Below are 88403 nucleotides of genomic sequence, written 5' to 3'. Positions count from 1 at the left end.
GCGGCACGCATGGCGATTTCAATTTCGATCTCCATGCCGCACGCCGCATCAACTATATCGGCGTGACGTTCCGCACGAGGTCACTGCAGGAGATTCGCGACATCTTCAGCGCGGTGCGTGCGGACATCTGGCCCGCCGTCGAAGCGGGCCAACTGAAACTGCCGATCGACAAGGTCTACACATTCGACAACATCGGAACGGCGTTCGACCACATGGAAGCAAACAAGCATCTCGGCAAGATCGTGGTCACGTTGTAACGCGCGTTCTGCGAGTCATTGATTTCAACGCCGCGCGTGATTCTCATGCGCGGCGTTCCTGTTTCGGACTCATGCAAGTACCGAACAGTGATGAAATTCTCCGGTGGATACGATTTATTTCACGTTAACGTTTCGTTGACTCTCGACAGCCCTGGCAAAGTGGATTCTTATTGGTCTTGCGATTCGAAGTGGCGGGGCGGTTGTTTCGAGCGACGCAGGCGAGATTCTTCGAGGGGGCTTAGGTATGGCGCGTGCGCATGCGGACAACGCATGCGTCCAATCCGATTCGATCAAAGGATTGGCGCAGTCTATCGCGAAACCGGCCTATCACAGGCTGCTGATCGCAGAGCCGGCACTTCGCCGGGCCGTCCCTACACTTATCATCGCTTTTCTCATTACGATCTTCTTCGGCGCCTTCGTGCAGGTGGTCGATCAGAGCCGGCAGAAGCAGGCATCGATGAAGCGCGATCTCGCAGCGCTCGCCGATCTGCTCGCCGAGCGTCTCGAACGCAACGGCACCATCCGTCAGGATCGTTCTGCTGCCGTCGAGCGCCTGCAGAGCCTGCTGCCCAGTTTGATTCCATCCTGGGGGATCGCGGGGGGACGCCACGTCATCGTGCTGGGTGCCGATCAGAGCATTCTCGCGCGTGTGCCGATCGACCTGCCACCGGGCGACGCCAATCGCATCCTCGACGTCCTCAGCGCAACGCAGACCATGGCTGCGCAGGGTCAACGCACCGACGTTGTCGATGTGAAGCTGCCCGACAACAGCCATGCATTGGCCACCCGTCGCATCGTCAAGGCGCTGCCGGGTCAGGTGGTCGTCATTCAGGAGAATAACGAGCCGATCTGGCGCTCGGACTCCGCGCTGTCGATCACGCTCTCGGCCACCACCGGCTTCGTGGTGCTGATCCTCGGCTTCGCCTTCCACTGGCAATCGACCCGTGCCCGCGAGGGCGACGCGATCAACGACGCCGTACGCGGCCGCATCGACACCGCCCTCAATCGCGGCCGCTGCGGATTGTGGGACTGGGATCTGTCGCGCGGCCGCATCTTCTGGTCGCAGTCGATGTTCACCATGCTGGGCCTCGACAGCCGCAGCGACCTGCTGACCTTCGGCGAAGTCAACGCGCTGGTACAATCCGACGACATCAACCTGTTCGAGATCGCCGATCAATTGATTTCGTTCAAGATTGATCACATCGACCAGACCTTCCGCATGCAGCACAGCAACGGCCACTGGATCTGGCTGCAATTGCGCTGCGAACTCGCGCAGGGCCAGAACGATGGCAGCCAGCACCTGATCGGCATCGCCATCGACGTCACCGAACAGAAGAGCCTCGCCGAGAAGACCGTCGAGGCCGACGTCCGGCTGCGCGACGCCATCGAGACCATTCCCGAAGCCTTCGTGCTATGGGACGCGGAAGATCGCCTAGTGCTCTGCAACTCGCATTTCCAGCGCCTGCATAAGCTGCCGGACTCGGCGGTGTCGCCGGGAACGTCCTACGAGACCGTGCTCGAAGTCGGCAGCATGCCCGAGGTCCGCTCGCGTCTCGCGGAATCCGGCGCTGCAGCCCCTGGCGCCCGGACCTTCGAAGCGCAGATCGAGGACGGCAGCTGGCTGCATATCAGCGAGCGCCGCACCAAGGACGGCGGCTATGTTTCCGTCGGAACCGACATCACCCGCATCAAGGAGCACGAGCACAAGCTGGTCGACAACGATCTGCGCCTTCGCGCCAGCGTCATCGATCTCAAGCACTCCCAGGCTGCGCTGGAGAAACAGGCGCTCGAACTTGCGGACCTCGCGCAGAAATACTCCGACGAGAAGAACCGCGCCGAGGAAGCCAACCAGACCAAGTCGAAATTCCTGGCCAATATGAGCCACGAACTGCGCACGCCGCTGAATGCCATTATCGGCTTCTCGGAAATCATGGGCAGCGGCATGTTCGGCAATCTCGGCTCCGACAAATATGCCGAATACTGCCACGACATTCTCACCAGCGGTCACTACCTGCTCGAAGTCATCAATGACATTCTCGATATGTCGAAGATTGAGGCAGGTCGCATGCAGCTGGACCTTGAGCCGCTCGATCTCGGACAGACGCTATCCGAAGCGCTGCGTGTCGTCTCCGGCCGCGCCGACGACAAGAATCTGACACTCAGCGCCGACATCGCGGCTGATGCACCGGTGGTGGCCGACCGCCGCGCCATCAAGCAGATCCTGGTCAATCTGCTCTCGAATGCCGTGAAGTTCACACCCGATGGCGGCCGTGTCACCGTGCGCAGCCGCGTGCTGCGCGACTCCGTCGCACTGATGATCGCCGATAGTGGTATCGGCATCGCCCCGCAGTCGCTGAAGCGTCTGGGACGCCCGTTCGAACAGGTCGAGAGCCAGCTCGCCAAGACCTATCACGGCTCGGGCCTCGGCCTGGCTATCGCCAAATCGCTGACCAACCTGCATGGCGGATCGATGAAGCTGCGCTCCAAGCTCGGCACCGGCACCGTGGTCTGCGTCACCATCCCGCTCCGCGGCAGACACAGGCCAGCGGAAATCTCCGAGGCCGCCTAGGCGTCGATTGCTTACCGCTGACCCGGCCGAGCCAACTCCCATGGCATGACACTCAAGCGTCAAATGGCCGCTTGGGAGGCCCCCGCCCGCACCTATACTAAAGGTTGCAGGTCGCTATATTGGCGCGTCGATACGGGCGGTCTGGACTGGGACCGCTGTTCTTTCTCGTGTGACCTATCAATTTTCAAAGCCACCATCTGCGAAGTATTTGCCAACAAGACTGTAGCGGCTGCTGATTGAAGGGAATTCCTGAACTCACGAACCACACTGCTCTTCAGCGCATGGAGGAGCCGTCCAGACAAGAGCGACACGGAGATTGTCGCCTGTTCAATAAACAAAAGCATTCCAGTGGAGGAAACGACGATGAAACTGAGCCATCTCGCCGCGGCGGCATTCTGTCTGACAGTGCCGGGCATGGCAGTCGCGCAAGACTATCCCTCAAAATCCGTCACGGTGATCGTGCCTTTCACCGCCGGCGGAGCAAGCGATACGACAGCGCGCATGACCACGCAAAAGATGCAGGAAAGCTTCGGGCAGTCCTTCATCATCGAGAACAAACCCGGCGCCAACGGCTCCATCGGCGCAACGCAACTCGCTCGCTCAAAGCCGGATGGCTACACACTGATGGTGGGCTCGATCGGAGTCATCGCGATCAATCCGGTGCTTTACAAGGACCCAGGCTATCACCCGCTCCAGAATTTCGATCTGCTGAGTGTCGCTGTGCGCAATCCCAACGTGCTGATCACGCGCCCCGATTTCCCGGCCAATACCGTCCAGGAACTCATCGACTATCTTAAGAAGAATCCCGACAAGGTCACGTTCGCCTCATCGGGCGTGGGCTCGTCCGACCATCTGACGGCCGTGTTGTTCTGGCAGAAGACGGGGACCACCGGTATCCATACGCCCTACAAGGGCGGCTCGCAGGCTCATACGGACCTGATGGGCGGACATGTCGACGTCTCCTTCCAGAATCTCGGCGCAGTCGCAAACTACATCCGAGGCGGCAAGATGAAAATTCTGGCCGTTACCAGTGACACGCGCTCCGATTCATTCCCGCAGACGCCGACCATGAAGGAAGTCGGCGTCGACGATCTCAATATCTATTCGTGGCAGGCCTTCGTCGCGCCCAAGGGCCTTCCGGCCGATGTGAAGACCAAGCTCGAAACATCGATCACCACCGCCCTCACCTCGCCCGATCTCAAGAAGCGGCTGACCGATAGCGGCTTCGAGGTCGTCGCCAATACGAGCGCGGAATTTCAGAGCTTCCTGGAAAAAGAACTCGCCCGCTGGAAGACGGTCGTCGAGATCGGCAAGGTCAAGCCGGAGCAGTAGGAACTGCGATACACGTCTCTCAAGCAGCGCAGAGTCTGGTTCAAGCGGATCAGTGTTCGAAGACAGTCCCGGGCGCGGCGCGTGTCATCACGATACACCGCGTCCGGGACGCACTTCGCCAAGCCTAGAAGTTGAAGGTCGTCGAGACGAGATAGGTGCGCGGCGCGCCAAGGATTACGTATCCATCATTGGTCGCTGCCTGCCAGTAGTTGCTGTCGAGCAGATTCTCGACCGAGAATCTGATCACCACAGGCTTGCTGTTCCAGGGTGAGGCAAACGTATAGCGAGCCCCCGCGTCATAACGTGTCCAGCTCGCACCGGAGACCTTGTTCGCCTGATCCGTAAAATATCCGCCCGTATGGATCGCGCGGCCGGTCACCGTCAGCCCGCGCAGGAACGGCACATCCCATTCGCCGCCAAGATTGAACTGCGTGTCAGGAACGTTGAAGGTACGCAAACCATCATATGCCCCTCTCTCCGTCTTCTCCTGTCGTGCGTCGAGGAACATCACACCGCCGAGCAGGCGCAGCCCCTCGGTCACCTCACCGAAAGCGTTGATTTCAACGCCGCGGTTCCGGCTTTCGCCTCCCTGCGATACGGTATTGGTCGGACGATCAACAATCTGGAATGGGCGCATGATGTCGAAGGCGCTCACCGTGGTCGTGATCCTTCCCCAGTCGATCTTGACGCCCATCTCATGCTGCGTCGACCGGTATGGCGACAGCACCTGTCCGGCATTGGCAAAGCTCTCGCCGACAATCGAGCCTGTTTCCAGCGCCTCGATATAGTTGGCATAGACCGAGACATTCTCCAGCGGCTTGATGACGAGCGCATAGGCTGGTGTCGTCGCCGATGCATCGTAACCGCCGGTCCTCGTTCCCGTGCCCATGGCGAACGATTCCGAATCCACATATTGGTGCCTGACACCGACGGTGAGCTGGATCCGGTTGTTCCAGATCGACATGGTATCGGCAACACCGAAACTGGACTGGTCCGTGCCGGAAGTTTTGCGAGGCGCGCCGACGTCCACGTTCGGGAAGGGACTTTGACGCGGATTGTACAGGTTCGACCTGAACAGCGCTCCCGAGACGTTGAGAATACCCGTCTCGGCTTCCGCTGTCGCTACGTTGAAATTGATGGAGTGGTTGATCGGCCCGGTGTCGACATTCGCGCGGAAGCCCGCCTGGGCCGCCGTCCGCTCGTGCTTCTGGTTGTTACGCCTCGGCGTCCCGTTGAAGTTGCCGTTCAGACTGTCCATCCGGATATCGGAATAAAGATATCGCGTGTTGCTGGTGCCGATACCTGCCTGGGCATAGGCCGTGAGATTCTCGGTGATATCCACTTCACCCTGGACGAGCGCGTAACGCGATTCCGAATTCCAGAAGCCCCAGTTCGGCATGTAGTTCGCGCGAGCGTCCGGCGCTGCTGGTAGTGCCGTGAGATTGCCGAGATCGACGAAGCGCGTCATCGCGGTGGCATTGTTGTTCTCGTAGCCGATATCGGCTGAGAGGCGCACCCGCTCGCCGCGATAGTCTAGCCCGACAAACGCATTGCCGACTTCCTGGTTCTGATTGGCAAGTTCCGTGGCACCGTCCTTGTAGCTGCCATTGAAGCGAACGCCGAATTCCTTGAACTCGCCGAATCTCTGGCCGACATCCAGTTGCGTGCCAAATTGCGACCGCGACGAATAGGTGTTCGTGATCTGCGCAAGCGGCACGTCGCCCGCCCGCTTGGTCACCAGATTGACGCTGCCGCCGACGCCGCCACCGCCGGGCGGCATGCCATTCAGCAGGGCTGACGGCCCCTTCAGAACTTCCACGCGTTCGATGGCTGACAGCGACGAGAGCGAGAACGCCGACGCGATACCGTAAAGTCCGTTCAGCCCGTAAGCCGTGCTGGACACGCTGAAGCCGCGAATATTCAATTGATCAAAACCGCTGAGACGCGGCACGGTGACACGCACCGACGGATCGTTCGCGAACACGTCGTCGAGCTTACGCGCCTGCTGATCCTGAATCGTCTGCGCCGTGTAGCTCGTCTGGTTGAACGGCGTATCCATTACGCCGCGATTACCGAGCAAACCAACCTGGCTGCCGGATGCGACCTGCCCGCCGGCATAAGCCGCCGGCAGCGAGCCGATCATGCCAGTCGGGGGCGTCGTCGGTGTGCGACGCTCCACCGGCCGCGGCGTCGCACGCGGCGTGACTGCGGCATTTCGGCGCGGCGCGACACGACGGACCGCACGCGGCGTCGGCGCATGCACTTCAACGGCGGGCAGCGCTTGCGAGGTCTGCGCAACAACCGTTGCGTCGGCATCAAGCAATAACGCGAATGCGCTCACGGCAGCCAAAAGGGTTTTCTTGCGAAGTGTAGTTCTGCGCGTCATTGAATCAGTCGCCCCAAAAAACTTCGTCGACTTCTGTCGACTAACTCAATGGGGCCTACAGGATGACATGGTGCGGTCACAATGCGGCGCATCTAGATTCTATCTAATGCTTCACGCCGCTTCATACGCGGAATGCCGCATGCAACTCGCTACCGCGCGCATGCGATTTGACACAGACGATGAATTCTGCAGGACTTCATTTTACTCTGGAACCCTGCAGACTGTCAGCTTGGATAGCAGCGCGCTCGCGCGCCCTTGCGGCGCGCTATCACGATCATCACTGACGCTTCGCCGTGATGTCAACGTGTCCGACCTGATTGGCCTGAGACGTGAACCAGACCACGCCGTTCGGCCCTTTCGTCATGCCGAAGGGCTGTGCGTTCTCCGTCTTGAGATCGAAGAACGAAACTTCACCTGTCGGCGTGATGCGGCCGATCTTGTGAGATTTGAAAGCGCTGAACCAGACATTGCCATCGGCTCCCGCGGCTATACCAATGGGGCGCGTCTCTGCCGGCAATGGAAATTCCTTGATCTCCCCAGCCATAGAAATTCTGCCGATGTGATCGGAGCCATTCATGGAAAACCAGAGATGACCATCGGGCCCGACCGTAATGTCGCGCGGGCGTGACTTCGGATTGCCGAGCGGAAATTCCGTGATCTTTCCTGTCTTGACGTCGAGTCGTCCTATCTTTCCGGCACCGCTTTCCGTGAACCACAAATTCTGATCGGGGCCTGTCACCACACCATAGGCTTCGGCATTTTCCGTCGGGATTGCGAACTCTGAAAACTCACCGGTCAGCGTCACGCGGCCGATCTTGTTCGCCGCCATTTCCGCGAACCAGATCTGGCCGTCCGGACCGACCGTAATGCCGCGCGGCCATGATCCCGTGTTGAATTTCGTGGGTGTCGTGGCCTGTGAGGGAATCGCAAATGTCCCGTTGAATTCCCCTTTGGTCGAGATCCGGCGAATGGCGTTCTCTTCGCGTGACGTGAACCAAAGATTGCCGTCAGGGCCAGAGGTGATCCCCTGAATAACTCCGACCTGATCGCCCGGAACGCGAAAGGAACTCATCTCACCGTTTGGCGTGACCCGAAAAATCTGGTGCTTGATGACTTCCGTCACCCACAAATTCCCATCAGGGCCGACAACGATCGCTTGCGGGCGCTGCCCCTCTCCGGGAAGTGACTTTTCGATCAGAGAGATTTCATCCGCCTTGGTCCCGTTCGGAGCAAATGCAGCGACCAAGGCAAAAGCAACGATAGCAGCGCGGAAGCCTAGAACCTGCATGCGGACTCCATATCGGCGGTTTCATTTCAGTGCTGATGCATGACGACATCGCCGACGCTGCGACATTCGGGCGCAGGCAGCTGCAACATCTCAAGCCGCATGTCATCGGCAAACGAGATGCGGACCTACAGGAGGTCAGGGTGCGGTCACAATGCGGCGCGTTTAGAATCTATCCAGCCGTTCACGCGAGATCATGCGCAGCCGGTCACACACAACTCGCATGCCCGCCACACAGCGCGGCAGATACGTCTATGTCCGACCTTCGACAACAGCGCGGAACACCTGCCGCACGTCGGCCTGCATATCGCGCACCCGCGCTTGCAGCGAGGAGAAGTCGGGCTCGTTGCTCACGCGTGCGAGTATGCGCAACAGATCGGTGCCTGCGGTCTCCGGCTTGAACTTGTCGCTCACGCATAGCCGCAGCACCTGCGTGAGGTCGTGATAGAGCCGCACCGCCGGCCGCAGCACATCGGCGGCGGCTGGCGGCAGAACGCCCAGCCGCGCCGCGTTCTCCAGCACCTGTTGCGTGCTGATGCTGAGGATCTCGGGCTTCTCTGCGGCATGCACCAGCTGCAGATATTGCGCGATGAATTCGATATCGACCATGCCGCCCGCGGCATGTTTCAGGTCCCAGATATCGTCTTCGCCCTTCTCCTCGGCGATGGCCTGACGCATCTCGGCAACGTCGTTGGCGATGATCGTGGTTTCACGTGGACGCGTCAGCACGTCGCGGATGACCAATTCGATCTTCTCGCGGAACGCGGGCGTCGCCGAAATCACCCGCGCGCGCGTCAGCGCCATGTGCTCCCAGGTCCAGGCCTCGGTCTCCTGATATTCAGCGAAGGAATCGATGCGCGACGCCAGCGGTCCTGCCCGGCCCGACGGGCGAAGCCGCATATCGACCTCGTAGAGCACGCCATAATTAGTGCGCGTGGTGAAGGCGCTGATCAGGCGCTGCGTCAGCCGCGCGAAATATTGCGCACCGTGCAGCGGGCGCGGTCCATCTGAGTCCGGCGCGTCGTGATCGAAGTCGTAAATCAAAATCAGATCGAGATCCGACGCCGCCGTCATCTCGCGGCTGCCGAGCTTGCCCATGGCCACGATGGCGGTCTGCTGATCCTTGATGCGGCCGTGCTGGGCGACGAACTGATCGAGCACCAGTCCATGCAGCGTATGCGCGATGCCTTCGGCGACGTCGGCGAAAGCGATGCCCGCCTGCTGCGCCGACACGGTGCCCGACAGAATGCGCGTGCCGATCAGGAACAGGCTCTCCTGCCCGAACAGCCTCAGACGATCGAGAAACTCTTCATAGGAATTGGCGTCTTCGAGGGTCGCCGCCAGCCGCGTCGACAATTCGCGCTGGTCCGGCATGGCGCCGAAGAAGCGCGGATCGATGAGCCCATCCATGATCTGCGGTTGCCGCGCCAGCATGTCACCCAGACGCGGCGCCGCGCCGAGCACGAGCGCCACCAGCGCGACGAGATCGCGGTTCTGGCTGAGCAGCGAGATCAGCCGGCCGCCGCGCTGCAACGCCTGCAGGAAGCGATCGAACGCGACGACCGCAAGATCTGGCTCCTCGGCATCGGCCAGCCCGACGATCAGCGAAGGCACGAATTCCATGAATGCCTGCCGCGTGCCCTCATATTTGAGCGCGCGATAGTCATCCGTCATCCAGTGCTGCACCGTCTCCGCCACCATGGCCGGCTTGCGGAAACCGAGCTTGGTGAAATGTTCGAGCAGTCGCTGATCCGTCGCGCCCGCTTTATAGTCGACCGCCGGAAGATGGACGTTATCGGTGGGGTCGCCCTCGAACAGGCGGCCATAATGCCCCTGCACGCAATTGAGATGCCCGAGCAAATCACTGGCGAAGGCTTCACGACTGTCATAGCCGAAGAAGCGCGCAAAGCGTTCCATGGCGCCGACGTCGTCGGGCAGCGAGTGAGTCTGTTCGTCGGCCACCATCTGCAGCCGATGCTCGACACTGCGCAGGAATTCATAGGCGAGCGTCAGTTCATTGCGCGCCTCGAAGGTGATCCAGTTGCTGGCAGCGAGAATATTCAGCGCCTCCAGCGTCGGCCGCACGCGCAATTCGGGATGGCGTCCGCCGGCAATCAACTGCTGGGTCTGGGCGAAGAACTCGATCTCGCGGATGCCACCACGCCCGACCTTGACATTGTGGCCCTCGACGGAGATTTCATTCTGCCCGCGAAACGTCTGCATCTGCCGTTTCATGTCATGGACATCGGCCAGCGCGGCGAAATCCAGATGCTTGCGCCAGACGAAAGGCGCGATCTCGGCCAGCAGCGCCTCGCCGGCCTTGAAATCGCCGGCGCAAGGAAACGCCTTGATCATTGCCGCGCGCTCCCATGTGCGCCCCTCGCGCTCATAGTAATGCAGCGCCGACGCGGTCGAGACCGCTACCGGCGTCGAGGCGGGATCGGGTCGCAGCCGCAGATCGACGCGGAACACATAGCCGTCGCCGGTGCGCTGCTGCAGCAGCCGCGACACGCCCTGCGCGATGCGCACGAAGAATGAATTCGGCTCGATATCCTCGGCCAGCGTATGCGCTTCGAGATCGAAGAAAACGATGAGGTCTATGTCGCTGGAATAGTTCAGTTCGCCGGCGCCCATCTTGCCCATCGCCAGCACAATCAGGCCGCTGCCCTGCTCCGGATTCTCGGGATCCGGCGGCAGGATGCGCTTGCGTGCCATGTCCTGGCGCAGCAGATAACGCACCGTCGTCTGGACGGAGGACACAGCGAGATCGGTCAGCGCCCGCGTGACGCGCATCACCGGCCAGACGCCACCGATATCGCACAGCGCAATCAACAAGGCCGCTTCGGATTTCATGCGTCGCAGCAGATGCATGACATCGGGATCGCCGCCGGCGGCAGCGACATTCGCCGAAGTCTCAGCGATCAGAGTGGTAAGATGGCGATCGGGATCGCAATGCAGCAGCCGCAATGCACGTGCGGCATCGGCACGGATCAGATCGAACAGATAGGGCGACGCCTCGGCAATGCCGAGCAGGATCGCCCTGGCGTGCGGAAATTGTTCGGTGATCGCACGAAACGCGGCGGCATCGTCCGGCGCGATATCGGCGAGCCATTCGCCGAAGCGCTGCTCGGCATCGGCGGGAGCGAACAGCTGCGGTCCGCTGACGAATTGCGCGGCCAGCGGGAGCTGGCCCTCGCCTGTTGCGGCTGAGGTCATGCCGACTTCTGTGGCACATTCCCCGTTTGACCCGCAAGGCCTTCGGCTGCCACTGCGGGCAGCGCCAGCGTGACCCGCAACCCTGGATGATTGTCGCCCAGCTGCAATTCACCGCCGTGCAGCGTGGCCACGGCAGATGCAAGACTGAGACCGAGGCCGGAACCGGGCAATGTGCGGCTCGCTTCCAGCCGCACGAAGCGCTCCACTGCATGTTTCCGATCGGCTTCGGGAATGCCTGGACCATGATCGGACACGCTAAGCAGCACCTGATCGCCCTCGCGCCGCGCCTCGATCACGATGTCCTTGGCAGCCGCGGCGCCCGCGCTATCGGCATTCTCGTCCGTGATCGCAGGTTTGCCATATTTGATGGCGTTTTCGACGAGATTGGCGAGCGCCTGGCTGATCAGTTCGCGATTGCCGCGCAGCGGCGCAGCCGCGGTCTTGACGGTCAGCGTAAGATCGCTGTCTTCGGCAAGCGGTTCATAGAGCTCGTGGATGCCCTCGGCCACTTCAGCAGCGTCGAAATTGTCCATATTGCCGCGCGCCTGTCCTGATTCCGCACGTGCGATCATCAGCAGCGCATTGAAGGTCCGGATCAAGCCATCGGATTCCTCGATGGTGCGTTCCAGCGCCGCGCGATATTCGGCCTCGTTGCTGGATCGCGCCAGCGCCTCCTCCGCCCGATTGCGCAGCCGCGTGAGCGGCGTCTTGAGGTCATGGGCTATATTGTCCGAGACTTCCTTCAGCCCTGTCATCAGCGCTTCAATGCGCTCCAGCATGGCATTGAGATTTTCCGCGAGCCGGTCGAGTTCGTCGCCGCTGCGTCCGACCGGCAGACGGCCGGAGAGATCACCCGCCATGATGCGCTGGGTGGTGCCGGTCATGGCGTCGATCCGCCGCAGCACGCGGCTGGCGACGAAGATGCCGCCGCCGAGTCCAAGGACAACGACGATCAACACCGACCACTTTGCGGCATCGCCGACGATGTCGAACAGGCGCCGGCGTTCTTCGAGATCATGGCCGATCAGCAGCCGGAAGCCGCTGCTCAATTGCGTCACCTTCACCAGTGCGCGATGGTTGGACGAGTCGGGATCGTCGAGCCGGCGATAGGCGGTCTCGGACCAGCCCGTGGTCGCCATCACGCCAGGCGCCAGTGAGGACACGTTGCCGGCGATGGATTGACCCGCCGGTGTCGTGATCAGATAGAGGTTGGCGCCAGGACGCAGCGCCCGGTTCTCGATGGCGCCCACGATTCCCCGCAAGCCGCGCCGCCCGAACAGATCGCTCAGCTCGGTCATTTCGTCATCGACCGTGGTCGTGATCTGATCGTTGATCAGCCGGTGTGTATTCCAGGCGAAATAGCCGAGCAGCGATGCTGCAAATAGCGCGAACAGCAGCAGATAGGCCAACGTCAACCGGAAGGCCGTCGTGCGAAACAGTTTACCGATAGCCGTCACGGGTCACGCTCGGGACGTGCGGAAATGGAAGGTTCTGGACTTCATCCCCTGTTCTAGCAGGCGCAAGCTGCAACAAACAGGGCGGGAGTATGAGATGTTGGTAATGTCGCCGGGAATTTTATCTTTCAGGCAGGCTCATTCCGGAAGGCCGGCTTTGCGCAGGCCTTCCGATGCAAGTGCGAAGTCCTGCGGTCGCCGCACCAGCAGCCAGTCGTCAATATTGCTGAGCCGCAATGTGGGATCGAGCCGGCGCACATGGCCCATCGCCTCACGCGCCTCTTCCATTCGCCCACCCAGAGCATGCGCGGCCGCCTGAAATGCAGCAACACGGAGAATGTTCGGCACCTCGCGCGACGCCTCCCGCAAGCAATCGAGCGCGGTATCAAAGCGTCGCGAATAGAGATGCGACATCGCGATTCCCGTATGCATCTGGAATGTCTCGGGATCGAGCGGACTGAGCCGCATGGCGCGTGAAAAATAGGTGATGGCCTCGTCGTGCTCGCCGAGCGAGACGCGCTGATAGCCCCCGAGATACCAGATCGTCGAGAGATTGGGATTGAGCACCAGCGCACGATCGACATAGGCGACGCAGGCATGCAGGTCCCCGCCGAAATGCGGCCAGGCATGGCCGCCGCGTGTCAGCGCCACCGCATCGTTCTTTCCGAGGGTGACGGCGCGTTCGGCAAGCAGCGCCGCTTCACGCCCGTCAGCCACACGATCGGAAAGCCAGCGATTCATCTTGCGCCAGTAGAAGCATCCCGCAGCCATCCCATAGGCCGCAGCGAAGTCGGGATCGAGCTCGATGGCTTTGTAGAAATTCGCCAATGCCGCATCGATCCCATCGCGCGTCGACACATGAAAATTCGCCAGTCCGCGCAGGTAGTAATCATAGGCGTCGAGGCTTTCGGTCGGCTTCCGCTTGGCGCGTTCGATCTCCGCAAATTCAAGCTGCGGCGCGATAGCGCCCACGACGCTTTCCGTGACCTGGTCCTGCAGATCGAAGATGTCATCGACGACGCTCTCGAAGCGCTCGCCCCACAGATGCATGCCCGTGGTGGTATCGACGAGCTGTCCGGTGATGCGCACGCGGTTCGCCACACGGCGCACGCTGCCTTCCAGTACATAGCGCACGCCAAGTTCGCGCCCGACCTCGCGGACGTCCACAGCACGGCCTTTAAACGTGAAACTGGAATTGCGGGCGATGACGAACAGCCAGCGAAGCCGCGACAGTGCGAGGATGATGTCCTCGACCATGCCATCGACGAAATAGTCCTGCTGCGGATCGCCGCTCAGATTGAGGAACGGCAATACTGCGATCGACGGCCGATCGGGCAACGTCAGCGCGGCGTTCGGATTCGCCGTCGATGTGGCGTGATCGGCAACCGCCGCGTCAGACTGCGCCGGCATTGCCGTCTCGGTCACATCGCCGACGAAGCGAAATCCCTTGCGCGCCACCGTCTTCAGCAGCCGCTGTTCATCGCCGCTATCGCCCAGCGCCTTGCGTACCGCATTGATGTGACTGGCCAGCGTCGATTCGGACACGATCCGTCCCGCCCACACGGCATCGAGAAGGGCATCCTTGCTGACGACGTGGTCGCGGTTCTTCACCAGATGCAGCAGCAGGTCGAAAGCCTGCGGCGTGATCGCCACCTTGTCGCTGCCATGCGACAACTCTCTGCGGTCGGGGTCGAGGACATAGCCTGCGAACAGATACGGCACTCGGCGCTCCATGACTGCCTGCGTTTTCGGCCGGCGGCAATGAACCGTCAAGACCTTCAGGAGGCAACAGAACCGCCCCCACAAGCTGGCCGGTCGCGCGCCATCGGCGGTGACGTGTCAGCCGGCCCTTTCTGAACGAACATCCAAGCGAAACTCAAGAGAAAACGAAGGTTGCGGCAAAGCCTTCCAGTGCGCCGCGGCGCATGGTCCGCCCACACGATCGTCACCGTGTGAAAGGGAGAAAATATCATGAAAGTCGTCGTCATTGGAGGTAGCGGCCTCATCGGTACGCAGGTCGTGAGCGGCTTGAACAAACCGGGCCATAAGGTCTTCGCCGCCTCGCCGTCGACGGGCGTCAACACGCTGACGCGGGAAGGACTGGCCGAGGCCATGTCCGGGACAAACGTCGTCATCGACGTGGCGAATTCGCCATCATTCGAGGACGGGCCGGTGATGGACTTCTTTCAGACATCCAGTCGCAACCTGCTCGCGGCGGAAAAAGCCGCAGGCGTCCAGCATCATCTGGCCCTGTCTGTGGTCGGGACCGAGCGCCTTCAGGCCAGCGGCTATTTCCGCGCCAAGCTGGCCCAGGAGGATCTCATCAAGGCGTCTGGAATGCCCTACACGATCCTGCGGGCGACGCAGTTCTTCGAATTCATCCCCGCCATCGTGCAAGGCGGCGTGGACGGCGACGTGATTCGCCTGGCGCCGGCCCTGATCCAGCCCATCGCATCTGCGGACGTGGCAGCCGCCATGGTGGACCTGGCCTTGGGCACCCCAATGAACGGCGTCGTCGAGGTGGCCGGGCCCGAACCGCTCCCGCTCGACGCACTAGGGCGCAAATATCTGACGGCAAAGCAGGACCCACGCCAGGTCATCGCCGACATCCACGTGGGTTATTTCGGCACGCCGATCAATGATCGCTCCCTGACGCCCGATGCCGGCGCGCGCATCGGAGCGATCCATCTCGACGACTGGCTCAAGGCTTGATCGACGCAAGCTGCCTCTCCGCCAACCAAGGACCGACCATGACCGACGACGTTCCGCGCTCGACACCCTCCCGTCGCGATCTGCTCGCAGCTGCCGCCATCACCGCGATCACTGCCGGCTTGCCCTCGATCGCCGAGGGCAAGGCCGGGGATAAGCCAACGAAACCTCACGCTCACAAAGGACATCGCACCATGAGCACCATCACCACAAAGGACGGCACCGAAATCTATTACAAGGACTGGGGCAAGGGCCCGGTCGTTACCTTCTCCCATGGCTGGCCGCTCAACGCCGACGCGTGGGACGGCCAGATGCTGTTTCTCGCCCAGCATGGCTACCGTGTCGTCGCCCATGACCGCCGCGGTCATGGCCGCTCCAGCCAGGCCTCGAACAACAATGACATGAACGGTTATGCCGACGATCTCGCCGCAGTCATCGAGACGCTCGATCTGAAGGACGCGACGCTGGTCGGCCATTCCACCGGCGGCGGCGAAGTCGCACGCTACATCGGCCGCCACGGCACCAAGCGCGTGAAGAAGGCGGTGCTGATCGCGGCGGTGCCACCGATCATGCTGAAGACACCAGCCAATCCCGAAGGATTGCCGATCGAGGTGTTCGACGGCATCCGCGCCGGTGTGGCCGGAGATCGGTCGCAATATTACAAGGATCTGGCGATCGCCTTCTACGGCGCCAACCGGCCCGGCGCGAAAGTCTCGCAGGGCACGCTGGATCAGTTCTGGCTGTGGAGCATGCAGGCCGGCGCGAAGAACGCCTATGAGAGCGTGAAGGCGTTCTCGGAAACGGACTTCACGGAAGACCTGAAGAAGTTCGACATCCCCACCCTCGTCCTGCATGGCGAGGACGATCAGATCGTGCCCGTGAAGGACTCCGCGGTGAAATCAGCCAAGCTGATCAAGGGTGCCAAGGATGTCTATTATCCCGGCGCACCGCACGGCATCACGGCGACCCATGCGGATCAGGTCAATGCCGAGCTGCTGAAATTCCTGAAGAGCTAGCACAAGCAACCTTCACGGTCCGGTAGAGCGAGGCGATGAACATGCAACAGATCAATGACAGGCAACTGGCGGGAGTAACCGTCCCCGATACGGCCATCATCGCCAGCGCGATCGACCACGCCCGGAACAGTTGCGAACCGTACCTGTTCAACCATGTCGTTAGGTCATGGTTGTTTGCGGTGCGGCTCGCTCAACTGCAGAACATCGAGCACGACGGCGAGGTTCTCGCCGTCGCAGCACTGCTGCATGACATCACACTCAATGAACGCTTCGCCGGACCGCGTCGCTTCGAAGTAGAAGGCGCCGACCTCGCGCGTCTCTTTGTACGGGAGCATGGCTTCGACCGAAGCCGTGCACAGTTGATCTGGGATAGCGTTGCGCTCAATTCCACGCCGTCGATTGGGCTGTTCAAGGAAGCCGAAGTCGCACTCTGCACCGCCGGCATCTGCTTCGATGTCGTCGGCTTGCAGTATGAGCTTATTCCGCCGAGCGCAGTTGCGGCAATTGTCGCGGAATTTCCACGTTTGGGAATGAAGCAGAAAATGACTCGCTGCTTCTGCCATATCGCCCGGACCCAACCCGGCACCACTTACGACAACTTCATTCGCGATTTCGGCGAACGTTTCGTGGCGGGCTACAAGGCAAGCTCCGTCGTCGAACTGGTGATCAACGCGCCGTTCGACGAAGAACAGCCATAGATGCGCGAGGGGCCGCCGCTCACTTCATGCCGTCGCGGACCATATAGCCGGCGCCGCGAATCGTGTGCAGCAGCGGACGCTCAAAGCCCTTGTCGATCTTCGAGCGCAGGCGCGAGATATGGACATCGATCACGTTGGTCTGCGGATCGAAATGATAATCCCAGACGTTTTCCAGCAGCATGGTGCGGGTGACCACCTGCCCGGCATGTTTCATGAGATATTCGAGCAGCCGGAATTCGCGGGGCTGCAGGATCAGTTCCTGGCCACCGCGCGTCACGCCATGCGACAGCCGGTCGAGCTCGAGATCACCGACGCGATAGGTCGTTTCTTCAGCGGGACCGCCCTGGCGGCGCGACAGCACTTCGACGCGCGCGAGCAGCTCAGCGAATGAATAAGGCTTCGGCAGATAGTCGTCGCCGCCGGCGCGCAGGCCCTTGATGCGGTCGTCGACCTGGCCCAGCGCCGAGAGGATCAGCGCCGGCGTCCGGTTACCCTTGTCGCGCAGGCCGCCGATGACGGAGAGACCATCGCGCTTCGGCAACATGCGATCGACCACCAGCACGTCGTAATCGCCGGAATCGGCGAGCGCGAAACCTTCCTCGCCATCGCTGGCGTGATCGGCGACATGGCCGACCTCACGGAAGGCCTTGACCAGATAGTCGGCGGATTCGCGGTCGTCTTCGATGATGAGCAGACGCATCTGGGGATCGGATTCGCTGTGGATCTTGTGAGTCTCGGTCACCATGGCGCGCACCGGGCTTTCATGCAAGGCGGCGGAATGCCCGCCGGTTATCCTTCGGGGCAGAAAGAAGAATAGGCGGTGAAGCTGGGGGAAACTTCACCGCCCATTGGCCTTTCAACGGAGGGGGGCGTTTTCCATCGAAAGGAAGCAGCGGGAGCGAGTTTGTGGCTCGCCCCCTGGAAAGAGCCGTCAGCGGGGGCGACTATGCCGGCGACACTCTCCGTTCATGTGCGGTGATCAGCTCTTCGCGAGGGGAACGGCCACGAACTTCGAGGAGCCGTTCGAGCGAACCCTGATCAGCACGCTGTTCTTGTTGTCGTTGTGCGCGGCGACAATCGCCTCGCGCACATCGCCGGGATTGGTCACGCTCTTGCCGGCGACTTCGAGAATGACGTCGCCTTCCTTAAAGCCACGCTCGGCAGCGGCACTCTTCGGATCGACGCCGGTCACGACCACGCCGTCCTTGCCGGCACCGGCGACACTGCTCGCGGGCGAGACCGTGAGGCCAAGCCGCGGCACGTCGCTGCCGCGCGATGACGATCCCTTGTCACCGCTATCGACATCGGCCTTCGCCTCTACCGTGTTCGGCAACTGGCCGAGGGTCATGGACAGAACCTTGTCCTCCCCCTTGTGCAGCACGTTGATCTTCACCGTGTTGCCCGGCGCGAAGCCGCCAATGGTGCGGGCGAGTTCGCGTGCATCCTTGACCGGCGTGCCATTCACCGCGGTGATGACGTCACCCGACTTGATGCCGGCCTTGGCTGCCGGACCATCGGCCTGCGGCTCGGCGACCAGCGCACCTTCCGCCTTCTTCAGGCCGAGACTGTCAGCGATATCCTGGGTCACCGGCTGAATCTGCACGCCGATCCAGCCACGCGAGACCGAACCCTTGTCCTTGAGCTGCGCCACCACCGTCTTCACGGTCGAGGCCGGGATCGAGAACGCGATGCCGACGCTGCCGCCCGAAGGCGAATAGATCGCGGTGTTGACGCCCATCACTTCGCCCGACGTATCGAAAGCCGGACCACCCGAATTGCCCTTGTTCACGGGCGCATCGATCTGGATGAAATCGTCATACGGACCGCTGCCGATGTCGCGACCCGAGGCCGAGACGATGCCTGCGGTCACGGTGCCGCCGAGTCCGAACGGGTTGCCGACTGCCAGCACCCAGTCGCCGATCCGCGGCTTGCCGTCAGCAAGCTTGGCGAACGGGAAATCGGTGCGGCCCTCGACCTTGATCAGCGCCAGATCGGTGCGCGGATCGGTGCCGATCACCTTGGCCGAATAGGTCTTGCCGTCGTCGGTCGAGACCTCGACCTTGTCGGCGCCATCGACCACGTGATTGTTGGTTACGGCGAAACCGTCAGCCGAGATGAAGAAGCCCGAGCCCTGACCGCTCACGACGCCACGGCCGCCGCCGCGCGGACCACCGCGCATGCCCGGGGGCACGCCGTCCTGGCCGAAGCGCTTGAAGAAGCGCTCCATCGGGGAGCCCGGCTGGAACGGCGAGTCGCCGTTGTTGTCGTCATCCTTCGATGCGACCTTTTCCTTCATGTTGACCTTGACCGAGATCACCGACGGCTTCACGCGCTCGACGATATCGGCGAAGCCGACCGGCTGCGCGGCCTGCGACTTGACCTGCTTGTCGACCTGCGCGTGCGCAGTGGTGGTGAAGATGTCGACCGGACCGTTGGAGGGCGACAGGCCATAAGCGGCAACACCAAGGCCCGCAACGACCGACGCCATCAGCGCGAATTTACGCGCAGAGAACAGCGAACGGCGGGACGCCTTGTAGGACGGCAATTCGGAAAAATCGGTGGGGCGGTCGGACATCGAGAAAATCTCCAGAGCAACGGCGCGGGGGCAAGGCGCCTTGTGTGATCTGAAGATGGAGGTTTCCACCTTACCGCGGGCTGGCAGGGGAATTAAGGTTTGGTAATCTGGCGGATACAGGTGTGGCGGGATGACGCGGGGACAACGCGCCTGAATCACCCCGATATCGGCAGATGCAGCGGCGGTATCAGCCGCCGGTTTTTTGAACCGTCTCCGGGAACAGACCGGCCAGGATTTCGCCGGCCATGTTGAAGGCTGCAACGCCGCGGAATAGCGCCGCGATTCCGGCGCTTGCGTGCAGTTCCTCAAGCGTGGCGCCGGCCTTGATCGCAGCCTTTGCGTGATTGGCAGCAGCTTCGGACGTCTGGACCAGCAGGATCGCGAACGACATCAATTGCACGGTCTTCTGGTCCAGTGCCGTCGGCGTCAGCGCCGCAATCCGCCAGTCCTCCAGCGCCGTGACCAGAGCGGGATCGACGCGCATGCCCAGTTCCAGTCGCTTGGCGATCTTCGGCGGCGTGAAGCCGATCATCCCCTCATAGCGGGATTTCAATTCGTCGAGCTGCGCAATTTTCTTCGTCATATGATTCCCGTTTTCAAATCGATCTTGGCACGAAGTCCCTACTCGACCTTGGCACCCGCTGTCTTCACCACCTGGCCCCATTTTTCTGACTCGGTGCGCAGAAACGCTGCGAACGCGTCACCGGACAGCGTGCCGGGCTCGGCGCCGACATCGGCGAGACGTTTCACCATGTCGGGGTCCTTCAGCACCTTGGTCACTCCGTCGATCAGCATCTTCGTCACATCCGGCGGCATCTTGGCCGGCGCGACGAGGCCAAACCATGACGACGCCTCGAAATTCGCGACCCCCGCCTCCGCCATGGTCGGCAGCTCCGGGAACAGAGGCGAGCGCGCTGCGCCGGCCACGGCAATCGCGCGGATCGTGCCGCCCTGAACCTGCGGACGAATGGCCGGCATGTTGTCGAACATTATCGGGATCTGACCGGCGATCAGGTCATTCATCGCCGGCGCCGCGCCGCGATACGGCACATGCACGATATCGATGCCGGCGCGTGCCTTCAGCAGCTCGCCCGCCAGATGATTGGTTGATCCCAAGCCGGACGAGCCGAAATTGAGTTTGCCCGGCGACGCCTTGGCGAGCGCGATCAGCTCAGCCACCGTCGTCGCCTTCACGCCGGGATTGACCGCCAACACGATCGGAACCGATGCGATCAACGCCACCGGCGTGAAATCCTGCGCAGGATTGAAGGGGAGTTGCGCGTAGAGCGACTGATTGACCGCGAGCGGTCCGGGCGCCGTCAGCAGCAACGTATAGCCGTCAGCGGGCGAGCGCGCGACGGCATCCGCGCCAATGTTGCCGCCGCCGCCGGCACGGTTATCGATCACCACCGGCTGTCCCCAGAGCTCCTGCAGCTTGGTGCCGAGCAAGCGGGCAACGACGTCGTTCGATCCGCCGGCCGGAAACGGCACCACGATCTTGATGCCGCGTTCGGGAAATCCTGCATGGGCCACCTGGCCGACCAGCGAAACCATGACCAGAGCCACCAGTGCAGAAACCACGTGCCGCATGCGAACCTCCAAATAATCGATTTTTCTTGCTTCGTCGATTTTATGTTGGCACTACTTAAGGCTGTCGTCAAATCGGCTGATTGCCACCGTTTATTTTCAGCGAACAAAGATCGCTTATTTGAAGGGAGTTGCCACGATGAGTGCGCATACGCCTGGCGCCGCACCGAAGCCCTGCCCCGGCCCCGATCGCCATCCGAAGCGTCCGGCATTTGTGATGCCGCGTGGTGCCTGCGATACCCATGTCCACGTCTTCGGCCCGCAGGCCGAATTTCCGTTCAGCGAACAGCGCAGCTACACGCCGGAAGACTGCACCTATGACGACCTGATGCATCTCCACGAAACGCTCGGGATCGACCGCGCCGTGATCGTGCATGGCGGTGCTCATGGCACAGACAATAGCGCGACCCTCGCAGCCCTCGACATCAATCCGCGACGGTTGCGCGGGGTGGCCGTGATCCCGTCGGGCCTGCCTCAACAGGAGCTCGAAGACATGCACCTTCGCGGCATGCGGGGCTGCCGGATGTCCACCGTCGTCAGCGGCGGGGCGTCCTTTGCGCATCTGGCGGGGCTCGCGGACGAGACCTTCGATCTCGGCTGGCATCTCGCGCTGCATTTCAACAAAGCGAGCGAACTGGTCGATGTCGCGCCTCAACTGATGCAGGTCCGCAGTCCGTTCGTGCTGGATCACCTCGCCCGGATCAGCGCTGCGGAAGGCGTCGACTCCGAACCGTTCCGAACCTTGCTGCGATTGCTCGATACCGACCGCTGCTGGATCAAGCTCGCCAGCCTGTATCGCCTCTCTGCGGAGCCCTATCCGCATCGCGACATGCTGCCGATGATCGCGCGCGTGGTCGAAGCGCGTCCCGACCGCATCCTCTGGGGCAGTAACTGGCCACATCCGATCTGCCCGGTCGCGATGCCGAACGATGGCGACCTCGTCGATCTCATCCCGCTCTGGCTGCCGGATCCCAAAGCGCAGCAATTGGCACTGGTGGATAATCCGGCTTCGCTTTACGGTTTCGAGAGCATCGGACGGGCATCATGAGCACCGCACACACCACTACGGCCGGCGCGATCCCGACCACATTGTCCACCACGCTCGTCGCCCGCTTGCGGGATTCGATCATGCGCGGCGACCTACTGCCGGGCAGCAAACTCAATCTTGATCGCCTACGCACCGCCTTCGGCGTCAGCCTCAGCCCGCTGCGCGAAGCGCTGTGTCGTCTGGAGAACGACGGACTCGTCGCGCTGATCGACCAGCGCGGCTATCGCGTCACGCCGGTCTCGGCGAGCAATCTCGCCGAGATCATCCGGCTACGCGTCGAACTCGAAGGCCTCGCCGTCAAGGAAGCCATCGAACACGGCGATGTCGCCTGGGAAGGACGCGTGCTCGGCTCGCTGCACCAGCTCAGCCGCTGCAAGCGCGGCTCACGCTCGGCCGCTGAACAGGAAGCCTGGGAGATTGCGCATCGCGCCTTCCACGCCGAACTGATCTCGGCGTGCCAGATGCCGCTGCTGCGACAGTTCTGCGCGACGCTGCACGACCAGAGCGATCGCTATCGCCGCATTTTTCTGAAGAAGCATCAGCCCGATCGCGACGTGCCTGCAGAACACACGGCAATGGCCCACGCGATGATCGAACGCCGCACACGCGATGCAACGCGGATCCTGCGGGAGCATATCGAACGCACGGGTCGGAACATCCAGGCAGTGCTGGCGGCCAAGTAGAAGCCGACCGCGGCAACGATTGGGCTAGGACGATTTTGTCTCGCTCTGCGCCGCGAGCAGCTTTTCGATCCGCGCTTCTTCCTCGGCGGTGAGCGTCATCACGCCATCATCATCGCCTGCAGCCCTGCCCCGCCGCCGGTTGTGCCACCACAAGGCAACGCCCCCACCGATCAGCACCAGTGGCGTCAGCAGCCACAGCAGCAGCGTGTGCAGGTTGAGCCGCGGCTTCAGCAGCACGAATTCGCCATAGCGCGCCACAAGGAAATCCAGCACCTGCTTGTCGCTTTCGCCAGTGGCGATACGCTCGCGCACTAGGAGACGCAGATCACGCGCCAGCGGTGCATCGGAATCGTCGATGGACTGATTCTGACAGACCATGCAGCGCAGCTCCTTCGACAGGTTGCGCGCGCGGCCTTCCTGGGCCGGGTCCTTCATGATCTCGTCGGGCTGCACCGCATGCGCGAGCGGCGCAGCGAGCAGGAACATAAAGGCGAGGCTTGCGACAATGCGTGTCACGCCGTCACTCCGCCGGCTGCAGTGCGCGCGACGCCTTTGCCGGCTTCGGCGCGCCGACGCGCAGCCGCCGATCGGATAGCGACAGCAGCCCACCAAAGGCCATCAGCACCGGTCCCCACCAGATCATCAGCACCAGCGGCTTGTGATACATTCGCACGGCAACCGCGCCGCCGGCGGCCTCCTCGCCGAGCGAGATATAGAGCTGGCTGGCGCCGCGCGACAGCAGCGCGGCTTCCGTGGTCGAGGACTGCCGCGCGGTGAAGTTGCGCTTCGATGGCGTCATCTCGCCGATCTCGTCGCCGCCGCGCGTCACCCTGAAACGCGCGAGGCTCTCGCGGAAATTCGGCCCCTGCCGCTGCATCACATCCTTGAGCGTGAGCTCATAGCCGGCAAGCTTCGCCACATCGTTCGGCTGCATGGTGCCGATATATTCGGTATTCCACGTGCTCTCGCAAACGATGCCGATCAGCGCGACGCCGATGCCGGCATGGGCGAAGGCCGTGCCCCAGGCCGCGCGCGGCAATCCGCGCGCACGCCGGAACGCGGCGTCGAACGGCAAACGAAACAGCATGGTTCGCTCGGCGACATCGACGATCGATCCGGCGATCACGAACACGCCGAGCCCGATCGCCAGCGGCGCCAGCGCCGCACCGCCGGTCGTCCATGCCCAGACCAATGCCACCGCCAGAAGCGCTGCAATGCCGGCCGCCATCAGCCGCTGCGTGACGCCTCTGAGATCGCCGCGCTTCCACGCCAGCAGCGGCCCGAACGGCATCGCCAGCAGCAGCGGCACGAACAGTGGCCCGAAAGTGAGATTGAAGAACGGCGCGCCCACCGAGATTTTCTCGCCGGTCAGCATTTCCAGCGCCAGCGGATACAGCGTGCCGATGAACACCGTGGCGCAGGCCGTGGTGAGGAACAGGTTGTTCAGCACCAGCGCGCCCTCGCGCGAGATCGGCGCGAACAGTCCGCCCTGCTTCAGCGACGACGCGCGCCACATATACAGCGTCAGGCTGCCGCCAATGAACACGCACAGGATCAGCAGGATGAACACGCCGCGCGTCGGGTCGGTCGCGAAGGCATGAACCGAGGTGAGGACGCCGGAGCGCACCAGGAAGGTGCCGAGCAGCGACAGCGAGAAAGTCAGGATCGCGAGAAGTATGGTCCAGACCTTCAGCGCATTGCGTTTCTCCATCACGACAGCGGAGTGCAACAGCGCGGTGCCGGACAGCCATGGCATCAGCGAGGCATTCTCGACGGGATCCCAGAACCACCAACCACCCCAACCGAGTTCGTAATAGGCCCAATAGGAGCCCATCGCGATTCCGAGCGTCAGGAAGATCCATGCCACCAGCGTCCATGGCCGCACCCAGCGCGCCCATGCAGCATCGATGCGGCCTTCGATCAGCGCGGCGACGGCGAAGGAGAATGCGATGGAGAAGCCGACATAGCCGAGATAGAGCATCGGCGGATGCACCGCGAGGCCGATATCCTGCAGCACCGGATTGAGATCGCGGCCCTCGAGCGGCGGCTGCGCCAGCCGCAGGAACGGATTCGAGGTCATCAGGATGAACAGATAGAACGCCGCAGCGATCCAGCCTTGCACCGCCAGCACATGCGCGCGCAGCGACAGCGGCAGATTATTGCCGAAGGCGGCAACCAGCCCGCCGAACAGCGCGAGGATCGACACCCACAGCAGCATCGAGCCTTCGTGGTTTCCCCACACGCCGGTGATCTTGTAGAGTAGCGGTTTGGCGGAATGCGAATTCTCGAACACGTTGGCGACCGAGAAATCCGACGTGACATAGAGCGTCGTCAGCGCGAGAAATGACAGCCCCGCAAACAGCAACTGCGCCAGTGCCGTGGAGCGCGCGACATTCATCAATGCCGGATCGCGCAGGCGCGCACCGATGATCGGCACCGTCGACTGGATCAACGCCAGCGCCAGCGCCAGCACCAATGCATAGTGTCCCGCTTCGGCAATCACTGCGTCACCACAGGCTTGGCAGCGCCCTGCGACATCACGGGCTTGCCGCCCTCGCCTTCCTGCCAGCGCCCCTGTTTCTTGAGCGCGTCAGCGACTTCCTTCGGCATGTAGTTCTCGTCATGCTTCGCCAGGACCGTATCGGCCTTGAACACGCCCGACGCATCCATCGCGCCTTCGGCGACAACGCCCTGCCCCTCGCGGAACAGATCCGGCAGGATGCCCTTGTAGTTCACCGGCAAGGTTGCGCCACCATCGGAGACCTTGAAGCTCACGGCGAGATTATCGCCGCGCACCAGCGAGCCCTGCTCGACCATGCCGCCGAGACGAAAGCGCTTGCCAACGGGGATCTGCTTTTCGGCAACCATCTGCGGCGTCGAGAAGAACACGATGGAATCGCGCAGCGCGTTCAGCACCAGCCCGGCCGCGATGGCGAGCACCACCAGCGCTCCACCGATCATCGTCAATCGTCGCTGCTTGCGTGTCATTGCGCGTTACCCATCCAGCCCGGTGTCTTTCAGGCCATCGTTCAGCTTGCGCAGCCGCTCGGCATCGGTGCCGACCGCCTCCCGTGCATCCGCAAGCGCGCTCTTTGCCTTGTCGCGCTCACCGAGCACCATATAGGCACGCACCAGCCGCAACCATCCCTCGACATCGCTGCCATCCTGCTTGAGCCGCGTGGCAAGCCGGTCGACCATGCCATGGATCATCGCATTGCGGTCGCCTGCATTCATGCCCTGTACCGACGCGATCGTGTCTTCCGACAGCGCCGGCAGGTTCGGGCCTGATTTCGGAGCGCTGCCGCCGACACGCGCCAGGGCCGCCGTGACCACCGGACGCCACGGCGCATCCGCAGGTCCCTTTGCCAGCATGTCGCGCCAGATCACCGCCGCGTCGCTGCCACGCCCGTCCTGCTCGGCCGCGAGGCCCAGGAAGTAGCGGGCCTTGACCTCTCCAGCATCGAGCGCGACAGCGCGTTCGAATTCGGTCTTGGCATCCGCGGTGATGACACCATTGCCGGCCATCGCCATGGCCTCGCCGAGATCGGCGCGCCGCGCGGCCGTATCGCCGGCATAGGTGATCGCATTGCGGAACGCGCGCACCGCATCGTCGGTACGGCCGATCTTCGCCAGCACGGGCGCCAACAGGGTCCAGCCGCGGCCGTCGGTCGGGTTTTTCTCGAGATGCTGCTCGACCTGTGCGACGAGATTGTCCAGCGGCTGGGTGGGACTGGGCGACTGGTTGCGCGCCGCGAGCGGAAAGTCCGGCATGGCAGGCGAGCCGAGCGGCAGATAGAAGCCGATGGCCAGCAGCGGCAGGCCGATCAGCGCCACCAGCGCCACCGCGCGGCGAAAGCCGGGACTGCTGCCCACGGACGCCGCGCCCTCGGCATCGACGGCTGCCAGCAGACGGCGGCTGATCTCGACACGCGCTGCTTCCGCCTCGGTCGGCCCGATCAGGCCGGCGGCGGTATCGCGGGTGATTTCAGCGAGCTGATCCCGGTAGACAGTGGCTTCGGTGCCCCCGGCATCGGAGCGGGTCCGGCCAAGCGGCCACAACACGGCGAAAGTCGCTGCGGCGGTCATCAAGGCGAACACAAACCATAAGGCCATCAATGGGTTCCGGCGTAGTCTTGAGTCGATCTAAACGACGTCTTTGCCGGGTTACACCATGGCCGCCGACGCCGCGCAATTGACTTTTATGCCATCGCGACGTCAGGACGCTTGTTCTGGATCAAGGATTGCGGCGGCTGCGAGCCCGCTTTCCGAGTAATGCCCCCCTCCGCGACGTGGATGCCCTCCGGGAAGACCCATCGACGCGATTGATGAAACCGCTATCGGGCCTGTCGCGCGCCGACAAAGGCCGCGGTTATTTCATCCGGCGCAATGATGAAGTGCACAGAGCGTGCATTCTCGCGCGCCGGATTATGAAGCAACTTGCATTCGCTGAACGGGAATGAACCCGACCACGAATTCAGGATCAAGATCATGAAGCTCTATCACCATCCACTGTCCGGCCACTCTCATCGCGCGCATCTGTTCGCTTCGCTCCTTGGCCTGCCCCACGAACTCATCGAGGTTGACCTGAAGTCGGGCGCGCACAAAACGCCGGATTTCCTTGCGCTCAATCCGTTCGGTCAGGTGCCGGTCCTCGATGACAGTGGCACCATTGTCTCCGACTCGAACGCCATACTCGTTTATCTCGCCAAGACATCCGGCCAAGCCGAGTGGCTGCCCGATGATGCGAAGGGAAGCGCGGCCATCCAGCGCTGGCTGTCTGTCGCTGCCGGCCAACTGGCCTATGGTCCTGCCGCTGCACGGCTGATCACCGTTTTCGGCAGGAACTTCAATCCAGAGGAAGTCATCGAGCGCGCGCACGCCTTGTTGGCACTGGTCGAAGCGCATCTCGCCGATCGCGACTGGCTTGTCGGCAATGGTCCGACCATCGCGGATGTGGCGCTCTACAGCTACATCGCAAGCGCGCCGGAAGGAAATGTCGATCTGTCCGGCTATCCCAAGGTGACCGCCTTCTTGCGCCGCATCGAAGCGCTGCCCGGCTTCGTGCCTTTCGCCAAGACCCCCGTCGGCCTCGCCGCTGCGGCTTAACTGCGTGTGTCGGGCGTATCCAGGCATACGCCCGACACCGCCAACGAGAGCGGACCGATGACCGATACTATGTCGCTATCAAAACTGGACATCTGGCACGCCGGCGAGAAGACGATTCAGGAAAAGGTCGGCGTTTCGACTCACATGGATGAGCTCGGCAGGCGCATCGTGCGCGACTACATGCCGACGCAACACCGGGATTTCTACGCCCAGATCCCCTTCATCGCCCTCGGCAGCGTCGACGGCGCAGGTGACGCATGGGCCACATTTGTCACCGGCAAGCCCGGCTTCATCTCATCGCCAACAGCGCAATCGCTCGATATCGATGTCGTCAGGGAGCCAAGCGATCCCGCCAGCGAAGGGATGCACGAGGGCGATGCGATCGGCCTGCTCGGCATCGAACTTCACACGCGCCGGCGAAATCGGGTCAACGGCATCGTCGGACCATCGGACAATAACGCGATCCACTTCGACGTCGATCAAAGCTTCGGCAACTGTCCGCGCTATATCCAGCTCCGCGACTATGAATTTGCCCGCGACCCACGCGATCAGTTTACGGGCGACATCGAAGAGAAAGCCGAAATCGACGCAACGGCACGCCGCATGATCGAAGCCGCCGACATGTTCTTTGTCGCGTCCTATGTCGAGCGAGAATCCCGTCGACAGGTCGACGTCTCGAGCCGCGGCGGCAATCCCGGTTTCGTTCGCGTTGCCGACGATGGCACGCTCACAATCCCGGATTTCGCGGGCAATCTGTTCTTCGCCACGCTGGGCAACATCCTCATCAACGGCAAAGCTGGACTCTTGTTTGTCGATTTCGAGACCGGCGACGTCTTGCAGATGACCGGTGACGCGCGGGTCATACTGGGCTCCCCGGAGATCGCCGCCTTCCAGGGCGCCGAGCGCCTCTGGCAATTCAACGCGCGGCGTGTCGTTCTTCGGCGCGGTGCCCTGCCCCTGCGCTGGGCGTTCCGGCCGGACGGATGGGCTCCGAGCACGCTCATGACAGGCAGTTGGGAGCAGGCAGCCGGTCGTTTGCGGGCTGCAGAACTTGCGACCAAATGGCGGCCGTTCAAGGTCATCAACATCGTCGATGAGAGCGCAACGGTCAGGTCGTTCCATCTGGAGCCGACCGACGGCGTTGGCCTCCTCCCTCATCGTGCCGGGCAGTATCTCCCGATCAGACTATCCATTGACGGAGCGGAGAAGACCACCAGCCGAACCTATACGCTGTCGGTCGCGCCTTCGGATCACGTCTATCGCATCAGCGTCAAACGCGACGGACTGGTGTCGCAGCGGCTGCACGACGGCATCAATATTGGCGACGTGATCGAAGCAAGGGCGCCCGCCGGTGAATTCACCATCGATGCCGCTGAGGCGCGACCAGCGGTGCTGCTGGCGGGCGGCATCGGCATCACGCCGATGCTCGCGATGCTGCGGCATGTGATTTACGAAGGGCTGCGGACGCTCAAGACTCGACCGACCGTGCTTTTTCAGGCAGCCCGTTCGAAGAACGAGCGTCCCTTCGGCAACGAATTGGATGAGCTTGCGGCCTCCGCTGGAGACGCAGTCCGGGTCATCCGAGTTCTCGGCGACATCACGGATGCCGAAGAAGGCCCCGACTACGACGCTGCGGGGCGTATCGACATGGCCCTGCTGTCACGGTTCATGCCGGTCGGCGACTACGATTACTATCTCTGCGGACCGTCCGGATTCATGCAGTCGATCTATGACGGTTTTCGTGCACTGAACATCGCTGACAACCGTATCCACGCCGAAGCATTCGGCCCCGCGTCACTGGTACGAACTGTCGACAGCCCGGCGGCAGCGCCGGCGCGCCAGCCATCGTCGTCGACATCGGTGCATGTCGTGTTCACCGAGTCATTGAAGGAAGCGCGCTGGACGCCTGAATCCGGCACGCTGCTCGACCTCGCCGAATCCCGAGGCCTGAGCCCCGATTTCAGTTGTCGGGAAGGACATTGCGGCACCTGCCGAACGAAGCTTCTGGCGGGAGCGGTGACCTACGTCAAAGAACCAGCCGCTGCGGTGACCGACGATGACGTACTGATCTGCTGCGCCGTCCCGGCTGCACATGACGGCAGCGAAACCAATCGCATTCAATTAGCGCTCTGATCTCGGGATGAGGCGATGCGAATGTCACATCGCCGGCGAGCCATTTCGCATCGCCTGGCCTAGCCGGCCCGCTTCGGCTTGCGCTCGACCACGACCATGGCCTGTTCGGCGGCGCGGCTCATCAGCGAGGCATATTCCTGGCCGAACAACACCTGGCAGAAGCGGATCGCGGCCTTGGCCTGCATCTGCCGGTAGCTACGGACGCGGGTATCGCCGGCGCGCAGCGACTGCACCAGCGACTCCGTGGACTTCTCGACATATTGCTGCAGGTCGGAATAGGTCCGCAGCGTCACCTCGTTGATGGCGAGTTCGCTGGCATAGGTCCGGCACACCGCGACGAAATTGATCAGCGCCACCGTCTCCTCGACCTCGGCGAAATCGATCGTCGCCGTGGCAGCAATATCCTTGTCAGGGCGCTGGCGCAGCAGACGCCGCACCCTGCCCGGCACGCTCTCGATCTCCGACTGCAGCGTCGAGGAAATCTCCACTCGGATCGACGCCATCTGGCGGCCCCAAGTGGAATCGTTGCGCATGTCGAGTTCAGTGCGCAGGCCGCGCACGCCGTCATGGGCGACCTTGAGATGTTCGGGGGCGCTGTCGAACTTGCCGCGCCTGATATCGGAGCGCAGTTCGGCCGCGACGCGATTGAGATCGGACAGCGCCATGGTCACGGCGACGCCATAGGGCGTGGCGGCCACGCGGATTTCATCGTCCGAGGCCGCGATCTTTACCGCCAGACGAATGATCTGCCATGGCGCCGCCAGCCGCTGCATCACCAGCGAGAGTGCGAAAGGCAGCACCTGCGGCGTGGTCAGTGTCGGCACGTTCAGCGCGCTGTTCACCGAGGCGATCTGGCTATCGCCGAAGCTGCGCAGCACGCTCGGCAGCTTGCCCGCAAAGCCGTCGAGTTGCTCGCGCGCCTTCAGCACCGCGCCGATGGACGGCAGGTCCTCGACCGCATGGGTCGGCCCGATGCGGGCCGCGCCGCGATTGCCCGACGTGGCAGCGGTAATGGCGGCTGCTGCCGCCTGCTGGAATTTCTTGACGGCGCGCTCGATGTCCGAAGCGCCCGGCTCGGGCGATACGGTGACGGCCGCCTCGAACTCGCGCACGGCGTCTGCGGCGTCGCGCTCCAGCCACTGCCAGATCGGCAGCAGCGAGGCGCGCCGGATCTGTCCGGGCCGGACATTGCCCACCCCCTCAATGAGGAACGGCTCGAGCGATTTGAAAACCAGCCGGGTCGGATCCTCGACTCGCGGGCGCACTGCATTCTCGTGACCACGGACCACGCCGCGCAGCAGGTCGAGCACGAAATTGGCGACCACGACGTCTTCGCCGCGCTCGATCGCGCGCTCATATTCGCGCATCAGCAGCATCTGCGACTGCTCGGGCAGTTGCGCCAAATACTCCCGCAAGCGATCGATCGAGGTTTTGTTCATGCAGCCTAGGAATCCGTGCTTTCCGGTCGATCTACAACCGAAAATCGCCACCGATTTTTGTAGCAGGCGCCCCGTTAAGAAGGCGTTGAGGAACCGGGATCAGGCCGCCGCCCAGGTGCCTTCAGGACTGCGGCAGGCGGTACCGCGGGCGGTCTTGAGGTCACCATTCACAGTGACCGTGTGGGAAAAGCCGCGGCATTCCCGGCCCTTCTGGTTATAGGCGGGTCCGGCGACAATATTGCCATAGCGTCCCGACGTGGCGTTGCGCCAGGGCACCGGAGCGCCGGGTGCACCGCGGTCGAGGGCGGCGATCTGGGCCTCGTAGGCCAGCCGGCGGTCCTCGTCGTTCAGCTGGGCGCCGAGTTTGGCGCCGATCAGCCCGCCAAAGGCGGCATTGGTCACCGCGACTGCTGCGTTTTCCTCGGACAGGCCAACGGCCGACTTGGTGCTGCTATAGGCCCGGGCGATCGTATCGGTGCCGAGGCCCAGCCCGCCGTCCGACGTCGTCACGTCGCAACCACCCAGCGTCAGCGCGACGGCGGCAACACAGAAGGCGTTGAACTTGACCATGGACCGCAGACCCCGAACGCAAACCGGAACACAGGAAACGTCAAAGACGTTACGAACGGGATAATTCGGGCGACAACGGGGCGCAACAAGGCCGGAACTCAGACACCCGGCAGCACCAGTTCGGCCCGCAGCCCGCCGATCGGCGCCTTGCCGAGCGTCAGGCTACCGCCATAGAGCGCGGCCAGATCGACCACGATGGACAGACCCAGTCCTGACCCCGGCTTGGTCTCGTCGAGCCGCTGGCCGCGGCGCGCGACCTGGGCGCGCTCGGTATCGGACAGCCCGCGCCCGTCGTCATCGACGATGATCCGCAGCTTCGACGCCGGATCGGCGCCGCCGGTGCGCTCGACCTGCACGCCGATGGTGACATGGGAGTCCGCCCATTTGCAGGCGTTGTCGACGAGATTGCCGACCATCTCCTCGATGTCCTGTTTTTCGCCACGGAATTTCGCTGCGGCATCTGCCTCAAGGTCGATGGTGATGCCGCGATCCCGGTGAATCTTCTGCATCGTCCGGCATAGAGCCTCCAGCGCCGGCGCGACATCGGTGACGGTGCCGACGATGGTGACGCGCGCCGCGATCCGCGCGCGCTCGAGATGATGCGTCACCTGATCGCGCATCACATCGGCCTGCTCCAAGACCTTGCTTGCAAAGGGGTCGACACCCCGGCTGTTCGCCTCGTTGACGATCACCGACAGCGGCGTCTTGATCGCGTGGGCGAGATTGCCGACATGGGTGCGCGCGCGCTCAACGATGGCGCGGTTGGCATCGAGCAGCGCGTTCATCTCTCCCGCCAAAGGTGAGATCTCGACAGGGAATGTGCCCTCCAGCCGCTCGGCACGGCCGGACCGGATATCGGCAATGGCATCCGACATGCGCTTCAGCGGCGCGAGGCCGAAGCGGACCTGGAAGATTGTGGTGAGCACGAGCACGATCGAAAGTGCAGCGAAAGTGCCGCCAAGATAATAGTCGAAGGCGCGGGTTTCCTCGAAAATCTCGGTGGCGTCGCCGGCAACGCTGATGCGGAATTTGCCGTCGGCGCCGAGATCGACGGGACGCTCCACCATGCGCAGGCGCTGGTCTTCCGGCCCGTCCACATAGCCCTGGCGGATCCCGGACGCCGTCAGCTCGACGCCCTGGTCTTCGAGCTTGGGCAGCTTCTTGTCCCACAGCGAGCGCGAGGCCCGCATCTCGGTCTTCGCGCCTTCGGTGGGCGCGATTTCCCAGTACCAGCCCGACAGCGGCAGTTCGAACAGCGGCTCGCCGAGCGATGGCGTGTCGTGATCGGGCGCGTCCGGCGGATTGGCGACTTCGGCCACCAGGGTACGGAGATAGAGATTGAGGCGGCGATCGAAGGCGCGCTCGGTGGCGCTGCGATAGACCGAGGACAGGACGATGCCGGTGATCAGGAGGATCACCACCACCCAAGCCGTCGCCGACAGGAACAGCCGCGTTGCGAGCGAGCTGTTGCGCATCAGCGCATGATCCCGGAGATGATCACGGCTGCGGCGGCGTGAGCAGATAGCCGAGGCCGCGCACGGTCTGGATGATATCGACGTCGAGCTTCTTGCGGATACGGCCGACGAACACCTCGATGGTGTTGCTGTCGCGATCGAAATCCTGATCGTAGAGATGTTCGACCAGTTCGGTGCGCGAGATCACGCGGCCGGTATGGTGCATCAGATAGGACAGCAGCCGGTATTCGTGTGATGTCATCTTGATCGGGTTGCCGGAGACGCTGACGCGGCCGGTGCGGGTATCCAGCGACACAGGTCCGCAAGTGAGTTCGGACTGGGCGTGGCCGGTGGAGCGGCGTAGCAGCGCGCGAATGCGGGCCAGCACCTCTTCGAGGTGGAAAGGTTTGGCGACATAATCGTCGGCGCCGGCATCGAAGCCCTGGACCTTGTCACTCCAGCGGTCGCGCGCGGTGAGGATCAGCACCGGCATGATGCGGTTGTTGCGGCGCCAGGCTTCCAGCACCGAAATGCCGTCCATCTTCGGCAGGCCGATATCGAGCACCACGGCGTCGTAGGGCTCGCTGTCGCCGAGGAAGTGCCCCTCCTCGCCATCGAAGGCGCGATCGACGACATAGCCGGCATCGGTCAGCGCCGTGGTGAGCTGACGGTTGAGATCGGGATCATCTTCGACAACGAGCAGGCGCAAGTGACTTCTCCGCGTTCACAATCCGAATTGATGCCCGGACGCGTGAACACTCCATGAATGGCGACGGCCGCCAACCTTACTTTTTCTTCACACCGTCTTTAACCGTTAGCGCCTTGACCAGCTTCTCGACCAGGCCGGGCGAATCCTGCCCGGTGAGTGCACTGACCTTTTCGCGGGTGCGGCCGCTGATATAGACGCCTAGCACGCCGAAACGGAACCCCCAATAGGTCACCAGCAGCGCCGTGGCATTGACCAGCGCATTGATGGTCTGGATGTCGCCGGTCCAGAATTCATGCATCAGAACACACCACAGCGCGGCGCATTCTACCGTCAATTCCAGCGCATAGGCCCGGCCGCCACCAGCGCTGCAGCGGATCGTCGCTGGCGATCTCGGCGCGGATCGTCGCCTGCGTCTCGCTGATCGCGGCACGCTGGGTCTCCGCCTCGGCGCGGATCATGTAAACCCAATGCGCCTCGGCTTCAGCCAGCCTGGTCGGATCGGCCGCGGGGAGCGCCGCCCGCACCGCCGCCGGCGTCAGCGTCACCGAGCCCACCGCCTCGGCGAGGATCTCGCCGGCCACACCGCCGAGCGGGCCGCCCAGGGCCGTCCCCAGCATCGGCGCCCCCAGCGCAATCACCTGTTTGGCAAGGTCACCCCAGTCCATGGTCATGTCCTCCGGAAAGCCGCGACAAGCGCGGCAATGAAAGCGGAAAGATTGGTAGGCTTATTGGTGGGTTTGGCTGCCGGCAGTTCGCGCCAGCGGCGGCGATGCGATCACGGGCGGTAGCCCCACGGACGCGCGGTCGCCAGCGACACATCGCGCAGCGCAGTCTTCCATTTCGCCAGCCACGCCTTCCGCTCGACGAGACCCACGGTGCCGCGATTGAGCCGCCGGGTAACGCCGACGACATCGTCGTCTCCAGCAAATGGCAGGCAGCCGCAATTGATGAAATCCGACACGGCGCAAGTGAGGAAATAACGCGGATCGATCAGGTATTCGGGTTGGCTGACCAGATCGATCCCCGTGGCCTTCTTGACCCGCTCATAGCCTCCGCGGCCCGTGGTCTGCGACCCGCCCCTGCCGCGGAAATTCCAGCCGTCATCGGAGCCGACGGCATTGCCCATGCGGCCGTTATAGACCTTGTTGGCGAGCGCCCGCGGATTGCCGGCATAAGGCTGCGCACTCGCCATGGTCGGAAAGCGCGACGGCCAGACCTGCATCATCCGCCCGGCGCTGTAGTTCATGTTCTCGACGACGTCGCGCCCTGCTCCGCCTTCGTGTGATATCTGCGCCATCACATGCGCGACCAGCAGAGGCGTGGTGATGCCGTAGCTCGCAAACACAGCCTCGGACGATTGCACCATACCCGGCAGCAATCCGGGCACGCGGCTATCGCCCTGCGGCCAGAGGCGCCGCAAGGTGTTTTTCATCGAGCTTCATGATGATGATCCTGTGGGAGAGCGAGATCGTCGCCTTCGCGCAATCAGGCGATGCGGTGGCCGTAGAAGCCGTTCTGCGCGGCGGCGATATAACCGTCATTGGTCTCCATCGCCGCCCAGACCGAAATGGCATCGCCGGCGGCGAGCTTGAGAAGCGCATGGCCGCTCAGCATCGTCCTGTTGCTGACGAGCGCCGACGATGCCTGCACGCGCGTGTCGTCGAGCAGCTCAAAGCCGTTCTTGTAGATGGTCGCCGTCAGCATGGTCGCACCGCCGCATTGGCCTTGAACATCACGCGGAAGCCGAGCGCATAGACGCCGGCGACCGGTGCGACGAACTGGTTGGTCGCGGGATCGAAAACGCTCTGATCGTTATGCCCCGTATTGTTGAACTGCACCTTGGTGAAGGTGTTCGCCGCGCAATATTTGTCGATAAGCGAGAAATTTCGGGGACTGCTCGAAACTGACCTGCCCGCTCGTCTTGTCGACTACCAGCGCGGTCCGATAGGTCACACCATCGGCGGAGACCTTGATCGAGAGATCGTCGCTGCCCAGCAAGCCGATCAGGGCGCGCGGTGAATAGTTCGACTGCAATGTGAAGCCGACATCCTTCGTTGCATTCAGCTTGTTGAACGTCACCCGCAGGTCGCCGCTGCCGGGTGTTACATCGTCATGCGACAGCAGCACGGCATCGGACTTGACGCTGAAGCGGTTGCTGCTGTCGGCCGCTGTGTTGACGCCGAGATGGTCGATATTGTCGAGCGCAAGATTGCGCAGATCGCGCCACAGCGCGCCATCGAACACCATCATCACGTCATCAGCGATCGACCAGACGCACCAGCCGGCCTTCGGCACGAGAAAAGCCCAGGTACCGTCCTGCCATGTGGCGATGGCCAGCGCATGGCCGCTCCAGGCCCCTGATGCCCCGACCGCCACGATATGCCGCGCGCCCTCGGCCGGCGATGCCGGCGGAGCTGTCCGCGTCACATCGAGTACCGAGATCTGGATCGCCGCGTCGAGAATGCGCAGCGCCTCGTTATGGGTGACGTGTTTCTGCGCCTGCCCGCTCTCGATGAAGGGCAGCTTGAGATTTGGCGTATCGATCATATCGGCCTCAGAGCGTGAGTGTCAGTTCCGTTGGATGGCCAGCGCCGACGGTGCCGGAGAGCTGTGCGACGCGCAGATGCAGGCTCGGCTGCGGCGCGCCGAAATCGGCAACCTCGTCGGCCACCGCATAGAGCGCCTGCGCTGTGGTGCAGGCGATGCTGCGGATGACCGACGTGCCGGACAGAATCTCGATCGCCGCTCGCGCGTTGCCCCGGCGGTTCATGGCAGCGACGGTGCTATCGACGCTAGCTCCGGACGAGATCGCGGCCTTGTTGCTCGAGCCAGTCGCAGAACACGGCGATATGTGGATCGGTCCGTCGCGCTTCCGGCAGATAGGCGAAGTAGCTTCGCGCTGAAAGACTGATGTCCGGAAACGGCGTCATCAATCGCCCGGCCGCGAGATCATCGGCGACCAATGCGGTCGGACCCATCGCCACGCCGAGTCCGTCGATCGCTGCCTGTATGGTCAGATAGAAATGATCGAAGGTCAGGGATGCCTCTGGGCGAAGGGCGGGCTGTCCGGCCTCAGCCAGCCAGTCGCGCCATAGCCGCGCCATCGACGAGACGTGAAGCAGCGTATGCTGCGACAGATCGCGGATATCGGTCAGCGGCGCCCGATCCAGGATGGTCGGACTGCACACCGGCAGCCGCCGCTCCCCGAACAGGAAGCGCGAGGTGTATCCGGGAAAAGTGTCCGGGCCACCTCTGATCACGACATCGAACGACTCTGCCAGGGCGTCGATCGTCTCGTTCGACGTGCTCAAGCGTACCTCGATGTCAGGATGTTCCGCACGAAAAGCGCCCATGCGTCGCAACAGCCATCGCAGACTGAAAGTTGCGAGAGCGTTCACATGCAGCACGATAGATGGCGCGTCATCCCGTCTGGTTCGATGCTGCTGCACGGCAGCCGAAATACGATTGAGCGCCGGTCCGAATTCGGTGAGCAACGCTGCGCCGGCAGGCGTCAGCACGACCCGGCGGACCGAACGCCGAAACAGCGCCGGAGCACCCAGCCAGTCTTCCAAGTGCCGGATCTGCTGACTGACGGCGCCGTGGGTCACGCTGAGCTCAACGGCCGCCTCCTTCAGACTGCCAAGGCGGGCGGCGGCTTCGAAGGCGCGGACCGCATTCAGCGGCGGCAGGCTACGGCGCGGGACAAAGTTGGACATGCTTGAGAATTTCTAACCCATGACCTGAGTATTACTGATTTGTGACAGCCTGAAGTCTAGTTCAGAGTGACTTTAGCAGCGCTTTGCACGCCAGACACCAGCTCTGGCGCACCAACCTTCAGATTTTCTGCGATTGCAGCGCGTGCGCCGGAAGACCCAAGAAACAGCACATGACCCACAATGAGACCACGGCATCCACCACTACGGCTCCTGCGAACCGGACACGCGCCGCGCGAACGCTTGCGCTCACCGGGCTCAATCACGCTCTGCACGACGGTTTCACCGACGTGATCTACGTGCTGCTGCCGATCTGGCAGTCCCAATTCGCACTGAGCTACAGCGTGCTTGCTATTTTGCGCGGGCTCTATTCCGGCACCATGGCATGTCTGCAAATTCCGGCAGGGCATCTTGCGGAGCGCATCGACGCCAAAATCATTCTCTGTTGCGGCACAGCGCTGGCGGCACTGGGCTACGCTCTCGCGGGCATCTCCGGCGGCATCGTCGGACTGAGCCTGGCGCTTGCGCTGGCAGGCGCAGGCTCAAGCACCCAACATCCTCTGGCGTCCGCCGCCGTGTCGCGCGCCTATGGGCGCGCTGCGCGCAGGCCGCTTGGCGTCTACAATTTCACCGGTGATCTCGGCAAGGCGGCCATTCCCGCGCTGATGTCTCTGCTGCTTGTCAGCGTCGCCTGGCAACACGCCGTATTCGCTCTCGCTGTCGCGGGCATCGCGGTGTCCATCGCCATGGCTGTGTGGATGCCGGCGGTCGGCAAAGGACATGCAGCCGATACAAAGGAACGATCCAGCCAGACGGATCAAAGTCGAGGCGGGTTTTATTGGCTGCTGGCGATCGGAATGCTCGATAGTGCCGTCAGAATGGGCTTCCTCGCCTTTCTGCCATTCCTCCTGATTGCAAAAGGAGCGACGCTTCCCACCATCGGTTTTGCTCTGGCACTTGTCTTCAGCGGTGGGGCTGCCGGCAAGTTTGCGTGCGGCTGGCTGGGCGACAAGGTCGGCACCCGGCGCACCGTCCTCGTCACCGAGATTGCTACGGCCGTTCTGATTGTCGGCGTTTTGGTTCTGCCGCTCGTCCCCGCCATCGTGCTCCTGCCGGCACTGGGGGTGATGCTCAACGGCACGTCATCGGTGCTGTATGGAACGGTTCCCGAACTGACCCCGCCCCATCGCACCGAGCGTGCATTCGCCTTGTTCTATACGGGCACCATCGGCGCGGGCGCCGGTGCCCCCGTTCTCTATGGTTTTCTGGGCGACGCGTTCGGACCCGCGACGGCAACGGCCGCGACCGCAATGACGGCGCTGGCAATCTGCCCGTTCGTGATCGCACTCTCGAAGTATCTAGCCGATGACGTCGAAATCGGTCTGACATCGGACTCATCCAGACAGCCCTAGATTATGATTTCACCACCACATCAAGGTTCGCAAAATGGATACCCTCTCACAGGCGCCGCTCATTCTGATAACGGGTGGAAGTCGTGGCGTAGGCGCCGCGACTGCGCGGCTCGCTGCCGCACAAGGTTACGATGTCGCGATCAGCTTCGTCTCCAACGAGTCGGCCGCCCTTGCGGTGGCGGCTGATGTTGAAGCTGTTGGGCGTCGGGCTTTACCCGTGCGCGCAGATAGCGCGGATCCAGAGCAGGTCGCTCAATTGTTCGCCGCGATCGACCAAAAGTTCGGCCGGATCGATGTGCTGGTGAACAACGCCGCAATGCTCGCGCGGCAGTCCCGGCTGGAGGATCTCGGATTCGAGCGGATGCAGCGCATCTTCGCGGTCAACGCCATCGGTCCTATCCTTTGTGCGCAGCAAGCCGCAAAGCGGATGTCGTATCGCCACAACGGGCGGGGCGGTTCCGTGATCAACATCTCGTCGGCTTCGGCCCGGCTCGGCAGCCCCGGCGAATATGTCGACTACGCTGCGTCGAAGGGTGCCGTCGAGACATTCACGACCGGCTTCGCCAAGGAAGTCGCGCGGGATGGCATACGCGTCAACTGCATTCGCCCGGGGCACATCTACACTGACATGCATGCCAGCGGCGGAGAGCCGGGACGAGTGGATCGCGTCAAGGACTCGATCCCCATGGGCAGAGGCGGTCAGCCTGAAGAGGTTGCGCGGGCGATCCTGTGGCTGGCAAGCGCCGAGGCGTCCTTCGTGACCGGCACGTTCCTCGATGTCACTGGCGGCAAGTGAGCAACAATGTACAGCGCCGGGCCCTGCCGAAACCCCTCCTGATCGAAACCGAAACTTTCTCCGGAATAATTGCAGGCGACATTCGCGGTGAGCTCTCGCATATCGGCCACTCGCTAACCCACTCATCCCCCACCCGTCCCTGGCGTCGGATAGCTCATGACGAAATCGTTGCCAGGGATAGCAGGGAAGCGCGAAAGTTATCGACATTGCCGAAGCGATCGCGGCAGGTCGCCAGCGTCTTGTCGCAGCCGCCCGTGCCGGTGAACATATCGCCGATAGCGATCGGCTCCGCGATGGCTTGCCACAGCGACAGCCGTACCTGGCCCGGCGTGACGCGATGCTGCTTCACTTCCATGGCGAGCCCGGCATTGCCGCCGCTCGTCCATGTCAGGCGCCCCGCGGTGAACAGATCATCCGCAAACGCATCGAGGCCGCTGGCCGAGAACATCGAGGCGCCCTCAAGTGCCGCCACCATGCCGACGCCTCGCCAATTCGCGAGATTGACGCGGCATTTGCCGTCGCCGAGATCGGCACCGCATCGCGCCGTGTAGAGCCGTCCGCTCTCCTGCGACAGTAGCGCCGCAAGCCCGCGCAATTCGGCGATGAATGCAGTGCCTTCGCGCTTCACTTCGCCTAGCGTGCCGCGTGCCGTGAGCACGCGAAGTGATGTGTCGCTCCAGTCCACCAGCCAGGTCTCGACCTGCGCGGCATCGTAATGCCCCGCCGCGAGATCCGCGTCGGTGAGGATGTCGTCGTCCAGCGCACCGGCGATATCGCCGCCGTCCACCGATAGATCGAAGCGGCTGGGGGCTTCGGACGCCGCGAGCCCGGTGCGGGCGCGATAGGTAACGCCGCCGATGACGAGATCGCAGTCATGATCGGTGAAACCCGCAACGACGCCATCGCGCCGCGTCAGCTTCCAGGCCTGCGCCAGCGTGGTGACGCCGGAATCGAGCCGGGCCTGATGTGCGGGTGGGATGCTGCCCATGGTTGAATCCTGAAACGTCGTCGTTGCGCGCGACCATCCTTCGCGCTCTAAATGTCCTGACAGTACCGGCATGCAACAGACCGGACACAGGGAGCGGACGGATGCTGCGACACTCCGGGAGGCTCGTGTGACCAATCAGGGAATTGACATCGGGGGTCCGCGGGGCTGACATCCCCGCCATGATTCAGACAGGTTCCCGCATGCCGCCGCGCCCACGCGTCACGCAGCAGTCTCTCGCCATTGCCAGCATTGTACTCGCATCGCTCATCTCAATTCCCGCCTCCGCCCTGGTCGGCGGCGCCAGCGTGCGTGATGACGAGATGGGCCGCGCAGTGATCACCATTGTCGGCTCGCGCGGCAATTTCTGTTCGGGCGCACTGATCGCGCCGACCCTCGTGCTGTCGGCGGCGCATTGCGTGACGCCCGGCGCCAGCTACAAGATCGTGCTCTATGATGCCCAGCGGCAGCCGCAATTGCTCGCGGTGAAGCGCGTCGCCGATCATCCGCAGTTCAATGCGGAGGGCATCAAGGCGCATCGCGCCAGCGCCGATGTGGCGCTGCTGCAGCTCGCAGATCCCTTGCCCGGCAAGACCGCGCTGCCGCTCGGCGTGCCCACCGAGCCCTTCGCCGCCGGACAGAATTATCTCGTGGCCGGCATCGGCGTTGCCGCGCGCGGCGACGGCAAGAGCGGCGGCACCGTGCGCGCGGCGCAGCTCACCTCTACCAGCCATCCCGGCAAATTGCAGATTAGACTGGTCGATCCCGCGACCGACAATATCAGAGACGGCCTCGGCGCCTGCACCGGCGACAGCGGCGGGCCCGTGCTGCAACAGCAAAATGGCCGCAACATCGTGATCGGCGTGGTGTCATGGTCCACCGGCGCGAAGAATGCCACCGGCTGCGGCGGCCTCACCGGCGTGACGCCGCTGACGCTGTATCGCGACTGGATCCTGCAGACGGCGCGCGCCTGGGGCATACCGCTCTGATCGCAGGCGCCATTCAGACAACGCTGTGCAAGCAAGCGCCGCGCAAGGCAGCCGTCGTTAAGATCCGTGAAAGGTTCTCCGCTATGATCCGCGAATCATGGGGTCTCCGACATGCTGCGCCTGCTCATCCTTGCCGTTTCCGTGGCCATTTCAACCGCTGCACTGATCCCGGGCGCGCAGGCCGCCGACATGGCCGGCCAGGGCCGCATCGGCCGCCTGTTCGACGAGCCGGTGGTGAAGAGCCGCCGCGTGGTGGTGGTCAAGGACGAACGGCCGATGCAAGAGCCGATCGTGCAATATGCGCCGGAGGTGGATATCTCCTCCATCGTGCATGGCTATTACGGCAAGCCGAATTCCTATTATTACCGCAACTATTACGGCACCCCGTCCGAGACGATCTTCAGCCGCGCGCCCTATGGCTGCGGCTATTATGGCTATTGCTGAGCGCCGCGCGGAACCGGCGCGCCGGCTGCGGAGGCTTCAGACTGCGACAGCATTTCATGCGACAGCATTGCCTGCGACATTGTGATAGTGGCGTCTCTCATTCTTGTGAACTGCATTTCCGAAACGCCTCCCTAGCTAGAGGGGTGCTTCAGAGCATCACGGGAAGCCGGTTATGGGAAAAGAAGAAAAGACCGAAGCCGAACTTGAGGAAATGATCGCCCAGCGCATTGTTGTCGGCGGCGTCTATGTGTCGGTACGTAGGGATGCCCTGCTCGGCTGGCGGCCGATGGTGATCACCGCGCCGAAACACGCCACCTATGCCCAGCAGCTCGCCGACGAAGTGGCCGTGGAACTACGCAAGAAGTTCGTGCTGAAGGATTGACCCTGTCTGCACATGTCCCATGCAGCAGTATCCCCTGCGGCAGCAGCCCACGCGCCCGTTTCGCCTAGTCCTTCTTCTCGGTCACATTGCTGATCGTCTTGACGCCATTGCTCTCGGTATAGGTCACCGTGACGCGCTCGCCGGCATGCAGCGACTCCGGAACCGTGTGCAGCCTGAATTTCTCCACCGGGCCCGGCGTATTCGCGCCGACGGTCTCGCCAGCCGGCGCCTGCCTGATCACCACTTCGCTGGTGGTACGATCGAGAATGGTGACGACCCCCGTGAAGGTCTGGTCCGCCTGGGCCGCCGATCCCGCAAAGGATCCCACGACGGCAATCACGGCCGCACACGCGACGCGTTCGGTCAGTCTCATTGTCGTTCTCCCAAAGCTTGTGTGAATAGAGGTAACGACGGCAGCAGGGGAATGGTTCCACGACTTGGCCTGATTGTCACAACAGCGGCGTGCGCGGGCCACCGCGGGTGAAACTGCTCATGAGCGAGGTGATCCCCCAAACCATGGCGATAGCAAAGGCGCTTAAATAAAAACGCGGATACCGATGCGAGAGTGTCAGTTGTCGAATTGATTTATCGTCCGCTGTCAATCAGAGATTCTTGCAGGCTCATCATATCGACGCGGATAAATCAGACAACCACTCTTCGAACATCAAGCTACTGTGCATCCGATGTCATGCGCTGGAGTTTCCACACTCGCACTTGAGAGAGAACCCTGATTTCTCGAGATTCTCCCTTAAATTCCCGGAACATAAAGTCAAGTCGAGGTCCAATTCACCGAAAACTTCAGCAGTTTGATCGCGTCGCGGTCCTGTACCCCGCCCCCGACCCGCTTGGTCGTGTAGAATAGAGCATAAGGCTTGGCGCTGTAGGGATCGCGCAGCACCCGCACGCCCTGGCGGTCTACGATCAGATAGCCGCGGCGGAAATCGCCGAAGGCGATGGACAGCGAGCTTGCGGCAACGTGTGGCATGCCTGCGATATATGCCGCGCAGGTCAGATCAGCCTCACACAAGCTCTTTCTGGCAAACATGCATCGCACATACGTCGCCATCGCTCTCGCGCAGTGACGCGCTGATCAGAAGGAATGCCCGTCGTGCTGCGCCCGCTTGTCTTCGCCTGCATCGCTGCTGTTGTGACGCTGCCGGCGGCAGCCGCCGATCTCTCGGGCACTCCGCGCTATGGCCAAGGTCAGGTGGTGGAGCCGGCACCGCTTGCTGGCCGCGGGCGTTACCTTGCCATCGAATCCCCGCCGTTCGACAAGATCATCACCTATGCGCCCCAGGGCGCCGGTCCGCTTCAGGTTCACCGTTATTTCGGCCCGCCGCAGGTTTCCTATTACTACAGCCACTATGGTGTGCCGCCGGAGCTGCTTGTTGGCCGCCAGCAATTTGGCTGCAACTACCGCTATTGCTGATCCACAGAGCCTGATCCCGAGAAGTGGCTTTCCGGTTTTCGCCGACAAACGAATTCGTTTGTCGAGGGATCATGCTCCAACAAAAGAGAATGCGGCGGACGACGACACGTCGCCCGCGCCAACCGCCCGTCTCTCAGCTCACCGCGAACTTCAACACCTTGATCGGATCAAAGTCCTGCACGCCGCCGCCCACCCGCTTGGTCGTATAGAACAGCACATCGGGCTTGGCGCTGTAGGGGTCGCGAGCACCGGTACGCCCTGGCGATCTACGATCAGGTAGCCACGGCGGAAGTCGCCGAAAGCGATAGACAGCGAATCAGCGGCAACATCCGGCATGTCCTCGGCCTCCAGCAGCGGAAAACCGATCAGGCTTGATTTTCCTCCGGCTACAGCAGGCGGCTGCCACAGATACACACCAGTGGTATCCTTGAATTTGCGTACCGAACTTTGCGTCTTCCGGTTCATCACGAAGGTCGCATTCTGGCGATAGCCCGAGCGAAGCGCGTAGATGAGATCCACCAATACATCCGAAGGATTTTCATTGGGAAACGCGCCAGCCGCCCCGCTTGGCACATAGCCCACATTGCCCCACGTCCATGAGGTGTTGGCAACCGTCGTGTAGGCTAGGAAAGCCTTCGGCTTGTTATTGCCATCGCCGTTCACGAAGGCCGCGCCCTCCTGCATCGCAAATACGAGCTCGACCTCGCCAGCCAGCCATTCGTCAATATTGACGGCGGAATCGTCGACGCGCGAACACACTTTCAGCGATGCGCTCCGAACGCCTTCCCATGAAGGTGACTTTTTTCGATTCTGCGACCGCAAACGTCTGGGGCTAAGGCTTCCAACGTATTGAATCTCGACCAGTCCTATAAAAGGGTTCGCGAAAGAAATGAAATTTGATCTGGAACTGGGAACCCGCTAGCCTGGACGGCGTTCGGGTTCGGTAGTTCGGTAGAGTGACACACACAGAGTTGGCGATGACGAAACATGCGCAACCCCCGATGACGAAATACGACCAGTTCCTGCAACAGGCACAGCAGGAAATGATCGCCTTCGAACAGCGCGAGAGCGCGTTCCGCAGGCAGGACCGCGAAGAACGCGCCGAGCGCCTGCACCTGCCGATCCCGCGCGACGAGCTGCACTAGGTCCTCATACGGTTTTCAGATTTCCGGCGAAACGCAACACCGGCGCTCACGGCGCCGAGCGCCTGGTTGATGCGATCGACCTTCTCCTCCGGCAGCACGTCGCCGCGCCCGCGCTCATTCCGCGCGACGCGCTCGTCATTGGCGGACTTGAATTCCTCGAACGTGTTGCGCAGTTCGTCGTAGTCCTCGCGCGGCAGCGCAAGGGCCGCCCTGTGCTCGGGCGCAGCGTCGGTGATGTCGTAGGTCATGGTGTGGTCTCCGTGGGGGTTCGTGAACGTTGGAGGAAATCGGGCACGCGAACGCGCCGCACGCGGCGTTGGTTGGCGATGATCGAGGTCACTTGTCTCGGACGAGGCGGAACTGTGCGGAATGGCTCAGACCCGCCTCCCCCGCTCTGCCTAGGCTGCTGCAAGCGGGGATTCGCCCCGCCGCAAAGGGGGAACGACATGCGCAACATCACCATGACTGGAATGCTCGCCGGCCTGGTCGCGGCCGGAGCCGCGGAAGCGGCCGATGTGACCGTCAAGGCGCCGCGGCTGCCGCCGGCCGAGACCTCGTGGGTGCCGCACTCCGGCTTCTTCGTCGGCATCGGCGGCAGCGCCAATACGCTCGATTTCGGCACCCAGAGTGTCTATGCGGTGGGGACGTCGAACGTCTTCACCAACGGCGTGCTGACCTCCTCGGGATCGGCCGCCGGCCCGGCGACGCTGTATCCGGACGACCGTGCGCAGATCGCCTTCGCGGCGCAGGGCGGCTACTTCTCCCGTTTCTCCGGCAGCGACTGGCTGTGGGGCGCCAAGTTCGGCTACAGCTATCTCGGCACCAGTTCCACCATCCGCGCGGCGCTGCTGCCGCAGGTGGGATCGTTCGCGCCGACCGGCACGAGCACGGTGGTGCCGTTCACCGGCAACGCGCTGGTGCAGTCCTACCAGATCCATATCGATCACCAGATGACGTTCGTGCCCTTCATCGGCCATGCGTTCGACCGCGGCTTCGTCTATCTCGGCGCCGGCCCGACGCTGACCCGGGTCCGCACCGACCTCAACGGCCTGATCGGCTTCGCCGACCTCAACGGCAACCGCACCGACGTCTCCGGCGCGCCGATCAACCTGACCAGCAAGAGCTGGGTGCTCGGCGGCGCCGCCATGGTCGGCGCCACCTACTTCCTCGATCCGACCTGGTTCGTGGATGTGAACTACATGTTCGCCATGACCGAAAACAACACCGCGAACTATGCCAGCCCGTTCACCAATCCGAACGGCACCGGCGGCACCACCAACCAAGGCACCATGGTCGGCACCGCCGCCGCGCGGACCCAGACCCAGGCGATCACGGTGACGATCAACAAACTGTTCTGAGCGCGCATCGCGGCGCGGCGCGTTGACCTCAGCGCCCGGCGAACCGGGCGTGGGCGGCGACGCCGTGCAGCGCGCGTTTGCGATCGGCGCGGGCGCGCAGCGAACAGGCCTGGACAGGTCCGCCCGCTTTGCGCCCACGCCGGCTGACTAGCGCCGGTGCATCCGCGGCGCCGCTCAAATCGGTGCGATATGAGTCGATGACGTGTTGGCCGGTGAGCTGGGTCCAGTCGCGCTCGGCCTGATCGCGCAGGCGCGAGCGCGGCGCGTCCTTCACGGCGCTCACCCGCGCGCCGTGAAGCAGCGGGAACGTGACGATGGACACTTCCCAGAGATCGACCTGATAGAGTTTGCGCTCCCGCGTCTTCGGCTCGATCTGGCCGCGCTGGGTGCGATAGCCGATCGACAGTCCGTCCACCGCACCGGCCTGCAGCAGTGCCAGCAATTCGCGGGCGCGCGTGACATCCGGGATCAGCCGGCCTCGCGCCCATAATCCGCGCAAGTCTTCCTTCATCTCGAGTCAGACGCCGACGGGCTCGGAGGGATCGTGCTGGAAGCATCGGGATTTTTCGCAAGCCCCGCTGCTTCAGCGTCTGCGTGAAGGCGCCGGGCATCACCATGTCGCGCGCCTGGTCGATCTCGCCGAACAGCGAGGCATAGCCCTCGATGACGCCGTCCGGCGTGAGTGCGAGGCGCGCGGGAGATGGCTGGGGGTGGCCAGGAAGATGGCAACGTGGCATGCGTCGGCGGCCTCGCAACATGCGGGGGTGAAATAGAGATGAGAGCAACAAGCTACGGCGGAGATGTCCCCTCTCCCCCGCGCGTGGCGTAGCCACGCGAAGGCGGGGTCTGACGGACGAAGTCGTCCGCCATGGGTCAGGGAGAGGGGGAGCGACACGCGATGGCGCTTGCGGCGCCCTCTCCCGCCTTCGCTACGCTCAGGCACCCTCTCCCGCGGCGTGCGGCTTCGCCGTGCTGGAGAGAGGAGAAGAAAAATGAACTACACTTTCGCGCGCCGCGGCGGCTTCCGTCGCGCTGCCGGCTTCACCCGCGACTTCACAGCCAGGGCCTTGCGTTGCAACTGGTCGAGATGCGTCAGAAATTCTTTGAAAACACTCAGATGATCCTTGCCCGATTTCGTCTCCGGGCGGATCGAACGCATCTCGTCGTGCAGACTGTGCATGGATGATCCCTTTCAGATGTCATCGGTCTCGTCGCGCATGCGGTGGCGGCGATGTGCACGGCGGTTGAAGCGCGCGAGCTGTCGCACGAATTCGTCGAAGCGGCGCGAGGCGCCGGCGAGTTCGCGCAGCGCGAACAGGGCCGCCACGCTGGCCACGCTCGCCCACAAAAACAAAGCGAGATGCGCGAGGTCGCCGCGCTCGGTGAAAATGCGGATCAGGTCATCCATGGCGATTGTCACTTCCATTTTGCGCGCTCACCCGCTGCCGCGTTCGCGCGCCGTCGAACCTTTCGGCTGACGCCGCCGACCAAGGGGAAACAACGTCCCGGCTCCCTCGCCATCCGAGCACGACACATGCACCCGAACGCACGATCAGGCCTGTCCTTGCGCCTGCCGTTTTGCAGCACGCTGATGGCAATGGCGCTGGCCGCCAGTGCCGCCGCAACGCCGACTTATGCCACTGCCGCCACACTGGCCGGCCCTGGCGGCGATTATGCCATTTGCCTGAAAGGCCGCGGCGTGAAGGCGATGGCGGCCTGCGACCGCGCCATCGGGCTCGACTATTACCGCGGCGGCGATCTGGCGGCGCTGCATCGCAGCCGCTCGCTCTTGCATGAGACCTATAGCGAAACGGATGCAGCCATCGCCGACGCCGACGCCGCCATCCGACTCGAGCCGGACGACGCATCGGGCTACGCCATGCGTGGCCACCTCTGGCAGGTCATGAAAGTGTATGACCGGGCCATCGCCGATTTCAGCGCCGCCATTCGGCTGCGACCCGACGATGCAGACTTCTACAAGGACCGCGGCAGCATCTGGTTCGACACGGCCAAGACCGACCAGGCCATCGCGGATTTCGATGCCGCGATCCGCTTCGCGCCGGACGACGCCTCCGCCCATGAGAGCCGCGCCCGGGCTTGGAAAGACAAGCACGATCTCGACCGGGCCATCGCCGATTACAGCGAAGCGATCCGTCTCGATCCCACCAATGCCGTGACAGTCTATTGGCGCGGCCGCACCTGGGACGACAAGGGCGACAGCGACCGCGCCATCGCCGATTTCGAGACAGCGATACGGATCAGGCCGGACTTTCCCACCGCCTATAACAGCCGCGGCGTCATCCACTTCATGCGGAACGATCTCGACCGCGCCATCGCCGATTTCGGCGTGGCCATCAAGCTCGATCCCGAGTCCGAGCTCTATCTGTTCAACCGCGGCGCGGCCCTGATCGACAAGCACGAGCCGCTGCGCGCTATCGCCGATTTCGATGCTGTGCTGACGCACACGCCCGACAACGCCAAGGCGCTGTATTACCGCGGCGTGCAGAAACGCGTCACCGGCAATGCCGAAGGCGCACTCAACGATATCGCTGAGGCGACCCGCATCGACCCCGACTGGGTCGCAGCACAAACCACGCACTAGACGCCTTTGCGGGGGGCCGTTGCACGCATCGCGATACGCGCCGCCATCTGTCAGCGATCGCGGTGGACGTCCCAGTAATTGGTCACGCCTTCGTCGTGATTCCTGCCGCTGGGCGGCGCCCGCGGCGTGTGCAGGAAGGCGCGATATAGAACGGCGAGGATTCCGATCAGCAGCAGCAGCGGCAAGATCCAGTCCGGCATGGGCATGTCCCTTCGTGTGTTACTAGGCCGCAAACAGCGGTTCCATCGGCTGGCCGTCGAGATCGCGCAGATCGTAAGCGGCGCCGAGCCTCACCAGCGCATGATGCAGCAGGCCGAACGGATCGGCGGGAATCCCGAGGCCGAGCTGTTGCCGCAGCAGCGGGCGATTGGTTTCAATGGCCAGATCGTTATCGATGGCGTCCGCGTCCAGGTCAGCGCCCTCGTCATCCAGCATTGCGCGCATCGCGGCCAGATCACCGTCGCAGCCCGATGCGATCTGTTCCCACCAGGGATGTTCGACAACGAGTTCGAGGAACTCCTGCAGGCTGGCGGCGACGATGCCGGCCTGCCCTTCGCTCGTCAGGTGCAATACATGCTTGATATCGCCGACCAGCGCGAAGACCCCGCTCGGATCCGTTCTGCCCGACGACCTCGAACGGCTGCAGCGCGGTGACATCGATCCAGACCGGTCCGTGGGATTGATTGTCCGTGACCGTGAATTCGAACGGCCACAACATGTCGCGCAGCGCCTGGCTGGCGCCGAGCATCGCCCGAGTCACAGTCATGGCGATCACTCCGTCCGCGTCGCCGCCGCGCGGCGCAGGCGCCAGAACCACACCAGCAGTAACCCACCAGCACCGATGCCGACAAGACCACCGATCACCAGTGCCTGCACGCGCTCAGTGCCGGATGACGATAGTGCCACGACCGCGCCGGCTACGAGGCAGGTCGCTCCTACGGCGTCCCCGACCCATGGCCATCGCGCTGTCGTCACCCAGCCCCAGACGAGCTCGGCAAAAAATTCGACGACGGTTTCGATGATCGAGGACATTCCAGCGTGCCGGTTCAGTTGCGTTGCCGGTTAGGCGTCGCGGCGCGGTCTTTGGTTCAAGAGGTCATATCCGCCTCAAGGCGCCGGCGGCGCGGTGATCTCGATCAGCTCTACCGGCCCGCCCGGCAGCGCGTCATCGAACACGCCGATCACCAGCCGGCCTGTCTTCCAGGCATAGGTGTCGAGATTGCTGCGGCCCTGTTTCAGCAGCGGCCCATCGGCATGGCGGTCATGGCCATGCACCACGTGGCGCGCGCCCTCGCCGGCATCATGGCCGGATGCGTCATCATCCGCATAGCGCTTGGTCATCAGCAATACCGGGTCCTGCTGCGCCAGCGGCAGCGCGGGATCGACGCCGGCATGGACATAAATGCGATGCGCATCCATGTGCCACAGCGGCCGGCCATCGAGCCAGTCGATGTCATGCACCGGCACATCGGCGACGTCGCCGCCATAGGAAGCCAGCGCGGTATCGCCGCCTTTCGTCATCCAGTTCGCTATCGCCACATCGCCGCGCAGCGCGGCGACCATCAGCGCATCGTGATTGCCCTTAAGCATCGCCAGCCGCAGGCCCGGCGCCACTCCTGCCCGGAGCCGCGCAATGACACGGCGCGCGTCCGGGCCCTTGTCGACATAGTCGCCGAGCACAATGAGCGTGGCTTCCTTGCCGCCGGCACGAGCCTCGATCCGCAGCAGCGCGGCATCGAGCAGATCGCGCCGGCCGTGCAGATCGGGGATGACGTAAGTGAGGGGCATCGCAATGATCCATCGTGTTAATTCGATTTTTCCACAGCGGCGTGCCACGCATCATACACGCGCTCATGCGTGCAAAACATGGAGGCGATACCGAGACTACACCCTCACGATTGATCCAGCACAACTTGCAATCTTTATCATGTGTCAATCCGCCACGACACGCCCAAGCAGGACTTCAAGCGGATCGTCGCGCGCGAACTGGCTGCCTTCGAACAGAAGGAAAAGGAAATGAATGCCAGCGAACGCCGCGACCGTGCCAGGGCGCTCGGCCTGCCGCTGGCGCTTGCACAGGCTTCGGCCAGCGACGCGTCCGCGCCGCAGTAATCAACCCAGCCGGTTGCCGCCCGGCTATCTCTCCAATGCCATCGGGAATCGAGCCGAGGGAATCCAGACCGGACGCTCGTGCCTTTCGTGAATTTCCATCAGGCCCGACACGCCTTCGATCATCACTTCGCGCACGTCGTGTTCGGTTTCTCCGACCAGAGCGATGCGTCCAGCCTTCTCGGATGCAAGCGGGGCGCGGCACACTGCCTGCGCTCGCACCCACTCGGCCCCAGCACGGGTCTTGCCCGCACCGCGGCCGCCGATCATCAGCCAGGTCAGCCACGGTTCACCATTCGCCGCTAGCACGAGCGGGAGTTGGTGCTGATGAGCAAAGACGACCCAGCGCTCATTCGGGAACGTCATCTCGCCTGGTGTCAGCCCCGCCAGCGGAAAGTTGCGCTCCTCCTCGGAGGCGTTTTGCAAGACGTTCAGAAAGTCTTTGACGGAGCTCGTCGAGATCTCGCGGGCGGGTCGTCATCTTCTGCAGACCCTTGCTCGTCGCCGACACGCGCCTTCTTCAATTCAATCAGCGTACGCGCCAGCACCGCCAGCGTGCGGCACGACGTTCGGATTCGGTGCGCAGCGCTTCTCCCCCGCCTAAGCGCCCGACGATGTTCTCGATCAGATCCAGTTCGCGCTCCATGACCTTGGTGACACGCTTAACCAATGGACCGCCCGATCCGGGCTTCGCCCTATCATCGGATGTCATGTTGACAGCGGGTGCGTCATCAATTGCATCGGCAATACGAACGCCGGGGTTTCCTCAGTACTCACAACAGCAGCCCGCGCCGGCTTTCTCGCCAAGCGGGCTATTGACTTTCTCACCATGTTGGGAACTCGTTGCTGCTGTCAGTCGATCATGCCGGACTGACTGAAATTGATCGGCCGATCGCCGAAACCGATCACGTCCTGAAGAACACAAACCAGACCACGCCGAGGATCAACACAGCGAGGCCGAGGCTGATCGTCAAAAGCGCGAGGATCGACGGGCCCGGTTCCGCCTGGCGTGCCTCTGTTGCGGATTCGACGATCTGCTCTTTTTGCTTGGTTGCCGAATTTCTGATTATCATGGCACCCTCGTTTCGCTTGGTGTTGGATGCCGATGAGATTCTTTGCGGCACCGTATGGAAAGCAACGCGGGATTCGGATCGATGTTCCGGGCATTCACCGCCACACCGGGCTGAACAGCGACGGCGCAGATTCGCGGCCAATCAGCAGCGGCGTTTCCTGCGAACCCAATTGTGGAGCATGCCGTGAACCTACTTCGACAGCGCGACGCTGTCAATGCTAAAAATCCTATATTTGAATTTAGTCCTTAAATCGGAAATCAACGCGCTGGCTATCGCAACGACTGCGACCACGCCGCTCCTGGCGCACCAGTGATCTTGCCGGGATAGTCGATATTGACCACGCAATTGCCGCGCAGCTCGGCCGCAGCCTGCAGGCATTGTTGATAGTCGAAGAACCGGCAGATCTGCGGCACACTCCCCGGCCCACGGGGGCCGCCGGTCAACACGCAGAACGGCGGAATACCGGAACGGGCCGCGACCGATGGCCGCGCCTGCGCAGAATCCACAGCCGGCAACAACGCCGACGCGATTGCAATCGCAGCCACAGCCCATAGGAGCCTGCGAATCCTTGTTGTCATCGATGTGTCCCTCACGAAGGGGCAATCACTCAACGCGCGCGCCGGCGACGTTGGGGCGCCGATTCCGTGGCAGCTCCGCCGCGATACTCGACATTGCCCACGCAGTTGCCTCGCGTACCGACGGCAGCATTGATGCATTGCTGGTAGTCAGAAAAGATGCAGTTGCTGACATAGGAGGATTCGCCGTTGGCGCCACTCTGGGCGATGCAGAATTGCGCACCAGCCGCCGAGGCCGGCGTCGCTGCCGCGAGGACGAATGCCGCAAATCCCAAACCGGCCAATGCCGAAAGCTTCAAACGCGAATTCAATGTCATGATGGTCATCCATATGAAAATGCGCAGGCTCGAGGCCCGCGCACAATCATATAGGGTGCAGCACCGCAATCGATAGGACATTCACAACATTGCGTTTCGACAAGACAGCCATGTCTTTTGTCGATTGCAATGGCGGCGCGCCCGGCACCGGCCGGTCTTCGCTGCCCTATTTCAGCGAGGTATTCACGGCGGCGTAGCGCCCGTTCAGCGTGGTACCAAGGCCCTGCACAGCCACGATGATCGCGAGGCTGATGCCGGCAGCGATCAGCGCATATTCGATGGCCGTAGCACCGGACTCATCGTCGATAAATTTCGAAATCAAACGCAACACGGAAATCTCCTCATACGGCCGCGGATTTCTTCCACACCGTCCCCTGAAAACTGAGTTCAACGTAAGCGGCAGAGGTTGCAGGAAGGTTCACCAACAGGCTCAATTATGAATTAATCATGCGGTAACTATGTGTGCGCTCGCCCGGAGCAGCGGGACTTGGGAGTATCGTGGGGCCGGGTATCGTCTGTATTTCAGCTCGCGCTTAACCAGAAGTGTCGAGGCGTGTTCCAATGGCATCTGAACCTTTCGCAGGCAGCCAATCCGTTGCGGCGTTTATTCCTGAATTCGAACATCTTGTCGTAGGTGTCATGAAGGAGTGGAAGGTCCCGGGCCTCGCCGTCGCTATCGTGCAAGACTTGGAGGTTGCGTTCGTTGGGACCTATGGCCTTCGCGATATCGCGGCCGGCCTGAACGTCACGACGGATACGCAGTTTCAAATCATGTCGGTCTCGAAGTCGTTCGCTGCTACGGGCCTGGCTCTGTTGGTTGACGAGCGACGCATGGATTGGAAGAAGCCGGTGCGGGAATACATCCCGGAATTCCGGCTCTATGACACCGTTGCGAGCGACCGCGTCACGGTGCGCGACCTGCTATGCCACCATTCCGGATTGCCACGTCACGATTGGATCTGGCTGCCCGGCGATCTCTCACCCGCCCAAATGCTGGCAGCGCTGCCCTATCTCGAACCGAGCGCCGACATTCGCAGCGCCTTTCAGTACTCGAACCTCGGCTACCTCATTGCGAGCGTGGTGGCCGAGCGCGTCAGCGGCCAGAGCTGGGCCGAATTCACCCGCTCGCTGACCGACAAGCTGGACATGAAAGTGACGTTCACTGTGGAGGAACTTGCCGCAGCCACCGAAGCGGCCGTGCCCTACGGGATGATGGGAGACATTTGTCAGCGCACGAAACTCTGGCCCGTCAGCGTGCCGGCTGCGGGCGGCATGAGCACGTCGATTACAAGCTTCGCGAACTGGCTTCGTTTTCATCTCGGCCAGGGCGCGTTTGAAGGACAACGTCTTCTGTCATCCGGCTTGATACAGGAGCTCCAGAAACCGCGGGTGCATGTCGGGGCAACCGGCTTCGCCGAGTACAGCGATGTGCATTACGGTTTCGGCTTCCGCTCGCACTGGTATCGCGGAGAGCGCGTCGTGTGGCACGGAGGCGGCTTCACCGGCACGAACGCGCTGATGATGATGTTGCCCGATCGGGGCGTCGGTGTCGCAGTGCTCGCCAATAATGGTATGACTCCGATACTCGCTCCGCACATCCTCGCGAATTATGTCTTCGACCGAGTCTGCGGCAAGGAACCGGTACCCTGCTTCGGTCGCTTCCGCGAACAACGCCGCAAATTCGTGACGCAATACGAGGCTTGGCTGCAGACCGGGAAAGCCGCGCCGACGCCGGCCACTGAGCCGCCCCGTGACCTCGCGGATTATGCCGGTGACTACGAGCATCCCGGCTACGGCCGCATGACGATCACGCATAGCGAAGGCAAATTACATTGGGCGTTCCGCGGCATGTCCGAGCCACTCGCGCATCGGGGCTCCGACACGTTCGAGCTGCCCGAAGCACCCGATTCACCGGGCGGCTTGATGCCGAGCCGGCTTTCCCTCTCATTTTCCACCGGCGAAGACGGGAATATTGCGAGCGTGGCAGTCCCGCTCGAACCGCTGGTCAAGGACATCGCCTTCACACGCATTGCAGCGGGGCATGCCTGAAGTCGGATGACGGTTTCGCCCTACTCCGAAACCAGTGACGGCTTCGCCTTTGCCGGCCCTGCCAGCGGGCGTTCTTCCATCAGCAGCAGGAACAGTGTGGAGAGCGCCAGCAGAGCTGCCGCAGCTTCGAACACGTAGCGGAAGGCGCTGACCATATCGCTGGCCGCGATTGGATGCGTACTGGCGGCATGTTCGCCTGAGATCGAGATGTCCGTGCCCAGCGCCATCAACAGGATGGTGGTGAAAGCAGCGACGGTGAACGACGCCATCAGCGCGCGGAAGAAGTTCATCGCACCGGTGGCGGTTCCGATCTGTGGTCGCGGCACGGCGTTCTGGATCGAGACGAGACTGACGGGAAACACCGTGCCAAGCCCGATGGAGAACAGGCCGAGCATCGTCAGCAGCGCCCACAGCGGCAACGGCGTCATCAGCGCCAGCAGCAGACCCATCAGCGCCGACATGGCGGTGCCGGCGATCGCCACGCGCTTGTAGTGTTTCGCCTTGGTCATCATGTGGCCGGCAAAGGCGGCGCCGCCGACCGACACCGCCGCGATCGGGATCAGCGCGACGCCTGCCTCGCCTGCGGTCAGGCCGTAGACGACTTCGTAATAGAGCGGCATGTGCACGGTCAGCCCAAGCATCGCGCCCATCGCGCAGCCGCCGGCCGCCATCGCGAAAGGCACCACCGAGCCTGACATCAGCGGCAACGGCAGGAACGGCTCGTCGTGATGGATCGCATGCCAGATGAAGGCGAACGCCATCACCGCCGCTGCGCCGATCATCGCGACGATGGTCGGCGATGCCCACGAGAATTTGGTGCCGCCCCATGTCAGCACCAACATGAAGACAACGGCCGAGGCCATCAGCAGCATGCCGCCGAGCCAGTCGACCTTGCGGCGGCGATGAAACACGGGAAGCTTCTTCATCTTCGGCAGCAACAGCGCCAGCGATCCCACACCAAGCGGAACATTGATCCAGAAAATCATCGACCAGTGCAGATGTTCGGCGAACAGCCCGCCGATGATCGGGCCGCCGATGCCGGCCGCCACCCACACGCCACTGAAATAGGCCTGATACTGGCCGCGCTCACGCGGCGAGACCACGTCGGAAATCACCACCTGCACGATGGGCAGGATGCCGCCGCCGCCGAGGCCCTGCAAAGCGCGCGCGGTAATGAGCACGATCATGTTCGGCGCCAATGCGCAGAGGATCGAGCCGACCATGAACAGCGACATCGCCGTGATGATCATCGCGCGGCGGCCATAGATATCGCTGAGCGTGCCGAACACCGGCGCCACCGCGGTCGATGCCAGCAGATAGGCGGTGATGACCCAGGACAGGTTGTTCACATCGGCGAATTGCCGGCCGATGGTCGGCAGCGCGGTGGCGACGATGGTCTGGTCGAGCGCTGCCAGGAACATGGTCAGCAGCAGGCTCATCAGGATGGTGCGGACTTCGGCGGGGGTCAGCGGCGCCTTCACGACAGCAGGCGCGTCGCCGGGTTCGATCACTTCCGTGGGGATCCGCGACAGTTCCTGCGCGATTTCGTCCGACAGGAGCTCATCCGACGAGATTTCCTCGGGCAATACCTGATCATCGGCCGCTGACCGGCTCTGTCGCTCGAACTTGTTCATGAAACTTCGGATTCAAAGGACTTGGGAGGTAACCGGAGAGCCATAACGGCGCGACCTTCCGCGCGCAGACTCTCTTTGGAAGAAATCTATTCCCCTGCCCCATGCAGCAACAGTTGTTTCCTTGCATGGGAGCGTCCCGCGGCGATCATCTGACCGTCATATGCGCGTGATCGAACACCGCGCGCCGGGAATTCTACGCCGGCCGCTTCTTCAGCTTCGCCTTGCGCGGCAGCAGCGCCGGCCAGGTCACGATGTGATCCTGCAGCTCGTCTTCGGAGATCGTGTCCTCGCTGCCCTCGACCCGCCCCCGCACCGAAACACCGGCTTCATGGACGGTGTCTGGGCTGCCGGAAATCAGCGGGTGCCACCAGTAGAGATCGCGCCCCTCTGCCGCGAGCTTGTAGCCACAGCTCGGCGGCAGCCAGCTCAGGGTGCGGACATTGTCCGGGGTCAGCCGCACGCAATCGGGAACATGGTCGGAGCGGTTCGGATAATCCTTGCAGGCGCAAAGACCCGCATCGAGCAATCGGCAGGACACATGGGTGTAATAGATCTTGCCGGTATCCTCGTCTTCCAGCTTCTCCAGGCAGCAGCGCCCGCAGCCATCGCACAGGCTTTCCCACTCGGCGCCGGACATCTCTTCCAACGTCTTGGTTTTCCAGAACATTCCCTCCTGTGCGGAAGGACGCGGGGGACGCGCGGTCATGCGATTTTAATCGATCCAGGTTGCGGCGAAACGCCCTTCTAGGAGTTGCGGTGCAGGCTCTGCAAGCAACATCGTGTCGGCCGGCTCGCAAACAAGGGCAAAACCGGCAAGCTATTAGCCCTGTCGTGCAAATGATAAGCAATGCCATTGGTTTATCCGCCCTGCTCGGCTAGAACTTGAACGACTCTCCGGCGGCCGCAAACCTGCCGCCAGGTTGCCGCATTATTTCAGCATGACGTCCGCGCGGTGCCGGTGGGTGCACGCGAGCGCTGCAACAAACCAAGGGCCCCTGTGCCTCAGATCGTGCCATCCCGTTGGAAGACCAAGTTCCGGCATTTCCTGCTGGATCTGGATGCGCGCATCGATTCCGGCCTGTTCTCTTCCGGCCGCGGCACCCGCGAACTGTGGGAGCGCTACTCCACCTTCATGGACCGCTTCTATGTCGGTCGCTGGAAGCGCTGGGTGTTCATCGAGCCACTGTCGGAAATGGCCACCATCGGCCTGGGCGGTCTGATCCTCATGCTCGCTTTAGCGCAGCCGGCGTTTCGCGAAACCGCCGATGAAGACTGGCTGAAGAAATCCGACCTCGCGGTGACGTTCCTCGATCGTTACGGCAATCCGATCGGCAGCCGCGGCATCAAGCACAACGACTCGATCCCACTGGAAGACTTCCCGGACAACCTGATCAAGGCCACCCTCGCCACAGAGGACCGCCGCTTCTACGATCACTTCGGCATCGACATCGCCGGCACTGCCCGCGCACTGGTCACTAATGCGCAGGCCGGCGGCGTGCGCCAGGGCGGTTCATCGCTGACGCAGCAGCTCGCGAAAAATCTGTTCCTGTCCAACGAGCGCACCATCGAGCGCAAGGTCAACGAAGCGTTCCTCGCGATCTGGCTGGAAACTCGCCTGACCAAGAACGAAATTCTGAAGCTCTATCTCGACCGCGCTTACATGGGCGGCGGCACGTTCGGCGTCGACGGCGCAGCGCATTTCTATTTCAACAAATCCGCGCGCGACGTGAACCTCGCGGAAGCCGCGATGCTCGCCGGCCTGTTCAAGGCGCCGACCAAATACGCGCCGCATATCAACCTGCCGGCCGCGCGCGCCCGCGCCAACGTGGTGCTCGATAACCTCGTCGATGCCGGCTTCATGACCGAAGGTCAGGTGTTCGGTGCGCGGCGCAATCCCGCCGTGGCCGTCGATCGTCGTCAGGAAATCTCGCCGAACTACTATCTCGACTGGGCCTTCGATGAGATGCGCAAGCTCGTCGATACATTCCCGAAATCCTATGTCGAACGCGTCTTCGTGGTCCGCACCGCCATCGACATGAATGTGCAGCGCGCCGCCGAAGCCGCCGTCGAAAACCAGCTTCGCCAGTTCGGCCGCGACTATCACGCGACGCAGGCTGCCACCGTGGTGTCGGACCTCGAAGGCGGCGTCCGCGCTATGGTGGGTGGCCGCGACTACGGCGCAAGCCAGTTCAACCGCGCGGTGGACGCGATGCGCCAGCCCGGTTCATCGTTCAAGCCCTATGTCTATACGACGGCGTTGCTCAACGGTTACAAGCCGACCTCGATCATCCTCGACGGCCCGGTCTGTATCGGCAACTGGTGCCCGCAGAACTATGGCCACTCCTATTCCGGCAACGTCACGCTGACGCAGGCCATCACCCGTTCGATCAACGTCGTGCCGGTGAAGATTTCGATTGCGCTCGGCAAGGGCGCGCAGAATCCGGCCAAGGCCGGCCGCGTCAAGATCGTGGAGACCGCGCGCCGCTTCGGCATCACGGCGCCGCTGCTCGATACGCCGTCGCTGCCGATCGGCTCCACCGAAGTCACCGTGCTCGAACACGCCGTCGCCTATGCGACTTTCCCGAACAAGGGGCGCTCGTCGAAGCCACATGCCGTGCTGGAAGTCCGTACCGGCGCCGGCGATCTGGTCTGGCGCTTCGACCGCGACGGCCCGAAGCAGTTGCAGGCGATCCCCGCCTCCGTCGCCTCCGATATGGCCGGCATGATGAGCCACGTGGTCAGCGAAGGCACCGCGCGCCGCGCGGCGCTGGACGGCATTCCGACAGCAGGCAAGACCGGCACCACGAATGCGTATCGCGACGCCTGGTTCGTCGGCTACACCGGCAACTTCAGCTGCGCAGTCTGGTACGGCAATGACGACTACTCGCCGACCAACCGCATGACGGGCGGCTCGCTGCCCGCGCAGACATGGCACGACATCATGGTCGCAGCCCATCAGGGCATCGAGATCAAGGAAATCCCGGGTGTCGGCGCGGGTACCAAGAATCCTGCCGCAGCCGCCTCATCCGTCATGGCCGCCAACGCGCAGGACGCCAAGCCCGGCCCGCCACCGGTGCTGACGCGCCGCGGCGCCGACGTCCTGCTGCGTGTCGAGAAGCTGCTCGACGACGCCGGCAAGACCGCCGGCCGCACATCATCCAACGAACCGTTGAAGCCCCGCGCCTCCTCCGCGTTGGCCTTCCCCGAGAGTTACGCGTCGGCGAATGATGCACCGGATGCCAAAACGACCACATCCGCAACCGCCCCCGCGTCGCGCAAGAACTGAAGCTGCTATCATGACGGTGCGCACGTGCGGCTGATCTTCCTCACGCTTCTGGCGCTCGCGATCGCCACTGCTGTCGGTCTCGGTCTGACCTGGACCACCGCGACCCGCGGCACAGATCTTGGCACACTCACCATCGGTGCATGGACGGCGCGCCCGCGCACCGGCACCAGCGAGATCGATCCCTATGCGCGTGCGTCCATTGCCCGGTCGGGCGAATTGCCGATCGGCACGGGTGACGGCGTCACCTTCACCGCCACCGCCGACGACAAGAAAAAGCCGCTGGACGGTCGCTGCGATATCGTCGTGTCAGGCGTGACACCGGCTGCGCGTTTCTGGACGCTCTCGCTCTATGACACCAAGGGCCGTCTGGTGCCCAACACATTGCAGCGCTACGGCTTCACCAGCCAGGAAGTGGTGCGCAATGCCGACGGCGCGTTCGAGATCCGCATCGCTGCACGCTCGCGCGCCGGAAATTGGCTGCCGACATCAGCGCTGGAACGCTATGTGTTGATGCTGCGGCTGTACGATACGCCGGTTGGCGTTGCCACCCGGACGCAGAAAGACGCACCGATGCCCGCCATCGCCACGGTGAGCTGCCCATGATCCGGCTGATGTTCGCGCTCATCGGTGGTGTCGTGCTTGGCGGCATCGTGCATCTTGTCAGCGTGCTGGCGCTGCCGCGTATCGCGACGCAGGACGCCTATTCGCGCCTCGCTTCGGTGACGAAAGAAAATGCGGTGACAGCATTGCCGCAGACCGAGCCGGCCAATGCGCTGCTGCCATTCATGGACCCGGCCTTCGCCATGGCGGTCTGCCGCTACGATCTGGCCAAAGGACCGATCAAGCTCACCGTGCCGGTCAGCCAGTCCTACACATCGGTGTCGTTCTACACCCGCAGCGACGTCGCCTATTATGCGATCAACGACCGCTCCGCCGGCCGCCGCGTCATCGAGCTCGATCTCATGACCGAGGCGCAGCACGAGGCCCTGCCCGAGGAAGAGGACGTCACGTCCGCCGACCGCCTCATCATCGACTCGCCGACCGCGACCGGCCTGATTGTGCTGAAGGCGCTCGCCGCCGAACCCGGCCTGATGATCCAGGCACAGGCATCCCTCGCCGCATCGAATTGTCGGGTGCAGACCGATCCGCCGGCTGCGCCGGTGAAGGGGAAGCGCTGATAAGCGATCGTCATCGTAGGATGGGTAGAGCGTCTTCGCAAAACCCATCATGTCGTCGTGTGTATTTGATGGGTTTCGCTGCGCTCTACCCATCCTACGTGCGCTATCCCGTTGCCAGCGGCGTGCCGATATCCGCCACGAGCTTCACGAGATCGGCCTGCCGTGACCTGCCGGTCTTGGCGTAGATCCGGTTGAGATGTGTCTTCAGCGTATTCTCCGAGATCCCGAGCGAAGCGGCCGTCTGGGACGGATTGAGCCCCTTTCCGGCGCTCACCAGCACGCGCGCTTCGGCGGGCGTGAGCTCGAACAGCGTCGTCAACACGGCTTCCGGCATTGGAGAGGCCGAGGTCGTTGTCGAGACGAAGACGGCCGCACATGCGGGGCGGAAAGCGGCGCGCGCCGTACCAGCGGTCAAAGGCAGGAGATAGGCGACCGCGGGCGGTTGTCCTGCCGCCGACACCGGCAAGCCAATGCCTTTGGCCCCGAGCGAGAGATCCGAGGCAGCGCTGGCGATCGCCTGCAACAAGGCATCGCTCATCAACGCGTTCTGTGCCTGAATAGTTCGCCCCTGACGCAGGATCGGACCATCCGTTGCGAACATGCGTTCGGCACTTGCATTGGCATGGAGCACCGATCCGACCGCGTCGGTCAGCACGACGGGCACTGCAAGATTCTCGAGGGATTCGCGAAACAGATGCGCCGTCACGCGCACGTCATCGAGCAAGTCGCTGATCATCGCCGCCCTGCGCAAATGCGGAGACAGCAAGGTCAGAAACCGTTGATCCTCGGCAGATACGGCAGCCTTATCTGCCCAGGTGGTGCAGCCGAGCAGACCGATGCGGTCCGGCGTGTGGACGAATTTGATAATGCACCCTTCCCGCAATCCCTGCGGTCCGGCCCAATTGCGAAAGAACGCGGTCTGCTGCAATTCACTTTCGGGCATCAGCGAGAGCGTCGATACGGGCGTATCGATATCGCCGACCAGCGCAGCTTTCAGGCCCGGAATATCATCGAAACTGTAGTCCTGCAGCGCGCGCATGCGCTCGGCATCCCAGGGCGATTGGGCAGCAAACCGGCCGTGATTGTCCGACGTGCCAGCCAGCGCAATCGTGGTGTAGGCCGCATCCATCGTCTGCGTGATGCGGGTGAGAACACTCGACCATCCCTCACGGTTCAGAACGCAATCGTAGATATCTCCGATGATTGAAGAGAGTACATCATTGTCGACAACGTCCATGAGCATTCCAAATCCGTGATTGCGCGCGCTGGTGTGGCAGGGGGAGATCGAAGTCAATTTCCGGACGCGCACACGCAGCATATTTTACCACATCATACTTCGGGGTGACGACACGGAATTCCGCCACGCGTAGCAGTGGCGGTGGCGACGCCGGGCGATCCGGATCCGCTTATCAAAAGGCCGCTTTACCCAACGGTTTGGCATGTCTGGAATTCTCGTCTCGAAGTGTTGGAGAACTCAATGTCGAAATCTGCCAAACTAGCCTGCGTGATCGGCTGTGTTCTGCTTGTGTCAACGCCCGCGCTGACCGCGGACAATCTCGCTCAACCGCACTACAAGGCGCCCCTCGTTGCGTCGGCACAGTGGAGCTGGACCGGGTTTTATGTTGGTGCCCATGCCGGATATGGCTGGAACGATGCGAAAGTTTCGCTGGTCCCCGGCGCAACCTGGGGAGCCGTAGGTGGGCAATGGCTGATCGACAACGGCAGCCCTGCCCTCCAAACATCCGGTGCGCTGGGCGGCCTGCAAGCCGGTTACAATTTTCAGACTGCCAACTGGGCGTGGGGCGTCGAGGCAGACTTCTCGTTCGCTGACATCAAGGGCGGCCGAAGCACCGGTTCATTGGCCCCACCTCCGGCGGCAACGTTGGCAGACCGCTCATTCACTGAGAATGACAACGTGAAATGGGTTTCGACATTCCGCGGGCGGCTGGGCTACGCCGTACAACAAGACCTGCTGGTCTACGCAACCGGTGGCCTCGCGGTTGGACGTCACGATTCTCGCAAGCCGTCGTGCGCTCCGTGGGCTTTAGCTTCAACGATATCCGCAACTCCGTAAGTGAGACCAAAGTCGGTTGGGCCGCAGGCGCAGGCCTCGAATATGCGCTGTCGCGCAACTGGTCGGTCAAAGGAGAATATCTGTATATCGACCTGGGCAAGGTCGGTACGACCGGGGACAGCAACACGGCGTCCGGTTTTGGCCTGACCATCAACAGTTCGAGCCAGGCCACGCTGCATACTGCGCGCGCGGGGTTGAATTATAAATTCGACTAGGACCAATCGACATTCAGAATTCCCGAGCGTAGATCCTAGGGCTCAGCTCCAGTCAACGATGCCCGTGACGTTTTTCCGCATGGAAAACGTCTAGGGAGCCCTCTGGCGTAATCTGCCTGCAATCTCCCGCAGCGAAGCTCCGCATCCATCGTCGACCCACGAATCGGCGCGAATGCGGAGCCTCCATGCAACACGACAAAGAGCCATCCGATACGGCCGTCAGCTATTTCCTGTCTCTGATCTGGTGGCCGCTGCTGTATTTCGGCGCGCTGACGGGCGCATGGTTTGCCTTCGCGAGCACCGCACCGATCCCCTGGTTCAATGTCGTCTATGCAGCGCTGCTGCTGACGATTGTGCTGCTCGAACGCATGACGCCGCATCGCGCCGAATGGTTGGAGCATGATGGCGAAACGCTGAATGACATCGGGCATACGCTGCTCACCAAGGGCGCGGCGCAACTGGCTGTCGCGGCCACCGCGATCGCTCCGATGGCGATGGCGCCCCTGACGCGCGCGGACGATCATGCCTCGCATCTGTGGCCGACACAGTGGCCGCTGATCGCGCAGATCGTGCTCGCGCTGGTGATTGCCGAATTCGGCCTCTACTGGTCACACCGGATCGCACATGAAAACCTATTCTTCTGGCGCTTCCATGCGCTTCATCACAGCGTGGTCCGGCTCTGGGTGGTGAATACCGGACGCTTCCACGTGATCGACTCGCTGATCAAGATGGCGCTCAGCCAGGCGCCCCTCTACCTGCTCGATGCGCCGCTGCCGGTCTTCCTCTGGGTCGGCGCGGTGACGGCCATCACCGGCCTCCTGACCCATTGCAATGTGGAGACGCGCACGGCGCTGTTCGATCCGATCTTTGCGACGCCAAAGCTGCATCGCTGGCATCATTCGAAGGCGCTCAAGGAAGGCAACAGCAATTATTGCGAGAACATCATGGTGTGGGACCATGTGTTCGGCACCTATCTCAATCCCGCCAAGGCGTCGCCGGATCGGCTCGGCATCAGCGGCAAGGTTGCATCAGATTTTCTGGGACAGATCGTGCAGCCGTTTTCGCGCAAGGGCGCGCGGCAGATTCTTGGCCGCCAGACCGTGCCGGACGATCAGGTGAAGCCAGTGGAAAAGTCCAACGCCGTAGCGCGGATCAGCGAAGCGTAATCCGCCCTACGCTTCCAGCCCTACAAGTCCAGCTATCCGCCGACCTGGAGCACCTTGCCGGGACGAACCGGCGTGAGGCTGCCGGCCATGGCCGTGGTCTGCGCCGCCAACTCGCCGATCAGCATATCGGCGCTGGACGCCATGCCATCGGGGGCATGGATCACCATGCGTTCCAGCGCCCACTTATAGGATGACACCCGGCGCTGCAGACATTGCTCGACCCACTGCACGATCAGCGCGTTCTCATCCATGCGTGCGATGGCGTCGGCGCGTTCCTTCGGCTCAAGCGCCGACACCAGCTTCAGGCTGGCATTGCGTTTGCGATCGAGCTCGACGACCTTTGCGGCCGTCGCATAAAATCCCTCGAAACGCAGGATGTCGTCGCGCGCGTCGTCCATCAGCACGCTGTAGCGCGACGTATGCGAGCGATGCGGCTCGTCGATCAGCAGCCGGCCATAGGCCGTGCGATCGTAGGTGACGTTCTGTCGCCATGGCGATGCGATCGGCTTGTAGTCGCCGAACACACTCTTCCACAGCGGGCGCGAATGCGGCGGCTCGATCAGCGGATAAGCGAGATCGCGCATCTGGCGTTCGAGATCGGTGAGCTGGAATTCCGATGACTTCAGGCCGACGCTGCCGGTGGCCTCGACGCCGATCCAGCGATGCATGTCGTCGGTCACCGCGTTGTTGCGGGTACGGCCGAAATCGCCACCGGCGCAGCCGCCGAGCGTGCTGCCGATCAAACTCGCAAGTATGAAACACGGCGCAAGAAACGACGTCTTGCGCCGAAGCCGTATCCGGTTCGGATGGGATATCGCCGACATCAGAATAAGTCCGGGGTCAGGAACGGGCGCGGCGCTTGCGGCGGCGCCCCGGCGCAGTGCCCTCTTCCGGGCCGCTGCCGCCATTGCTGTCGTCGATCTGACGCTCGATTCGGATCACCGGCAGAATCAGGATTTCTGCGGAGGTTTCGCGGGGAGACGGCGCCACATTCACGCCCAGCCGTCGCGCTGCCGCATCCGCCGGGAACTTGATGATGGTGCTCATTATCCAGTCTCTCCGCGCCGCTTCGCCCGTTTTGCCGACGCACGGTCATTAAGGACATTCATGGTTAATGACGCCTTAACGCCGCCAGACCGCCATATGGTGGCCGCCTTGGGGAACATGATCAGGCGTCGCAGCATTGACCAAAAGTGGAATGATATAGGGGCGCATTTTTATAATGAACGACATTGCTGGAACCCTGATGGAATGCTCCCATTCTATGGACTGGAAATTCCGCATGCGCTGCCCGCGCTGCGGCTCGTCGATCTCCGACATTCAGACCAAGCCGTCCTGCGTGAATTATAACTGCGACTACAGCGACGCCGGATTCCCGGTTGTCGATGGGCAGCCGGTACTCATTGACTTCGAGTCCAGCGTATTCGACCGGCGCCTTTATCATCGCGACAATGGCTCGGTGATGCCGCGGGATGTCGCCGGCCAATCGATCGGTACGCGCCTGCATCGCTTCACGTTTGGTGAAAATCCTGTCGCGGCTAAGAACTGCGAGAAATTCCTCGACCTTCTCAAGCAGGAAAGTGCGAGACCCGTCGTGCTCGTTGTCGGCGGTGGCACCGTCGGCTCCGGTGCGGACTGCCTCTATGATGATCCGGATGTCGAAGTCGTCGGAACCGACGTGTTCTCCACCGACAACACCGCGCTGGTCGCCGACGCGCACAAGCTACCATTCGAGGACGCGACCTTTGACGGCGTCTGGATTCAGGCTGTGCTCGAACACGTTCTGGAGCCGGCCACGGTCGCGGCCGAAATCCATCGGGTGCTGCGCCAGAACGGCATTGTTTATGCCGAAACACCCTTCATGCAGCAGGTACACGAACGCGGTTATGACTTCTCGCGCTTCACCCAGAGCGGTCATCGCTGGCTGTTCAAGAAATTCACCGAGATCGATGCCGGAGCCGTCAGCGGCGCCGGTATCGGCCTGCTCTGGTCGATCCGGTATTTTTCACGCACGCTAGGCGCCGGCGACAAATTCTCGCGCCTCTTCACCCTGCCATTCTTCTGGCTACGCTACTTCGATCGCTTCGGCGGCTCGCGCGCCCGCGCCGATGCGGCGTCCGGCGTGTATTTCATGGGCCGCCGGGCCGAACGGGCCATCAGGCCCCGCGAGATGCCGCGCTATTACAACGCTCAGGCCTGAACCGACTCGTCGGAATCAGATCTGCCTCGGCCAGAGGCCCATGGTTAAACACATATTAATGCGTCCGCGATAATTTGAGGCAAGGTTCCCTTAGTAAGCGTATGCCATGCCTGCCTCACCTCCAATGTTTCCGGGCTTTGACGGATTGCTGACGCTCTCGCGTCGCGAAGGTGTGGACGTGCGACCGACCTTGCTGCGCGTGCTGACGGATCTTTATGTCCAGGCACCGAACCATACGATCGACGAAGAGAAGCAGTTCGTCGAACTCACCGCGCGCCTGATCGATCAGGTCGACGACGCCACCCGCGCCGCGGTGCGCGCTCGGCTGTCGATCTATCCGAACACCCCGCGCGCGATCCTCAACCGGCTCAATCTGCGCCCGACCGAACCCGGCCAATCGGTGCCGCTCGCGCAGCCCATTTCCGCTGCAGAATCTCCCGCGACGACCGTGAAGCAACCGAGCGAAGCGCACATGCGTGTCGCCGCCAATATGGCCATGGCACCCAGGGACGCGTCCGAGATCAGTACACTGTTCTTTGCGGCGTCGAGCAGCGAGCGTGCGCAGATTCTGCATAACCTCGCCGAAACGCCGCTGCGATCCTCCGCCCGGATTCCGCAAGCGCGCGCCGCCCGCGCCATGCACATTCTTGAAATGGCCGCCTTCGCCGAAGACCGCGACAACTTTGCGCGCGAGCTGAGCGAAGCCCTGATGCTGCCTGCCGCCATTGCCGAACAGGTCGTCAGCGATCCCGGCGGCGAGCCGCTTGCCTGCTGCGCCAAGGCGCTCGGCATGCGGAGCGACATCTTCCAGCGCGTGCTGCTGTTCCTCAATCCGGAATTCGGCACCTCGGTGACCAATGTCTACCGGATCGCGCGGATGTATGACGTGCTGAGCGAGCGCTCGGCACTGATCATGGTCGCCGCCTGGCGCGGCGCGCATATGGCCGCGACGCGCGCCAAATTCCGGCCTGCGCTCTATGACGACGAACGCCAGCGCGCGCGGCCAAGCGTGCCGCAGGCACGGCCCGGCGTTCAGCCGGGTGTGGATATCACGCGCGTGACGCGGAATTCGTCGGGGCGCTAGCCCTTCGCCAATTCGAGAAAATGCCGTCCGGCCTTGTCCTCGGTCTCGACGATCCAGACGTCGGGATCGAACGAGATCTCCTTCTGCAGACGCTCTTCGATCTTGCGTTCCTCGACGGGCTGCGGCGGTGAGGCTGCGAAGACGCGATCCACAGGGCGGCTCTCGTCATAGGCGGTTTGCGGCGCCGGCGTGTAGAGCATCGCGGTGCCATCCAGCAGCGCGACCTTCACGAACACGGCGCCCGCTTCCTCCGCACCACGACGGCGCACGGCGCCGAACACGCCTTCGGTCTGGCAGCGGCGCAGATATGCGGCCACCCATATTGCTGATTTCAATCTCATGGAACAGACGATAGGCCAGCCGAAAGGCTGGCGCTAGTCGATCGCGCGTCCGGTGACGGTGGCGAGTTCGCGCACCATGCGGTCGGAGACCTGACCAGTCACCGGCAGCTTGCGCTCACGCTCGAAGCGCTGGATCGCAGCCGCGGTGTCCGAGCCGACATTGCCGGTCGGCTTCAGCTGACCATAGCCGTATTCGGTGAGCGCACGCTGAACAGCGGCGACGCGGCGCGTATTGGTGATGAGGTCGCCGAGCGGATCGGTGCGGGTTGCATTCGGGATCGCCGCCGGAGGGCGTGCCACGGCGCCCGTGGTCGCCGGTGACGCCGGTGGTGCCGGCGCCTTCAGGAGATTGCCGACCGGATCGGCCGCGCGCTGCTCGACGGGTTTGGCGGCGAGCGATGGCTTCGGCTCGTTGGCGCTGTTGACCGGCTTGGAATCCAGCATGCGGGAATCGAGCTTGGTGTCCGGCGACGCAGCATCCAGCGGACGCGGCTTGGGCAGCGGATTGGCGACCTGCGCCGGTGCCGGAAACGCAACGACGGTGCTCGAACCGAACATCGGCGACGGATGATGCCCCTTCTGCAGGAAGATCGCATTGGCGATGATAGCGCTGACCGCCGCGAATGCGATCAACCCGGCGACCATGTCCTTCGGGCTGTGAAGCAGCACGCGCAGGACGATACCGCGCTCGGCGGGCTCGTCGACGATGGCGACGGCGCGGCCGCGTTTGGACTTGGTCGCTTTAGAACTGGCTTTAGGCACTCTTCTTCACCTGATGGGCTTGGTCGGACGGCGCGGTGCGCGCCGCGGGATTCAAGATCGCGATATTGCTGACGTGTTCAGCCTGCGGCGTAAACTCCATCGGCAGCGCGATTGTGATGGTGGTGCCTTCGTCGATCCGGCTCTGCACCTGCATCTCGCCACCATGCATGCCGACGAGGCTCTTCACAATGGACAGGCCGAGGCCGGTGCCCTCATGGCGCCGCTGATAGGTCTTGCCGCCCTGGAAGAACGGATCGCCGATGCGCGCGAGATCGTCCGATGCAATGCCGACGCCGGTGTCGCTGACGCGCAGCATCAAGCGTGACCCTTCGACGCCCGCTGCCACGGTGACGCTGCCGCCACGCTCGGTGAATTTGATGGCATTGGATACGAGGTTGAGCAGGATTTGCCGGAATGCACGCGGATCGCCGTTGACCTCAGGCAGATCCTTGGGCGCATCGGTGATGAGATCGATGCCGTTCTCGCGCGCCTTCAGCGCCAGCAGATTGCAGCAATTGATCAGCGCGGGACGTGGGGCGAACGGCTCCGGCGAAATCTCGAAGTTGCCGGATTCCAGCTTCGACATATCGAGGATGCCATTGACGACCGACAGCAGGTGCTGGCCGGAATCGTTGATCAGCTGGGCATATTCCTTGCGCTTGGTCGCATCGAGCATCATCAGCTCTTCCTGCACCAGCATGTCCGAAAAGCCGATAATGGCATTCAGCGGCGTGCGCAGCTCGTGGCTCATGGTGGCGAGGAAGCGCGTCTTCGACGCATCGGCGCGCTCGGCTTCGATGCGGGCCTGTGCCAATGCCTCTTCCTGCAGCTTGCGGTCAGTGACATCGCGCAGCACCGCGACGACTTCCGCATCGGCATTGGGCGACGAGATATCAGCGCCCTGCTCCATTGGGCGGCAACGCATTTCAACCCAGATGAATTCGGCGCCAGACGGACGCATGCGATCATTGCCGCGCACAACATCGCGGCGCAGGCGGAATTCGACGCTGCGGGCTTCGCCGCCGCGCGCGGCGTCGGACAGAGCCGTGAGATAGGCGGGGCGATCCGCGACATGGACGCGATCGAACAGGCCATGGCCGAGCAATCGCTGCACGGGCGCGCCGATCAGTGCTTCAGCCGCCGGCGAAATGAACTGCACGGCGCCATTGTGACGATGACGCGAGATCACGTCGCTCATATTGCGCGCCAGCAAGCGATAGCGGTCTTCCTCGACATAGAGCAGCGAGACGCTGGTGCGCGCCAGCGACTCCGCGCCGAAGGCCAAACCGGCTGCATAAATGGTGGCGGACGCGATACCGAAGGCCATGAAGACGCCATGGCCGGCGACACCGGTTTCGGATACGGGCAACCAATCGAGGCTGGTCAGCACGATGAGAATGCTTACGCAGGACACCGCCAGCGCCGATGCAAAGGCGACGATACGGCGCGAAGCCGAGAGTGCCGCCTCGATCGGCACCACCACAAGCCAGATCGCCGCAAACGAATTGATGCCACCGGTGGAGATCGCCATCATCATCACGAGGCCGGCGAGTGCGACGGACGACAGTACCTGAGCGCTTTCATAGCGACCGGTGCGCGACAGAAAATATGAGCAGAGGATCGGCGCCATCAGCCAGGCGAAAGCCGCGACCTCGATCGCGTTCGGCGCGCCGCGTAGCGCAAGATAGACAGGAAAAGCCGCAAAGGCCGCAAGGCTGCCGAGCAGACGCGGCGCCATGAATGCGCGATGACGCGCGCTCGTCAGCGCATCGTAGCGCACTGAAGGGTGCAGCATGGCATCAAGGCAGTCGCGGATGATGGTCGATACTGTCACTGGTCTCGCTTCGGCTTGATCGTCAATTCAGACGCGCCGAAACGCCTCCTATTATCGTTGCGCCAACGTGTCAGAGCGACATTAAGCGAACGCTAAAGCGCATCCCGTGTTCGCCATGCCTAACGCGTAAGTACTGATTTAAGAGGAGTTTTCGCATTTCCATTCGGCAACGATGGTGAACGAGTAGTTTCCATCGCCGCGTCCATATGGTTTCGAAAGTGTGCATCCCCAACATCGTGTCGGAAAACGCACGAACAGCTCATCAATGGAAAATTTACGCCAAACCGAATGAAGCGAATTTTCGTCGATTTAACCGCATCGCAAATACTTGCAGTTTATCGACTGCTGCTAACTTCGATCCCAATTGCGACAAATCGCAACGGTTCGAAGAGACTGACGGGGTTCGCGATGTTCTTCCTGCTTCGCATGGCATTCTGGCTCGGGCTCGTGCTCGTGCTGCTGCCGAGGGACAAGACGCCGGAATCGGATAAGCTGCCGCAGATCGGCGCTTCCGATGCGGTATCGGCTGCGAGTGCGGCGATGTCCGACATGGCTCAATTCTGCAAGCGCCAGCCGGCCACCTGCGAAGTCGGCGGCCATGCGGCCACCGTGATCGGCGAACGAGCCAAGGACGGCGCGAAGAAAATCTACCAGATCATCACCGAGAAGAAGCCGGATACCACCGGCTCGATCGGTGGCGAAGGTGAAGACCAGGGCGCGGTCGCCATGGCCCGGCCCGACACGCTCACCCAGGACGACCTTGCGGCCGAATGGCAGCCCCCCACCGCTGCTCCCTAAACGGCTGATTGCGGCGGATAATTACCGCAAACGGCGGTCGCTTTCGGCGCTGTTCGTCCCTATATATGGCCTGACATTGCTTGCAGGCCCCGATGACCACGATTGACGATATCCGCGATAATTTCGAGCTACTCGAGGACTGGGACGACCGCTACCGGTACGTCATCGAACTCGGGCGCAGCCTCACGCCGATGCCGGATGAGGAACATTCCTCCGCCAACAAGGTCAACGGCTGCGCGAGCCAGGTCTGGCTGTCGCGCCAGGTCGCCCGCGACCACGGCACGCCGGTGCTCAGCTATCTCGGCGACAGCGACGCGCATATCGTTCGCGGGCTGATCGCGATCCTGCTGACGCTGTATTCGGGCCGCAAGGCCGAGGACATTCTGGCCACCGACGCCATCAAGGTGTTCGACGAGCTCGGCTTCAAGGAACACCTCACACCGCAGCGCTCCAACGGCCTGCGCGCCATGGTCGAGCGCATCCGCCGGGACGCCACCGAGACCCTGGCAGATGCGAACCAGGGCGTGACCCCATAGGCTTGAGCGTCCGCGGGCGCTGCACCAGCGCTCCGCCAGGGATCCGCTGATCGGAGCGCATCTGAGGCCCGTTTACCGGGCTTCAGCCCCAAGCGCGGCCGACCGAGCTCTCGCCTGCAGCCGGGACACCGCCTCGGCCAAAGGAATGTCCGCCTGTGAGCCGTCCCGCTCGCGCAGGCTAACCCGGCCGTCCCTCATCTCGCGCCCGCCTACGATCGCCATCACCGGCACCGCCATGTCATGCGCCGCCACGATGCGCCGTGAGAGGGTATCGGCGCCGTCGTAGGCAAGGGCCCTAATCCCCGCATCCTCGAACGCCGCCACGACGTCAGCGCCGTATCCGGCCTGGTCCTTCGAGATCGGCGCAACCGCGACCTGATCGGGCGACAACCAGAAAGGAAGCACGCCGCCGTGGTGCTCAAGCAGGATCGCGATCATGCGGCCAAGCGATCCGAAGATGGCATGGTGGATCATCAGGGGCCTCGCGCGGCTGCCGTCGGCGGCGATGTAGGACGCGTCGAGCCGCTGCGGGAGAACGCTGTCGAGCTGCACCGTGCCGCACTGCCAGGATCGTCCCAGCCGGTCGCGCAACGCGAATTCCAGCTTCGGTCCGTAGAACGCGCCTTCGCCAGGATTGATTTGAGGCGCGAGGCCGCATTGCCGCGCGGCGTCGCCGAGCTTCGCCTCCGACCAGTCCCACGTCACGTCGTCGCCGGCGCGCACCGTTGGCCGCGTCGACAGCGCCACCTCGTAGTCGGGAAAGCCAAGATCGCGATACACCTCGCCCAGCAAAGCGATGAAGCGCGCGACTTCGTCCTCCACGTCCTGCTCGCGGCAGAACACATGCGCGTCGTCCTGTTCGAAGGCGCGCGTTCGCATGATGCCGTGGAGCGAACCGGATGGCTCATTGCGGTGGCAAGCGCCGAACTCGGCATAGCGGATCGGAAGCTCGCGCCACGGGCGCAGCCCCTTGTTGAAGATCTGCACATGGCAAGGGCACGACATGGGTTTCAGAGCCATCGCCTGTTCGCCGTCATCGACCCGGAACATGTGCTCGCGGAATTTATCCCAGTGGCCGCTGCGGCTCCAGAACTCCTTCGGCAGCAGTTGTGGCGTCCGGACCTCGGCATAGCCGGCTCTGCGCATCTTGCGCCGGAGATAGTCCTCCAGCACCCGGCAGATCGCGTAGCCGCGCGGATGCCAGAACACCATGCCCGGCGCATCGTCCTGCAGGTGCCAGAGTTTGAGTTGTACGCCGAGATTTCTGTGGTCGAGATCGTCCATGGCTGTGTTCCTTACGAGGGGAAAAAGCGCGGACGGGGATCATCAGAAACAGAAAAGGCCCCGTCCGTCGCCGGCGGGGCCTTTTCTGGGTGAAGTACGCTTGTCTCTAGCGCGCGCGACCAGAAGGCGATCCGCCGTGAGCGGTCGCCGTGGTGGTCAATGCAGCGGATCGAAGCCTGTTCATACGCTGTATATGGCGGCAAAACGCGCATGCGTCAACGAAAGCTGCTTGGCGTCGCGGGCCTGTGAGCGCGGCCACCGACCTCCCCGTCGTCAGGCTCGCATCCATCCGCACCCGGCTGCCTACGATCGACTCCGCGTTTCTAGCTCTCGAACGCCGCATCATCCGCGAGCCAGGTTCGCACTTTCGATGGCTGTCCCCTGACCTCACCGGCGAAGCCGTAGTGCCGCGCTAGGCGATCCAGCGCGAGTTGCAACACGACTTTGGCCGAACGCGCCGGCCAGTTGCGTTCGCGCTCGATGTCTTCGAGGCCGCGCAGAAAGCAGCACACATCCATCAGAACCCCTGAAAACTCGGGCCCGCAGGCATCCAGGGCCTGACTGACGCGCTGGCGCGCTGTCATCATGATATCCGTCATCTCGCCGGGACTGCTGCCGGCCACGCGTGGTCGGCCGCCGGTCGGCGCGGCCCAGTCCGCCGTCATGCGCGGCGCCATGTTGCCGCGCGTGAAATCGGCGCGCAACTTTTCGCCGGCGATGAACTGATGCGGGCTGATCATGCTGCGACCATCGCGGCCCTTGCGCCGGGCCAGCCAGCCGAGCGGACTTTCACTGTCATTGACGAGGACGCTGGCGACGCCGTCCTCGGTGAGGATCTGCCGCGTCTCCAGCGACAGATGCTGCGCGCGATGGTGGTCGACGCGGTCGGGATGCTTGGCGGTGCTGCGGGATGTCTTCATGGGGGCGACTCCATTTAGGATAATAAGCTCACATCCCGACCGGCCCGGCAAGCAGAATTTTAGACTTTATTCCTTTCTGGGCTTTTATTCAAAAGAACCAGTGCCTTCGCACGAACACTCAAAGCCGCGGCGTTGAGCAAGCGGGTTTCCGGCGGCGACTGCGATTGATCCGCGGCCGGCGCGAAGAGTTCATCGCAGTCCTCGGCCACGACCTGCGGCCAAAGCCCTCCCCGTCGTACGACAGATCACGTCCAGAATTCGCGGCACGGCATCGATGCGCGGGATGGCCTCAACGTCCGCTTGAAAGTCCCCCGTCATACCCGCCATGTTCACGTATCGCCTGCCTGTCTTGTCACACACCAATTGCGCGTGGCGGGAGATGTATCCCGCATCCTGACGTAGAACTTTCTTCGTCTCCGATTTGTTCTATATTGGTTCCTGCGGATGGAACCTGACTTTATTGCTTAGCTTTACTTGTGCGGATTACTTGAGGGATCACTCGCCCAGATCGCTTGCCCAAGTCACCTGTTCAGGTCACTTGCGCCGACGGCGCTGCTGGCCCAGCCCCATTTTCTTGGCGAGCTGCGAACGCGCCACCGCATAGTTCGGCGCGACCATCGGATAGTCGGCCGGCAGGCCCCACTTCTCGCGATACTGTTCCGGCGTCATCGCGTACTGTGTGCGCAGATGGCGCTTCAACGACTTGAAGCGTTTGCCGTCCTCAAGGCAGATCAGATATTCGGCAGTCATCGATTTCTTGACGGACACCGCCGGTTTGGCCGGCTCCGCCGCGACTTCCGGCCGGCCGTTCGACACCCGTACCAGTGCGGCGTGAACCTGACCGATCAGCGCCGGCAGCTCGGACGCCGGTGTTGGATTGTGACCGACATAGGCCGACACGATCGTCGCCGTGAGATCGATGAAGCTCTTGCCGGCGCTGTCGTTCATGGTCCGTCGTCTTTCAAGGATTGGAGCCGCACTTTACTTGACAATCATGCGGGCATTACAGCCACAAGGGCAATAACAACGTATAGCGCGCCGGTTTCATTTCTGCGTTGCAAGATTAGTCGAGATCAGCTGAAAGTGACCGCCAACGGAAAATGGCTGGGCGGCGTCAGCCCCTGTTGTCCAGATGCTCACGCAACTCGTCGATCGAGGCGAAGCGCATCATGCCTTCGGGCATCTGCGCCTCGATGGAGCCGTCGGAATACAGCGAATAGGCCATGCCGTCGACGACCCCCGATTTCAGCACGGTGACGTCCGGTGCTTGCGACGGCTCTTCAGCCGGCGTCGGCGAAACGTAGCGATCCGGAATCAGCGCGGCATCGGGCAGCTTGTCGCTTGGCGAGGACGAGGTACGGGCGGCGCGGCGGATCGCGTCGGAGCGCGACCGATCCGGCTGCGGCCAGGCATCCTCGAAACTCTTCGGCTGCTCGGCGGGCGCCTCCGGCGTTGGCATGGCCGCCTCGAATGCGGCAGCTGCCTCGGCCCTCTCCCGCTCCCGGCGCGACGACTGGAAAAGCAGATTGCGACGCTTCGGCTCCTCAGGCACCGGTGCCTCGGCGGCAGCGGACGCAAGCCGCTCACGGTCGCGCAGCACTTCGTCCTGCCACGGGGGAACACCTGGCTCCGGAACGGCAGCTCGCGCAGCCGGCTGGTCACGGCTGAACAGCGGGGCCGGCGCGGGCGCGTCATCCGCCTCCTCTGCGTCCTCCCCCGGAACCGGCGGCAGCTTCAGTTCCCGGCGCGGCAGCCGGGGCGACGGAACCGGTTCATCGATTTCGCCCTGCGGCCCAAACTTCTTCAGCTCGCCGACGGCGAGCGCCATGCTCACCATGATCAGGCCGGTGCAGGCGCCGACCGTTCCGGTCAGGATCAGGGTATTGCCGAAGCCGAATTCCTTGACCGGAATGCCGAAGCCGATCGCGGCAAGGCCCGCCAGAATGACCCCGATCCCGGCAATCAGCAGCAATTTCATAGTCTTCGAACTCCTCGACGGACCACTCGCGAGTCTCGTCATGGGTGCCACGATAGCGTCATATTGCGTGCACCGCCAAACGGCATTTTGCGTTCATCCCTTGTACATCGGCCTGGTGGTAGGTTTTGGGGAGAGTTTTCTTCCACCGGAGACAACAGGTTTGGGACAGCCGACGCCGATCTATCCCTAAACGGTAAAGCTTTTACCTTGTCCTGTTTGTTGCGACGCATTAAGAAACTTCAGCCACAATTCTCAATTACTTCAAAAGAGAAGTGCGCTATATGGATGCCGGGGAAACGAGGCTCAAAGAGCGCTAAAGCCGAGCCATTGGGGACACCGGGTTATCCATCGCCATGTCATCGATTACGACTGCGGCCATCGACACGCCAGTAAGGCGCTCGGTGGAACGGACGTGTGACGACCTCGCCATCCTGGCGCTTGTCGTTATCATTATCGTCGCAAGCTTCACGTTCCGGGACTACGGTCTCGGATGGGACGACTATACTCACGCTGAATATGCAGATCTTCTATTGAAGATGTACGGGTCGGGCTTCACCGACACCGGCGCTTTGTCGTTTGCAAATCTCTACATGTATGGCGGCGGCTTCGATATGGCCGCCGCGCTGCTGCACAAGATCATCCCGCTGGAGCTGTTCGAGACGCGACGCCTGCTCGGCGCGATCGTCGGCGTCATCGGCCTCGGCGTCACCTGGCGTCTCGGCCGCCGGGTCGCCGGCCCCGTGGGCGGCCTCGCCACGCTGCTGCTGCTGGCGCTGTGCCCGACCTTCTACGGCCATATGTTCATGAACCCGAAGGATGCGCCTTTCGCCGTGGCGATGGTCATCCTGATGCTCGGGCTGGTGCGCCTTGCGCAGGAATATCCGAATCCGTCGCCGCGCACGGTCCTGATCCTCGGCCTCGGCGCCGGCTGCGCGATCGGCTGTCGCATTCTCGCCGGCCTCACGCTGATCTACGCAGTGATCGGTTTCATGCCGCTGTGGATAGAGGATGTGCGCGCCAACGGCATCCGCGAGAGCGTGCATCGCTTGCTGCATGTCCTTTACGTGCTGCTGCCGGGCCTCGCTTTCGGCTATCTGATCATGGGCCTGATCTGGCCGTGGTCGATTCTCGAGCCCGCCAATCCGCTGCGCGCTCTGGGCTACTTCTCTCACTTCTTCGAGAAACCGTGGAAGGAGATGTTCGACGGCGCGATGATCTCGGTGCCGGACATGCCGTGGTCCTATCTGCCGACGCTGTTCGCCTTGCAGCTTCCGGAAGTGCTGCTCAGCCTCACCTTCGGCGGCATCGCGCTAACCATCATGTCGTTGTCGCGCGACACCGTGCCGGCGCGTCGCAAGACCATCCTGTTGATGCTGACCTTTGCCGCCACATTGCCGCTGGTGATCGCCATGGTGAAGCGCCCGGCGCTGTATAACGGCATCCGGCATTTCATCTTCGTGCTCCCGCCGATGGCGGTGCTCGGCGGCGCGGCTTTCGCGGCGCTGATGGATTGGCTGCGCGTCAATCATCGCGGCGCGCAAGCGGCTGCCGTCGCCGTGTTCTCCTTCGGCCTGATGCTGCCGACGGCCGAGATGATCCGGCTGCATCCGTATCAGTACACCCACTTCAACTACATCGCCGGCACCGTTCGCCAGGCAGATGCGCTGTACATGCTGGACTATTGGGGCCTTGCGCTGAAGCAGGCCTCCGATGCCCTGCGCGAGCAGATCGTCGAGCGCCAGGAAAGCCCGCCGGTCGGCCGCAAGTGGAAGGTCGCCGTGTGCGGCCCGCAGCGTCCGGCACAGGTCGCGCTCGGTCCCGACTTCACCATCGGCTGGGACAGCCAGTCGGCCGACTTTGCGATGACGCTTGGCGAGTTCTACTGCAAGGGCCTCACCGCCCCCGTGATTGCCGAGATCAAGCGCGACGACGTCGTCTTCGCCAAAGTCTACGACATCCGCGGCAGCAGCATTTCGAGCCTGCTCGCGATCCCCGCGCCGTAAAATTCTGCGTTAGTACTAAGTTCCAAGTTTTCGTCATGCCCGGCCTTGTGCCGGGCATCCACGTCTTGGCGACCATGAAAGGCGTGGATGGCCGGGACAAGCCCGGCCATGACGACTCTTGTTGTTCATGGCCCGTGTCGGCCCGCGTCGTTGACTAACGCGCCGCCTGAAACCTGATGTTGCCGTTGTTCAGAAAACACGTCTTGCTGAACAGGCCGAGATCGACAGGATTCGGCAACCGGACATCGTCCAGATCGGGACACGGCTTCACGGCCGGATCGTACGACCGGTGAATCTGCGAGATGAAGACGAAGATCAGCCCCCGCTCCCTGGCGAATGACTGCAGCGCGCGCACCTGCACCATCAAGGCCGGGTTCTCGCGTTTCTGATCGAGCAGTTGCAGATAGTCGATCACCACAAGCGTGCCGCGCGGCGCGTCCGCCAGTTTCCGGGCGATATAGTCGGCGCAGATCTCGTCGGAATTGTCGAATTCGAACAGAGTATCGAAACGCGCGCACTCCACGCCGATGGCACTGAAACGGTCCAGCACGTCCTTTTCAGCGTATTCCAGCGAGAAAAACACGCTGCGATGGCCGGATCGCATCGCCTCTACGGCGAGCTTCAGGCTCATCAGCGTCTTGCCGTGGCCCGGGCGCGCACCGACCAGCACGAGATCGCCGGGAGACAGTTGTTCGAACAGTTTCACTGCAGGCGTCACCGAGGACATCCGCGCCACGAGCAGGCTCCAGGCAGCAAAGCCTTCTCGCACGGCGATCCGATCAAGTGCCTCGTGCAGCGGAATGTTATCGGCGCGGGAGAGAAGCCTGGCCTTGCGCTTCAATTGATAAACAGGCGCAGAAAGACGCATTGTGAGAACCTCCTGGTGCGAGCGTTGTCACAACCCCTCCTTATGCTTGATGCTCGAACAGTTGGTTCGGTGATCAGAGAGCCCGGTATGATCGATACTTTCCCGCTGGAGGGGGGAGGCGTGGGCCGCGCCAGAATCACAGTGTAGCGCAATCCCCTTCCCCGCGAAATTGCCGATCCGCAATCGCCCGCCATCAATTCTCCCTCTTCGCCCGCGAATGACACGCCATGATGATCAATCGACGAACATTGCTGGCGTCTGCGCCGGCGCTCATGGCCTGGCCGGCCTTTGCCAAAGAAGCTGCAAAGGAAGCGGCAAAGGACGCACCGGCGGCGTTGCAAGCCTATGAACACGACGCCGGCGGGCGGATCGGCGTCTATGCCGAGAACCTGAAGACGGGCGCAAAGATCGCGTGGCGCGCCAATGAGCGCTTCGTGATGTGCAGCACGTTCAAGGCCTCGCTCGCCGCCTGCGTTCTCGCCCGCATCGACCGCGGCGAAGACAAGCCCGATCAGATGATCGCCTATGCCGCTGCAGACCTTCTGCAATACGCACCGGTCGCGCGCGACAATCTTGCCAAGGGCGCGCTGTCGGTGGCCGACATGTGCAAGGCCATCGTCGAGCTCAGCGACAACACTTGCGCCAATATGCTGCTGGCGCGCGTCGGCGGTCCGGCCGCCCTCACCGCCTTCTGGAACAGGACAGGCGACGGCGTCTCGCGCCTCGATCACAACGAACCGCTATTGAACCGCTCACGACCCGGCAATCCGCAGGACACAACCACACCCGCCGCGATGGCCGGCAACGTCAAACGCTTCGTCACCGGCAATGTGCTGACGCCCACGTCGCGCGATCAGCTCACCGACTGGATGGTGAACTGCAAGACCGGCGAAAAGCGCCTGCGCGCCGGGCTGCCGAAGACATGGAAGATCGGCGACAAGACCGGCAACAACGGCAAGGACGCCGCCGGCGACATCGCCGTGACCTGGCCGAAGCCGGACCAGCCCGTCGTCATCGCCGCCTATACGCAGGGCGGCACGCCGACCGCTCCGCAATTGGAGACGGTGTTCACGGCGATTGGCGAGATGGTCGGGCGGCAACTGGGATAGGCTGCGTTGTCGGCACAACATCTGGCTTCCGGCGCGATATCGTTCCGATGACAATCCCGCCAAGGATCATGGCCATGGCGGCGATCAGCGACAGCTCGATCGCCTCGCCCAGCACCAGTGCGGAGATCGCGACGCCCATCACCGGCGTTGCCAGCAGGCCGAGCGACGTGATGGTCGCCGGCAGGCTGCGGTTGATGATCACCATCGCCCAATGCGCCAGCGCCGTGCCGAAGATCCCGCCGAACAGCAGAGCGCCGACAAGTTCGCGCGTCCATGCGATATCGGGGACACCTTCGCGGATCAGCGCCAGCACTGTCAGCAGCACACTCGCGAGCAGCGCCTGCCAGAACACCAGTTGAAACGGCTCGGAGATCCAGCGGTGGCCGCGGACATAGACGATGTTCGCCGCCCAGCACAAAGCCGCGAGCAACAGCAGCCCACTGCCGATCAGCGCATTGCCGTTGCTCCAGTCGAATGCCGACGGGTTGAACATGACCGCGATGCCGGCAAGCCCCAGCACAATGCCTGCCAGACGTTCTCGCGGAACAGGCTCACGCAGCAGCAGCCAAGCGGCCGGCGCGACCCAGAGCGGCGTGGTGTAGCCGAGCACGATGGAGCGCCCGACCGGGACGAATTGCAGGCCGAAGGCAACCAGCACCGAGAATAGGCCCATATGCAGCACCGCGACACTGACGATCACAGGCATGTCGCCGCGCCGCGGCACGATGAATTGTCGGCGTGCCAGCGTAATCGCCGCAAGAGCGAGCGTGGCCACCACGGCGCGGATCGCCACAGACCACAGCGGCGAAATGTGCTGCACCAGAAATTTCGTCAGCGTCCAGTTCAGCCCCCACATGGTCACGACGACGGCAAACAAAAGCAGCGCCGTGCGGCGCGACAGGGGGTGTTCGGACATGGCTTCATCTCACGGCTTCGGTGCATGACGCACTCGACAGACCGAGGACACTAGGTTTTACTGGCCCCAATCAAAGATCCATTCCAGTAAAAATGACTGAGCCAGTTTGATGGGCGACATTCTCGCGGGGCTGATCGATATCGCGCGCGGATCCGCGAGCGGCGAGACGCTGACGCGGCAGCTCTATGATCAGCTCCGCGCGGCAATCCTGAGCGGCGCACTGCCGCCGGGCCATCGTCTGCCGTCGAGCCGCGACTGCGCGCTGCAGCTCGGCCTCGCACGCAACACCGTCTCCGTGGTCATCGATCAGCTGGCCATGGAAGGCTATCTCGATGTCGCGCAGGGACGACGCCCGACGGTGGCTGCCGCCGAGCGCAAGGCGTTGCTGACCGGGCGCAACATTGCAGCCAAGAAAGCGAAGCCGCTCGGCCTGTCGCGCTGGGCCGAGCGCGTGCAGAAATCGGATTGGCCGTTCATCAACAAAGGGCGGCCACTGCTGTTGGCCCCGGCGCTGGCAGATGCGCGGCTATTTCCCCACGACATCTGGGCGCGCTGCCTGCGCCGCGCGGCGCGACGCGGATCGACCGGCGATCCCGCCATCAATCGCGCCTCGTTGCGCAACGCCCTGCTCCGCCATCTCATCGCCTATCGCGGCGTGCGGGCCGAGGCACGACAGATCATCCTGATGCCATCGGCGCAGTCTGCGCTTGAACTCATCGCGCGCGTGTTACTCGATGCCGGCGATCTCGCCTGGGTCGAAAGCCCCGGCTATGGCGGCGCATATGCGGCGCTCAATGCGGCCGGCGCGACCATGCGCGGCATTTCGCTGGATGGCAGCGGCCTCTCCATCAGAGGCCGGCGCGATCGCCCGCGGCTGATCTTCGTGACCCCGTCGCATCAGCATCCCACCGGACGGCTGATGCCTGTGAGCCGGCGGCAGCAATTGCTTGCATTTGCTAATGACGTCGGAGCTGCCATCGTCGAGGACGACTATGACAGCGAATTCCACTATGACGGCCGCCCCGTCGCCGCCCTGCAGGGCCTCGATGACAGCGGCCGCGTGTTCTATGTGGGCACGTTCTCGAAACCGATGTTCGCGGATGTGCGCAGCGGCTACGCCATCGTGCCGCCGGATCTTGCCGACCTGTTCGAAAAGGCGCAGCGCCACGGCAGCCATATTGTGCCGGCGCCGGTGCAGGATGCGCTGGCCGAATTCATCGACGACGGTCACTTCGCGGCGCATATCCGCAAGATGGCGCGTGTCTATCGCAGCAGGCGCGATCACCTGCTGCAGGCACTGCAAGTTCATGCCGGCGATCACCTGACGATCGAACCGCCGGCCGGCGGCATGCAGTTGCTCGCCCATCTCGATCTCGATCGCGACGACCGCGCCATTTCTGCACGACTTGCCGAGCTCGGCGTGACCGGCCGCCCGCTATCGATGTATTCCACCGGACCTGTGGCCGGCCAGGGATTGTTCATGGGCTTTTCCGCCTGGAACGAACAGGAGATCGACAAGGCCGCCGCCATCGTCGGACAGGTGCTGCGCGCCACAGCGCCGCCACGCGGCCGCTCCGGCAAGGCACCGAAGCGGCCGAAGGGCTGACGCGTTCCTATGCTGCCGCGAGCTTCCTCTCGACGGCCAGCGCCGCCGGCAGCGGTCGCCACAGCACCGTCATTTCCCGGATCAGGCCGGCGTCGTTCAGACGCCAGTAGTCGACGCCATCCAGCTGTTCCGTTCCGACGGTGATACCGAAAAAGGCGGACACGTGTTCAGGCCCCTGCAGCACTTCGCGGAAATCGAAACTGTCGACGACACCCAGCAGCGCTGTCACCACCGGACGGATTGCCGCCTTGCCCTTGAATGGCTCGGCGGCAAGCGGCGTCTTCAGAACGATGTCGTCGGCCATGTGGCTGAGCATGGCGTCGAGGTCTTTACGCTGCATCGCTTTGGTGAATTCATGGATATGCGTTAGGTTCATGGTCATGATCCTTTCGATCATATTAGAAGCGGCTTGCGCAACTCACTCCGCCGCTGTCGGCACGATGATGCCAAGCTTCGTCGCGATGCGTTGTGCGGTGACCTCGCGTTGCGCGGTGATCTTCGCCACCGACTGACGGGTCTGCGCCAGCACCGTCGCCGGTGCGGTTTCGGGCGTGCCGCTGTTGAACGGCGGCTGTGGCGCATATTCCATGAACAGCTGAATTCCCTGCGCCACCTCGTCGCCGCGCAGTTCTGCAGCCAGACGCAGCGCGCCATCGATGCCCGACGTCACGCCGGCGGCGAATATCCAGTCGCCGTCGATCACCACGCGCTCGTTGACCGGCGTTGCGCCAAAATAGCGCAGCAGATGAAACGACGCCCAATGCGTGGTCGCGCGGCGGCCCATCAGCAATCCCGCAGCGCCGCAGATCAGCGCGCCGGTGCAGACCGAGAAGACGCGCGCATGTTCGGCCTGTGCGCGGATCCAGTCGAGCACGACCGTATCGTCCATCAGCGCCTCCTGACCGAAGCCGCCGGGCACATGCAGCACGTCGAGCTGGGGCGCGTCGCCAATGGCGGCATCCGGCGTAATACGAAGCCCCCTGTAGTCGCGCACGGGATCGGTGGTCTTGCCATAGATTCGATAGGTCGAATTCGGGATCCGCGACAGCACTTCGAACGGGCCGGTGAGATCGATCTGGTCAAGCCCCTCAAACAACAGCGAGCCGATCTGGAGATGTTGGTCTGGCGGGATCATGGAATGCTCCAAGCATTTGTGAATGGACAAGCCGAACCTAGCCCGGCACAGTCTGGCGAACATGCCAAAGATCCCTCGTTCTCCGCCAAACTCTGTTGCGACGGTTCCGCGCGTTATCGACGTGCTGGCGTTCCCGTCGGTGCAACTGCTCGACGTGTCCGGCCCGCTGCAGGTCTTCGCCACGGTCAATGAGATCATGCAGCGCAAGGGACAACCTTCGCCCTATAGGCTGCGCGTGATCGCGCGCGGCGGCCATAGTGTGACCGCCTCTGCCGGACTTGGCCTCGCCGTGAGCGATCTGCCGCGCCAGACCGAACCGATCGACACGCTGTTGATTGCCGGCGGTCCCGGCGTCCATGCCGCCGCTTCCGATCCCGCTATGGTCGCCTGGGTGCGCAAGCGCGCGGCCAAGGCGCGGCGCACCGCCTCGGTCTGCACCGGCGCCTTCCTGCTCGCCTCAACCGGCCTACTGGACGGCCGCCGTGCCGCCACCCACTGGTCCTGGTGTTCCGAACTCGCGCAGCGCTTTCCCGACGTGCATGTGGAGTCCGACCCGATCTTCGTCCGCGACGGCGCGTTCTGGACATCGGCCGGCGTGACCGCGGGAATCGATCTCGCGCTGGCGCTGGTGGAGGAAGACCTCGGACGCAGCGTCGCGCTGATGGTGGCGCGTCATCTCGTGGTGTTTCTCAAGCGCCCCGGCGGCCAATCGCAATTCAGCGCGGCATTATCGCTACAGACCGCGGACGACAAATTCGGCGCGCTGCATGACTGGATCGGCAAGCATCTCGCCGACGACATTTCGCTACCCATGCTGGCCGAACAGGCCGGCATGAGCGAACGCAGCTTCAGCCGGCACTATGCGGACGCCACCGGCATCACGCCCGCCCGCGCCGTCGAGCAATTGCGCGTCGAAGCTGCGCGGCGGCTGCTCTCGGAAACAAAACTGCCGGTGAAACGCATTTCGCAACGCTGCGGCTTCGGTTCCGAAGAAACCATGCGACGCAGCTTCCTGCGATTGCTTTCTGCTACGCCGCAGGATTATCGCGCGCGTTTCAGTTCCTGAATGTCGCGATCGGGCCTTCTGCCACCCTGGTAAGCATGTCTGCCGCGCAAACCGTCCGGCTTGCTGCCGCAACAGGGCGGGATTAGGCTGGCATCAGCCAAACGCCAAAACACTGCCAGTCAATCCGGGAGCACTCACCATGTCACCAGCCGAAGCCCGCCTTAAGGAAGTGCCCTCGCATATGAGTGAGGGCGAATGGGCCCAGCGCGTCAATCTCGCCGCTGCCTATCGCCTCGTTGCGCTCTACGGCTGGGACGATCTCATCGACACCCACATCTCCGCCCGCGTGCCCGGCCCCGACCATCACTTCCTGATCAATCCCTATGGCCTGATCTTCGAAGAGATCACGGCATCGTCGCTGGTCAAGGTCGATCTCGACGGCAACCAGCTCTCCGAAAGCGAATACAGCATCAACCCGGCCGGCTTCACCATCCATTCGGCAATCCACGAAGTCCGCGAAGACGCCGGCTGCGTGATGCATCTGCACACGCCGGACGGCACCGCAGTGGCCTCCTGCATGGAGGGCCTGCAGCCCCTGAACCAGACTGCTCAGCTCGTGATCCCCGAACTCGCCTATCACGACTATGAAGGCGTCGCGCTCGATCACGACGAACGCCCCCGCCTGCAGAAGGATCTCGGCACCAAGAACGCCATGCTGCTGCGCAATCACGGCACGCTGACCGTCGGCCGCTCGGTCGCCTCGGCCTTCGAGCGCATGTATTACCTGGAACGCGCCTGCACCATGCAGGTCCGCACCCGGATGCTCGGCCCGACCGCCTATCCGGTCGACCAGATCGTCATCGACAAGAACGCCGCGCTGGTGGGCAACCCTGACAAGGCCGAATTGCGCTCGACCAAGCTGGTCTGGCCGCCGATGCTACGCAGGCTCGACCGCCGCGATCCGTCTTACAAGACCTGAGATTTGGTGCTATAGAGAGGTTACAGACCTCTACACAGTGATTAAAAACGCCGTCCAATTCCGGACGGCTTTTTTTTACGCGTCAGCCACACTCGTCATTCCGGGGCGGGACCGTCGCCGAAGGAGACGGGACCTAACCCGGAATCTCCCAATGATGAACACATCGGGATTCCCCGCCACTCCGATTGGAGTGGCTGAGGTTCGCCCGCAAGAGCGGGCGCCCCGGAATGACGAGCCTGGGATCACGGCCGCATGAACGCAAAGTCCGTGTCGGGATCGCAATTGTCCGCGACGAAACGCAGCTCCGATTGAACGTCAGCCGTGGTCCTTGTCTCCAGATATTTCGAGACCACGAGATTCACGAGGGAGCGACAGACGCTGTCCTGATCGACCCCGGCGGTCTGTGCTGCCGCCATCGCGGCAGAGAAATGAGTATTGGCGATTTCGGCTGCGGACATTGCATCCTCCCTTTTTTGTCTTTCGATCAGGAAAGCCTGACGCAAGCCTTGATGTGGGTCAACGCGAAGGCAGTCGTCATCCCAACACTCCGTCATGGCCGGGCTAAAGCGCGAAGCGCGGCTTCACTAGATGTCCCGGCCATCCACGCCTCAGCTCGCGGCTAAGACGTGGATGCCCGGCACATGCCGGGCATGACGGCTATTGCCAGCTTACTTCTTCACATCCGCCAGCGCCGCAATGATCCGCGCCCACGACCGGATGCCCTTGTGGAAGCTCTTGAGGTCGTACTTCTCGTTCGGCGAATGGATATTGTCGTCATCGAGGCCGAAGCCGATCAGGAGCGAGTCCAGACCGAGCGTGCGCTTGAAATCCGCGACGATGGGAATCGACGCACCTGAGCCGATCAGCAGCGCCTGCTTGCCCCATTCGTCGGTCAGCGCATCGCGCGCCGCCGCCAGCGGCTTCATATTCCAGTCGAGCGCGATCGCCGGCGCATTGGAATGATCAAGAAACTCCGCGGTGCAATCGCCGGGCAATTGCGACTTCACGAACGCGCGGAACGCGTCGCGGATCTTGCCGGGGTCCTGACCCTCGACGATGCGGAACGAAACTTTCGCCGACGCATGCGAGGCGATCACGGTCTTGGAGCCCTCGCCCGTGTACCCACCGACGATGCCATTGATGTCGCAGGTCGGGCGCGACGTGATCTGTTCGATCAGTTCGCGGCCCTTTTCGCCAGCGGGGATCGACAGGCCGATCGGCTTGAGGAAGGTCTCCGCGGTGAGACCGAGGCCCTTCCACTGCGCCAGAATATCGGCAGGCAAATCCTTTACGCCATCATAGAAGCCGGGAATGGTGATGCGGCCATTGTCGTCATGCAGCTTGCCGAGAATATTGGTCAGCACACGGATCGGATTGCGCGCACCGCCGCCATAGATGCCGGAATGCAGATCGCGGTTGGCCGCGGTGATCTTCACCTCTTCATAGACGAGCCCGCGCAGCGACGTGGTGATCGCCGGGGTCGACGGGTCCCACATGCCGGTGTCGCACACCACCGCGAAATCGGCGGCAAGATCTTTCTTGTTGGCTTCGAGGAACGGCACGAAATTCTTCGAGCCAACCTCCTCCTCGCCTTCGATGCAGATGGTGAGATCGATCGGCAGCGAGCCTGTGACATTCACCCAGGCCCGGCAGGCTTCCACGAAGGTCGAGAGCTGGCCCTTGTCGTCCTGCGCACCGCGCGCAACGATGATGTCGCGGCCATCGGCATGTTTGGTGACGACCGGCTCAAACGGCGGACGGTGCCACAGGTTCAGCGGATCGACCGGCTGAACGTCGTAATGACCATAGAACAGAACATGCGGCCGCTTGCCGGTGTTGCCCTTGGCGGTCGCGACGATGGCGGGATGGCCCGCGGTCAGCCGTACC

At 62.8% G+C, this 88403-nt stretch carries 91 protein-coding genes and 6 pseudogenes (1 of these 97 cut by a window edge); 36 read left to right on the top strand and 61 right to left on the bottom strand.

All coding sequences use genetic code 11. The features are described from left to right. From AB8B20_RS32895 to AB8B20_RS32885, 3 genes are all read left to right on the top strand, one after another. On the top strand, positions 1–257 hold a 257-nt coding region (locus AB8B20_RS32895), incomplete at its 5' end, for a zinc-binding dehydrogenase (protein WP_441253341.1). Positions 258–501: 244 nt separating this feature from the next. Beyond that, positions 502–2826: a PAS domain-containing sensor histidine kinase gene (locus AB8B20_RS32890; RefSeq protein WP_093758955.1), complete on the top strand. Its 2325-nt coding sequence runs from the start codon at positions 502–504 to the stop codon at positions 2824–2826. Between the two features lie 363 nt (positions 2827–3189). Then, entirely contained in the window at positions 3190–4158 is a 969-nt protein-coding gene (locus AB8B20_RS32885; RefSeq protein WP_439071216.1) for a Bug family tripartite tricarboxylate transporter substrate binding protein, read from the top strand. A gap of 124 nt (positions 4159–4282) precedes the next feature. On the opposite strand, the gene AB8B20_RS32880 is transcribed toward AB8B20_RS32885, so the two are convergent. From AB8B20_RS32880 to AB8B20_RS32860, 5 genes are all read right to left on the bottom strand, one after another. Beyond that, positions 4283–6544, bottom strand: a complete 2262-nt coding sequence (locus tag AB8B20_RS32880) for a TonB-dependent receptor (RefSeq protein WP_439071215.1) — start codon at positions 6542–6544, stop codon at positions 4283–4285. Positions 6545–6821: 277 nt separating this feature from the next. Then, positions 6822–7832 carry a Vgb family protein gene (locus tag AB8B20_RS32875; protein ID WP_439071214.1) on the bottom strand — a complete coding sequence of 337 codons (1011 nt, stop codon included), beginning with the start codon at positions 7830–7832 and terminating at the stop codon, positions 6822–6824. A 249-nt stretch (positions 7833–8081) separates the two neighbouring features. Beyond that, a complete protein-coding gene (locus tag AB8B20_RS32870; protein ID WP_439071213.1) occupies positions 8082–11045 on the bottom strand; it encodes a bifunctional [glutamine synthetase] adenylyltransferase/[glutamine synthetase]-adenylyl-L-tyrosine phosphorylase in 2964 nt (987 codons plus the stop codon). Continuing rightward, positions 11042–12502 (bottom strand): sensor histidine kinase, encoded by a 1461-nt coding sequence (locus AB8B20_RS32865; protein ID WP_093758959.1) that lies wholly within the window; start codon positions 12500–12502, stop codon positions 11042–11044. Before AB8B20_RS32865 ends, AB8B20_RS32870 begins: the two co-directional genes overlap by 4 nt. A gap of 135 nt (positions 12503–12637) precedes the next feature. Beyond that, positions 12638–14221: a winged helix-turn-helix domain-containing tetratricopeptide repeat protein gene (locus AB8B20_RS32860; RefSeq protein WP_439071212.1), complete on the bottom strand. Its 1584-nt coding sequence runs from the start codon at positions 14219–14221 to the stop codon at positions 12638–12640. A gap of 249 nt (positions 14222–14470) precedes the next feature. Between AB8B20_RS32860 and AB8B20_RS32855 the strand changes: the two genes are divergently transcribed. From AB8B20_RS32855 to AB8B20_RS32845, 3 genes are read left to right on the top strand one after another with little or no spacing between them, the layout of a single operon-like run. Continuing rightward, the gene (locus AB8B20_RS32855; RefSeq protein ID WP_439071211.1) at positions 14471–15211 is read left to right on the top strand and encodes an SDR family oxidoreductase; all 741 of its coding nucleotides are present in this window, start codon (positions 14471–14473) and stop codon (positions 15209–15211) included. A 38-nt stretch (positions 15212–15249) separates the two neighbouring features. Next, the gene (locus tag AB8B20_RS32850; protein WP_199712083.1) at positions 15250–16224 is read left to right on the top strand and encodes an alpha/beta fold hydrolase; all 975 of its coding nucleotides are present in this window, start codon (positions 15250–15252) and stop codon (positions 16222–16224) included. Positions 16225–16265: 41 nt separating this feature from the next. Then, positions 16266–16922, top strand: a complete 657-nt coding sequence (locus AB8B20_RS32845; RefSeq protein ID WP_439071210.1) for an HD domain-containing protein — start codon at positions 16266–16268, stop codon at positions 16920–16922. Positions 16923–16941: 19 nt separating this feature from the next. Here AB8B20_RS32845 and AB8B20_RS32840 read toward each other — a convergent pair whose 3' ends face one another. From AB8B20_RS32840 to AB8B20_RS32825, 4 genes are all read right to left on the bottom strand, one after another. Continuing rightward, the gene (locus tag AB8B20_RS32840; RefSeq protein ID WP_068730718.1) at positions 16942–17622 is read right to left on the bottom strand and encodes a response regulator transcription factor; all 681 of its coding nucleotides are present in this window, start codon (positions 17620–17622) and stop codon (positions 16942–16944) included. Positions 17623–17901: 279 nt separating this feature from the next. Then, on the bottom strand, positions 17902–19497 hold the full coding sequence (locus AB8B20_RS32835) for a Do family serine endopeptidase (protein WP_439071209.1): 1596 nt from the start codon (positions 19495–19497) through the stop codon (positions 17902–17904). 187 nt (positions 19498–19684) lie between these two features. Next, entirely contained in the window at positions 19685–20080 is a 396-nt protein-coding gene (locus tag AB8B20_RS32830; RefSeq protein ID WP_439071208.1) for a carboxymuconolactone decarboxylase family protein, read from the bottom strand. A gap of 38 nt (positions 20081–20118) precedes the next feature. Continuing rightward, positions 20119–21087, bottom strand: coding sequence for a Bug family tripartite tricarboxylate transporter substrate binding protein (locus AB8B20_RS32825; protein WP_439071207.1), 969 nt, complete (start codon positions 21085–21087; stop codon positions 20119–20121). 136 nt (positions 21088–21223) lie between these two features. Between AB8B20_RS32825 and AB8B20_RS32820 the strand changes: the two genes are divergently transcribed. Continuing rightward, positions 21224–22132, top strand: coding sequence for an amidohydrolase family protein (locus tag AB8B20_RS32820; RefSeq protein WP_439071206.1), 909 nt, complete (start codon positions 21224–21226; stop codon positions 22130–22132). Further along, positions 22129–22815, top strand: coding sequence for a GntR family transcriptional regulator (locus tag AB8B20_RS32815; RefSeq protein WP_439071205.1), 687 nt, complete (start codon positions 22129–22131; stop codon positions 22813–22815). Before AB8B20_RS32820 ends, AB8B20_RS32815 begins: the two co-directional genes overlap by 4 nt. Positions 22816–22839: 24 nt before the next feature. On the opposite strand, the gene AB8B20_RS32810 is transcribed toward AB8B20_RS32815, so the two are convergent. From AB8B20_RS32810 to ccmI, 4 genes are read right to left on the bottom strand one after another with little or no spacing between them, the layout of a single operon-like run. After that, positions 22840–23331, bottom strand: coding sequence for a cytochrome c-type biogenesis protein (locus AB8B20_RS32810; RefSeq protein WP_439071204.1), 492 nt, complete (start codon positions 23329–23331; stop codon positions 22840–22842). Between the two features lie 4 nt (positions 23332–23335). Next, positions 23336–25318, bottom strand: coding sequence for a heme lyase CcmF/NrfE family subunit (locus AB8B20_RS32805; RefSeq protein ID WP_439071203.1), 1983 nt, complete (start codon positions 25316–25318; stop codon positions 23336–23338). Further along, positions 25315–25803, bottom strand: a complete 489-nt coding sequence (gene ccmE / locus AB8B20_RS32800) for a cytochrome c maturation protein CcmE (RefSeq protein ID WP_068730510.1) — start codon at positions 25801–25803, stop codon at positions 25315–25317. Before ccmE ends, AB8B20_RS32805 begins: the two co-directional genes overlap by 4 nt. A 6-nt stretch (positions 25804–25809) precedes the next feature. Then, the gene (gene ccmI, locus AB8B20_RS32795; RefSeq protein WP_439071202.1) at positions 25810–26928 is read right to left on the bottom strand and encodes a c-type cytochrome biogenesis protein CcmI; all 1119 of its coding nucleotides are present in this window, start codon (positions 26926–26928) and stop codon (positions 25810–25812) included. Between the two features lie 375 nt (positions 26929–27303). Between ccmI and AB8B20_RS32790 the strand changes: the two genes are divergently transcribed. Together AB8B20_RS32790 and AB8B20_RS32785 are read left to right on the top strand one after the other, a co-directional pair. Then, positions 27304–27921: a glutathione S-transferase family protein gene (locus AB8B20_RS32790; RefSeq protein ID WP_439071201.1), complete on the top strand. Its 618-nt coding sequence runs from the start codon at positions 27304–27306 to the stop codon at positions 27919–27921. A 57-nt stretch (positions 27922–27978) separates the two neighbouring features. Continuing rightward, on the top strand, positions 27979–30054 hold the full coding sequence (locus AB8B20_RS32785) for a 2Fe-2S iron-sulfur cluster-binding protein (RefSeq protein WP_439071200.1): 2076 nt from the start codon (positions 27979–27981) through the stop codon (positions 30052–30054). A 59-nt stretch (positions 30055–30113) separates the two neighbouring features. On the opposite strand, the gene AB8B20_RS32780 is transcribed toward AB8B20_RS32785, so the two are convergent. From AB8B20_RS32780 to AB8B20_RS32725, 12 genes and pseudogenes are all read right to left on the bottom strand, one after another. After that, positions 30114–31493 carry a hypothetical protein gene (locus AB8B20_RS32780; protein WP_439071199.1) on the bottom strand — a complete coding sequence of 460 codons (1380 nt, stop codon included), beginning with the start codon at positions 31491–31493 and terminating at the stop codon, positions 30114–30116. Positions 31494–31592: 99 nt separating this feature from the next. Further along, the gene (locus AB8B20_RS32775; RefSeq protein WP_184515561.1) at positions 31593–32063 is read right to left on the bottom strand and encodes an RT0821/Lpp0805 family surface protein; all 471 of its coding nucleotides are present in this window, start codon (positions 32061–32063) and stop codon (positions 31593–31595) included. 98 nt (positions 32064–32161) lie between these two features. Next, positions 32162–33538 (bottom strand): sensor histidine kinase, encoded by a 1377-nt coding sequence (locus AB8B20_RS32770; protein WP_439071198.1) that lies wholly within the window; start codon positions 33536–33538, stop codon positions 32162–32164. Positions 33539–33560: 22 nt separating this feature from the next. Further along, complete coding sequence (locus AB8B20_RS32765) at positions 33561–34226, bottom strand: response regulator transcription factor (protein ID WP_089267078.1); 666 nt, start codon at positions 34224–34226, stop codon at positions 33561–33563. 76 nt (positions 34227–34302) lie between these two features. Further along, positions 34303–34524 (bottom strand): hypothetical protein, encoded by a 222-nt coding sequence (locus AB8B20_RS32760; RefSeq protein ID WP_439071197.1) that lies wholly within the window; start codon positions 34522–34524, stop codon positions 34303–34305. After that, entirely contained in the window at positions 34517–34891 is a 375-nt protein-coding gene (locus AB8B20_RS32755) for a hypothetical protein (RefSeq protein ID WP_439071196.1), read from the bottom strand. Before AB8B20_RS32755 ends, AB8B20_RS32760 begins: the two co-directional genes overlap by 8 nt. Positions 34892–35001: 110 nt before the next feature. Beyond that, on the bottom strand, positions 35002–35658 hold the full coding sequence (locus tag AB8B20_RS32750; RefSeq protein ID WP_439071195.1) for a glycoside hydrolase family 19 protein: 657 nt from the start codon (positions 35656–35658) through the stop codon (positions 35002–35004). A 53-nt stretch (positions 35659–35711) separates the two neighbouring features. Continuing rightward, on the bottom strand, positions 35712–35930 hold the full coding sequence (locus tag AB8B20_RS32745; RefSeq protein WP_439071194.1) for a hypothetical protein: 219 nt from the start codon (positions 35928–35930) through the stop codon (positions 35712–35714). Then, positions 35924–36064 carry a C1q-like domain-containing protein gene (locus AB8B20_RS32740; RefSeq protein WP_439071193.1) on the bottom strand — a complete coding sequence of 47 codons (141 nt, stop codon included), beginning with the start codon at positions 36062–36064 and terminating at the stop codon, positions 35924–35926. The genes AB8B20_RS32745 and AB8B20_RS32740 overlap by 7 nt, the downstream gene beginning before the upstream one ends. Continuing rightward, entirely contained in the window at positions 36039–36773 is a 735-nt protein-coding gene (locus AB8B20_RS32735) for a DUF2793 domain-containing protein (protein WP_439071192.1), read from the bottom strand. The genes AB8B20_RS32740 and AB8B20_RS32735 overlap by 26 nt, the downstream gene beginning before the upstream one ends. A 7-nt stretch (positions 36774–36780) precedes the next feature. Beyond that, positions 36781–36966: pseudogene (locus tag AB8B20_RS32730) on the bottom strand (hypothetical protein); the annotation flags it as partial. Between the two features lie 52 nt (positions 36967–37018). Further along, positions 37019–37942 (bottom strand): LysR substrate-binding domain-containing protein, encoded by a 924-nt coding sequence (locus tag AB8B20_RS32725; RefSeq protein WP_439071191.1) that lies wholly within the window; start codon positions 37940–37942, stop codon positions 37019–37021. Positions 37943–38112: 170 nt separating this feature from the next. Here AB8B20_RS32725 and AB8B20_RS32720 point away from each other — a divergent pair, with 170 nt between their 5' ends. Next, positions 38113–39351 carry an MFS transporter gene (locus AB8B20_RS32720; protein ID WP_439071190.1) on the top strand — a complete coding sequence of 413 codons (1239 nt, stop codon included), beginning with the start codon at positions 38113–38115 and terminating at the stop codon, positions 39349–39351. A gap of 34 nt (positions 39352–39385) precedes the next feature. After that, entirely contained in the window at positions 39386–40147 is a 762-nt protein-coding gene (locus AB8B20_RS32715; RefSeq protein ID WP_439071189.1) for an SDR family oxidoreductase, read from the top strand. A gap of 122 nt (positions 40148–40269) precedes the next feature. On the opposite strand, the pseudogene AB8B20_RS32710 reads toward AB8B20_RS32715, so the two are convergent. After that, positions 40270–41135, bottom strand: a pseudogene (locus AB8B20_RS32710) (DUF2163 domain-containing protein). 179 nt (positions 41136–41314) lie between these two features. On the opposite strand from AB8B20_RS32710, the gene AB8B20_RS32705 reads away from it, so the two are divergent. From AB8B20_RS32705 to AB8B20_RS32695, 3 genes are all read left to right on the top strand, one after another. Next, entirely contained in the window at positions 41315–42121 is an 807-nt protein-coding gene (locus tag AB8B20_RS32705) for a S1 family peptidase (RefSeq protein ID WP_439071188.1), read from the top strand. Between the two features lie 111 nt (positions 42122–42232). Beyond that, positions 42233–42565: a hypothetical protein gene (locus AB8B20_RS32700; RefSeq protein WP_439071187.1), complete on the top strand. Its 333-nt coding sequence runs from the start codon at positions 42233–42235 to the stop codon at positions 42563–42565. Positions 42566–42737: 172 nt separating this feature from the next. Continuing rightward, positions 42738–42947, top strand: coding sequence for a hypothetical protein (locus AB8B20_RS32695; RefSeq protein ID WP_089267048.1), 210 nt, complete (start codon positions 42738–42740; stop codon positions 42945–42947). Positions 42948–43011: 64 nt separating this feature from the next. Here the strand turns inward: AB8B20_RS32695 and AB8B20_RS32690 are convergent, their stop codons facing one another. Both AB8B20_RS32690 and AB8B20_RS32685 read right to left on the bottom strand, forming a co-directional pair. Then, positions 43012–43320, bottom strand: a complete 309-nt coding sequence (locus tag AB8B20_RS32690; protein WP_439071186.1) for a hypothetical protein — start codon at positions 43318–43320, stop codon at positions 43012–43014. A 396-nt stretch (positions 43321–43716) separates the two neighbouring features. Further along, positions 43717–43932 (bottom strand): annotated as a pseudogene (locus AB8B20_RS32685) (phage major capsid protein); the annotation flags it as partial. 123 nt (positions 43933–44055) lie between these two features. Here AB8B20_RS32685 and AB8B20_RS32680 point away from each other — a divergent pair. Further along, positions 44056–44376, top strand: coding sequence for a hypothetical protein (locus tag AB8B20_RS32680; protein WP_439071185.1), 321 nt, complete (start codon positions 44056–44058; stop codon positions 44374–44376). A gap of 133 nt (positions 44377–44509) precedes the next feature. On the opposite strand, the pseudogene AB8B20_RS32675 reads toward AB8B20_RS32680, so the two are convergent. After that, positions 44510–45123, bottom strand: a pseudogene (locus tag AB8B20_RS32675) (phage major capsid protein); the annotation flags it as partial. A 254-nt stretch (positions 45124–45377) separates the two neighbouring features. Between AB8B20_RS32675 and AB8B20_RS32670 the strand changes: the two are divergent. Beyond that, positions 45378–45521 carry a hypothetical protein gene (locus AB8B20_RS32670; RefSeq protein ID WP_439071184.1) on the top strand — a complete coding sequence of 48 codons (144 nt, stop codon included), beginning with the start codon at positions 45378–45380 and terminating at the stop codon, positions 45519–45521. Here AB8B20_RS32670 and AB8B20_RS32665 read toward each other — a convergent pair. After that, positions 45518–45769, bottom strand: coding sequence for a hypothetical protein (locus tag AB8B20_RS32665; RefSeq protein WP_439071183.1), 252 nt, complete (start codon positions 45767–45769; stop codon positions 45518–45520). The two genes, AB8B20_RS32670 and AB8B20_RS32665, sit on opposite strands and share 4 nt — an antisense overlap. A 198-nt stretch (positions 45770–45967) precedes the next feature. On the opposite strand from AB8B20_RS32665, the gene AB8B20_RS32660 reads away from it, so the two are divergent. Beyond that, on the top strand, positions 45968–46879 hold the full coding sequence (locus tag AB8B20_RS32660; protein ID WP_439071182.1) for an outer membrane protein: 912 nt from the start codon (positions 45968–45970) through the stop codon (positions 46877–46879). 28 nt (positions 46880–46907) lie between these two features. Here AB8B20_RS32660 and AB8B20_RS32655 read toward each other — a convergent pair whose 3' ends face one another. The 4 genes and pseudogenes from AB8B20_RS32655 to AB8B20_RS32640 all read right to left on the bottom strand — a co-directional run bounded on the left by AB8B20_RS32655 (position 46908) and on the right by AB8B20_RS32640 (position 48287). Continuing rightward, complete coding sequence (locus AB8B20_RS32655; RefSeq protein WP_439071181.1) at positions 46908–47390, bottom strand: HK97 family phage prohead protease; 483 nt, start codon at positions 47388–47390, stop codon at positions 46908–46910. A 103-nt stretch (positions 47391–47493) separates the two neighbouring features. After that, a pseudogene (locus AB8B20_RS32650) lies at positions 47494–47616 on the bottom strand (hypothetical protein); the annotation flags it as partial. 260 nt (positions 47617–47876) lie between these two features. Next, complete coding sequence (locus AB8B20_RS32645) at positions 47877–48059, bottom strand: hypothetical protein (RefSeq protein WP_439071180.1); 183 nt, start codon at positions 48057–48059, stop codon at positions 47877–47879. 12 nt (positions 48060–48071) lie between these two features. After that, on the bottom strand, positions 48072–48287 hold the full coding sequence (locus tag AB8B20_RS32640; protein ID WP_439073002.1) for a hypothetical protein: 216 nt from the start codon (positions 48285–48287) through the stop codon (positions 48072–48074). Between the two features lie 126 nt (positions 48288–48413). Between AB8B20_RS32640 and AB8B20_RS32635 the strand changes: the two genes are divergently transcribed. Next, positions 48414–49481, top strand: coding sequence for a tetratricopeptide repeat protein (locus AB8B20_RS32635; RefSeq protein ID WP_439071179.1), 1068 nt, complete (start codon positions 48414–48416; stop codon positions 49479–49481). A gap of 50 nt (positions 49482–49531) precedes the next feature. On the opposite strand, the gene AB8B20_RS32630 is transcribed toward AB8B20_RS32635, so the two are convergent. From AB8B20_RS32630 to AB8B20_RS32615, 4 genes are all read right to left on the bottom strand, one after another. After that, positions 49532–49681 (bottom strand): hypothetical protein, encoded by a 150-nt coding sequence (locus tag AB8B20_RS32630; protein ID WP_158596823.1) that lies wholly within the window; start codon positions 49679–49681, stop codon positions 49532–49534. Between the two features lie 22 nt (positions 49682–49703). After that, positions 49704–50138, bottom strand: coding sequence for a hypothetical protein (locus AB8B20_RS32625; RefSeq protein WP_439071178.1), 435 nt, complete (start codon positions 50136–50138; stop codon positions 49704–49706). Between the two features lie 114 nt (positions 50139–50252). Beyond that, the gene (locus AB8B20_RS32620; protein ID WP_439071177.1) at positions 50253–50513 is read right to left on the bottom strand and encodes a hypothetical protein; all 261 of its coding nucleotides are present in this window, start codon (positions 50511–50513) and stop codon (positions 50253–50255) included. Between the two features lie 75 nt (positions 50514–50588). Then, on the bottom strand, positions 50589–51269 hold the full coding sequence (locus AB8B20_RS32615; protein WP_439071176.1) for a metallophosphoesterase: 681 nt from the start codon (positions 51267–51269) through the stop codon (positions 50589–50591). 141 nt (positions 51270–51410) lie between these two features. Between AB8B20_RS32615 and AB8B20_RS32610 the strand changes: the two genes are divergently transcribed. Further along, the gene (locus AB8B20_RS32610; protein WP_439071175.1) at positions 51411–51593 is read left to right on the top strand and encodes a hypothetical protein; all 183 of its coding nucleotides are present in this window, start codon (positions 51411–51413) and stop codon (positions 51591–51593) included. A gap of 48 nt (positions 51594–51641) precedes the next feature. Here the strand turns inward: AB8B20_RS32610 and AB8B20_RS32605 are convergent. From AB8B20_RS32605 to AB8B20_RS32585, 5 genes and pseudogenes are all read right to left on the bottom strand, one after another. Next, a pseudogene (locus AB8B20_RS32605) lies at positions 51642–51956 on the bottom strand (terminase large subunit domain-containing protein); the annotation flags it as partial. 539 nt (positions 51957–52495) lie between these two features. Continuing rightward, positions 52496–52663, bottom strand: a complete 168-nt coding sequence (locus tag AB8B20_RS32600) for a hypothetical protein (RefSeq protein WP_439090631.1) — start codon at positions 52661–52663, stop codon at positions 52496–52498. 269 nt (positions 52664–52932) lie between these two features. After that, positions 52933–53241 carry a DUF3551 domain-containing protein gene (locus AB8B20_RS32595; protein WP_439071174.1) on the bottom strand — a complete coding sequence of 103 codons (309 nt, stop codon included), beginning with the start codon at positions 53239–53241 and terminating at the stop codon, positions 52933–52935. A gap of 29 nt (positions 53242–53270) precedes the next feature. Continuing rightward, positions 53271–53555 carry a DUF3551 domain-containing protein gene (locus AB8B20_RS32590; protein WP_439071173.1) on the bottom strand — a complete coding sequence of 95 codons (285 nt, stop codon included), beginning with the start codon at positions 53553–53555 and terminating at the stop codon, positions 53271–53273. A 166-nt stretch (positions 53556–53721) separates the two neighbouring features. Continuing rightward, positions 53722–53886 carry a Flp family type IVb pilin gene (locus AB8B20_RS32585; protein ID WP_093759013.1) on the bottom strand — a complete coding sequence of 55 codons (165 nt, stop codon included), beginning with the start codon at positions 53884–53886 and terminating at the stop codon, positions 53722–53724. Positions 53887–54116: 230 nt separating this feature from the next. Between AB8B20_RS32585 and AB8B20_RS32580 the strand changes: the two genes are divergently transcribed. Next, a complete protein-coding gene (locus AB8B20_RS32580) occupies positions 54117–55604 on the top strand; it encodes a serine hydrolase (protein WP_439071172.1) in 1488 nt (495 codons plus the stop codon). Positions 55605–55624: 20 nt separating this feature from the next. Here AB8B20_RS32580 and AB8B20_RS32575 read toward each other — a convergent pair whose 3' ends face one another. After that, positions 55625–57238: an MDR family MFS transporter gene (locus tag AB8B20_RS32575; RefSeq protein WP_439071171.1), complete on the bottom strand. Its 1614-nt coding sequence runs from the start codon at positions 57236–57238 to the stop codon at positions 55625–55627. Positions 57239–57431: 193 nt separating this feature from the next. Continuing rightward, entirely contained in the window at positions 57432–57944 is a 513-nt protein-coding gene (locus AB8B20_RS32570) for a YcgN family cysteine cluster protein (RefSeq protein ID WP_439071170.1), read from the bottom strand. Positions 57945–58235: 291 nt separating this feature from the next. Between AB8B20_RS32570 and AB8B20_RS32565 the strand changes: the two genes are divergently transcribed. Genes AB8B20_RS32565 through AB8B20_RS32555 form a run of 3 tightly spaced genes read left to right on the top strand, consistent with a single transcriptional unit; the run spans position 58236 to position 61702 of the window. Beyond that, complete coding sequence (locus AB8B20_RS32565; protein WP_093759020.1) at positions 58236–60524, top strand: transglycosylase domain-containing protein; 2289 nt, start codon at positions 58236–58238, stop codon at positions 60522–60524. A gap of 24 nt (positions 60525–60548) precedes the next feature. After that, complete coding sequence (locus tag AB8B20_RS32560) at positions 60549–61127, top strand: DUF1214 domain-containing protein (RefSeq protein ID WP_175367480.1); 579 nt, start codon at positions 60549–60551, stop codon at positions 61125–61127. Continuing rightward, positions 61124–61702, top strand: a complete 579-nt coding sequence (locus tag AB8B20_RS32555; RefSeq protein ID WP_089267023.1) for a DUF1254 domain-containing protein — start codon at positions 61124–61126, stop codon at positions 61700–61702. The genes AB8B20_RS32560 and AB8B20_RS32555 overlap by 4 nt, the downstream gene beginning before the upstream one ends. 103 nt (positions 61703–61805) lie before the next feature. On the opposite strand, the gene AB8B20_RS32550 is transcribed toward AB8B20_RS32555, so the two are convergent. Continuing rightward, positions 61806–62939: a LuxR C-terminal-related transcriptional regulator gene (locus tag AB8B20_RS32550; RefSeq protein WP_439071169.1), complete on the bottom strand. Its 1134-nt coding sequence runs from the start codon at positions 62937–62939 to the stop codon at positions 61806–61808. 240 nt (positions 62940–63179) lie between these two features. Here AB8B20_RS32550 and AB8B20_RS32545 point away from each other — a divergent pair, with 240 nt between their 5' ends. The 3 genes from AB8B20_RS32545 (at position 63180) to AB8B20_RS32535 (ending at position 65157) form a co-directional block, all read left to right on the top strand. Then, a complete protein-coding gene (locus AB8B20_RS32545) occupies positions 63180–63776 on the top strand; it encodes an outer membrane protein (RefSeq protein ID WP_439071168.1) in 597 nt (198 codons plus the stop codon). Next, entirely contained in the window at positions 63740–63991 is a 252-nt protein-coding gene (locus AB8B20_RS32540) for an outer membrane protein (protein ID WP_439071167.1), read from the top strand. Before AB8B20_RS32545 ends, AB8B20_RS32540 begins: the two co-directional genes overlap by 37 nt. Before the next feature lie 185 nt (positions 63992–64176). Continuing rightward, positions 64177–65157 (top strand): sterol desaturase family protein, encoded by a 981-nt coding sequence (locus tag AB8B20_RS32535; protein WP_439071166.1) that lies wholly within the window; start codon positions 64177–64179, stop codon positions 65155–65157. A 32-nt stretch (positions 65158–65189) separates the two neighbouring features. Here AB8B20_RS32535 and AB8B20_RS32530 read toward each other — a convergent pair whose 3' ends face one another. Both AB8B20_RS32530 and AB8B20_RS32525 read right to left on the bottom strand, forming a co-directional pair. Then, a complete protein-coding gene (locus AB8B20_RS32530; RefSeq protein WP_439071165.1) occupies positions 65190–65981 on the bottom strand; it encodes a hypothetical protein in 792 nt (263 codons plus the stop codon). Between the two features lie 16 nt (positions 65982–65997). Beyond that, positions 65998–66204, bottom strand: a complete 207-nt coding sequence (locus AB8B20_RS32525; protein WP_068730489.1) for a hypothetical protein — start codon at positions 66202–66204, stop codon at positions 65998–66000. A 235-nt stretch (positions 66205–66439) separates the two neighbouring features. Between AB8B20_RS32525 and AB8B20_RS32520 the strand changes: the two genes are divergently transcribed. Together AB8B20_RS32520 and AB8B20_RS32515 are read left to right on the top strand one after the other, a co-directional pair. Then, positions 66440–67357 (top strand): class I SAM-dependent methyltransferase, encoded by a 918-nt coding sequence (locus AB8B20_RS32520; protein WP_441253340.1) that lies wholly within the window; start codon positions 66440–66442, stop codon positions 67355–67357. 106 nt (positions 67358–67463) lie between these two features. Continuing rightward, positions 67464–68441 carry a DUF2336 domain-containing protein gene (locus tag AB8B20_RS32515; RefSeq protein ID WP_439071163.1) on the top strand — a complete coding sequence of 326 codons (978 nt, stop codon included), beginning with the start codon at positions 67464–67466 and terminating at the stop codon, positions 68439–68441. Here AB8B20_RS32515 and AB8B20_RS32510 read toward each other — a convergent pair. From AB8B20_RS32510 to AB8B20_RS32500, 3 genes are read right to left on the bottom strand one after another with little or no spacing between them, the layout of a single operon-like run. After that, on the bottom strand, positions 68438–68782 hold the full coding sequence (locus tag AB8B20_RS32510; protein ID WP_309944772.1) for a DUF1491 family protein: 345 nt from the start codon (positions 68780–68782) through the stop codon (positions 68438–68440). The genes AB8B20_RS32515 and AB8B20_RS32510 overlap by 4 nt on opposite strands. Before the next feature lie 33 nt (positions 68783–68815). Further along, on the bottom strand, positions 68816–69544 hold the full coding sequence (locus AB8B20_RS32505; protein ID WP_231077362.1) for a peptidoglycan-binding domain-containing protein: 729 nt from the start codon (positions 69542–69544) through the stop codon (positions 68816–68818). Next, on the bottom strand, positions 69537–71378 hold the full coding sequence (locus tag AB8B20_RS32500; RefSeq protein WP_439071162.1) for a PAS domain-containing sensor histidine kinase: 1842 nt from the start codon (positions 71376–71378) through the stop codon (positions 69537–69539). The genes AB8B20_RS32505 and AB8B20_RS32500 overlap by 8 nt, the downstream gene beginning before the upstream one ends. 408 nt (positions 71379–71786) lie before the next feature. On the opposite strand from AB8B20_RS32500, the gene AB8B20_RS32495 reads away from it, so the two are divergent. Together AB8B20_RS32495 and AB8B20_RS32490 are read left to right on the top strand one after the other, a co-directional pair. Then, complete coding sequence (locus tag AB8B20_RS32495) at positions 71787–72176, top strand: DUF5330 domain-containing protein (protein ID WP_175367487.1); 390 nt, start codon at positions 71787–71789, stop codon at positions 72174–72176. Positions 72177–72268: 92 nt separating this feature from the next. Next, positions 72269–72712, top strand: coding sequence for a SufE family protein (locus tag AB8B20_RS32490; RefSeq protein ID WP_068734257.1), 444 nt, complete (start codon positions 72269–72271; stop codon positions 72710–72712). A 72-nt stretch (positions 72713–72784) separates the two neighbouring features. Here AB8B20_RS32490 and thrS read toward each other — a convergent pair whose 3' ends face one another. From thrS to AB8B20_RS32470, 4 genes are all read right to left on the bottom strand, one after another. Next, positions 72785–73996, bottom strand: coding sequence for a threonine--tRNA ligase (gene thrS / locus AB8B20_RS32485; protein WP_439071161.1), 1212 nt, complete (start codon positions 73994–73996; stop codon positions 72785–72787). Between the two features lie 323 nt (positions 73997–74319). Then, the gene (locus AB8B20_RS32480; RefSeq protein WP_439071160.1) at positions 74320–74916 is read right to left on the bottom strand and encodes a DUF6456 domain-containing protein; all 597 of its coding nucleotides are present in this window, start codon (positions 74914–74916) and stop codon (positions 74320–74322) included. A 534-nt stretch (positions 74917–75450) separates the two neighbouring features. Beyond that, on the bottom strand, positions 75451–75864 hold the full coding sequence (locus AB8B20_RS32475) for a MucR family transcriptional regulator (protein ID WP_439071159.1): 414 nt from the start codon (positions 75862–75864) through the stop codon (positions 75451–75453). A 166-nt stretch (positions 75865–76030) separates the two neighbouring features. Beyond that, positions 76031–76894, bottom strand: a complete 864-nt coding sequence (locus AB8B20_RS32470; protein WP_439071158.1) for a hypothetical protein — start codon at positions 76892–76894, stop codon at positions 76031–76033. A 353-nt stretch (positions 76895–77247) separates the two neighbouring features. Here AB8B20_RS32470 and AB8B20_RS32465 point away from each other — a divergent pair, with 353 nt between their 5' ends. After that, the gene (locus tag AB8B20_RS32465; RefSeq protein ID WP_439071157.1) at positions 77248–78897 is read left to right on the top strand and encodes a glycosyltransferase family 39 protein; all 1650 of its coding nucleotides are present in this window, start codon (positions 77248–77250) and stop codon (positions 78895–78897) included. A 154-nt stretch (positions 78898–79051) separates the two neighbouring features. On the opposite strand, the gene AB8B20_RS32460 is transcribed toward AB8B20_RS32465, so the two are convergent. After that, positions 79052–79765 (bottom strand): DNA helicase, encoded by a 714-nt coding sequence (locus AB8B20_RS32460; protein ID WP_439071156.1) that lies wholly within the window; start codon positions 79763–79765, stop codon positions 79052–79054. A 227-nt stretch (positions 79766–79992) separates the two neighbouring features. On the opposite strand from AB8B20_RS32460, the gene bla reads away from it, so the two are divergent. After that, the gene (gene bla, locus AB8B20_RS32455; RefSeq protein WP_439071155.1) at positions 79993–80874 is read left to right on the top strand and encodes a class A beta-lactamase; all 882 of its coding nucleotides are present in this window, start codon (positions 79993–79995) and stop codon (positions 80872–80874) included. On the opposite strand, the gene AB8B20_RS32450 is transcribed toward bla, so the two are convergent. Further along, positions 80834–81790 carry a DMT family transporter gene (locus AB8B20_RS32450; RefSeq protein WP_439071154.1) on the bottom strand — a complete coding sequence of 319 codons (957 nt, stop codon included), beginning with the start codon at positions 81788–81790 and terminating at the stop codon, positions 80834–80836. The genes bla and AB8B20_RS32450 overlap by 41 nt on opposite strands. A 109-nt stretch (positions 81791–81899) precedes the next feature. Here AB8B20_RS32450 and pdxR point away from each other — a divergent pair, with 109 nt between their 5' ends. Then, positions 81900–83396 (top strand): MocR-like pyridoxine biosynthesis transcription factor PdxR, encoded by a 1497-nt coding sequence (gene pdxR / locus AB8B20_RS32445; protein WP_439071153.1) that lies wholly within the window; start codon positions 81900–81902, stop codon positions 83394–83396. A 7-nt stretch (positions 83397–83403) separates the two neighbouring features. Here the strand turns inward: pdxR and AB8B20_RS32440 are convergent, their stop codons facing one another. Both AB8B20_RS32440 and AB8B20_RS32435 read right to left on the bottom strand, forming a co-directional pair. Continuing rightward, positions 83404–83778 carry a nuclear transport factor 2 family protein gene (locus tag AB8B20_RS32440; RefSeq protein WP_439071152.1) on the bottom strand — a complete coding sequence of 125 codons (375 nt, stop codon included), beginning with the start codon at positions 83776–83778 and terminating at the stop codon, positions 83404–83406. A gap of 36 nt (positions 83779–83814) precedes the next feature. Further along, entirely contained in the window at positions 83815–84531 is a 717-nt protein-coding gene (locus tag AB8B20_RS32435) for a DJ-1/PfpI family protein (RefSeq protein ID WP_439071151.1), read from the bottom strand. A 61-nt stretch (positions 84532–84592) separates the two neighbouring features. Here AB8B20_RS32435 and AB8B20_RS32430 point away from each other — a divergent pair, with 61 nt between their 5' ends. Together AB8B20_RS32430 and AB8B20_RS32425 are read left to right on the top strand one after the other, a co-directional pair. Further along, complete coding sequence (locus tag AB8B20_RS32430) at positions 84593–85597, top strand: GlxA family transcriptional regulator (protein WP_439073001.1); 1005 nt, start codon at positions 84593–84595, stop codon at positions 85595–85597. A gap of 139 nt (positions 85598–85736) precedes the next feature. Next, positions 85737–86516: a class II aldolase/adducin family protein gene (locus AB8B20_RS32425; protein WP_439071150.1), complete on the top strand. Its 780-nt coding sequence runs from the start codon at positions 85737–85739 to the stop codon at positions 86514–86516. A 242-nt stretch (positions 86517–86758) separates the two neighbouring features. Here the strand turns inward: AB8B20_RS32425 and AB8B20_RS32420 are convergent, their stop codons facing one another. Further along, positions 86759–86974, bottom strand: a complete 216-nt coding sequence (locus AB8B20_RS32420; RefSeq protein ID WP_184515462.1) for a hypothetical protein — start codon at positions 86972–86974, stop codon at positions 86759–86761. Positions 86975–87184: 210 nt separating this feature from the next. After that, a protein-coding gene (locus AB8B20_RS32415) for a M20/M25/M40 family metallo-hydrolase (RefSeq protein ID WP_439071149.1) crosses the window boundary here: on the bottom strand, positions 87185–88403 show its 3' portion. It continues 185 nt past the right edge of the window; 1219 of the gene's 1404 nt are visible here — the last part of the coding sequence; its start codon lies beyond the right edge, outside the window — the gene reads right to left on this strand; it ends in the stop codon at positions 87185–87187.

This window comes from Tardiphaga sp. 866_E4_N1_4, from assembly GCF_052076075.1.
GTDB classification, from domain to species: domain Bacteria; phylum Pseudomonadota; class Alphaproteobacteria; order Rhizobiales; family Xanthobacteraceae; genus Tardiphaga; species Tardiphaga robiniae.
This window is presented reverse-complemented; position numbering and strand designations above follow the sequence as displayed.

Coding starts and splice junctions, on each gene's coding strand:
- AB8B20_RS32890 (WP_093758955.1), top strand. CDS start 502: ATGGCGCGTGCGCATGCGGACAACGCATGCGTCCAATCCGATTCGATC.
- AB8B20_RS32885 (WP_439071216.1), top strand. CDS start 3,190: ATGAAACTGAGCCATCTCGCCGCGGCGGCATTCTGTCTGACAGTGCCG.
- AB8B20_RS32880 (WP_439071215.1), bottom strand. CDS start 6,544: ATGACGCGCAGAACTACACTTCGCAAGAAAACCCTTTTGGCTGCCGTG.
- AB8B20_RS32875 (WP_439071214.1), bottom strand. CDS start 7,832: ATGCAGGTTCTAGGCTTCCGCGCTGCTATCGTTGCTTTTGCCTTGGTC.
- AB8B20_RS32870 (WP_439071213.1), bottom strand. CDS start 11,045: ATGACCTCAGCCGCAACAGGCGAGGGCCAGCTCCCGCTGGCCGCGCAA.
- AB8B20_RS32855 (WP_439071211.1), top strand. CDS start 14,471: ATGAAAGTCGTCGTCATTGGAGGTAGCGGCCTCATCGGTACGCAGGTC.
- AB8B20_RS32850 (WP_199712083.1), top strand. CDS start 15,250: ATGACCGACGACGTTCCGCGCTCGACACCCTCCCGTCGCGATCTGCTC.
- AB8B20_RS32845 (WP_439071210.1), top strand. CDS start 16,266: ATGCAACAGATCAATGACAGGCAACTGGCGGGAGTAACCGTCCCCGAT.
- AB8B20_RS32840 (WP_068730718.1), bottom strand. CDS start 17,622: ATGCGTCTGCTCATCATCGAAGACGACCGCGAATCCGCCGACTATCTG.
- AB8B20_RS32835 (WP_439071209.1), bottom strand. CDS start 19,497: ATGTCCGACCGCCCCACCGATTTTTCCGAATTGCCGTCCTACAAGGCG.
- AB8B20_RS32830 (WP_439071208.1), bottom strand. CDS start 20,080: ATGACGAAGAAAATTGCGCAGCTCGACGAATTGAAATCCCGCTATGAG.
- AB8B20_RS32825 (WP_439071207.1), bottom strand. CDS start 21,087: ATGCGGCACGTGGTTTCTGCACTGGTGGCTCTGGTCATGGTTTCGCTG.
- AB8B20_RS32820 (WP_439071206.1), top strand. CDS start 21,224: ATGAGTGCGCATACGCCTGGCGCCGCACCGAAGCCCTGCCCCGGCCCC.
- AB8B20_RS32815 (WP_439071205.1), top strand. CDS start 22,129: ATGAGCACCGCACACACCACTACGGCCGGCGCGATCCCGACCACATTG.
- ccmE (WP_068730510.1), bottom strand. CDS start 25,803: ATGACACGCAAGCAGCGACGATTGACGATGATCGGTGGAGCGCTGGTG.
- ccmI (WP_439071202.1), bottom strand. CDS start 26,928: ATGGCCTTATGGTTTGTGTTCGCCTTGATGACCGCCGCAGCGACTTTC.
- AB8B20_RS32790 (WP_439071201.1), top strand. CDS start 27,304: ATGAAGCTCTATCACCATCCACTGTCCGGCCACTCTCATCGCGCGCAT.
- AB8B20_RS32785 (WP_439071200.1), top strand. CDS start 27,979: ATGACCGATACTATGTCGCTATCAAAACTGGACATCTGGCACGCCGGC.
- AB8B20_RS32780 (WP_439071199.1), bottom strand. CDS start 31,493: ATGAACAAAACCTCGATCGATCGCTTGCGGGAGTATTTGGCGCAACTG.
- AB8B20_RS32775 (WP_184515561.1), bottom strand. CDS start 32,063: ATGGTCAAGTTCAACGCCTTCTGTGTTGCCGCCGTCGCGCTGACGCTG.
- AB8B20_RS32770 (WP_439071198.1), bottom strand. CDS start 33,538: ATGCGCAACAGCTCGCTCGCAACGCGGCTGTTCCTGTCGGCGACGGCT.
- AB8B20_RS32760 (WP_439071197.1), bottom strand. CDS start 34,524: ATGCATGAATTCTGGACCGGCGACATCCAGACCATCAATGCGCTGGTC.
- AB8B20_RS32755 (WP_439071196.1), bottom strand. CDS start 34,891: ATGGACTGGGGTGACCTTGCCAAACAGGTGATTGCGCTGGGGGCGCCG.
- AB8B20_RS32750 (WP_439071195.1), bottom strand. CDS start 35,658: ATGAAAAACACCTTGCGGCGCCTCTGGCCGCAGGGCGATAGCCGCGTG.
- AB8B20_RS32745 (WP_439071194.1), bottom strand. CDS start 35,930: ATGCTGACGGCGACCATCTACAAGAACGGCTTTGAGCTGCTCGACGAC.
- AB8B20_RS32735 (WP_439071192.1), bottom strand. CDS start 36,773: ATGATCGATACGCCAAATCTCAAGCTGCCCTTCATCGAGAGCGGGCAG.
- AB8B20_RS32725 (WP_439071191.1), bottom strand. CDS start 37,942: ATGTCCAACTTTGTCCCGCGCCGTAGCCTGCCGCCGCTGAATGCGGTC.
- AB8B20_RS32720 (WP_439071190.1), top strand. CDS start 38,113: ATGACCCACAATGAGACCACGGCATCCACCACTACGGCTCCTGCGAAC.
- AB8B20_RS32715 (WP_439071189.1), top strand. CDS start 39,386: ATGGATACCCTCTCACAGGCGCCGCTCATTCTGATAACGGGTGGAAGT.
- AB8B20_RS32705 (WP_439071188.1), top strand. CDS start 41,315: ATGATTCAGACAGGTTCCCGCATGCCGCCGCGCCCACGCGTCACGCAG.
- AB8B20_RS32700 (WP_439071187.1), top strand. CDS start 42,233: ATGCTGCGCCTGCTCATCCTTGCCGTTTCCGTGGCCATTTCAACCGCT.
- AB8B20_RS32695 (WP_089267048.1), top strand. CDS start 42,738: ATGGGAAAAGAAGAAAAGACCGAAGCCGAACTTGAGGAAATGATCGCC.
- AB8B20_RS32690 (WP_439071186.1), bottom strand. CDS start 43,320: ATGAGACTGACCGAACGCGTCGCGTGTGCGGCCGTGATTGCCGTCGTG.
- AB8B20_RS32670 (WP_439071184.1), top strand. CDS start 45,378: ATGACGAAATACGACCAGTTCCTGCAACAGGCACAGCAGGAAATGATC.
- AB8B20_RS32665 (WP_439071183.1), bottom strand. CDS start 45,769: ATGACCTACGACATCACCGACGCTGCGCCCGAGCACAGGGCGGCCCTT.
- AB8B20_RS32660 (WP_439071182.1), top strand. CDS start 45,968: ATGCGCAACATCACCATGACTGGAATGCTCGCCGGCCTGGTCGCGGCC.
- AB8B20_RS32655 (WP_439071181.1), bottom strand. CDS start 47,390: ATGAAGGAAGACTTGCGCGGATTATGGGCGCGAGGCCGGCTGATCCCG.
- AB8B20_RS32645 (WP_439071180.1), bottom strand. CDS start 48,059: ATGCACAGTCTGCACGACGAGATGCGTTCGATCCGCCCGGAGACGAAA.
- AB8B20_RS32640 (WP_439073002.1), bottom strand. CDS start 48,287: ATGGATGACCTGATCCGCATTTTCACCGAGCGCGGCGACCTCGCGCAT.
- AB8B20_RS32635 (WP_439071179.1), top strand. CDS start 48,414: ATGCACCCGAACGCACGATCAGGCCTGTCCTTGCGCCTGCCGTTTTGC.
- AB8B20_RS32630 (WP_158596823.1), bottom strand. CDS start 49,681: ATGCCGGACTGGATCTTGCCGCTGCTGCTGCTGATCGGAATCCTCGCC.
- AB8B20_RS32625 (WP_439071178.1), bottom strand. CDS start 50,138: ATGTCACCGCGCTGCAGCCGTTCGAGGTCGTCGGGCAGAACGGATCCG.
- AB8B20_RS32620 (WP_439071177.1), bottom strand. CDS start 50,513: ATGTCCTCGATCATCGAAACCGTCGTCGAATTTTTTGCCGAGCTCGTC.
- AB8B20_RS32615 (WP_439071176.1), bottom strand. CDS start 51,269: ATGCCCCTCACTTACGTCATCCCCGATCTGCACGGCCGGCGCGATCTG.
- AB8B20_RS32600 (WP_439090631.1), bottom strand. CDS start 52,663: ATGATAATCAGAAATTCGGCAACCAAGCAAAAAGAGCAGATCGTCGAA.
- AB8B20_RS32595 (WP_439071174.1), bottom strand. CDS start 53,241: ATGACAACAAGGATTCGCAGGCTCCTATGGGCTGTGGCTGCGATTGCA.
- AB8B20_RS32590 (WP_439071173.1), bottom strand. CDS start 53,555: ATGACATTGAATTCGCGTTTGAAGCTTTCGGCATTGGCCGGTTTGGGA.
- AB8B20_RS32580 (WP_439071172.1), top strand. CDS start 54,117: ATGGCATCTGAACCTTTCGCAGGCAGCCAATCCGTTGCGGCGTTTATT.
- AB8B20_RS32575 (WP_439071171.1), bottom strand. CDS start 57,238: ATGAACAAGTTCGAGCGACAGAGCCGGTCAGCGGCCGATGATCAGGTA.
- AB8B20_RS32570 (WP_439071170.1), bottom strand. CDS start 57,944: ATGACCGCGCGTCCCCCGCGTCCTTCCGCACAGGAGGGAATGTTCTGG.
- AB8B20_RS32555 (WP_089267023.1), top strand. CDS start 61,124: ATGATCCGGCTGATGTTCGCGCTCATCGGTGGTGTCGTGCTTGGCGGC.
- AB8B20_RS32550 (WP_439071169.1), bottom strand. CDS start 62,939: ATGGACGTTGTCGACAATGATGTACTCTCTTCAATCATCGGAGATATC.
- AB8B20_RS32545 (WP_439071168.1), top strand. CDS start 63,180: ATGTCGAAATCTGCCAAACTAGCCTGCGTGATCGGCTGTGTTCTGCTT.
- AB8B20_RS32535 (WP_439071166.1), top strand. CDS start 64,177: ATGCAACACGACAAAGAGCCATCCGATACGGCCGTCAGCTATTTCCTG.
- AB8B20_RS32530 (WP_439071165.1), bottom strand. CDS start 65,981: ATGTCGGCGATATCCCATCCGAACCGGATACGGCTTCGGCGCAAGACG.
- AB8B20_RS32525 (WP_068730489.1), bottom strand. CDS start 66,204: ATGAGCACCATCATCAAGTTCCCGGCGGATGCGGCAGCGCGACGGCTG.
- AB8B20_RS32520 (WP_441253340.1), top strand. CDS start 66,440: ATGCGCTGCCCGCGCTGCGGCTCGTCGATCTCCGACATTCAGACCAAG.
- AB8B20_RS32515 (WP_439071163.1), top strand. CDS start 67,464: ATGCCTGCCTCACCTCCAATGTTTCCGGGCTTTGACGGATTGCTGACG.
- AB8B20_RS32510 (WP_309944772.1), bottom strand. CDS start 68,782: ATGAGATTGAAATCAGCAATATGGGTGGCCGCATATCTGCGCCGCTGC.
- AB8B20_RS32495 (WP_175367487.1), top strand. CDS start 71,787: ATGTTCTTCCTGCTTCGCATGGCATTCTGGCTCGGGCTCGTGCTCGTG.
- AB8B20_RS32490 (WP_068734257.1), top strand. CDS start 72,269: ATGACCACGATTGACGATATCCGCGATAATTTCGAGCTACTCGAGGAC.
- thrS (WP_439071161.1), bottom strand. CDS start 73,996: ATGGACGATCTCGACCACAGAAATCTCGGCGTACAACTCAAACTCTGG.
- AB8B20_RS32480 (WP_439071160.1), bottom strand. CDS start 74,916: ATGAAGACATCCCGCAGCACCGCCAAGCATCCCGACCGCGTCGACCAC.
- AB8B20_RS32475 (WP_439071159.1), bottom strand. CDS start 75,864: ATGAACGACAGCGCCGGCAAGAGCTTCATCGATCTCACGGCGACGATC.
- AB8B20_RS32470 (WP_439071158.1), bottom strand. CDS start 76,894: ATGAAATTGCTGCTGATTGCCGGGATCGGGGTCATTCTGGCGGGCCTT.
- AB8B20_RS32465 (WP_439071157.1), top strand. CDS start 77,248: ATGTCATCGATTACGACTGCGGCCATCGACACGCCAGTAAGGCGCTCG.
- AB8B20_RS32460 (WP_439071156.1), bottom strand. CDS start 79,765: ATGCGTCTTTCTGCGCCTGTTTATCAATTGAAGCGCAAGGCCAGGCTT.
- bla (WP_439071155.1), top strand. CDS start 79,993: ATGATGATCAATCGACGAACATTGCTGGCGTCTGCGCCGGCGCTCATG.
- AB8B20_RS32450 (WP_439071154.1), bottom strand. CDS start 81,790: ATGTCCGAACACCCCCTGTCGCGCCGCACGGCGCTGCTTTTGTTTGCC.
- pdxR (WP_439071153.1), top strand. CDS start 81,900: ATGGGCGACATTCTCGCGGGGCTGATCGATATCGCGCGCGGATCCGCG.
- AB8B20_RS32440 (WP_439071152.1), bottom strand. CDS start 83,778: ATGACCATGAACCTAACGCATATCCATGAATTCACCAAAGCGATGCAG.
- AB8B20_RS32435 (WP_439071151.1), bottom strand. CDS start 84,531: ATGATCCCGCCAGACCAACATCTCCAGATCGGCTCGCTGTTGTTTGAG.
- AB8B20_RS32430 (WP_439073001.1), top strand. CDS start 84,593: ATGCCAAAGATCCCTCGTTCTCCGCCAAACTCTGTTGCGACGGTTCCG.
- AB8B20_RS32425 (WP_439071150.1), top strand. CDS start 85,737: ATGTCACCAGCCGAAGCCCGCCTTAAGGAAGTGCCCTCGCATATGAGT.
- AB8B20_RS32420 (WP_184515462.1), bottom strand. CDS start 86,974: ATGTCCGCAGCCGAAATCGCCAATACTCATTTCTCTGCCGCGATGGCG.